The 115343-nt window shown below is 42.4% G+C and carries 99 protein-coding genes and 4 tRNA genes (2 of these 103 running past the window's edge); 55 read left to right on the top strand and 48 right to left on the bottom strand.

What is annotated here, in order from left to right:
- Positions 1-548: the 3' portion of a siderophore-interacting protein gene (locus Vgang_RS06555; protein WP_105901938.1), read on the top strand. 256 nt of this gene lie to the left of the window's left edge; the window shows 548 of its 804 coding nt (coding positions 257-804); its start codon lies off the left edge, out of view; its stop codon occupies positions 546-548.
- Positions 549-629: 81 nt separating this feature from the next.
- On the opposite strand, the gene Vgang_RS06550 is transcribed toward Vgang_RS06555, so the two are convergent.
- A complete protein-coding gene (locus Vgang_RS06550) occupies positions 630-1820 on the bottom strand; it encodes a cystathionine beta-lyase (RefSeq protein WP_105901939.1) in 1191 nt (396 codons plus the stop codon).
- Positions 1821-1850: 30 nt separating this feature from the next.
- The gene (gene cls / locus Vgang_RS06545) at positions 1851-3305 is read right to left on the bottom strand and encodes a cardiolipin synthase (RefSeq protein ID WP_105901940.1); all 1455 of its coding nucleotides are present in this window, start codon (positions 3303-3305) and stop codon (positions 1851-1853) included.
- A 385-nt stretch (positions 3306-3690) separates the two neighbouring features.
- Between cls and Vgang_RS06540 the strand changes: the two genes are divergently transcribed.
- The 4 genes from Vgang_RS06540 (at position 3691) to Vgang_RS06525 (ending at position 7437) form a co-directional block, all read left to right on the top strand.
- The gene (locus Vgang_RS06540) at positions 3691-5031 is read left to right on the top strand and encodes a sodium-dependent transporter (RefSeq protein ID WP_105901941.1); all 1341 of its coding nucleotides are present in this window, start codon (positions 3691-3693) and stop codon (positions 5029-5031) included.
- A 410-nt stretch (positions 5032-5441) separates the two neighbouring features.
- The gene (locus Vgang_RS06535) at positions 5442-6149 is read left to right on the top strand and encodes a TIGR01621 family pseudouridine synthase (RefSeq protein ID WP_105902131.1); all 708 of its coding nucleotides are present in this window, start codon (positions 5442-5444) and stop codon (positions 6147-6149) included.
- A gap of 16 nt (positions 6150-6165) precedes the next feature.
- Positions 6166-7101 carry a class I SAM-dependent methyltransferase gene (locus tag Vgang_RS06530; protein WP_105901942.1) on the top strand — a complete coding sequence of 312 codons (936 nt, stop codon included), beginning with the start codon at positions 6166-6168 and terminating at the stop codon, positions 7099-7101.
- Between the two features lie 126 nt (positions 7102-7227).
- The gene (locus Vgang_RS06525) at positions 7228-7437 is read left to right on the top strand and encodes a hypothetical protein (protein WP_105901943.1); all 210 of its coding nucleotides are present in this window, start codon (positions 7228-7230) and stop codon (positions 7435-7437) included.
- 103 nt (positions 7438-7540) lie between these two features.
- On the opposite strand, the gene gspS2 is transcribed toward Vgang_RS06525, so the two are convergent.
- The 11 genes from gspS2 to Vgang_RS06470 all read right to left on the bottom strand — a co-directional run bounded on the left by gspS2 (position 7541) and on the right by Vgang_RS06470 (position 17019).
- Positions 7541-7933, bottom strand: coding sequence for a type II secretion system pilot lipoprotein GspS-beta (gene gspS2 / locus Vgang_RS06520; protein ID WP_245879903.1), 393 nt, complete (start codon positions 7931-7933; stop codon positions 7541-7543).
- A gap of 8 nt (positions 7934-7941) precedes the next feature.
- Positions 7942-8241 carry a YciI family protein gene (locus Vgang_RS06515; protein ID WP_105901945.1) on the bottom strand — a complete coding sequence of 100 codons (300 nt, stop codon included), beginning with the start codon at positions 8239-8241 and terminating at the stop codon, positions 7942-7944.
- Between the two features lie 139 nt (positions 8242-8380).
- Complete coding sequence (gene yciA / locus Vgang_RS06510) at positions 8381-8782, bottom strand: acyl-CoA thioester hydrolase YciA (protein ID WP_245879904.1); 402 nt, start codon at positions 8780-8782, stop codon at positions 8381-8383.
- 372 nt (positions 8783-9154) lie between these two features.
- Positions 9155-9691, bottom strand: coding sequence for a septation protein A (locus tag Vgang_RS06505; protein WP_105901946.1), 537 nt, complete (start codon positions 9689-9691; stop codon positions 9155-9157).
- A 216-nt stretch (positions 9692-9907) separates the two neighbouring features.
- A complete protein-coding gene (gene trpA, locus Vgang_RS06500) occupies positions 9908-10729 on the bottom strand; it encodes a tryptophan synthase subunit alpha (protein WP_105901947.1) in 822 nt (273 codons plus the stop codon).
- Positions 10729-11919 (bottom strand): tryptophan synthase subunit beta, encoded by a 1191-nt coding sequence (gene trpB / locus Vgang_RS06495; RefSeq protein ID WP_105901948.1) that lies wholly within the window; start codon positions 11917-11919, stop codon positions 10729-10731. The genes trpA and trpB overlap by 1 nt, the downstream gene beginning before the upstream one ends.
- Before the next feature lie 49 nt (positions 11920-11968).
- Complete coding sequence (gene trpCF, locus Vgang_RS06490) at positions 11969-13354, bottom strand: bifunctional indole-3-glycerol-phosphate synthase TrpC/phosphoribosylanthranilate isomerase TrpF (protein WP_105901949.1); 1386 nt, start codon at positions 13352-13354, stop codon at positions 11969-11971.
- 10 nt (positions 13355-13364) lie between these two features.
- Entirely contained in the window at positions 13365-14363 is a 999-nt protein-coding gene (gene trpD, locus Vgang_RS06485) for an anthranilate phosphoribosyltransferase (protein WP_105901950.1), read from the bottom strand.
- Between the two features lie 73 nt (positions 14364-14436).
- On the bottom strand, positions 14437-15018 hold the full coding sequence (locus tag Vgang_RS06480; protein ID WP_105901951.1) for an aminodeoxychorismate/anthranilate synthase component II: 582 nt from the start codon (positions 15016-15018) through the stop codon (positions 14437-14439).
- Between the two features lie 10 nt (positions 15019-15028).
- A complete protein-coding gene (locus Vgang_RS06475) occupies positions 15029-16666 on the bottom strand; it encodes an anthranilate synthase component 1 (protein WP_105901952.1) in 1638 nt (545 codons plus the stop codon).
- A 218-nt stretch (positions 16667-16884) separates the two neighbouring features.
- Positions 16885-17019, bottom strand: coding sequence for a hypothetical protein (locus Vgang_RS06470; protein ID WP_264923393.1), 135 nt, complete (start codon positions 17017-17019; stop codon positions 16885-16887).
- A 125-nt stretch (positions 17020-17144) separates the two neighbouring features.
- Between Vgang_RS06470 and rnm the strand changes: the two genes are divergently transcribed.
- Together rnm and Vgang_RS06460 are read left to right on the top strand one after the other, a co-directional pair.
- A complete protein-coding gene (rnm, locus tag Vgang_RS06465) occupies positions 17145-18032 on the top strand; it encodes an RNase RNM (RefSeq protein WP_105901953.1) in 888 nt (295 codons plus the stop codon).
- Positions 18033-18172: 140 nt separating this feature from the next.
- Complete coding sequence (locus tag Vgang_RS06460; RefSeq protein WP_105901954.1) at positions 18173-18793, top strand: L-threonylcarbamoyladenylate synthase; 621 nt, start codon at positions 18173-18175, stop codon at positions 18791-18793.
- A 66-nt stretch (positions 18794-18859) separates the two neighbouring features.
- Here the strand turns inward: Vgang_RS06460 and Vgang_RS06455 are convergent, their stop codons facing one another.
- A complete protein-coding gene (locus Vgang_RS06455) occupies positions 18860-19273 on the bottom strand; it encodes a hypothetical protein (protein ID WP_105901955.1) in 414 nt (137 codons plus the stop codon).
- A gap of 374 nt (positions 19274-19647) precedes the next feature.
- Between Vgang_RS06455 and rluB the strand changes: the two genes are divergently transcribed.
- Entirely contained in the window at positions 19648-20658 is a 1011-nt protein-coding gene (gene rluB / locus Vgang_RS06450) for a 23S rRNA pseudouridine(2605) synthase RluB (protein ID WP_105901956.1), read from the top strand.
- A gap of 448 nt (positions 20659-21106) precedes the next feature.
- On the opposite strand, the gene Vgang_RS06445 is transcribed toward rluB, so the two are convergent.
- The 3 genes from Vgang_RS06445 to Vgang_RS06435 form a co-directional block, all read right to left on the bottom strand.
- Positions 21107-21427 (bottom strand): HI1450 family dsDNA-mimic protein, encoded by a 321-nt coding sequence (locus Vgang_RS06445; protein ID WP_105901957.1) that lies wholly within the window; start codon positions 21425-21427, stop codon positions 21107-21109.
- 98 nt (positions 21428-21525) lie between these two features.
- Complete coding sequence (gene efpL, locus Vgang_RS06440; protein WP_105901958.1) at positions 21526-22095, bottom strand: elongation factor P-like protein EfpL; 570 nt, start codon at positions 22093-22095, stop codon at positions 21526-21528.
- A 196-nt stretch (positions 22096-22291) separates the two neighbouring features.
- The gene (locus tag Vgang_RS06435; RefSeq protein WP_105901959.1) at positions 22292-24706 is read right to left on the bottom strand and encodes a DNA polymerase II; all 2415 of its coding nucleotides are present in this window, start codon (positions 24704-24706) and stop codon (positions 22292-22294) included.
- 384 nt (positions 24707-25090) lie between these two features.
- On the opposite strand from Vgang_RS06435, the gene uvrY reads away from it, so the two are divergent.
- From uvrY to Vgang_RS06370, 13 genes are all read left to right on the top strand, one after another.
- Positions 25091-25735, top strand: a complete 645-nt coding sequence (gene uvrY, locus Vgang_RS06430) for a UvrY/SirA/GacA family response regulator transcription factor (RefSeq protein ID WP_105901960.1) — start codon at positions 25091-25093, stop codon at positions 25733-25735.
- Positions 25735-27582, top strand: a complete 1848-nt coding sequence (gene uvrC, locus Vgang_RS06425; RefSeq protein ID WP_105901961.1) for an excinuclease ABC subunit UvrC — start codon at positions 25735-25737, stop codon at positions 27580-27582. Before uvrY ends, uvrC begins: the two co-directional genes overlap by 1 nt.
- Before the next feature lie 44 nt (positions 27583-27626).
- Complete coding sequence (gene pgsA, locus Vgang_RS06420; protein ID WP_105901962.1) at positions 27627-28184, top strand: CDP-diacylglycerol--glycerol-3-phosphate 3-phosphatidyltransferase; 558 nt, start codon at positions 27627-27629, stop codon at positions 28182-28184.
- 302 nt (positions 28185-28486) lie between these two features.
- Positions 28487-28560: transfer RNA gene (locus Vgang_RS06415), tRNA-Cys, on the top strand.
- A gap of 23 nt (positions 28561-28583) precedes the next feature.
- Positions 28584-28659, top strand: a tRNA-Gly gene (locus Vgang_RS06410).
- An 80-nt stretch (positions 28660-28739) separates the two neighbouring features.
- Positions 28740-28826 (top strand) — tRNA-Leu (locus Vgang_RS06405).
- Positions 28827-28854: 28 nt separating this feature from the next.
- A tRNA-Gly gene (locus Vgang_RS06400) sits at positions 28855-28930 on the top strand.
- Positions 28931-29260: 330 nt separating this feature from the next.
- Complete coding sequence (locus Vgang_RS06395; protein WP_105901963.1) at positions 29261-31786, top strand: MMPL family transporter; 2526 nt, start codon at positions 29261-29263, stop codon at positions 31784-31786.
- Between the two features lie 135 nt (positions 31787-31921).
- Positions 31922-33721: an AMP-dependent synthetase/ligase gene (locus Vgang_RS06390; protein WP_105901964.1), complete on the top strand. Its 1800-nt coding sequence runs from the start codon at positions 31922-31924 to the stop codon at positions 33719-33721.
- A gap of 608 nt (positions 33722-34329) precedes the next feature.
- Positions 34330-37251: a pyridoxal phosphate-dependent class III aminotransferase gene (locus Vgang_RS06385; RefSeq protein ID WP_105901965.1), complete on the top strand. Its 2922-nt coding sequence runs from the start codon at positions 34330-34332 to the stop codon at positions 37249-37251.
- Between the two features lie 184 nt (positions 37252-37435).
- Entirely contained in the window at positions 37436-38680 is a 1245-nt protein-coding gene (locus Vgang_RS06380; protein WP_105901966.1) for a carboxynorspermidine synthase, read from the top strand.
- A gap of 141 nt (positions 38681-38821) precedes the next feature.
- Positions 38822-39958, top strand: a complete 1137-nt coding sequence (gene nspC / locus Vgang_RS06375; protein ID WP_406708257.1) for a carboxynorspermidine decarboxylase — start codon at positions 38822-38824, stop codon at positions 39956-39958.
- Between the two features lie 106 nt (positions 39959-40064).
- On the top strand, positions 40065-40400 hold the full coding sequence (locus tag Vgang_RS06370) for a hypothetical protein (protein ID WP_105901968.1): 336 nt from the start codon (positions 40065-40067) through the stop codon (positions 40398-40400).
- Positions 40401-40519: 119 nt separating this feature from the next.
- Here the strand turns inward: Vgang_RS06370 and Vgang_RS06365 are convergent, their stop codons facing one another.
- Together Vgang_RS06365 and Vgang_RS06360 are read right to left on the bottom strand one after the other, a co-directional pair.
- Positions 40520-41467: a bile acid:sodium symporter family protein gene (locus tag Vgang_RS06365; RefSeq protein WP_105901969.1), complete on the bottom strand. Its 948-nt coding sequence runs from the start codon at positions 41465-41467 to the stop codon at positions 40520-40522.
- Positions 41468-41563: 96 nt separating this feature from the next.
- Positions 41564-42097: a glycine cleavage system protein R gene (locus Vgang_RS06360; RefSeq protein ID WP_105901970.1), complete on the bottom strand. Its 534-nt coding sequence runs from the start codon at positions 42095-42097 to the stop codon at positions 41564-41566.
- A gap of 153 nt (positions 42098-42250) precedes the next feature.
- Between Vgang_RS06360 and Vgang_RS06355 the strand changes: the two genes are divergently transcribed.
- Complete coding sequence (locus Vgang_RS06355; RefSeq protein WP_105901971.1) at positions 42251-43453, top strand: CinA family nicotinamide mononucleotide deamidase-related protein; 1203 nt, start codon at positions 42251-42253, stop codon at positions 43451-43453.
- Positions 43454-43576: 123 nt separating this feature from the next.
- On the top strand, positions 43577-44329 hold the full coding sequence (locus Vgang_RS06350) for a DUF481 domain-containing protein (RefSeq protein WP_105901972.1): 753 nt from the start codon (positions 43577-43579) through the stop codon (positions 44327-44329).
- Between the two features lie 140 nt (positions 44330-44469).
- Here the strand turns inward: Vgang_RS06350 and Vgang_RS06345 are convergent, their stop codons facing one another.
- From Vgang_RS06345 to nrdA, 3 genes are all read right to left on the bottom strand, one after another.
- Positions 44470-44748, bottom strand: coding sequence for a 2Fe-2S iron-sulfur cluster-binding protein (locus tag Vgang_RS06345; protein ID WP_105901973.1), 279 nt, complete (start codon positions 44746-44748; stop codon positions 44470-44472).
- Entirely contained in the window at positions 44748-45881 is a 1134-nt protein-coding gene (gene nrdB, locus Vgang_RS06340) for a class Ia ribonucleoside-diphosphate reductase subunit beta (protein WP_105901974.1), read from the bottom strand. The genes Vgang_RS06345 and nrdB overlap by 1 nt, the downstream gene beginning before the upstream one ends.
- A gap of 143 nt (positions 45882-46024) precedes the next feature.
- A complete protein-coding gene (gene nrdA / locus Vgang_RS06335; RefSeq protein WP_105901975.1) occupies positions 46025-48310 on the bottom strand; it encodes a class 1a ribonucleoside-diphosphate reductase subunit alpha in 2286 nt (761 codons plus the stop codon).
- Between the two features lie 253 nt (positions 48311-48563).
- Here nrdA and Vgang_RS06330 point away from each other — a divergent pair, with 253 nt between their 5' ends.
- A complete protein-coding gene (locus Vgang_RS06330) occupies positions 48564-48746 on the top strand; it encodes a hypothetical protein (protein ID WP_105901976.1) in 183 nt (60 codons plus the stop codon).
- A 720-nt stretch (positions 48747-49466) separates the two neighbouring features.
- Here the strand turns inward: Vgang_RS06330 and ubiG are convergent.
- Complete coding sequence (ubiG, locus tag Vgang_RS06325; protein ID WP_105901977.1) at positions 49467-50177, bottom strand: bifunctional 2-polyprenyl-6-hydroxyphenol methylase/3-demethylubiquinol 3-O-methyltransferase UbiG; 711 nt, start codon at positions 50175-50177, stop codon at positions 49467-49469.
- Between the two features lie 354 nt (positions 50178-50531).
- On the opposite strand from ubiG, the gene gyrA reads away from it, so the two are divergent.
- From gyrA to Vgang_RS06280, 9 genes are all read left to right on the top strand, one after another.
- Complete coding sequence (gene gyrA, locus Vgang_RS06320) at positions 50532-53171, top strand: DNA topoisomerase (ATP-hydrolyzing) subunit A (protein ID WP_105901978.1); 2640 nt, start codon at positions 50532-50534, stop codon at positions 53169-53171.
- 312 nt (positions 53172-53483) lie between these two features.
- Positions 53484-54092 (top strand): GTP cyclohydrolase II, encoded by a 609-nt coding sequence (locus Vgang_RS06315; protein ID WP_105902133.1) that lies wholly within the window; start codon positions 53484-53486, stop codon positions 54090-54092.
- 29 nt (positions 54093-54121) lie between these two features.
- Positions 54122-54556 carry a hypothetical protein gene (locus Vgang_RS06310; RefSeq protein ID WP_105901979.1) on the top strand — a complete coding sequence of 145 codons (435 nt, stop codon included), beginning with the start codon at positions 54122-54124 and terminating at the stop codon, positions 54554-54556.
- Positions 54557-54781: 225 nt separating this feature from the next.
- A complete protein-coding gene (locus Vgang_RS06305) occupies positions 54782-56035 on the top strand; it encodes an imelysin family protein (RefSeq protein WP_105901980.1) in 1254 nt (417 codons plus the stop codon).
- 63 nt (positions 56036-56098) lie between these two features.
- A complete protein-coding gene (locus tag Vgang_RS06300; protein ID WP_105901981.1) occupies positions 56099-57496 on the top strand; it encodes a di-heme oxidoreductase family protein in 1398 nt (465 codons plus the stop codon).
- Between the two features lie 29 nt (positions 57497-57525).
- On the top strand, positions 57526-58548 hold the full coding sequence (locus tag Vgang_RS06295) for an imelysin family protein (protein WP_105901982.1): 1023 nt from the start codon (positions 57526-57528) through the stop codon (positions 58546-58548).
- Entirely contained in the window at positions 58529-59668 is a 1140-nt protein-coding gene (locus Vgang_RS06290) for a DUF1513 domain-containing protein (RefSeq protein WP_406708303.1), read from the top strand. Before Vgang_RS06295 ends, Vgang_RS06290 begins: the two co-directional genes overlap by 20 nt.
- A gap of 88 nt (positions 59669-59756) precedes the next feature.
- Positions 59757-60095 carry a hypothetical protein gene (locus tag Vgang_RS06285; RefSeq protein WP_105901984.1) on the top strand — a complete coding sequence of 113 codons (339 nt, stop codon included), beginning with the start codon at positions 59757-59759 and terminating at the stop codon, positions 60093-60095.
- 87 nt (positions 60096-60182) lie between these two features.
- Positions 60183-60836, top strand: a complete 654-nt coding sequence (locus tag Vgang_RS06280) for an MBL fold metallo-hydrolase (RefSeq protein ID WP_105901985.1) — start codon at positions 60183-60185, stop codon at positions 60834-60836.
- A gap of 76 nt (positions 60837-60912) precedes the next feature.
- On the opposite strand, the gene Vgang_RS06275 is transcribed toward Vgang_RS06280, so the two are convergent.
- Positions 60913-61581: a DUF2982 domain-containing protein gene (locus Vgang_RS06275; RefSeq protein WP_105901986.1), complete on the bottom strand. Its 669-nt coding sequence runs from the start codon at positions 61579-61581 to the stop codon at positions 60913-60915.
- Between the two features lie 251 nt (positions 61582-61832).
- On the opposite strand from Vgang_RS06275, the gene Vgang_RS06270 reads away from it, so the two are divergent.
- On the top strand, positions 61833-62240 hold the full coding sequence (locus tag Vgang_RS06270) for a MarR family transcriptional regulator (RefSeq protein WP_105901987.1): 408 nt from the start codon (positions 61833-61835) through the stop codon (positions 62238-62240).
- Between the two features lie 391 nt (positions 62241-62631).
- Positions 62632-64209 (top strand): BCCT family transporter, encoded by a 1578-nt coding sequence (locus Vgang_RS06265; RefSeq protein ID WP_105901988.1) that lies wholly within the window; start codon positions 62632-62634, stop codon positions 64207-64209.
- A gap of 140 nt (positions 64210-64349) precedes the next feature.
- Here the strand turns inward: Vgang_RS06265 and Vgang_RS06260 are convergent, their stop codons facing one another.
- The 4 genes from Vgang_RS06260 to Vgang_RS06245 form a co-directional block, all read right to left on the bottom strand.
- Positions 64350-65081, bottom strand: coding sequence for a 3'-5' exonuclease (locus tag Vgang_RS06260; RefSeq protein ID WP_105901989.1), 732 nt, complete (start codon positions 65079-65081; stop codon positions 64350-64352).
- A gap of 11 nt (positions 65082-65092) precedes the next feature.
- Positions 65093-67027, bottom strand: a complete 1935-nt coding sequence (locus tag Vgang_RS06255) for a DUF294 nucleotidyltransferase-like domain-containing protein (RefSeq protein ID WP_105901990.1) — start codon at positions 67025-67027, stop codon at positions 65093-65095.
- A gap of 154 nt (positions 67028-67181) precedes the next feature.
- Entirely contained in the window at positions 67182-69335 is a 2154-nt protein-coding gene (locus Vgang_RS06250; protein WP_105901991.1) for an FAD-dependent oxidoreductase, read from the bottom strand.
- A gap of 175 nt (positions 69336-69510) precedes the next feature.
- The gene (locus Vgang_RS06245) at positions 69511-70701 is read right to left on the bottom strand and encodes an amino acid aminotransferase (RefSeq protein ID WP_105901992.1); all 1191 of its coding nucleotides are present in this window, start codon (positions 70699-70701) and stop codon (positions 69511-69513) included.
- 158 nt (positions 70702-70859) lie between these two features.
- Here Vgang_RS06245 and Vgang_RS06240 point away from each other — a divergent pair, with 158 nt between their 5' ends.
- The 3 genes from Vgang_RS06240 (at position 70860) to Vgang_RS06230 (ending at position 73484) form a co-directional block, all read left to right on the top strand.
- Entirely contained in the window at positions 70860-71519 is a 660-nt protein-coding gene (locus Vgang_RS06240) for a YoaK family protein (protein WP_105901993.1), read from the top strand.
- A 114-nt stretch (positions 71520-71633) separates the two neighbouring features.
- Positions 71634-72098, top strand: a complete 465-nt coding sequence (locus Vgang_RS06235; protein ID WP_105901994.1) for an ASCH domain-containing protein — start codon at positions 71634-71636, stop codon at positions 72096-72098.
- A 177-nt stretch (positions 72099-72275) separates the two neighbouring features.
- On the top strand, positions 72276-73484 hold the full coding sequence (locus Vgang_RS06230) for an MFS transporter (RefSeq protein WP_105901995.1): 1209 nt from the start codon (positions 72276-72278) through the stop codon (positions 73482-73484).
- A 119-nt stretch (positions 73485-73603) separates the two neighbouring features.
- Here Vgang_RS06230 and asnS read toward each other — a convergent pair whose 3' ends face one another.
- Positions 73604-75004 carry an asparagine--tRNA ligase gene (gene asnS / locus Vgang_RS06225; RefSeq protein ID WP_105901996.1) on the bottom strand — a complete coding sequence of 467 codons (1401 nt, stop codon included), beginning with the start codon at positions 75002-75004 and terminating at the stop codon, positions 73604-73606.
- 272 nt (positions 75005-75276) lie between these two features.
- On the opposite strand from asnS, the gene Vgang_RS06220 reads away from it, so the two are divergent.
- Entirely contained in the window at positions 75277-75882 is a 606-nt protein-coding gene (locus Vgang_RS06220; RefSeq protein ID WP_157946018.1) for a hypothetical protein, read from the top strand.
- Between the two features lie 15 nt (positions 75883-75897).
- Positions 75898-76248 (top strand): RidA family protein, encoded by a 351-nt coding sequence (locus Vgang_RS06215; protein WP_105901998.1) that lies wholly within the window; start codon positions 75898-75900, stop codon positions 76246-76248.
- A 120-nt stretch (positions 76249-76368) separates the two neighbouring features.
- Here Vgang_RS06215 and Vgang_RS06210 read toward each other — a convergent pair whose 3' ends face one another.
- From Vgang_RS06210 to pabB, 5 genes are all read right to left on the bottom strand, one after another.
- Positions 76369-77358: a 2-hydroxyacid dehydrogenase gene (locus Vgang_RS06210; RefSeq protein ID WP_105901999.1), complete on the bottom strand. Its 990-nt coding sequence runs from the start codon at positions 77356-77358 to the stop codon at positions 76369-76371.
- A gap of 252 nt (positions 77359-77610) precedes the next feature.
- On the bottom strand, positions 77611-78972 hold the full coding sequence (locus tag Vgang_RS06205) for an L-serine ammonia-lyase (protein WP_105902000.1): 1362 nt from the start codon (positions 78970-78972) through the stop codon (positions 77611-77613).
- A 149-nt stretch (positions 78973-79121) separates the two neighbouring features.
- Positions 79122-80381 (bottom strand): aromatic amino acid transport family protein, encoded by a 1260-nt coding sequence (locus Vgang_RS06200; protein WP_105902001.1) that lies wholly within the window; start codon positions 80379-80381, stop codon positions 79122-79124.
- A 254-nt stretch (positions 80382-80635) separates the two neighbouring features.
- A complete protein-coding gene (locus Vgang_RS06195) occupies positions 80636-81271 on the bottom strand; it encodes a CoA pyrophosphatase (RefSeq protein ID WP_105902002.1) in 636 nt (211 codons plus the stop codon).
- 18 nt (positions 81272-81289) lie between these two features.
- Complete coding sequence (pabB, locus tag Vgang_RS06190) at positions 81290-82714, bottom strand: aminodeoxychorismate synthase component 1 (RefSeq protein ID WP_105902003.1); 1425 nt, start codon at positions 82712-82714, stop codon at positions 81290-81292.
- 238 nt (positions 82715-82952) lie between these two features.
- Here pabB and Vgang_RS06185 point away from each other — a divergent pair, with 238 nt between their 5' ends.
- The 10 genes from Vgang_RS06185 to Vgang_RS06140 all read left to right on the top strand — a co-directional run bounded on the left by Vgang_RS06185 (position 82953) and on the right by Vgang_RS06140 (position 92174).
- Complete coding sequence (locus Vgang_RS06185) at positions 82953-84470, top strand: fumarate hydratase (RefSeq protein ID WP_105902004.1); 1518 nt, start codon at positions 82953-82955, stop codon at positions 84468-84470.
- 185 nt (positions 84471-84655) lie between these two features.
- Positions 84656-84850: a hypothetical protein gene (locus Vgang_RS06180; protein WP_105902005.1), complete on the top strand. Its 195-nt coding sequence runs from the start codon at positions 84656-84658 to the stop codon at positions 84848-84850.
- Positions 84851-85046: 196 nt separating this feature from the next.
- Positions 85047-86456 carry a YcjX family GTP-binding protein gene (locus Vgang_RS06175; protein WP_105902006.1) on the top strand — a complete coding sequence of 470 codons (1410 nt, stop codon included), beginning with the start codon at positions 85047-85049 and terminating at the stop codon, positions 86454-86456.
- The gene (locus Vgang_RS06170; protein WP_105902007.1) at positions 86453-87523 is read left to right on the top strand and encodes a YcjF family protein; all 1071 of its coding nucleotides are present in this window, start codon (positions 86453-86455) and stop codon (positions 87521-87523) included. The genes Vgang_RS06175 and Vgang_RS06170 overlap by 4 nt, the downstream gene beginning before the upstream one ends.
- 135 nt (positions 87524-87658) lie before the next feature.
- On the top strand, positions 87659-89299 hold the full coding sequence (tyrR, locus tag Vgang_RS06165) for a transcriptional regulator TyrR (protein ID WP_105902008.1): 1641 nt from the start codon (positions 87659-87661) through the stop codon (positions 89297-89299).
- Positions 89299-89895 (top strand): GNAT family N-acetyltransferase, encoded by a 597-nt coding sequence (locus Vgang_RS06160; RefSeq protein ID WP_105902009.1) that lies wholly within the window; start codon positions 89299-89301, stop codon positions 89893-89895. The genes tyrR and Vgang_RS06160 overlap by 1 nt, the downstream gene beginning before the upstream one ends.
- Positions 89896-89905: 10 nt before the next feature.
- Positions 89906-90496 carry an HD domain-containing protein gene (locus Vgang_RS06155; RefSeq protein ID WP_105902010.1) on the top strand — a complete coding sequence of 197 codons (591 nt, stop codon included), beginning with the start codon at positions 89906-89908 and terminating at the stop codon, positions 90494-90496.
- A gap of 16 nt (positions 90497-90512) precedes the next feature.
- Positions 90513-90986 (top strand): DUF2947 domain-containing protein, encoded by a 474-nt coding sequence (locus Vgang_RS06150; RefSeq protein ID WP_105902011.1) that lies wholly within the window; start codon positions 90513-90515, stop codon positions 90984-90986.
- Between the two features lie 89 nt (positions 90987-91075).
- Positions 91076-91453: a VOC family protein gene (locus tag Vgang_RS06145; protein WP_105902012.1), complete on the top strand. Its 378-nt coding sequence runs from the start codon at positions 91076-91078 to the stop codon at positions 91451-91453.
- Positions 91454-91547: 94 nt separating this feature from the next.
- A complete protein-coding gene (locus Vgang_RS06140; protein WP_105902013.1) occupies positions 91548-92174 on the top strand; it encodes an FMN-binding negative transcriptional regulator in 627 nt (208 codons plus the stop codon).
- A gap of 61 nt (positions 92175-92235) precedes the next feature.
- On the opposite strand, the gene Vgang_RS06135 is transcribed toward Vgang_RS06140, so the two are convergent.
- Both Vgang_RS06135 and Vgang_RS06130 read right to left on the bottom strand, forming a co-directional pair.
- Positions 92236-92805: a PhnA domain-containing protein gene (locus Vgang_RS06135; RefSeq protein WP_105902014.1), complete on the bottom strand. Its 570-nt coding sequence runs from the start codon at positions 92803-92805 to the stop codon at positions 92236-92238.
- A 146-nt stretch (positions 92806-92951) separates the two neighbouring features.
- Complete coding sequence (locus Vgang_RS06130) at positions 92952-93155, bottom strand: hypothetical protein (protein ID WP_105902015.1); 204 nt, start codon at positions 93153-93155, stop codon at positions 92952-92954.
- A gap of 131 nt (positions 93156-93286) precedes the next feature.
- Between Vgang_RS06130 and Vgang_RS06125 the strand changes: the two genes are divergently transcribed.
- Positions 93287-93487 carry a hypothetical protein gene (locus Vgang_RS06125; protein WP_105902016.1) on the top strand — a complete coding sequence of 67 codons (201 nt, stop codon included), beginning with the start codon at positions 93287-93289 and terminating at the stop codon, positions 93485-93487.
- Positions 93488-93552: 65 nt separating this feature from the next.
- Here the strand turns inward: Vgang_RS06125 and Vgang_RS06120 are convergent, their stop codons facing one another.
- The gene (locus Vgang_RS06120) at positions 93553-94374 is read right to left on the bottom strand and encodes a phosphate ABC transporter substrate-binding protein (protein ID WP_105902017.1); all 822 of its coding nucleotides are present in this window, start codon (positions 94372-94374) and stop codon (positions 93553-93555) included.
- A 155-nt stretch (positions 94375-94529) separates the two neighbouring features.
- Here Vgang_RS06120 and Vgang_RS06115 point away from each other — a divergent pair, with 155 nt between their 5' ends.
- A complete protein-coding gene (locus tag Vgang_RS06115) occupies positions 94530-94895 on the top strand; it encodes a DUF3024 domain-containing protein (protein WP_105902018.1) in 366 nt (121 codons plus the stop codon).
- 113 nt (positions 94896-95008) lie between these two features.
- Here Vgang_RS06115 and rnb read toward each other — a convergent pair whose 3' ends face one another.
- Positions 95009-97069: an exoribonuclease II gene (gene rnb, locus Vgang_RS06110; protein WP_105902019.1), complete on the bottom strand. Its 2061-nt coding sequence runs from the start codon at positions 97067-97069 to the stop codon at positions 95009-95011.
- Between the two features lie 402 nt (positions 97070-97471).
- Here rnb and Vgang_RS06105 point away from each other — a divergent pair, with 402 nt between their 5' ends.
- Together Vgang_RS06105 and Vgang_RS06100 are read left to right on the top strand one after the other, a co-directional pair.
- Positions 97472-99334, top strand: a complete 1863-nt coding sequence (locus Vgang_RS06105; RefSeq protein WP_105902020.1) for a DEAD/DEAH box helicase — start codon at positions 97472-97474, stop codon at positions 99332-99334.
- Between the two features lie 280 nt (positions 99335-99614).
- Positions 99615-100805, top strand: coding sequence for an acetate/propionate family kinase (locus Vgang_RS06100; protein WP_105902021.1), 1191 nt, complete (start codon positions 99615-99617; stop codon positions 100803-100805).
- 139 nt (positions 100806-100944) lie between these two features.
- Here Vgang_RS06100 and Vgang_RS06095 read toward each other — a convergent pair whose 3' ends face one another.
- The 5 genes from Vgang_RS06095 to Vgang_RS06075 all read right to left on the bottom strand — a co-directional run bounded on the left by Vgang_RS06095 (position 100945) and on the right by Vgang_RS06075 (position 108232).
- Positions 100945-101343: a hypothetical protein gene (locus Vgang_RS06095; RefSeq protein WP_170066831.1), complete on the bottom strand. Its 399-nt coding sequence runs from the start codon at positions 101341-101343 to the stop codon at positions 100945-100947.
- A 169-nt stretch (positions 101344-101512) separates the two neighbouring features.
- Positions 101513-103105, bottom strand: a complete 1593-nt coding sequence (locus Vgang_RS06090; protein WP_105902022.1) for an ABC-F family ATPase — start codon at positions 103103-103105, stop codon at positions 101513-101515.
- A gap of 236 nt (positions 103106-103341) precedes the next feature.
- The gene (locus tag Vgang_RS06085; protein ID WP_105902023.1) at positions 103342-104874 is read right to left on the bottom strand and encodes a hypothetical protein; all 1533 of its coding nucleotides are present in this window, start codon (positions 104872-104874) and stop codon (positions 103342-103344) included.
- Between the two features lie 188 nt (positions 104875-105062).
- Complete coding sequence (manA, locus tag Vgang_RS06080) at positions 105063-106250, bottom strand: mannose-6-phosphate isomerase, class I (RefSeq protein ID WP_105902024.1); 1188 nt, start codon at positions 106248-106250, stop codon at positions 105063-105065.
- A gap of 89 nt (positions 106251-106339) precedes the next feature.
- Entirely contained in the window at positions 106340-108232 is a 1893-nt protein-coding gene (locus tag Vgang_RS06075; RefSeq protein ID WP_105902025.1) for a PTS fructose transporter subunit IIABC, read from the bottom strand.
- A 254-nt stretch (positions 108233-108486) separates the two neighbouring features.
- On the opposite strand from Vgang_RS06075, the gene Vgang_RS06070 reads away from it, so the two are divergent.
- Entirely contained in the window at positions 108487-109341 is an 855-nt protein-coding gene (locus tag Vgang_RS06070) for a helix-turn-helix transcriptional regulator (protein ID WP_105902026.1), read from the top strand.
- Positions 109342-109559: 218 nt separating this feature from the next.
- Here Vgang_RS06070 and Vgang_RS06065 read toward each other — a convergent pair whose 3' ends face one another.
- The 5 genes from Vgang_RS06065 to Vgang_RS06045 all read right to left on the bottom strand — a co-directional run.
- Positions 109560-110276 carry a PTS sugar transporter subunit IIA gene (locus Vgang_RS06065; protein WP_157946019.1) on the bottom strand — a complete coding sequence of 239 codons (717 nt, stop codon included), beginning with the start codon at positions 110274-110276 and terminating at the stop codon, positions 109560-109562.
- Positions 110277-110364: 88 nt separating this feature from the next.
- Entirely contained in the window at positions 110365-110673 is a 309-nt protein-coding gene (locus Vgang_RS06060) for a PTS fructose transporter subunit IIB (protein WP_105902028.1), read from the bottom strand.
- A gap of 103 nt (positions 110674-110776) precedes the next feature.
- Positions 110777-113116 carry a zinc/cadmium/mercury/lead-transporting ATPase gene (locus Vgang_RS06055; protein ID WP_105902029.1) on the bottom strand — a complete coding sequence of 780 codons (2340 nt, stop codon included), beginning with the start codon at positions 113114-113116 and terminating at the stop codon, positions 110777-110779.
- Positions 113117-113262: 146 nt separating this feature from the next.
- Positions 113263-114069: a sugar-phosphatase gene (yidA, locus tag Vgang_RS06050; RefSeq protein ID WP_105902030.1), complete on the bottom strand. Its 807-nt coding sequence runs from the start codon at positions 114067-114069 to the stop codon at positions 113263-113265.
- A gap of 340 nt (positions 114070-114409) precedes the next feature.
- On the bottom strand, positions 114410-115343 hold the 3' portion of the coding sequence (locus Vgang_RS06045; RefSeq protein WP_105902031.1) for a DUF2813 domain-containing protein. Its footprint extends 731 nt past the window's final position; the window shows 934 of its 1665 coding nt (coding positions 732-1665); its start codon lies beyond the right edge, outside the window; its stop codon occupies positions 114410-114412.

Below are 115343 nucleotides of genomic sequence, written 5' to 3'. Positions count from 1 at the left end.
TCGTCATTCATGAACTTGAGCATGCTTCAACACGCAACCTTGAGCAGGGCGGCTATGCAATACATTGGGCAATGAATGCCAAAGTTGGTGATGAGATCTTTATCGGTGGGCCGGGTAATAGCCAAGATATTGACTTTGAATCCGAGCAAGTGATTCTGGTGGCAGATATGACAGCTATTCCTGCCATGAGTGCCAAAGTGGCGCTATTAGATGAAAATGCCACTGGTCACGTCGTGGTTCAGTTACATGATGAAGCCGATAAACCGGAATTAGCGCTGCCGAATGGAGTTCGTTTGCACACTGTCATAGGCCATGAACCACAACAACTTGCTGATGCTGTCGCTCAATTAGACTTGATAAGCCAAGATATTGCGATTTGGTGTGCCTGTGAGTTTTCCGCAATGAAAGCCATTCGTACTCACTTCAAAGAACAAAATCTCATTCAACGCGAGAAAAGTTATTTCAGTAGTTATTGGAAACAAGGCGTGACTGAAGATGGGCATAAAGTGCTCAAGCGAGAAGATGCAGAAAGCTTACAAAGTGCGTAAGGGATTCGGAGATACTAAAACGGCAAGTGAGTGATTTCATTTGCCGGTTTTTTTATTGGTCACTTTAATGGGCTAGAACGATTAAGCGTTTAGTGCCTCATTATAGGCGGCAAAACCTCGCTCCAGATCAGCAATTAAATCCTCAACATTTTCTAAGCCGATATGCAGGCGAACTAATGTGCCTTCAAAGTGTGGGTTAGAAATGGTGCGCATGTGATCAAAGCTGCTGGGTTCATTGGCGAGAATTAAGCTCTCATAACCGCCCCAAGAATAACCCATGCTGAAATGCTCCACGGTGTCGAGTAGGGCTGTTGTCGCTTTTTTGTTGCTGGTCTTGAGTACAAATGAGAACAATCCATTCGCGCCTTTAAAATCTCGTAGAAAGAGTTCGTGACCCGGGCAAGAAGGTAGCGCTGGGTGGCGAACGTGATCCACTTCAGGACGTGTTTCTAGCCATTTCGCAATAGCAAAGCTATTCTGTTCATGTTGTTTTAGACGTACACCTAAGGTGCGTAAGCCACGCAATGCCGTATAAGCATCATCTGGAGAGACACATTGACCCATTAGGTAGCTTTGTTCACGAAGCTGTGGCCAGTACTTTTCATTGGCGACAGCCGTTCCTAGCATCACATCGGAATGACCCACAATGTATTTGGTGGCGGCTTGAATAGATACATCCACACCATGTTCAAAAGGTGAGAAGTTCACGCCTGCGCCCCAAGTGTTATCCAACATCACAATAATGTCGTGCTCATGCGCAATGCGAGAAAGCAGCGGCACGTCTTGCACTTCCATGGTGTACGAGCCAGGTGATTCCGTGAACAGGATCTTAGTATTAGGCTGAATTAAATCACGGATGCCTTCACCGATACTTGGATCGTAATAGGTTGTTTCAATCCCCATTTTTTTCAGGATGATGTTGCAGAAATCTCGGGTTGGTTCGTAGCAGCTGTCGACCATTAAGACATGATCGCCATGTTCAACAAAAGATAAGATTGAGTTGGTAATTGCCGCCGCGCCACATGGGTATAAGGCACAGCCGGCACCACCTTCAATTTCAGTCATGGCTTCTTGGAAGGCAAAATGCGTTTCAGTACCGCGGCGACCATAAAACAGTGTGTGACCTTGGCGCTTCAATGTGGCTTCATTTTTTTCCGCCACTGAATTGAATACGACGGTTGAAGCGCGTTGCACGGGTGGGTTCACCACACCATGAGTCCATTTTTTATTGCGTCCGGCAGTAACCAACTTGGTCTCGTATTTTTCTGACATTGTATATCCTTATAATTGGTAACGATGGGGCTATAGCAACGGATTAAATAAATAGAAAATACGCTCTAGCATACGATGGCCAAAGGTTCGTTGCGCCCATTCTTCTTTGGAAATAAGTGTAGATTGTTGTAAGTAGTTTTCTTGTACCCAGTACAGTTCTTTTGTGAAACCATCATCGTCCACAACTAGGGTTAGCTCGAAATTGAGCCATAAGCTTCTCATATCTAGGTTTACGCTGCCAACTAAGCAACTTTGTTGGTCAATCACGACCGATTTAGTATGTAGCAAGCCGCCATCGAACTGATAGATTTTTACGCCAGCTTCCAGTAATTCACTAAAGAAGGACTTCGATGCCCAATTTACTAACATCGAATCGTTTTTCTTCGGTAATAGCAGCTCTACATTGACGCCGCGTTGAGCTGTCATTTTGAAGACTTGCATTAAATTATCGCTAGGCACAAAATAGGGCGTAGTGATCCGAACCGACTCTTTTGCTTGTAAAATGGCCAAGGTGAGAACTTGCTGAATGATATTTTCTGGCATGCCGGGACCAGAAGGGACAACTTGAATTGGATGTAGTGCGCCCGTGTTTTCAATAGAACATTCAGGAAAGCTAGGCAATTCTCGAATGCCTGTTTCTACTTCCCAGTCCCACGCGTGAATGGCAGCCAAAACGTTAACCGTCGGGCCAGTGACACGCACCATTACATCAATCCATTCACCGACACCGGCGTCTTTTTTAAAGAATTCGGGATCGACCATATTCATCGAGCCTGTGTAACCGACTTCATCATCAATGGTAATGATTTTTCGATGTAAACGCAGATCAAGTCGGCGGAAGAACATCCGGAAAGCGTTCACTTCAAGTGCCTGGCGAATGTCTATGCCGGCATCAAGCATTAACTTATACCAATGACTACGAAAGAATTTAGGACTGCCTGCTGAGTCGACCAAAATTTGGATCTTAACTCCGCGTTTTGCTGCTTGAACAAGCGCAGAGTTAACCGAATCAATTAGCCCACCACTTTGCCAGATATAAAACTCCATACGTATATTGGTTTTAGCGTGTTCGATGTCTTGTATGATCGACCGCAGAATTTTATCTGGCGTGTCTTGCAGCGATAGGGTATTGCCACACAATGCAGGGATGGCGGTACGGTTAGTACATAGGTCATGAATTTGCGCAAGTTCAAGGTTTAATAGATTTGGTTGATGGGCTTGGCATTCATGCAGCTGGGTAAACCATTCGCCGTATGGGGTAAACATACTTTTAGAACGTTCCGCGCGAGTCCGTCCTAGGTTTAATTCACCAAATAAGAAATACAACAATACACCGACAAATGGAATGATGTAGATGATCATTAACCATGCCAATGAGACGCTGACCGCTCGGCGTTTGAATACCACTCGGAATGTGACTGCAGCGACTAACAGCCAATAACTAATCACGCCAGCTAAAGCCAATAATTGATGTAACTTTTCCATCTATCCCTTTAAATCATGACCTTAATAGAGCTTGATACTATCACTGTTTCAGCTGTGATTAGAATCATAATCTAACTCATTTGGTTAAAAGTGGCTCATTCACAATATGCATATTGGCATGAAACTTTATGTATCAATCACAGTTGATGGTTTTATGCTCATTTGAAGAGATTTATTGACCTTTTATGCTGCTTTTTCTTTTCTTTAGATAGATAAACTGCTTTACTTGCAACCCCTTTGAATGAAATAAAATTTAGTGACTGTACGTTTTTGTTTACGGGTGGGTTGGTTTACGCCCCATGTAATGAACGGAAGTTAAACCTACTGCAATGAAAGCCTCGGCTTGAAGCGCACAGGGTTGTCACGCTTTAGAATGGAAATAAATATGGCATCATCGTCACGAGCGCAGTTTAGCTCGAAATTTGGTTTTATTATGGCTGCGGCAGGTTCTGCTGTCGGTTTAGGAAATGTGTGGGGATTCCCAACACAGGCAGCCAGTAATGGTGGAGCGGTATTTTTACTCGTTTACCTTGTCATGGTTGTGGTGCTGGCTTTGCCTATGCTGATTGCAGAGTTGACCATTGGCCGCTATGGACAAGCCAACCCGTTACGTTCTGTGAAGCGTATCTGGCCAACAAACAGTAAAATTCCTGCAGGGTTTGGTTTGCTAGGCTTGCTGACCGCATTAATGATATTGAGTTTTTACTCGATTATTGCCGGTTGGTTAGTCGGATACCTTGTGAGTCCTATTTTAGATTTCATCGGTTTCCACTCGGCTGCAACTTGGCTGGAAGCGTTCAGCACCGAACGTAATCTCGTTCTCGCACTCATTTTTATTGCGATTACGATGAAAGTGGTGATGGGCGGTGTGACGGATGGTATTGAGAGTTGGTCGTCGCGTCTTATGCCCGTGCTAGTGGGATTATTTGTGGTGATGATTGGCTATATTTTACTGCAAGATGGCGCGATGGATGGCTTGAAAATGTACTTAGTACCAGACGCGTCTCATTTCAGTGCTGATTTGGTGGTTGGCGCAATGGGGCAGGCGTTTTTCTCATTATCACTCGGGGTGACGGTGATGATGGTATACGGTTCGTACTTACCGAAAGATGTCAATATTCCAAAAACCGCAACGCAAGTGGCAATGATTGATACCGGCATTGCGTTTGGTGCAGGTTTATTGATTTTACCGGCCATGTTCGTCGCACAAAAAAATGGCGTAGTGATTTATGATGACGTTGGCAACTTGCTGAATTCGGATACTTTAGTATTTACGGTGTTGCCAGCCATGTTCGATACCATGGGCAGCGTGGGCGTTATCGTCAGTATTCTATTTTTTGCTTTAATGTTGATCGCCGCACTTACCTCTTCGATTTCTATGTTAGAAGTGCCGGTTTCTTGCGCGATGGAAGAATTAGGTCAAACCCGTAAAAAAGCGGTAATGTGGATTGGCGGTTTAGCCTTGCTACTAGCTGCGGCAATCGTGTTTAACTTTGGCACTTTGTTCGGGCTAGTGATTACGGTTTCTACGGTGTATTTACAGCCCATTTTAGGTTTAGTGTGGGCAATCTGCGCCGGTTGGGTGTGGCATCGCGCTAAATTGTTAGACGAAATTCGTCAAGGAAACCCTGAGGTTGAACACAGCTTATTCTGGAAGATTTGGCCAAATTACCTGCGCTACGTATGTCCCGTTTTAATGGGCCTCGTTTTCTGGGTGACGATTTAACCTGAACTCGGGATAATTTAAGCCTGTATATACCCAAGTAACCTCAAGATGCGAGTTTCAGCAAGAATAAAACAAGTTTTAGGCAAGGCGAATTGAATATGATCATAGTCATTCTATCTCTGTTCAATTTAACGCAGCATAAAGCTTGTTTTAACTTGCCCTTCGGGAGCTTCATCCAAGCTCTTAGCCTACGTCAGATTTAATTGAAAGGTGTTTACATTCCGCATAAATCTTCCTTGTCTAAGAACTTGGATGATAGCTCTGAATTCTGCATCTTGAGGTCACTTGGGTATACAATCATTACTATTAAGCCTCGTGATGACGGGGCTTTTTTTCGTCCGTCATTTGGGTTTATCCTGCCGGCGCGTTATACTGCGCAGCCTTATTTTAAGCTTATCTCTGAGAGCATCATGTTCGACATTGTGTACCAAAATTCAGACTTTTTAGTCATCAATAAGCATCCGAATGTCAGTGTTCATAAAGACGATGGTGAGACATCATTATTGATGGAAGTGGCAAGATGTCCGAAGGTCGAACTGACCAGTGATAACCAGCTGTACTTGGTGCATCGTTTAGACAAGATGACGTCTGGTATTTTACTTCTAGCCAAGCATCAACGAGCTGCGAGTGAATTATCACAGCTATTTGCTCAACGTTTAGTGAGTAAGTTTTACCTTGCTATCGGTGTTAAAAAGCCGAAAAAGAAGCAAGGCCTGATTAGTGGTGATATGGCGCGATCTCGACGTTCAAGTTGGAAGCTCTTACCATCTCAAGAGAACCCGGCTAAAACCCAATTTTTCTCGCTGGCGGGAGAGCATGGGCAACGACTTTTTTTATGTAAACCACATACCGGTAAAACGCACCAAATCCGTGTTGCCCTTAATTCGATTGGTTCGTCGATTCTTGGCGATGAAATCTACACCCCTTCAAGTAAAGCCGATCGCGGATATCTTCATGCTTATGCTTTAATGTTTGATTGGCAAGGGGAGTCGCATCAATTTGTTTGTGATCCTAGCCAATACTCTAATTTGGGGGAACATTGGCATTCATCAGCGGTAAAGCAAGCAATATCACAATGGCAGCAACCAGAACAATTACCTTGGCCATCAATTAAATAAAAATAAGTGGAACGAAATGGACATTAATCAATTAGCGACTTTTTTTACTCATATCAAACAACAACTTCCTGTGTGTAAAACGGAAATGCGACGCTTGTTTCATGGTCGAGGGCAAACTTGGCAAGGTCTCGAGCAAATTACCGCCGATTGGGTTGGTCAGCAACTTATTGTCACGCTTTTTAAACCGGTTGAAGAGGACTTTACGGCGTCTTTGACACAGGGGTTGATTGAACTATTTGCCAGTGATGAATGGCAGTCAGTGCAAGGCGTGGGTATTGGTTTGAAACATCGTTACCAGCATGGCGCACCTTTTGAAGTCATTGCCGGAGAAATTAAAGAAAACACAATAGGCATAGAAAATGGCCTCAAATATCAACTTGTTCTGGGTAAAAACCAAAATATGGGGATTTTCCTTGATATGCGTATAGGCCGCCAATGGGTGCAAGAACATGCCCAAGGCAAGCGTGTACTGAACTTGTTTTCTTATACTTGTGGTTTTTCCGTTGCAGCGATGGCTGGTGGTGCAAGAAAAGTGTTAAATGTCGATATGGCAAAAGGGGCTTTATCACGCGGACGTGAAAACCATCAGTTAAATGACCACGATTTGTTTGATGTGAACTTCTTAGGCCACGACATTTTCCGTTCTTGGGGCAAAATCACCAAATTTGGTCCATACGACTTAGTGATTATCGATCCGCCCTCGTTTCAAAAAGGCAGCTTTGCATTAACCAAAGACTACAAGAAAATTTTGCGCCGCTTACCGAGTCTATTAAATGAAAATGGGGAAGTGATCGCCTGTGTTAATTCACCAGCGGTGAGCGAAGACTTCTTAATTGAATCAATGGCCGAAGAAGCGCCAGAATTGAAGTTTGTAGAGAGGCTTGCCAACCCAGAAGAGTTTGCTGATGTGGATCCACAAGCGAGTTTGAAAGTGATGTTGTTCCAGTCTTAGTGCCACATACATATAGTTTCATTAATAACTGTATGAAATATCAATTAATTTAAAGATATTGTTTGGCATATTGTCTCATTATGATGCATGATTAAATCAATCTATTGACATCAAGGATGTGACGGTATGCCATTAGCTCAATGCCCAATTTGTGAAAAATCGATTTCTAAACGTGCTTATGCTTGTCCAAATTGTGGAGAGCCGGACCCGTTTAATAGCAAAGTAAAGTTCAAAGCCCTTAGTTATATTTTTTGGATCGCGGTGATTGTTGGGGGTGTGTATGCCTTCTGGACTTACGGCCTGCCGCTACTGATCGATTTTGTTCACGATATTTAAAACCATTAACGTGAATAAATAGCAGAAAAGAAAAACGTCCTAATGAAGTGATTCGTTAGGACGTTTTTGTTAGTGATTATTTATATTTGAAATGCCTGAAAGCCTAGCTGGCATCTTCTAAATCAGTACAAGTTTGTTCGCTGACATTTTGATCGACCAGCATTTTGCCACGCTCACTGCGTACTGTGAGGTGATAAACCACACCTTTTTTGAGTACAGAGCGAACTTCATTACTTTTACAGTAGGTTTTCACACTGGCATCAACCAAAGCACTAGGTGCGACGGTGCCGGTACTGTTATAAATCATTAAGATATTAACCATGTTTCCGCTGGATTTGGCACTCATGACGTTTAAGGGGCCAACTTTATATGGCAGACCGGCTTCGATAACACTGGCACGATGATCTGCCATCATTTCTACTTCACTAGGGCTTGATGCACAGCCAGCTAAAATAGCAGCAGTAAATAAGGTCAGTAGGGGAGTTTTAACAGACATGCTCATCCTTATGGCAATACTTTTTTGAAAGGTTTGACGATCACGTTATCGTAAACACCGGCTTCGATATAAGGATCAGCGTCTGCCCATGCTTGTGCCTCTGCCAGCGAAGGGAAGTCGGCAATAACTGTGGAGCCAGTAAAGCCAGCTTCACCAGGGTTTTCTGAATCAATGGCTGGCATTGGCCCAGCAACCAGAAGACGACCTTCATCTTTTAAGGCAACTAAACGAGCAAGATGACGCTCACGAACACTCATACGTTTTTCAAGAGAGTCTTCTACATCCTGAGAAAAAATCACATACCACATCGGAAATATCCTTTATATCGAATTAGGGAGGGATAGTCAGGTTAATATACTTGGCTAAAAAAAAGATGGCTACCTTTTCACGTCAAAAGCGTGTGAGGTAGCCAGATTCTGCGTGATTTATCGCATCGATATGACGATATTATTCTGGTTTTACAGGGCGGGGTTTACCTTCAGCATCAATAGCAACATAGTTAAAGGTCGCTTCGCAAACTTTGTTCTTTTCTCCCACGCCTTCATGGCTGACAGATTTTACCCAAACCTCAAGCTCGATAGACATTGAGGTACGACCAATCTTGACACATTCGCCATAGCAACAAACCACATCACCCACTTTGACCGGTTGTTTGAAGGTAATACTTGAGACAGAAATCGTCACTACACGGCTATTAGAAATCTCTTTTGCAAGAATGGCACCGGCCAAATCGAGTTGAGACATGATCCAACCACCAAAAATATCGCCATTGGCATTAGTGTCGGCTGGCATAGCGAGCGTACGAAGAATCATTGAACCACGCGGTGCATTCATTGTTGGGGTGCTCATAAGTATTAGCTATCCTAAATAAAAAATTCCATTGCTATAGGGCGTGTTTATCTTTCGTGATTGCTTTTGCAGCGAATTGTTGGGTATTTGAACAAGGCAGAGGCTCCGTGGTGTAGCTAGCCTACACGAGGAGCCGATAACGCAGTACAAATACCCAACAAACGCTGCCCGAAGGGTTCGGCTAAAAGCGTTTTATTCTTCGTTAAGTCTCATTTACTTAGAATAACTAGGCTACAATCGACTTGCCTCGCCTAAAACGCTTTTACCTCGAACAAAATTTAATCACGGAAGACAAACACGCCCTTGTAAATTATGACAGCAATGGAATCACAATCAACTATTAAGCAGCACAAGCGCTGATAGTTTGTTCAGTTATTCTTCATTTTCTTTTGGCATGTGCTTGTAAACATAAATGCCAGAAAGAATTGTGAAAGCAAAAGTCGCGATTAACAACCCAAACACTTTAAAGTTTACCCACACATCGAGTGGCAGTTCATAAGCCACGTAGATATTCAATAGGGCACAAACAGCGAAGAATCCGACCCAAGCCAGGTTGATTCGTTTCCAAATCACATCGGGAACCGTTATTTCTTTACTAAGCATACCTTTGATCACCGGTTTGCCTAAGAAATCTGAAATCAGTAAACCGACAGCAAATAGGGCGTAGATGATGGTGACTTTCCATTTGATAAAGTTATCGTTATGGAAGAAAAGCGTCATACCGCCAAATATTGCCACGATAGCAAATGTGACGAGTTGCATTTTTTCTACTTTCTTGTACAGCGCGTAAGTGACGGCAACTTGAATAGCGGTAGCGACAATTAACGCGCCTGTTGCAACATAAATATCGTAGCTTTTGTAAAGAAAGAAAAAGATAACCAGTGGAATAAAATCAATAAGTTGCTTCATGCGTGACCATTTAATTTATTAGGTAATTTCAATTTTAATCAGTCATTAATGATTGCTTGGAACTATGCGTGTTACAAGCAATCCACGAATGATAAATCATTAAGGTGGTCAGTCTAACCAATTAGAGCAAAATGAAAACCGTTTAGAGATGTTTTGCTACAAAAAAGCCAGTGATTACCGAGAATCACTGGCTGTATGACTGAGTGTCTTGTGAGATTACAGTTGCGTTGCTTGTTTCATTGAGCTGATGAAATTATGCAGTTCTTTTAGCATGCTTTCAGGTTGCTCTTTATTATTCTCGATGATTTTTACTACCGCTGAACCAGAGATTGCACCAGCTGCACCTGCTTGAATGGCTTCACGAACTTGGCTAGGTTCAGAAATACCAAAACCCAGTAAAGCGGGTGGTGCATCAAACTGGTTTAAACGTTCAAGCAAAGCGCCTACTGGCATGTTTGCTTTGGTTTCAGCGCCAGTTACACCCGCGCGAGAAAGCAGATAAGTATAACCACCACCTAATGAGGCCACATCTTGCAGCGTTTCTTCATTAGCCGTTGGTGGTGCAATGAAGATCGCATCAATACCGTGAGCTTTCGCTGCTTGATTAAATGGGGCACTTTCACCAGTTGGTACATCGGCAATCAGGACTGAGTCTACACCAGCTTGTTGGCAACGAGCGTAGAAATTATCAATACCGCGTGCGTAAACAAGGTTAGCGTAAACTAATAAACCTATAGGTAAATCAGGATTTTCCGCACGAATTTGCGCTATCAAGTCGAAACAAATATCTGGGGTAGTACCTGAATCTAACGCGCGAATGTTTGCACCTTGAATGGTTGGGCCATCGGCAAGGGGATCGGAAAACGGGAAACCCAGTTCAAGCGCATCGGCGCCTGCTGCAATCAAGGTTTTCATGATCGCAAGAGATTGTTCAGGGTTCGGATCGCCAATCGTCACGAAAGGAACAAATGCGCCTTGGTTTTTTTCTTTTAGCGTAGCAAAGAGCGCTGAATAACGAGTTGAGTTGGTCTGTGTCATTATATCGCTCCCTTCTCTTCTAAAATTTTGTGGACGGTGAAGATGTCTTTATCGCCACGGCCAGATAAGTTAACCACCAGTAGCTGTTCTTTTTCTGGATTGTCATAAGCCATTTTTAGCGCGTAAGCTAAGGCATGGGAAGATTCCAACGCGGGAATAATGCCTTCATGAGAGGCTAGGTTCTGGAACGCATCCAGCGCTTCATCATCGGTGATTGATACATATTCTGCGCGGCCCGTTGCATTTAAGAAGGCATGCTGAGGGCCGACTGATGGGAAGTCTAAGCCAGCAGAGACAGAGTAGGATTCTTCGATTTGGCCATGTTCATCTTGCATTAACGGCGATTTCATACCAAAGAAGATGCCGGTTTTGCCGTGTTTGAGTGGCGCGCCGTGTTGGTCGGTATCAATGCCAAGACCAGCAGGTTCAACGCCGATTAGGCCGACTTCTTTATCTGGGATGAAATCGGCAAACATACCAATCGCGTTTGAACCACCGCCGACGCAAGCAATGACCGCATCCGGCAGACACCCTTCACGAGCTAAAATTTGGTTTTTGGTTTCTTCGCCAATCATGCGTTGGAATTCACGCACAATGGTTGGGAATGGGTGAGGGCCAGCAGCCGTACCTAATAAATAGTGCGCTTCTTCATAGCTAGCAGACCAGTCACGTAGTGCTTCGTTACAGGCATCTTTTAAGGTGGCAGAGCCAGAATGAACAGGGATCACTTCAGCGCCCATGAGTTTCATGCGAAATACATTCGGGCTTTGACGCTCAACATCTTTGGCGCCCATATAAACGCGGCATTTTAAGTCCAGTAACGCACAAGCCAGTGCCGTGGCTACGCCGTGTTGACCCGCACCGGTTTCAGCAATGATTTCTTTTTTGCCCATGCGTTTGGCGAGTAAGGCTTGGCCAAGAACTTGGTTGGTTTTGTGCGCACCACCGTGCAGTAGGTCTTCGCGCTTTAAATACAATTTGGTTTTGGTGCCTTTTGTCATATTACGACATAAGGTTAATGCCGTCGGGCGGCCTGCGTACTCTTGCAACAGACCCATAAACTCAGCTTGAAATTCAGGGTCTTGCTGAGCATCAATAAATGCTTGTTCTAATTGATCCAGTGCTGGCACTAATATCTGTGGAACGTATTGCCCACCAAACTCACCAAAATAGGCATTTAACTTTGCCATATATCTAATCCTTTTTTGTTTCTATTGAAGGTGAAATCTCTTCAATAGATTAATAATTTCGTAATGCTTCAAACGCGGCTTTGAGTTTGCCTGCGTCTTTAATTCCTGGCTCACTTTCAACACCAGAATTTAGGTCAAGGCCAATACAACCGAGTTCACCGGCTTGCGCAATATTGTCAGGGGATAATCCACCTGCGAGCATAATGTTTTGGCGGTGGCTTGTTGAGGTATTGCCTTTATCTAACAGGTTCCAATCAAAACTCATCCCTGTTCCTCCTGATTGATTACCTACTTTTGAGTCCAGTAGGTGTTTGTCTATATGTTTATCGAACAGTGTTGGTAGTGCATCACTGACGCCGTAGGCTTTCCAAATTTTGACACTTTTATGTAATAACGTACGGAGCTGATTCACATCTGCCTGGTTTTCATTACCATGAAGTTGAACCGCTGCAAGCCCGAGTTGATTCGCGATTTGCGCCACTTCATCCATGGATTGATTTTGAAACACGCCGACATAATGCAATGGCGCACCACTCATAATTAAACGAGCGTCTTCTACACTGACCTTACGCTTAGACTTCGCTGCAAAGATAAGTCCACCATACACGCTGCCAGACTGGTAAGCTAGGTTTGCATGATCGGGGTGGGTAAGGCCACATACTTTGTTCTCACCTAAGATCACACGGCGTACCGCCAGCTCTAAATTGTCTTCCGACATCAAAGAACTGCCAATTAAGAAACCGTTGGCAAATTTGGACAGCTCTTTCACTTGTTGATGATTGTGAATACCTGATTCAGAAATCACCACTGTGCCTTCTGGTAGGCGAGGCGCTAATTCTTTGGTGCGTTCTAATGTGATAGAAAGATCGCGTAGATTGCGGTTGTTAATTCCTACGACAGGCGCTTTCAAAGCCATCGCACGTTCTAATTCTTCTTCATTGCTGACTTCGGTTAAATAGCCTAGCTTCAATGAGCGAGCAACCTCTGCTAGGTGCAGATATTCGTCGTCGTTCAATACAGACAGCATGAGAAGAATGGCATCCGCTTGATAATGACGAGCAAGGTAGACTTGGTATTCATCCACCATAAAATCTTTACATAATACAGGTTGGGTTACGTGCTTTCTGACTTGAGGAAGAAACTCGAACTCACCTTGGAAATATTTGCTGTCGGTTAAAACAGAAATTGCGCTGGCATGACGAGCATAGACCGAAGCAATGTAATCAAGGTTAAAGTCATCACGAATCAAACCTTTAGATGGGGACGCTTTTTTACATTCTAAGATGAACTCGGTTTTACCCGTGCTGAGTGCTTGATAAAAATCACGATCACTCGGCGTTAAGGCGTCTTTGAATGTTTCTAATGGTTGTTGCTTTTTGCGCTCTTCGACCCAAATGCGTTTATCGGCAACAATTTTTGCTAATACGGTTTCCAATTGATTCTCCTTATCCGTGCGCAGCAAGCTGAGTGACAAGTTGATAAGCTTTGCCTGAATTCATCACTTCAATCGCTTTTTGGGTATTGGCTTTAAGATCTTCTTGGCCAAATAAACGTAAAAGTAAAGCGACGTTGACAGCGACAGCAGAAACCTGCGCTTCGGTACCATCACCATTTAAGATTTTAGTGATAATGGCACGGTTCTCTTCTGGTTCGCCACCTTTAATTGCCTCTAACGGGTGAGTTTTTACCCCAAAATCTTCAGGCGTTAAGGTGTATTCTTTAATTTCACCATTTACAATTTCATTGACCAGAGTTGGACCATGGATGGCCACTTCATCTAAACCGCTACCAAATACCACCGCCGCACGTTTCATACCCATATTTTTCATGGTTTCAGCAATAGGTCGAACGAGGCTTTCATCATAGACACCCATCAACTCTATCTTAGGGCGTGCAGGGTTAATTAAGGGGCCAAGTACGTTAAAAATGGTACGCGTTTTCATTGCCTGTCGTACTGGCATTGCATGACGCACACCACCGTGATATTGCGGAGCGAACAAGAATGCGACACCAATTTCTTCAACCGCTGATTTGGTTTTTTCCGGACTCATGGCAAGGTTGATACCAAATGAGTCCAATAAATCGGATGAGCCTGATTTACTGGATACGCCACGGTTACCATGTTTGGCAATTTTTACCCCGCACGCGGCGGCAACAAATGCTGCGGTAGTAGAAATATTGATGGTATTTGAACCATCACCACCGGTTCCAACGATATCGGCAAATTCGCCTTCGATTACAGGAAAAGAGGCAGCGTTAGCGAGTAATGCCTGTGCGGCACCAGCAATTTCTTCTGGTGTTTCGCCTTTAATTTTCAGTGAAGTCAGTACTGCGCCAAGTAAAATCGGGTCCATTTCACCTTTAATGATGGTGTCGAACAGAGCGTGACTTTCTTGCTCGGTTAAATCTGTCTGGGCATACAGTTTGTTGATGATATCTTGCATAATTAAATCCTTGTAATAATCTCTCTCGGCTCTCGGCTCTCGGCTCTCGGCTCTCGGCTCTCGGCTCTCGGCGTTATTTCTCTAATGCCCAATTGATGGTGTTTTCTAACAAGGTTGCGCCATAGGTGGTCATAATGGATTCCGGATGAAATTGGAAACCACATACTTTGTGATTTTCTTCAACGACCGACATAACTAAACCATTTACTTCGGCGGTAACCGTAAGTGCATCACTGACCTCAGTTGCAACTAATGAATGATAGCGAGCAATAGCAAAGGGTGACGGTAGGTTTTGATAGGTTGGATGATTGTCGTGCACCATCATTGACACCTTACCATGAACAATTTCGCCCGCACCAGACACCTTACCACCATAGGCTTCAACAATGGCTTGATGCCCAAGACAAATACCAATCATAGGTATCTTTCCCTTTAATCGTTGAATCAGTTCTGGCATGCAGCCGGCGTCCGATGGTTTGCCAGGGCCAGGTGATAAAACAACAACCGGATTATCTAGCTTGAGTACGGCCTTTTCGATTGAGTCTGCTGCTAAGTTGTTACGGTAAATCGTCACCGTATGACCTAGAGAGCGAAATTGATCAACAAGGTTGTAGGTAAATGAATCAAAGTTATCAATAAAAATAATATTCGCCATGATGTTTTCCTTAACCTTGTTGAGCGCTTAATGTGACTTGATGAGTAGCTTGAATGGCTGAAATGACCGCCTGAGCTTTACCGCGTGTTTCATCGGCTTCTGATTGCGGGTCAGAATCAAATACCACACCAGCGCCGGCTTGAACTTGTGCCATTCCGTTTTCAACGTAAGCTGAGCGAATCACAATACAAGTATCTAAATCACCTTCACCCGTTAAGTAACCAACGGCACCACCATAAGTACCGCGTCGCTGCTTTTCAACATCACGAATTAATTGCATCGCACGAATTTTTGGCGCGCCAGTGAGTGTGCCCATATTCATACAAGCTTGATAAGCGTGCAGAGCATCCAAATCGCAACGTAGTTCACCAACCACGCGTGATACCAAGTGCATAACATGGCTATAGCGATCAACTTTCAGCAAGTCGGCCACATGGCGAGAGCCTGCAGTCGAAATACGCGCCACATCATTACGTGCTAAATCGACAAGCATCATGTGTTCAGCGTTTTCTTTTTTATCATTGCGCAGTTCCAGTTCAATTCGGCTGTCTAAATCGAAATTGATAGAACCATCAGCATTTTTACCACGACGGCGAGTACCTGCAATTGGGTAAATTTCGATTTGTTCGCTGTCGGCATCGTATTTCAACGCACTTTCTGGCGAAGCGCCAAATAAAGTAAAGAGCTCATCTTTCATGTAGAACATGTACGGGCTTGGGTTACTTTGTTTGAGCGCTTTGTAAGCGGACAGTGGTGAAGGGCAAGGCAAAGTAAAGCGGCGAGAAGGCACCACTTGGAAAATGTCGCCTTGTACCACGTACTGTTTTAAATCACGTACGATTTGGCAGAAATCTTCATCATTGATGTTGGTTGTCACACTCATATCGGCCACTTCAATAGCTTGAGGAAGTGGTGCGACATCGGTGCAATGTTCAGCAATAGATTCTAGACGCTGTTGCAATTGCGCTTTAATGCTGTTGGTGGTGTTAAATGCGGTGGCTTGTACACGACATTGCTGAGTCTGGTGATCAAAAATCATCAAGGTTTCCGCAACATAGAAAACGTAATCAGGGCAGTTATTGCTAGCTTCAGCCTCGCCTAGATGTTCAAAGTTTGCCACCATATCATAGGCAAAAGAACCGCCGATAAAGATTGCTAGTTTTTTGTTTACGCCTAGTGAATCAGGCAGTTGTTGTAAATCAAAGCTATGCTGAACGGCGCGTAACGCATCAAAACTCGATGCCTGCTTTAAGCGAGAGTCTTCATCGAGGTCATCATTGGCACGGGCAAATTCAAGCGTCAACTGTTTGCTATTTTCACTGGCAACGATATGTTGATCTAGGTTCGCTTGCACGGCTTTGAGCAGATGCTGGCCATTTTGGCTTTTTGCGCTCATGGTGACTTGTTGGCCGCGGCATTCAATTCGTACTGCAGCATCAATTAAAAGTAGGCTCTTCAAATTTTCTTTTGAGCTGATTTCTGCACTTTCAAGCAGTAAGCTGTTTTGTGTTTCTAATGCATTATCATTGACACAGAGAGCATGAAAAACTTGAGTTGGATCATCAAGATACGGTGTATTGACTTGAAGAACTTCAATCGGGTGTTTATGACTGAATGTCTCTTGATGAATTTTTGCTGCCTTATTCATAAGACTTCCCTTAAATTTGTTGTTTAATTCCGTTTAATCATTAAGTCTTTGCTCTGATTTGATAGTCGCATAAACTTGTTGTTTCCCAAGGCGTTTTAATAAAATGTGTGCGCTGGGCTAAACGAAAATTGCATCATTGTGTATTAAGTATTCAATGGGGCATAAAAAAGCCCGCAGTTGAGAGCGGGCTGGTCGATTTGAGTGCAGTATCACTTCTGCTATTCAACCTGACCCCGCTTCAAAACAGAAGTACGCCAAGCTCGCCAAGATACATTCACTGCGTATAAATTCGCACAACAAGGTACAGTGCGGTTTGGAATGATGTTATGATCTTGTAACATTGAGCTTGTCATTGGATTACCTTTCATTCGTTTCAAACGGGTTTGGAATCTTGTGGTTCTTGTGAACTAGTAAACTAGTACATGGATTTTGAGTCAAGCATTTTTTTATTTTTATCTTCATTATTTGGTCTATCACCATGAGAATTGATCTACACAGCCATACCACTTGCTCTGATGGACGGTTAACTCCATCGCAGTTAGTCGACCGTGCTGTTGAAATGAACCTAGATGTGTTGGCCATCACCGATCACGATAGTGTTGATGCGATTAACCACGCGCAGCAGTACATTGATCAACTTGAAGATAAACCGCTTCATTTGATCTCGGGTATTGAGTTTTCAACGGTATGGCAAAATAAAGATATTCATATTGTTGGACTGGGCATTGATATCAATAACGCGCAGTTAGTGACTCTTATTCATGAGCAAAAACAGCGTCGTATTGAGCGTTCAGAATTAATGGCCACTCGCTTGGAAAAACACACACGAGAAGGCGTGTTAGAAGAGGTGAAAGCCATTGCTGGCGAGGCTTCCATTACCCGTTCTCATTTTGCGAAATGGTTAGTTGAGAATGGCTATGCGAAAACGATGCAGCAAGTGTTTAAAAAATACCTCACTCGCAATAATCCAGGCTATGTGCCTCCAATGTGGTGCAGTATTGAAGAGGCGGTAAATGCGATACACGCCGCTGGTGGACAAGCGGTTTTAGCGCATCCCGGTCGTTATCAATTGACAGCGAAATGGTTGAAGCGTTTAATTGCTGCATTCGTCGAGGCGGGTGGGGATGCAATGGAAGTTGCACAACCACAACAATCTCAGCAAGAAAGAAGAACATTAGCCGACTATGCGATGACTTATGGATTACTCGCGTCACAAGGTTCGGATTTTCATTATCCATCTCCATGGACAGAGCTAGGTCGAAATTTATGGTTACCATCTGGTGTCGAGCCAGTATGGAAAGATTGGCAGCAGATTGCGCACTTGCAAATTCAATCAAGCAGTGTGGCTGAATCTGAAGCCAATTAGTCGAAGTACTTTTGCCTATCATGAACAGCAATCATAGCTGTGAAAGCAATATAGTTGTGAAAGCAATATATATGTTGAACACTGAAGATAATGCATTGAATCAAAAAGTATTTCGAGATTATCTCAACTAGGGAGTATCAATGAGCCAATTTTTTTATTTACACCCAGAAAACCCTCAAGCTCGATTGATTAATCAAGCGGTTGCCATTATTCGTAATGGTGGCGTGATTGTTTATCCAACCGATTCAGGCTATGCGCTCGGCTGTCAGCTTGAAAATAAAAGTGCGTTAGAGCGTATTTGTCGAATTCGTAAAATTGATGATAAACACAATTTCACTCTACTGTGCCGAGACCTTTCTGAATTATCACTTTACGCTCGTATTGATAACGCTTCGTTCCGTTTATTGAAAAATAACACGCCCGGTGCATATACCTTTATCTTTAAAGGTACGAAGGAAGTGCCGCGTCGTTTAATGAATGCAAAGCGTAAAACCATTGGTATCCGTGTGCCTGACAACAAGATCGCATTGGATCTGTTGGAAGCGTTGGGTGAACCTTTGATGTCAACAACCTTGATTCTACCGGGTAATGATTATGCAGAATCGGATCCAGAAGAAATCCGCGACAAACTTGAACATGCCGTTGATTTAATTATGAATGGTGGATTTTTAGGTGAACAACCTACCACCGTTGTCGATTTTAGTGATGATGACATGGTTGTGGTTCGTCGTGGTGCTGGGGATCCAACACCGTTCGAGTAAAACCTGATTGGAAGTCGATTAAAGTCCTTTGATGTTAACAATCAAAGGACTTTTTTATTTGGTGTTTTATAACGCGTTGTCTAACTCTGGGCGATTCCAGCGCTTTTTCGCATAACGGTAATTGATCCAATATTGCACTGGGTCCAGTGTCAATACGGTTAAGATGCTAAAGGCATATTGGTTGAGTTTGAGTGAATACATGCTGAGTACGAAAATGACGCCCATCAAAGCGGCGAGCCAATAAAGATCGTATTCCATCGCAATAAAGAAACTGACGGTTGAGCCGATCAAATGTAATGCTGACCATCCACCCCACCAACGAAAACTAATAAAATCTTCCTCTTTTTCTTTATCAATATCTTGCGAAACGTCGCGAGCATAAGCAAAGTCTTGCGATTCAAAATGATAGCCACAACGTGTACAAGAGTGTGCGTATGGTGCTGGTTCTTGTTTGCAGTTTGGACATGGCTGAGTTTTCATAATTTATTCTCTTGTTTGAAATACAATCTTAGGTCATTTGGATATAACCACGTACTAATAATGGGGATGTCTAATGTGAGGTTCAATGTAATGGCTTAAAAAAATCATGAAATTAATTAATCGAAACGGACGAATATTTTCATCTTCAGTTTCGCTCCAAAATGAATCGCTTTGAGGTAAACCCGCGTCAGAAAACGGGATACACAATTTCATCTTGTTTGACTCTAATCTCTTTCTGATTGACTAATATATAGTGTATAATCTGCGGCCATTTATTGATTTCATTTCAAATATAGAAATCAATCAAATTTCAGGTTTGTTCGATGGTTCGAACAATAAGACGGCTGTGAAGTCGACGTAAAATAGGTAATGAAATGAGCGAAAAATTACAGAAGATTTTAGCGCGTGCGGGAAATGGTTCTCGTCGTGAATTAGAAGCTTTGATCCAAGCGGGTCGTGTGAGTGTGAATGGGCAGGTAGCCAGATTGGGTGATCGCCTTGAAGACGAAAACGCGATTGTTCGTATTGATGGTCATAAAGTTTCGGTGAAAGATTCTGAAGAAGTGATTTGTCGTGTTCTTGCTTATAACAAGCCAGAAGGTGAGCTGTGTACACGTCACGATCCAGAAGGTCGCCGTACTGTATTTGACCGTTTACCAAAAATTAAAGGTTCACGCTGGGTATCTGTTGGGCGTCTTGATGCCAACACCGGCGGTTTGTTGCTGTTTACCACTGATGGTGAATTAGCGAACCGTTTAATGCACCCAAGTCGCCAAGTTGAACGTGAATACTTAGTTCGTGTTTTTGGTGAAGTGAACGAAGAAATGGTACGTAACGTTACTCAAGGCGTAGAGCTTGAAGACGGTAAAGCACGTTTTGAAGATGTGGTTTACGCAGGCGGTGAGGGGATGAACCACACTTTCTACGTGATGATCACGGAAGGTCGTAATCGTGAAGTGCGTCGTTTGTGGGAATCTCAAGGTGTAACCGTTAGCCGTTTGAAGCGTGTTCGTTACGGTGATATTTTCCTTGAGAAATCACTGCCTCGTGGTGGTTGGGTTGAGTTGGAATTAAAAGAAGTCAACTACTTGCGCGAAATGGTGGATTTAAAACCTGAGCGTGAAACCCTAATTGATCCTAATGCCGGTTCTCGTAAGCGTGACCGTTCTCGTGGTCAAAAGATCCGCCGTGCGGTAAAACGTCATGAAGAGCGTGTGAGTGCACCGAAAGGGCGTGGACGTACATCGACTCGCGGTAACGTTGCGACCAAAGGTACAACGACCAACAAAGCGAATAACGGTGAATCAGTAGGCGGACGTCAAGCGAAGCAGACCAATCGTCGCAAGCCAACTTCTGGTAACAATAAGCCAAGAACTCGCCAGTAATGAGCGAGCGCTGAGTAAGAATACAACAAGGCCCATCAATGTGTAGTTGATGGGCCTTGTTTTATCTTGTCGTAGTCATTAAGTTAGACTAAAAATCGTCATTCCGGAAACGAGTCACAAGATATCCGGAATCTTTCGCAACTTCGCAACTTCGCAATTTCGCAACAATGAAACTTATGGAAACTTATGGAAACTTATGTGAAAGCGAGATCCCGCATCTTCTTCGCTTAGGCTCATGTGCGGGATGACCAATCCTTTGAGATTTATACTTTATACCAATCACACTAATTAGATGGTCAGAAATTGCGCCGAAAAAAGTCTTGAGAACAAGGCGGAAATTTTCGATAAGTAGTTATTCTACAATCAACTTTTTTATAAACGAAAAGTCTAACGAAGTTATCAAGCCTTTTAACAAGCAAGGATGATCAGACAATTAGTACGATTGGTATTAATCACGTTTCCACAAGATATGGCAAAACTTATTGTCAGGATCACGGCTTATCAGCATGCGAGCAAATACATCGTCTAATGCATCATCGGCTTCATTGACTAAGCCAATTTTTACTTCTGCATAAGTGTCTTTATCTACCTCAAAGCCAACGTGTTGCCCCCAGTCGTCACCCGTTTCAACCACTTCGGCTGCACCGCGGTCTTCGAATTGCGCAGTGAAGATGATGACATCTGCGGCTTCAAGGTTATCGGGAGCCATTTCAAGAAAGATATCGTAGCCCACTTCGATTACATCATCGTAAGAAATTAAATCTGTCATTATTGCCTGTCTACTAATGTTTAAGCTAAAAATCGGTTCAAAGTAAAAAGCGGCACTGTTTGAGCGCCGCTTTTTGATTAACTGTATTCTAGCAAAGATTAATCTGCACGGCTCATGAATTTACGTTCAGCGGTGTTAATGCGAATTTTTTCGCCGCCAGCGATGTATTCAGGAACTTGAACCACTAAACCTGTCGTTAGCGTTGCTGGTTTAGTACGCGCACTTGCTGAAGCGCCTTTGATCGATGGTGAAGTTTCTACAATTTCAAGCTCAACGCTGGTTGGTAGTTCAATCGCAACCGGTTTGTCGTTAACGATAACAACGCTTAAACCTTGAGTTTCTTCATTGAAAAACAACGCTTCTTCTTCGATAGTCGCTTTGTTGAAGTGATATGGCGTGTAGTCTTCACTGTCCATGAATACGTACTCTTCACCATCGATGTAAGAGAACATAACGCTGCGACGGCTGAAATCTGCCAATGTTAGAATTTCATCGGCTTTGAAACTTTCATCCGCTTTTGCTCCAGTGGCCACATCGTACATACGCATGCGGTAAAGGCTTGCACCAGCACGGCCACTTGGCGTCAATTTGCTGATTTCACGAACTGAGAATACGCGGCCGTTAAGTTCAACGACGGCATTTTTTTTGATTTCACTTGCTTTAGGCATGATTTTTCCTGAATGATAATTAAAGAAAATAAAGGCAGTTCATTACTTGCCACAAGACATGCAACGAGTATAGCCAATACTCTCTGGAAGCACAGAGGCGCTTTCTATTTAGGTCAAAATAACGTGGCAAAAAATAGCATGATATTGGCATTACGCCAAAGGGATTTGATTGTAATTGGCTAGATTTTTTCTTGAGTTAAAACAACCCCATCTGAGGCGCTATGATTGACTCAAAATCCAGCCCGATAAATGGCAAAATTGCATCGGCTACCGGCTTGATCTGTTTATCGATGTAGTGCTGATAATCAATCGGACTTTCTAGATAATCTTTTGGCTCTGGCCCATTGAGGGTGAACAGATATTGTATTCGTCCTTTGTTTTGGTATTGCAGTGGCCGACCTAGATGAGCGTTTTTTTCATCCGCCATTCTTGCTGCCCGTACTTGTGGTGGAATGTTCTTTTGATATTCACTCAGCTTACGGCGTAGGCGCTTTTGATAGACGAGATCATCGTCATATTGACCATTTTGAGTATCTTCAACATATTGACGAATGAAGGCTTGTGGGTCTTCATCATGAAATATCATAGCGTAGAGTTTCTGCTGAAAGTGATGGGACAATGGGGTCCAATCCGTGCGCGCACTTTCAAGCCCCTTGAATACCAGCTTCTCTTCACCATCTTTATTGATCAGTCCGCAATAACGTTTTTTTGAACCTGTTTCAGACCCACGAATGGTTGGCATTAAAAAACGCTGATAGTGGGTTTCATATTCTAGCTCCAGTGCGGAGTTCAAGTTGTATTGGGTTTGGATATGCTGCTGCCACCACTGGTTAATTTCAGTAATGAGTTTATTGCCAATCATATCGGCTTGCTGCTGAGTGTGAGGCTCGATCAATGAAACGAATAACGAGTCAGTATCACCATAAATCACTTGATAGCCTTGCTGCTCAATTAACACTCGAGTCTGTTTCATGATCTCGTGCCCACGCATGGTGATAGAAGAGGCGAGGCGAGTATCAAAGAATCGGCAACCCGATGAGCCTAATACACCATAGAAAGAGTTCATGATGATTTTGATAGCTTGAGAAAAAGCCGCTTCTTTGTTTTTCTTTGCGACGTCTCGGGCTGCCCATAGCTCTTCAATCATTTTTGGTAAAAAGTGCTTGGTGCGATGAAATTGTCCACCACGAAAACCGTCAACTGCCTGATGAGAATCTTTACCAGTTTCCAGCTTTAACCCTTCAACCAAACCTAAAGGATCAATAAGAAATGTACGAATGATAGAAGGGTAAAGTGATTTAAAATCTAACACTAATACAGAATGGTAAAGTCCAGGGTTGGAATCCATCACATAACCACCCGGGCTGGCAAACCAATTTTCAGAGTGGAGATTGGGAGCAATGTAACCGGCGCGATGTAATTGAGGTAAATACAGGTTAGTAAAAGCTGCGACAGAGCCACCAACACGATCTAGCTCTACGCCGGTCAAACGTGAACGCTCAATCGCAAATTGCAATAAATGGGTTTGTTCAAAAATGCGTGTTACTAATCGACAGTCTTGTAAGTTATAGGTGGCGAGGGCGACTTTATCTTCACGAAATTGACGGTTGATTTCGCCCATACGATCAAATGGGTCATGAATGATTTTACCTTCACCTAATAACTGCTGAGCAACCGATTCTAATGCCCAAGAATTGAAGTGATATGTGGCCGTTTTTAAAGTATCGATGCCATCAAGTACCACTCGGCCAGGAATAGAAACAAAACTTTGCTGGGTATTGTTTGATTGTCTGAAATACAATTTTTGCTGTCCACGGCCAATTTTTAGTGGCAGCTTGTGCCATTCAGAACGTTTGGCAAGGAGGCGAAAGTCAAAATCAATGACATTCCAGCCTATGATGATGTCAGGATCATACCTATCAAACCATTCAATCAAGGCTTGCAGAAGCGAGTATTCATTAGCTACCCACTGAATGTGAGTATCCGACTGTGGCTCGTGTTGCGATTCATCACCGATCATGATGACGCGACTATCCATTTTGGAATCTAACCCAATGGAATACAGGATGCCTTTTTCAGAACATTCTAAATCGAGTGACACTACAGATAAATTAGGTTGATAGTCCGCCGATTTACAGCGTGCATGAGTGATTTGTTGGTATTGTTTACGCTGGGTTAGTTGACCGGTAAATTGAATGCCACCACGAATAAAACGCTCCATTAAAAATCGGTCGGTTAAACGAATGTCATCTTCATACGTTTCAATATCTGCTTGATTAAGGATCTGCCGTGCCTGATTTGCTTGCTGAATACTTGAGAAATAACACGCCGACACGGGGGTATGCTGGAAAGTATTCAATTCAAGTGGCCGAACATCATTGGTTAATTTATGTTGAAGAAACAGTTTAGAGGCGGCGTCTTGCTTACTTTGATCGATGAAGAAAATGGATTTTTCACCTGTAATGAGCAGTTGAACAGGGCCTGAGTCAGTTGCGACCCAAAGTTCAATTTGAGTTTGTTGGTTTGAAATGGCTTTTTGGTTTGAAGTAGATAGATCGCGGGCTTGACGTGTGAGTACAAAACCAGAATCAATGTGACCATTTAAACTCAAAAGACTACCTGTTGTATTGGATAAAGAAACGGCAAAGAATTATGTTAGAACGCATTTAACTCATGTCGATCTAGTGCGATAGCTCAGATTGTAAATTAATAAATAAAAATGTCATGTTATTCTAAAATGGAACTTGCAATATTAGTTAAACCATTAATAATGCTTTGTTAATGAATTGGTGCGGTTACAATGGCTTCGACACCATCATTGAGTTGCTTTATGTAAGGGTATTCTGCCAAAGTAAGTTTGCTCACATAAAATTGAGTTTAATAGGATTTTTGCTCATCTTGTGCAGTTAAATAAGGTAGAATAAGTACCAGTCAGCAAGCCATCTCAAACGTAGGTAAGTTGATTCAGCGATAATCCAAGTGTGGAGATACAAGAGTGATAAAAGTTTTCCTTGTAGATGATCACGAACTGGTTCGCACAGGGATTCGACGTATTATTGAAGACGTCCGTGGAATGAAAGTAGTAGGGGAAGCTGACAGTGGTGAAAATTCTGTAAAATGGTGTCGTGCTAATCATGCCGATGTCATCTTAATGGATATGAACATGCCGGGTATTGGTGGTTTAGAAGCTACTAAGAAAATCTTGCGATTCAATCCTGATGTAAAAATCATTGTTCTAACAATACATACTGAAAACCCATTTCCAACCAAAGTGATGCAAGCTGGGGCAGCAGGTTATTTAACCAAAGGCGCTGCACCGGATGAAATGGTGAATGCAATTCGAATGGTAAACAGTGGCCAACGCTACCTTTCTCCTGAAATTGCTCAACAAATGGCACTTAGCCAATTTTCAGCACCTTCAGAAAACCCGTTTAAAGAATTGTCTGAGCGCGAATTGCAGATCATGATGATGATCACCAAAGGTCAAAAAGTGACGGATATTTCTGAGCAATTAAATTTGAGCCCGAAAACCGTCAACAGTTACCGTTATCGTTTGTTTAGCAAACTTGATATTAGTGGTGATGTTGAATTGACTCACCTAGCAATTCGCTATGGCATGATCAACACTGAGACTCTATAGTGCCTTTGGTGTTTGACTCTGCTTCATTTTTGGCGACAGTCTCAGAGCAGCCCGGCGTGTATCGCATGTACAACGCCGAGGCTGAAGTGATTTATGTCGGCAAAGCAAAAAATCTGTTTAAACGCTTATCGAGCTACTTTCGTAAGAATCTCGATAACGAAAAAACCAAAGCGCTCGTCAGCCATATTGCCAAAATTGATGTTACGGTCACACATACCGAAACCGAAGCATTGATTCTTGAACATAATTACATCAAGCAGTATTTACCCAAATACAATGTATTGCTGCGTGATGATAAATCTTACCCCTATATTCTCATTACTAAGCATAAACATCCTCGTTTGGCGTATCACCGTGGTGCTAAAAAGCGGAAAGGGGAATATTTTGGCCCATACCCAGAAGCGGGCGCAGTGCGTGAAACCTTGCACTTGCTGCAAAAAATTATTCCTGTTCGTCAATGTGAAGACAGCATTTACGCTAACCGAACAAGGCCATGCTTGATGTATCAAATTGAACGCTGTTCTGGCCCTTGCGTAAAAGGCTTAGTTAGCGATGAAGACTATGCAGAAAGCGTCAACTATGTACGTATGTTCTTGCAGGGTAAAGATGATTTAGTCGTGAATGCTTTGATCCAAAAAATGGATGAAGCCAGCCAAGCGTTAGCGTTTGAAAAAGCGGCTAAATACCGAGATCAGATCCAGGCTATTCGTCGCGTTCAAGAGCAGCAATCTGTCTCTAACGATAGCGCAGAAGACATGGACGTGATCGGCTTTGCTAAAGAAAATGGCTTAGCGTGCATTCATATTTTGATGATTCGTCAAGGCAAGGTGCTTGGTAGTCGAAGTCACTTTCCGAAGATCCCAAATAACACCGATGATCATGAAGTCTTTTCGAGTTTTTTGAATCAGTACTACTTGAGCCACAACGAAGCATCCAGCATCCCGACTCGCATTACTTACAATGCCGATTTATTTGATGATGAAAGCCCACTACAAGATGCATTAACCGAAATTGCTGGACGTAAAGTGACATTCCACGTTAGCCCAAGAGGCATGCGTGGCCGTTACTTAAAACTGGCGAATACCAATGCTCGTAGTGCGTCAACTTCTAAAATTAGCCATAAGATGACGGTTAATCAGCGCACTAAAGAGCTCGAAACTGAGCTTGGTATTGAGCGTATTGAACGTATGGAATGCTTTGATATCAGTCATACCATGGGGGAAAGCACGATTGCATCTTGTGTGGTATTTAATAGAGAAGGCCCCGTAAAACAAGAGTATCGCCGCTATAATATTGCAGGCATTACCGGTGGTGATGACTATGCGGCAATGGCGCAGGTGTTAGATCGTCGCTATTCAAAACAGCAATATACCGATGAGCTGTATGCGGAAAAAATTCCTGATGTCATCTTTATTGATGGTGGTAAAGGACAGCTCAATCGTGCACATGAAATCCTTCAAAAATATTGGCAAGATTGGCCGAAAAAACCGGAATTGATTGGTATTGCGAAAGGTGTGACCCGTAAACCGGGCTTAGAAACCTTAATCAAAGTGACTGGTGAAGAGTTTAATATGCCCAGTGATGCGCCTGCCTTGCATCTTATTCAGCATATTAGAGATGAAAGCCATAACCATGCGATCAGTGGTCATCGAGCCAAACGCGCCAAAACTCGAAGAACCAGTACGCTTGAAGGCATTGAAGGTGTTGGTCCTAAACGACGACAAGTATTGCTGAAATATATGGGTGGTATACAAGAATTAAAACGAGCCACTGTAGAAGAAATCGCCAAAGTTCCTGGGATCAGTAAATCTTTGGCAGAAATCATACATGAAGCATTGAAACCATAGGCGTTTTAACGCAACATTAAGCCGCACATCCAAGAGACGTAATTATGCGATTTACAATACCAAATATTTTAACTTTACTTCGACTTGGGTTAATTCCCGTTTTTGTTGCGGTTTTTTATCTTCCTTATGCTTGGGCACCATTTGCAGCCGCTATGGTTTTTTGGGTAGCGGGATTTACCGACTGGCTTGATGGTGTTTTAGCTCGCAAACTGGGTCAAACCTCTCGTTTTGGTGCCTTTTTAGATCCAGTTGCAGACAAAGTCATGGTGGCAACTGCTCTGATTTTAATCACAGAGCACTACCACACCATTTGGATTACCATTCCTGCTGCGACTATGATCGCGCGAGAAATCATCATCTCGGCATTGCGTGAATGGATGGCAGAAATCGGCAAACGTGCAAGTGTTGCTGTGTCTTGGATTGGTAAGTGGAAAACCTTATCTCAAATGTTTGCCTTATGGGTATTGATCTGGCGTTATGATGATTGGATGGTGTGGCTAGGCTATTTAGCGCTTTATATTGCTACAGCGTTAACTTACTGGTCTATGTATCAATACTTGAAAGCGGCGAAAGGGGATTTACTGTCCTCTGATGATGAATGAGTATTGTTGAAACGAATTCACAGCCCTGCATCTTTATGCGGGGCTTTTTATTATTGAAAGTAAATTGTTTGAGTAGTTAACACCAGCTCAGATTAGGTAAGTGATAAAACTGATGCTTTTCAAGTCACTAAAGACGAGGTTTTTGCTAGAAAATTGACCAATTTAACGCTTTTTGAGTGTAAAATAGCCAAACGAATTAAAAATCAAAAAATAGTGTTGACGTGCTTGGCGTAATCCGTAAAATGCCATCCCGTACTCAAGAGGAACGCAACATGGTTTGCAAGGCATCCTCCTCAAGGTAAGGCGCCTTGGCAGAGTGGCTATGCAGCGGATTGCAAATCCGTGGACCTCGGTTCGACTCCGGGAGGCGCCTCCATTATCTTGAATGTTTGAGTCAATGCGACACTAGCTCAGCTGGTAGAGCGCAACCTTGCCAAGGTTGAGGTCACGAGTTCGAACCTCGTGTGTCGCTCCAAATTTTGCGATATTGATTTCATTCAGTATCAGATGGTGTTCTAACTTTTCAGTTAGGTGCATCGCAATAAAGAATTGCGTGCCCTGGTGGTGGAATTGGTAGACACAAGGGATTTAAAATCCCTCGGCGTTCGCGCTGTGCCGGTTCAAGTCCGGCCCGGGGCACCATCTATTAAAGTCTACTCAAGTAGCAAATGCGACACTAGCTCAGCTGGTAGAGCGCAACCTTGCCAAGGTTGAGGTCACGAGTTCGAACCTCGTGTGTCGCTCCAAACAAGAAAGCCCGTTCAGAAATGAACGGGCTTTTTTACGTTTAAGCATTTGTGATTTCAAGGTTCGGGCTCTGCACTTGATACTAGCTCAGTTGGTAGAGCGTAACCTTGCAAAGGTTGAGGTCACGCCTAGTTCATAAAAGCAGGGAACCTCGTGTGTCGCTCCAAATAAGAAAGCTCTGATCAGAGCGGGCTTTTTGATTTTTAAACCTTAACGAAGTTATGAACAAAGAATCCATTAACAGTAATTTATGATCTTACAATCACATCTTAAAAATTAAGGCCGAAGTAGTATACTCAACACTCCTTTGTTAAACGTGAAGTCATCTTGTGAAAAACGCTGATCAATCCAATCGACGCTATCCTGCTTTATTTTCTGCCCAATCTTGGCTTTATTATCTTTGCTTGTTGTTTATCGCGCTGTCGACTGCGGTCAGTGTTATCTACAGTAAGCAAAATTTTAGTGTGGATTCTGATTTTAATCACTTGGTGAAGCAAGAGGCACCATGGCGTGACAACCTAGATAAAACGACAAATGCGTTTGGTGATTCTGAAAGTTCGTTGGTGGTGGTTGTGTCTGGCCGTGATCAACAGCAAGTTCAGCACGTTACAGAACAATTGGCACAAGATTTTACCAATACGCCGTTATTTAATGATGTGTTTGCGCCCACCACATTAGATTGGTTTAAGCAGCAGGCGCTGTGGTTTTTGTCTGAGCAGGATTTTAACCAGTTTAATAGCAATCTAAAGGTATTGATGCCTAAGCTGCAAGCGGCAAGTGGGCATCAAGACAATCCGGCTGCGCAGTTATTCGCTCAACTGAATGAGGCAGTACAAGAGAAAGACGAACAGGCGGCCAGGCTGCTTATCAAATCGTTAAACCAAGTCGCAGATAGCCAAGCGTCATCGGTGGATTGGTTTTCCGTGTTATTACCTGAAAACAACAAAACACATTATCAAATCATTTCATTGAATGCTGAGCCGCAACGCGATCAAAAAGAACCCAATAAACTCATCATGGAAATGGCGCAGCAGATCATCAGCCAATACGCTGACACTGATGGCGTAAAGATTCGCATCACAGGGCAAACCGCTCTCGATTTTGATGAAATTAAAGACGCCAACGCCAGTGTGAAACTTGCTGGTACGATGTCGCTGATTGGCCTAATTGTGGTGCTTGGTTTTGGCATTCGGTCATTACGCATCATATTAGCCAGTTATGCGGCGGTACTGGTGGGCTTGATATGGACGCTAGCCACCGGTTTATGGCTGGTGGGATCTTATAATACGATTTCGATTGTGTTCTTGGTGATGTTCATTGGTCTTGGGGTGGATTTCTCTATTCACTTTTGTTTGAGAATACGTGAAGAGCAGGGTCTGCATGCTAATAATCAACGTAGTTTGTGGATTTCGATAAAAGAGACCATTACACCGCTGAGTTTATGCGCTTTGACCTCAGCGATTGGCTTCTTGGGCTTTTATCCAACCGCTTATACCGGACTTGCTGAGTTAGGCGTTATTTCTGCTGCGGGTATGTTTATGGGGTTATTAGCCACCTTCCTCGTGATCCCTGTATTTTTCTTTCTATTTGGTTATCCGAGAAACAAAGTACAGCCAGAAAACCATACTTTCGAAGAAGGGGAATTTTGGCTTATCCGTCATCATAAGCTAGTTATGGGTGTGGCGTTGGCTTTACTGGTGATAGCGGGTATAGGCGCAAGCCAAATGAAGTTCGATTTTTCGACCTTAGTATTGAAATCACCAAAGTCGGAATCGGTTCAAACGTTAGAAGAAATCCAGCAACAAGGCTTAACCTCAAGTTATCAAATGATGATGCTGGCAAAAACACCGGAGCAAGCGAAGCAATGGCAAGAGGCGCTTTCGACATTGCCGGAGGTGAGCAATGCTCTGTCGATTAATAGCTTCTTACCGCAAGACCGCGAACAGCGAGTCGTGACATTGTCACAAAGTGTAACTCAACAACCGGCTGATTCTGTTGACCTTATTAGTAAAGAGCAACTGGTCGAGCACTTGCAAGCATCGAGCTACGCAAACCAAGTACAACCAAAAACATGGGAGTGGTTGAATAAGGCCAGTAATGCAGAGGTATATCAGGCTGTAGCTAACAAAGCGCTTGCTCCATTAATGGAATTGCAGCAGGGCTTGGGGAAAATGATGCAAGCGCCATCCCCAATATTATCCGATATTCCAGAAGTACTTTCGAAGCGTTACTACAATCAACAGTATGCGTTAGTCGTGGCGTATCCATCGGGTGATATGCGCGATGTGCAACAATTGGATCAGTTTATTAAAGCGGTACAGAAAATTGCACCTAATGCGACAGGACGACCGGTTGCTGAGCAGCAAGTTGGAAAAATCATTACGCAATCCTTTATTGAATCGACGTGCTATTCATTGGCATTAATCGCGGTTGTTTTGTTTTTTGCTCTGAAGCATAAGCGTGATGTCGTTCTAAGCTTTATTCCCTTATTGCTGACCACGCTTTCCACCATGGCTGTGGCGCATTGGACAGGGTATTCGCTGAATATGGCGAACATTATTGTTATTCCGCTGATCTTTGGTTTGGGGGTGGATAATGGTATTCATATTGTTGAGCGTTTCCGCGCGGTGGATTCGGTTCGCGCGTTCTACCGTTCATCGACGCCCAAGGCTGCCATTCTGAGTTCGCTTACCACCATTGTGACATTTGGATCGCTTCTGTTTGCCGCTCATCGTGGCATGTTCAGTATCGGATTCTTGCTGACAATCGCAATTGGTTTCTTACTGTTTTATAGCTTAACGGTGCTGCCAGCATTGTTATTTAGTACCCGGAAAAACATGGATGAAGTTGCCTAATTTTCCGCGGTGATTTTGTTGAGCTACCTCAATAATTTTGTTATTTGGGCTTACAAGTGTTTCGCTTTTCCGCTTCACTAGGGTAATATGCGCCAAAACGTAACACTTGTACGCTCAATTGGATAAAACAAAATTATGTCTCTAGGTGATTTTCATCTTCTGCATTTATTGCAAACGCAAATTACAAAACGTGCCAATAAAGTCGCTCTTGAAGGATTCGAGACTCAAGCGCCGTGGAATTCGGTGACTTGGAATCAATTAGAACAATACACAGATGTATTAGCGAAATTCTTGATTGAGGCAGGGGTTGAAGCTCAAGGTAAGTGCGCAATTTTGTCGCATAACTGCCCACAGTGGACTTGTGCAGATATTGCTGCATTGAAAGCTCGTGCAGTTGTCGTGCCTATTTATCCAACCAGCACTCAAGAACAAGCAGAGTTTATTTTAAATGATGCGCAAGTGTCTGTGATTTTTGTCCATAGCCAAGACCAATATGAAATGGCTTGCAAGCTACAACAAAATGTTGAATCAATCCAAACTTTGGTGGTGTTTGATTCTAACGTCACTTTACAATCTGATAGTCATCATTTTCATTTTGATCAACTTATCAACGGCGCACAGAGCATCAGTCAACAGTCTCAATTTGAATTTGAGTCTCGTCTTGCTCAAGCAAACTTAGATGATTTGGTTACTCTTATTTACACCTCCGGTACTACTGGCGACCCTAAGGGGGTGATGTTGGATTATCGCAATTTTGCCTCTACCATTGCTCAGCATGATCAAGTGATTGAGTTTGGTGCTAATGACGTGTCTTTAGCATTTTTACCTTTAAGCCATGTGTTTGAGCGTAGTTGGAGTTTTTACGTATTGTGTCGTGGTGGCAAAAACGTCTACCTGCAAGATACAAACCGAGTTAAGCAAGCGATCAGTGCGGTCAAACCTCATACGCTTTGTGTCGTGCCTCGTTTCTTAGAAAAAGTGTATAGCGCGATTCAAGATAAAGTCACTCGTGGCAGTAAAATCAATCAAGCTATTTTCTCATGGGCTTTATCGCTTGGTACTAAACATTTCGAAGCGCAGCAGAAAGGTCAATCATTATCCGGTTGGCTACGCTGGCAGTATAACCTTGCCAATAAATTGGTTTTTACAAAGCTAAAATCGGCGCTTGGTGGAAACTTGAAATTTATGCCATGTGGTGGAGCAGCGCTTGATGCCAATGTTGCCGGTTTTTTCCACGCGATTGACGTGCCAGTTTTATGTGGCTACGGCATGACAGAAACCACAGCAACAGTGACGTGTAATACGATTGGTAATCGAGTGACAGGCTCTAATGGTCAAGCTCTGCCTGACACGGAAATTAAGCTAGGTAAAGATAATGAAATCTTGATCCGTGGTGCAACCGTGATGCGTGGTTACTATAACCGACCAGAAGAAACGGCTGCTAACTTTGAAGGTGGCTGGCTGAAAACCGGTGATGCGGGTGAGTTTGATCAACAAGGTAATCTCTACATTACTGATCGCATTAAAGAGCTGATGAAAACCTCTAATGGCAAATACATCGCCCCACAACGTGTCGAAGGTAAAGTGGGGTGTTGTCCGTTTATCGAGCAAGTTGCGATTGTGGCTGATGCGAGAAATTATGTCACGGCATTGATTGTTCCTGCATTCGAATCACTCGAAGTTTGGGCTAAGGAAAAGGGCATTCATTTTGAATCGCCATTAGAGTTATTACGTCATTCTCATGTGGTTGAACATTTTGAACTACGCTTAAAAGAACTGCAGGCTGAGCTTGCCGGTTTTGAGAAGATCAAGAAGTTTACTTTGTTGCCTGAAGCGTTTTCAATTGAACAAGGGTTAATTACTCCAACGTTGAAACTGCGCCGTAAAAATATTTATCAAACCTACGCCAAAGAAATCCAGGCGATGTATGGATAATTGCTCTAATTTAACAAAATCATGAGCTTATAAAGGGGAGAGTAAATTATTTTATTCTCCCTTTTAAAATTGATTGCGTTGAAAATAAATTGTGTGGTATTTTCCGCCACAATCTCAAGGTTAACCAAATCGGTTTAATTCAGTTGTAGCCTTAGGGGGATACGCGTAAGGACATTCAGGCTGATTGTGCCATTACGTATGAGTAGGTACTGCTAACATCCAGTTATCAGTAGACGGGGAACCGGTGCGCAGACACGCATTGCTATAGGAAGCCCAACATTGAATACATTAACTCAGATTTTAAAAATCAGCTTTACTCATCTTAACCGTTCGATCGTGACCTTTTTGCGCACGATGGAGCTGTCCAATATTACGAGTTTGACTAGTTATAGTCGATCTCCGTTAAGTCGTCGAACTTCAAATATTACGGAACCTTGAGTTCCAATTGCAAAGTTTTGCTTATATTTGCCCAGTGATTTTAGTGTTTATTCGCTAAAGCACTAAGGGTTGTATTTCGTGTCTTCGATTTGAAATATCCGTTGTTCTATTGAAGTCGGTTTGGCTATTTAAGCCAATGTTCGCTGTATTTTCGTTTGAAGGGTTTATAAATGACCACTGCTTTTGACTTTGAGCTAAACCAAGCTCAAACACCATTCACTACCAATATTCCTTATGTTGATGGTGTCTATGATCTTGCGCTTGACCAAGTGTTGCTTGACCAAGAACAACATGAATCAGCAGTTCGTTCTTATCCACGTCGTCTACCGATTGCAATTAAACGTGCTTATGGTGCGTTAGTTGAAGACACGCGTGGCCAATTATTTCTGGATTGTTTAGCTGGTGCAGGTACGCTTGTACTGGGTTATAACCATCCTGAAATCAACCAAGCCTTGAAAGAGCAGCTTGATACTGGTCTGCCTTATCAAACTCTGGATATTACGACGCCAGCAAAAGATCGCTTCATTAAGCAAGTGAAAGCGTTTTTACCAGCTGATTTTGCTGAGAATTCAGTGATCCAATTCTGTGGCCCTTCTGGTGCTGATGCGGTTGAAGCGGCAATTAAGCTTGCGAAACAAACCACAGGCCGTAATACCATGATTGCTTTCCGTGGTGCTTACCATGGCATGACTAACGGTACCATGGGCATGATGGGTAACTTGAACACCAAAGCGCGTCGTACTGGCTTAATGTCAGATGTACACTTTATGCCTTTCCCATACAGCCTACGCTGCCCATTTGGTCTTGGTGGCGAAGAGGGGGCTCGTCAAAATATTCGTTACATTGAGCGCATGCTAAATGATGACGAAAGTGGCATTCAAAAACCGGCGGCGATCATTGTTGAGCCTGTTCAAGGTGAAGGCGGTGTGATCCCAGCACCGGCATTCTGGCTACGTGAATTACGTCGTATCACTCAAGAGCACGGCATTTTACTGATCTTTGATGAGATCCAATGTGGTGTGGGTAAAACAGGCTATAACTTTGCGTTTGAAGAATCAGGTATTTCTCCAGACATTCTTTGCTTATCTAAAGCGATAGGTGGCGGTTTGCCAATGTCGATTTTGGTCTTCAACAAAGAAATCGATACTTGGAATCCAGGTGAACATACCGGTACGTTCCGCGGCAATCAGTTAGCCATGGTATCGGGCGCGAAAGCACTAGAAATTATTCAGCGCGATAACCTGGTTGCCCATGCAAAAGCGGCAGGACAATACCTGCGTGAAGGCCTTGAAAAATTACAGCAAGAAGTTGGCTGTATTGCCGAAGTGCGTGGTAAAGGCTTGATGCTTGGCTTGGAAATTGTTCAGCCAAACGGTGAATTGAATAAATTTGGTGAGCCGGCTTCTGCCTCTGCGTTGACGCTGAAAATTCAACGCGCAGCATTAGAGCGTGGTTTGATGATTGAAAAAGGTGGCCGTGACGGTTCAGTGTTGCGTTTCTTACCACCTGTCATTATCAGCTATGAGCAGCTTGATTTTGCATTGAAAACATTGAAAGCAGCCATCATTGCGGTTGGCGGTGGTATTGACCCAACAAAAGAAACGGTTGAGCATCCATCTTTAGAACAACAGAGTTGGCAGCAGCACTTTATTCAAACCGGTGCTAAAGGTGCAGACAGCTTTGAAAAAGCGATGAACCAAACTACCCAAGCGATGAAAGCGGTATTTGAAGCGGTAGATAAACCGTATTCAGGTATAGATCCACAGCTTCTAAAAGCACAAATTGAAGCGGTGAACTTAGATTCAAGCAACAGCGATTTACAACAAGTAATCAATAGCACGACTAACTTGGTGGCGAAGAACTCGATTTTTGTTCAGCATCCAAATTGTATCGCTCACTTGCATACGCCACCGCTTGTGCCAGCGATTGCTGCAGAAGCCATGATTGCATCTTTGAATCAGTCAATGGATTCATGGGATCAAGCATCAGCAGCGACCTACGTTGAGCAACGTGTGATTGATTGGTTGTGTGACCGTTACAACATGGGTGATAACGCCGATGGCGTGTTTACCAGTGGTGGTACTCAAAGTAACCAAATGGGCTTGTTACTGGCGCGTGATTGGATTGCAGACAAACTGAGCCAGCACTCGATTCAAAAACTAGGCTTGCCTGATTATGCTGACAAGCTGCGTATTGTTTGCTCGAAAAAGTCACACTTTACGGTGCAAAAAACTGCCTCGTTAATGGGCTTAGGTGAAGCGGCTGTGGTGTGTGTTGATACACATAACGACGGTACTATTAACACCGATGCAATGGCAGATACGCTGAACCAATTGAAGGCAGAAGGTTTGATTCCGTTTGCGATGGTTGGTACAGCAGGTACGACCGATCACGGCGCCATTGATGATTTGAACACATTGGCTGATTTAGCGCTAGCGCATGATATTTGGTTCCATGTTGATGGTGCTTATGGTGGTGCGTTGATTTTAAGTAGCCACAAAAATCGCCTAGCGGGTATTGAGCGTGCTTCATCGATCAGTGTGGATTTTCATAAGTTGTTCTATCAACCAATCAGCTGTGGCGCGGTATTGGTGCAAGACAAAGCAAACTTTAAGTACTTATTGCATCACGCCGATTACTTAAACCGTGAAACGGATGAGCTGCCAAATTTGGTGGATAAATCTATGGCAACCACTCGTCGTTTTGATGCGTTGAAAGTGTTTATGACGATGCAATCTGTCGGCACACAAGCTTTAGGCGAAATGTACGATCACTTGATTGATCAAACTCATGAAGTGGCTCAAATGGTTGCTAATAATGCGGCGTTCGAATTGTTAGCTCCGCCAGCACTATCAACGGTATTAATGCGTTACAGCAATCCGAATTTATCCGAGCAAGAGTTGGATGATCTGAACCGCAAAATCCGTATCGAAGCCTTAGTACGTGGTGTAGCAGTACTGGGTGAAACAACCGTTGATGGCAAAGCGGCATTGAAGTTCACGATTTTGAATCCGTGCTTAGCATTAAGTGATTTCGAAAAGTTACTGGATGATGTAACTGAGCTTGCGCAAGTGTTAACAACAGAAATTTAATTTATTTATATGAACTAATACCCAAAGTAATTGGAGCTGTAGTGAGGCGACAAGTGAATGAGACCCCATGAGTGTAGCTGGTCTACACATTCTTTAAAAAGAAATAGCGGGGCGAGTGAGGTAGTCAACAAAGCTACAGTTTCAAGTACGCAGGGGATAACAAAGAAAGGAAGGTGACGAAGAGATGTCTATTTTACAAATTGGCGCAGGTGGCGTTGGTTGGGTTGTTGCACATAAAGCGGCTCAAAACAATGTTGTACTGGGTGATATTACGTTAGCGTCTCGCACTATTGCGAAATGTGAAAAAATCATCGAGTCGATCAAAGGTAAAAATAACCTTAAAGATCCATCAAAGAAATTAGAAGCACGATTTGTAGATGCTGACGATGTTGCCTCTCTTGTGGCATTGATTAACGAAGTCAAACCAGACTTAGTCATTAATGCCGGTCCTCCATGGGTGAACGTGACCATTATGGAAGCGTGTTACCAAGCGAAAGTGTCTTATCTTGACACATCGGTTGCTGTCGATTTATGCAGTGAAGGCCAACAAGTACCGGAAGCGTACGATCCACAATGGGCATTCCGTGAAAAATTTGCTGAAGCGGGCATCACCGGCATCTTGGGTGCAGGTTTTGATCCGGGTGTGGTTAGCGTATTTGCTGCTTATGCCGTGAAGCACTTATTCGATGAAATCGATACCATTGATGTGATGGATGTGAATGCCGGTGACCACGGTAAGAAGTTTGCGACTAACTTCGACCCAGAAACCAACATGCTTGAAATCCAAGGCGATTCTTTCTACTGGGAAGACGGCAGCTGGAAACAAGTACCTTGTCATACGCGTATGCTTGAGTTTGATTTCCCGAATTGTGGCAGCCACAAAGTTTACTCAATGGCGCACGATGAAGTGCGTTCAATGCAAGAGTTCATCCCAGCTAAACGCATCGAATTCTGGATGGGCTTTGGCGACCGTTACCTAAACTACTTCAACTGCATGAAAGATATCGGCCTACTAAGCCCTGATCCAATCACGCTGCAAGACGGCACTGTGGTTGAGCCTTTGAAAGTATTGAAAGCATTGCTGCCGGATCCAACCTCTCTTGCTCCGGGCTACACAGGTAAAACGTGTATCGGTACTTGGGTGCAGGGTAAAAAAGGCGGCGAGCAACGTAGCGTATTTATCTACAACAACGCTGATCACGAAGTGGCTTACCACGATGTTGAACACCAAGCGATTGCTTACACCACAGGCGTTCCTGCAATCACCGCAGCGCTTCAGTACTTCAAAGGTAACTGGAACGAAGCAGGCGTGTTTAACATGGAGCAGCTTGACCCAGACGGCTTCCTAGAAACCATGCCAAGCATCGGTCTAGACTGGCACGTTCAAGAGCTAGAGCCAGGCCAACCGAAGATTAATATTTTAAAGTAAAGCCGTCGCTCGTTACTCGAAGCTCGTTTTTCGAGTAGCTAGCTGGACAGCAGCCATGACAGTTTGCATGTTGTGGCTGCTTTATCTTTTCCGAGAAGCGAAGCGTCCAAGTAACGAGAAACGCAGTGCTCGAGAACCGTTATGAATAATATGCCAAACCTACAAACTCCTTATTTCATGATTGATGAATCAAAATTGATCCGCAATCTTGAAATCGCAAAGCAGCTTAAAGAATTGAGCGGCGTAAAATTAGTCTTAGCGCTGAAGTGTTTTTCAACTTGGGGCGTGTTTGACATTATTAAGCCTTACTTAGATGGCACCACCAGCAGTGGCCCGTATGAAGTGAAGCTAGGCCATGAAACATTTGGTGGTGAGACGCACGCATACAGCGTTGGTTACAGCGAAGATGACGTAAAAGAAGTAGCGGATATCTGCGATAAGATGATCTTTAACTCGCTTAGTCAGCTAAAAGCCTACCGTCATTTGGTGGAAGGCAAAGCCTCGATTGGTGTTCGTTTGAATCCCGGTGTGAGCCGTGCAGGGCAAGACTTAGCCGATCCAGCGCGTCAATTTTCTCGTTTAGGTGTACAAGAAGGCCAGCTGTCTGCTGAAGTTTTTGATGATCTTGACGGCGTGATGTTCCACATGAACTGCGAAAACAAATCGGCGGATGATTTTATCTCTTTGCTTTATAGCATTTCTGAGCGATTTGGCGCGTACCTAGATAAACTCGACTGGGTAAGTCTAGGCGGCGGCGTATTCTTTACTTGGCCGGGTTATGAAGTTGAGAAGCTTGCTCAAGCATTAAAACACTTTAGTGAAAAACATGGCGTGCAGCTTTATCTAGAGCCGGGCGAAGCGATCATCACTAAAACTACAGACCTTGTTGTGACAGTCGTGGATATTGTTGAAAACGGCATGAAAACCGCGATTGTCGATTCTGCGACCGAAGCGCACCGTTTAGATACACTAATCTATAACGAGCCTGCTTCGATTGGTGAAGCAAGCGAGAATGGTGAACATGAATACGTGATCGGTTCTTGCTCGTGTCTAGCGGGTGATCAGTTCTGCGTGACTAAGTTTGATCAGCCGTTAGAAATTGGTCAACGCCTGCATATTTTAGATAGCGCAGGTTACACCATGGTGAAATTAAACTGGTTTAACGGCCTGAAAATGCCAACGGTTTATTGCCAACGTTCAAACGGTGATATTCAAAAGCTGAATGAATTTGATTACCAAGATTTCAAACGTTCGTTGTCTCAGTGGTCTGTAAAGTAAGCGATAACCGATAATCAAATACCGGATGCCGTTAGTGAAAAACTAGCGGCATTTTTTTATTCAAGTTATGGTTAGTTAATCCATTTCAAAGGCAAGGAAGATAAACATGAAACTCCATTATTCTGGTGAGGTAAATGAGCATGGCCCAGAGTTTGCTCAGAAGCTAAAACGTTATCTACTCACAAGCAAACAAGACTGGCAGCACCAATTGATTCCTAATTTAGATTATATCGACCCGCGCGCACTGAATGATAATGGCATCACCATTACCGACGTCGTTTATGTTGGCGAGGGGCGCTATAGCTTGGAGTATCAATACGATTGGTTTGTGTTTAGTGGTTGTACCGATACCGATTTAACCGGAACGGATAGTAATAAAGTGGTCTTTACCTGTTCAAACACAGGGGAGCTTGAGTTTGATCTCAGCGCTTTAGGGCTTTAATTTCATCGTTTTTAATCAAAGCTCAGAGCAAAAGTACATTACACGAGCGCATAACAAGAACTGCACAACGAAAAAGAGGCCGGAACTTCCAGCCTCTGCGGTTTAGAAATCGAATGGATTTACAACGATTCTGCTTTCGCTTTGAGTTGAGAATCATCTGAAACGGGTTTGCGTGACCAGTAACCTGCGAGAATCGAACCTGAAATATTGTGCCAGAGAGAGAATAGCGTACCCGGCATTGCGGCGGCAGGGGTGAAAAACTTCATTGCAAGCGCGGTGGCTAAACCGGAATTTTGCAAACCAACTTCAAAGGCAATGGTGCGAGAAATGGTTTCATTGAAGCCCAATAGACGGCATACCCAGTAACCGGATAGCAAACCAAAGCCATTATGAAGTACCACAGCTAACGCAATGATTGGACCAATGGCGGCAAACTGTGAAGCATTCAAAGCAATCACAATCCCGATGATCATTACGATCGCAACCATAGAAACAACAGGTAGAACCGGTTCTAATTTTTTAGTGAAACCATGCGCAAATTGATTGATAACAATACCAATCGCAACTGGCAATAATACGATTTTTACTAAGCTCATCAGCATGGCAGCGGCAGGGACATCAACCGCTTGTCCTGCTAACATTTCAGATAAAAGCGGTGTCAATACTACGCCAAGTAGGGTAGAGATGGCCGTCATGGAAATGGATAAAGCGACATCGCCTTTCGCTAAGTAGCACATTACATTGGAAGAGGTACCGCCAGCAACACTGCCAACTAATACCATGCCCACGGTTAATTCTGGTGAAAAGCCTAATACAAAGCTGATCATCAGCGCGACTAAAGGCATGATGGTGAATTGTAAAATGATGCCTACAGTGATGGCGAGTTTCTGTTTGACGACATTGGCAAAATCACCTGCGGTGAGGGTTAAGCCCATGGCCATCATAATAATGACGAGCAGTGGCACAATGTAGCCTTTCAGCGGTTGAAATAAAGCGGGTTGGAAGTAGGCCACGAATGATATCAATATGGCCCACAATGGAAATAATTGGGTAATCGTCCTTAACATGTTGCACTCCTTATTATTAGGGGAGCTTTGTTACTCCCCCTTACAATTCAGAATGCCATATTGAACATTTTTGTCACGTTTGAATTGTGATTGATTTTACTTGGTGAGAATTTCAGTGAGATCTATCACGCGAGTACCACGAGTAATGGCTTCAAGTTCTGCTATCACATCTTTAATATTGGTTTCCTCTGGAATGGTAATACTAAATTGTGAAGTGAATAAATTAGCATTAATGCCTTCTTTTCCAGCTAGGAATAGCCGCTGTGTATCTATGCTCAGGATATGGGCTCTTTCTCGTTCGAGAATGTGAGTAATTTCTTGAATTAGGCCAGAGCGCTCTTGGCTATCAAATCGTAACTCGTAGACATCATCTTCAGCATGTTTGTTTTCTTGCGATTGTGCAAATTGAACTTGTAAGCCTGGCGCTTCATCAAATGCAGTTTGAATAAATTCGAGATTGGCTTCAGGGGATTGAATTTTGATCAGGCCAGCGACTTGGTCATCGAGGTAATTAATTTTACTGATGATCCAACTTCCGCCATGTTCATGGGTAACATGCGCAAGGTGCTGTAGAGTTTGAGGCGTCGCATGGCCTGAAATATTGGCAATAAATAACACTGGATTGGTCATAATTCCCTCATCAGATAAACATAAACTGTGGGTGTGGTTTTATTATAGCGGGCGATTCAAAGAATATGTTGTGACCGAGATAAAAGAATCCATTGCTCAATAGCAGGGGCTTGTGTTTCAATCATTTAAAACTGATAAGAATAAGGATGTAGGATGGTCAAGGTTTCAATGTTGAGTACTGGCGAAGAAGTGTTGCATGGCGATATTGTCGATACCAATGCTTCATGGCTATCAGAACGCTTTTTTGAGCAAGGATTTGCGCTGCATTATCGCTCAACAGTGGGTGACCAACTGGAAGAGCTCAAACAAGAAATTGTGGCTTTGAGCCTGAAAAGCGATATCGTGATTGTTAATGGTGGACTCGGGCCAACCAGTGATGATCTAAGTGCGTTGGCGGCGGCTCAGGCGCAAGGTGTCGAACTGGAGCTCAATCAAAGCTGGCTTGAAATTATGACGCAGTATTTTACTCGCGTAGGACGTCCTATGGCGGCAAGTAATGAAAAACAAGCCATGCTGCCACAAGGGGCAGAGATGATAAATAATTCTGTTGGTACGGCGTGTGGTTTCAGCATTGAATTAAATGACGCAGTGGTTTTCTTTACTCCAGGTGTTCCGTTTGAATTTAAGCGTATGATCAATGATGAGATCCTGCCAAGAATGAAGCAGCGTTTCCCTCATGTTGAACGCTTAGAATGTAATAAGATTTATACGTTTGGTTTAGGTGAATCAGGCATTGCCGATTTGCTCAAAACGGTTGATTTACCTGATGGCTTCAGCCTAGGTTACCGTTCATATATGCCATTTATCGAGGTGAAGGTATTCAGTCGCTACCAAGACGCCCACATTGCCGCTGTGATTACAGAGATTTGTGAGCGTTTGAAAGACTTTACGCTTGGCGTCAATAAAACATTAAATCAGGTGATTGGTGAACTATTGCAGCAACAGCAATGGCAGTTATCCGTTGTAGAGCAGGTGACTGGTGGGGAATTAGCCCGGTCGTTATCATTAGAACCGACAGCACAATCTCAATTCGTACAAAGCCTAGTTGATAATCAAGCTCCTGAGATCTCAGAATTATCTGATGCTCTATTACTGGGAGAAGAATACCGTCAAGATACCGGATCAGACATTATTCTCGCGAACTATAAAATGGAAGGCAGCAGTTTTGCTTTAGTGATTTTAACTGGGGAGCGATATTTTGCTCAGCAAGTAAACTTTAAACGTGATTATCAGTTAAAAGCGCAGCAAACGTTGTTGGCGACAGTGATGCTAGATATGCTTCGCCGTTTTGCTAACACAGGCGATATGTTGTCGCAAGTAGGGCATTTTGAACGTTTAGCCTATTCCCAAGGTTGATAAGCCTAAGATGGGTAATCGTAGTTAATGCGCCTAATTAATAACCACTTGCATGATATTGACATGACAAATGTGATCTAGATCTTTACTATCGTTGTTAAATTCACAAAACGAGACGTTAACATGAAATTAACAGCGTTATTTTCCTCTTTTTCAATTCTACTTGCTTCAACTTCTGCTTTCGCTGCTGATGAAACGACCTCTAAAGATGAAGGTCAATTCTCTGGCGGTGCCAAGCTGGGTTTTCTTTATTCTAATGCCTCAACGACTTCTACTTCATTGAATACAGGCGGTTGGCTCAAATATGAAAAAGCCAAATGGACGAATGATTTCACGGGCAGTAGCTACTACACCAAGACTTCTGATTCAGAAGATGATGGAACCAATAAGTACAACTTAGGTTACAAACTGTCTTACCAAGTGGCCGAAAAATATAAAGTTTTTATTGATAATGAATATGAGCACGATCAGTATGAAACTTACCGTGAAGTATACTCGGTTACTGCAGGCTTAGAGAGAGCACTTGTAGATACGGAATACACCAAAGTGAATATTGGTGGTGGTCCGGGTTATCGCCGCAGTGAACGTCAACCGGATGATGTTGATCACCCAGGGCAAGTATCTGAAGATCTTACCGCTAATGGCTTCTTAAATGCGAAAACTAAAGTGACGGATACGTTATCTGTTGGTGGTGACGCTGAAGTTGATTATGGTGAATCGAACACCAAATACACCCTTGGCGCCAATTTGAAAAACATTTTAGTTGGGGATGTGGCATTAGTGTTGGATGCGCAATACATTTACAACACAGACGTGGCTTCTGATAAAAGTAATGATGAAATCTATACCACGGTAAGTATTAGCTACGATTTTTAATTGGAATTGAGTTTTTCAACGATCAAAAATGCCGGTGGTAACGGTTCTTTAAATTAAACAGTTACCACCGGCATTGTTTTAAGTGTCAGCGATACAAGATGTTGGATCACAGCCTTGGGGTAGGCGATCAAACGTTCTGACTAAGCTCTTTTCTTCGCCGCCTGATAGCGAACTTTACTCAATACAAGATTGGATTTCGCTTTACAGATGCAAGGCAAAATCTCAGTCGGCTGAGTAAAAGCTAATGCAAAACCAACGTATTCCACCTCACCAGACGCCAATTCGCATTTACATGCGCCACAATGGCCATCACGACACATGAACTCAGGTTCCAGCCTCGCATCTTCCATTGCTTCAAGAATCGTTTGTTCTGGTTTAGCACTGATTTGAGTCAGTCCGTTGATTTGCAATATCTTCATTACAGTTCGAAATCTCCAAAATCGTCAGAGCCGACTTCGTTATCAATTTGGCCTACAAGGTAAGAGCTGATTTCCGCTTCTTGTGGTGCAACTTGTACGTTATCCGATGACAGCCATGCATTGATCCATGGAATTGGGTTGCTGGTGGCACTTGGGTAAGCCATATCTAGACCAACGGCTTGCATGCGAATATTGGTAATGTATTCAACGTATTGGCACAGAATATCTTTGTTCAAGCCGATCATTGAGCCATCTTTGAATAGGTAAGCTGCCCATTCTTTTTCTTGCTCGGCCGCTTGCTTGAAGAGATCAAAACATTCTTGTTTACATTCTTCTGCAATTTGCATGAAGCTAAAGTCATCTTGACCATTGCGTAGAATGTTCAACATGTGTTGTGTGCCAGTTAAGTGTAAGGCTTCATCACGAGCAATCAGTTTGATGATCTTAGCGTTACCTTCCATCAATTCACGTTCAGCGAAAGCAAAAGAACAGGCAAAGCTGACATAGAATCGAATGGCTTCTAGCGCGTTAACTGACATTAAGCAGAGGTAAAGTTGCTTTTTCAAATCATAGAGTTTGACATCAATTTCTTGGCCATTGATGGTGTGTTTACCTTCACCTAAGCGGTGGTAATCACTGGTCATGCTGATGAGTTTGTCGTAGTAGTGTGCAATATCGCGAGCACGTTTTACGATAAATTCATTTTCAACGATGTCATCAAACACGGCACTCGGGTCGTTCACGATATTACGGATAATATGAGTGTAAGAGCGAGAGTGAATGGTTTCAGAGAAAGACCAAGTTTCAATCCAAGTTTCAAGTTCTGGTAGAGAAACTAATGGCAGCAGTGCGACGTTAGGGCTACGACCTTGAATGGAATCGAGTAGGGTTTGGTATTTTAGATTACTGATGAAAATGTGTTTTTCATGTTCAGGTAATTTGTTGTAATCAATACGATCGCTTGATACATCCACTTCTTCTGGACGCCAGAAAAAGGACAATTGCTTTTCAATAAGCTTTTCGAAAATCTCGAACTTTTGCTGGTCATAACGAGCCACGTTCACAGATTGTCCAAAGAACATGGGTTCTTTTAATTGATCATTTCTTTTTTGATTAAAAATTGTATAAGCCATGATTACCTCGTAAATGGACGATTATCCGCGTCATCCATTATGCCGCTTAAAGAAACTAGATAAGCAGCACTGTTATTTATAAATTCTTGTTGAACAAACAAATAGCCTGCGAGTAAAGCAGGCTATGAATGAGAAAAGCAGGGTTAGATCTTACAAGCACCGCCTGCGCAATCATCTTCCTGCTCAATGACTGCTGCATCATTTTGATCGTCGCTAGCACCATCACGTGTGTTGTGGTAGTAAAGCGTTTTAACACCAAATTTGTACGCGGTAAGGAGATCTTTCAGTAACAACTTCATTGGTACTTTACCGTTGGCGTGTACACTTGGGTCATAGTTAGTGTTTGCAGAAATCGATTGATCGATGAACTTCTGCATAATACCAACAAGGTGCAAGTAGCCATCGTTTGATGGAATGCGCCATAACAGTTCGTATTGATCTTTTAGCGCCTGATATTCTGGCACGACTTGCTTTAAGATCCCATCTTTAGATGCTTTTACAGAAACAAAACCGCGAGGTGGCTCAATACCGTTTGTCGCATTCGAAATCTGAGAAGACGTCTCCGAAGGCATTAACGCGGTTAGTGTTGAGTTACGTAGACCATGAGTAGTGATCTCGGAACGTAACCCTTCCCAGTCTAAATGTAGAGGCTCGTTACAAATCGCATCCAAATCTTTCTTGTAGGAATCGATTGGCAAAATGCCTTTTGCATAAGTGGTTTCATTAAATGCTGGGCAAGCACCTTTCTCTTTTGCCAACTCAACCGATGCTTTTAGTAAATAGTACTGCATCGCTTCGAATGTACGGTGAGTTAAACCATTGGCGCTGCCATCAGAATACTTCACACCGTTCTTAGCGAGATAGTAGGCGTAGTTAATCACACCCACACCAAGAGTACGACGGTTCATGGTTGCTTTACGTGCTGCTGGAAGAGGGTAGTCCTGATAATCCAACAAGGCATCAAGTGCACGAACGACAAGATCCGATAGCTCTTCGAAATCGTCCAGAGATTTAATTTCACCTAAGTTAAATGCAGATAGAGTACAAAGTGCAATTTCACCTTCTTCATCATCGACATTGCGAAGTGGTTTAGTCGGCAGTGCTATCTCAAGACATAAGTTAGATTGACGAACCGGCGCAACCGCTGGGTCAAACGGGCTGTGCGTATTACAGTGGTCAACGTTCTGAATGTAGATACGACCAGTTGAAGCACGCTCTTGCATTAACAGTGAGAATAAATCAACCGCTTTGATGGTTTCACGTTTGATTGATTCATCCGCTTCATACTTCACATACAGTTCTTCAAATTTCGCTTGGTCTTCGAAGAAGGCATCATACAGTCCAGGAACATCGGAAGGAGAGAATAAGCTAATGTTTGCACCTTTAATAAGACGAGCATACATAAGTTTATTTAACTGCACACCGTAATCCATGTGACGCACACGGTTTTCTTCAACACCACGGTTATTCTTCAATACTAATAATGATTGAACTTCACGGTGCCAAATAGGGTAGAACACGGTTGCCGCGCCGCCACGAACACCACCTTGAGAACAGCATTTAACCGCCGTTTGGAAGTATTTGTAGAATGGGATACAGCCAGTATGGAAAGCTTCACCATTGCGAATTTCAGAGCCTAAGGCACGAATACGGCCAGCATTAATACCAATGCCTGCACGTTGAGAAACATAACGTACAATTGAGCTTGCTGTCGCGTTAATAGAATCTAGGCTATCGCCACACTCAATGAGTACACAAGAACTGAACTGACGAGTAGGAGTACGTACACCAGACATGATAGGTGTAGGCAAAGAAATTTTAAAAGTAGAAACCGCATCATAAAAACGTTTAATGTAATCTAAACGAGTTTCTTTTGGATACTTAGCAAACAGGCAAGCGGCAACTAAAATATAGAGAAACTGAGCACTTTCATAGATTTGCTTGGTAACACGGTTTTGTACGAAGTATTTACCTTCGAGCTGTTTAACCGCCGCATAAGAAAAGTTCATATCACGGTTGTGATCAATAAAGCTATCTAGAAGCGCATACTCTTCAACGGTATAGTCTTCCAGTAAATGTTTATCGTATTTGCCCATATCAACCAGTTTAGACACATGGTCGTACAGTTTTGGTGGCTCAAACTCTCCGTACGCTTTTTTACGTAGATGGAAAACAGCTAAACGCGCAGCAAGGTATTGGTAGTCAGGGCTTTGCTCTGAAATTAAATCAGCCGCGGATTTAATGATGGTTTCATGAATATCAGAAGTGGTGATGCCATCATAAAATTGAATGTGAGCTTTTAACTCTACTTGAGATACAGAAACATTTTGAAGACCTTCTGCTGCCCAAGTGATCACTCGGTGGATCTTTTCAAGATCGATCGTCTCTTTCTTCCCACTACGTTTTGTGACTGTCAATTGTTCGTTCATTCGAAATGCGTTCCCTAAACTAGATAAATTCTAAGCTGCGCGATGATTTTTTTATTTTGGCATGCTTTTTGTGGTGATCTCGTTCTACCTTGCTTTGAAGTAAAACACTATATATTGGGTTGTCCGTGTGGACTAGTTACAAGATAGTGCGAAATGGTGTGATTTTCAAGAAAGGAGTTTTGTTAGCTTGTGGATAACGTTTGGATAGAAATTTTTCTGTAAGTAGCTACTAACCTACACACTAAAGGAATACTTGCAATGGATTACACTGAGGATCTTTTATGCCGAAAATCTGCCCAGCAAAAAAAATTTTATGCTTGATCTTTGGGTAAAAATGATCCCGAAATTGAGCGTTGAATTTATGAGCGAACAAGCACATTTTTTAAAGAAAACGATTGAAAAAGCGCTCATTTTTAGTGAGCGCTTTAAACTCTAATTAAGAATTATCTTTACCTGAAAGGTAACGAATTATAATAGCAAGTAAATTGTATCCGACATTCTTATCAAAGAGTACTTTGACTAAAATGAAGATAATATAATCTAGTATGATTAGTGCTTTTCTTTTTTTCAAAATAAATACCTCTTAAATTGAGGGTATCTATACATAACTATCGGTTTACTTTCGTATCGATATTTACTAATCTTGTTTTTGTGACGTCAAGACTTCTCAAGTACCCAGTATTTGTGTGATTGTTGACTATGAGTAAAGTTTAACTCCGACAAGTTAGACGAACTCTTTAAAACCCTGCCGAAGTGCAGGGTTTTTTTATGCTAAAGATTTAACCATGAGTCATGTATATACACCATGTGGCTAATTTTTCTTGCATGAACACAAGATATTGTAAGTTAGTGTTATTTTCAAGAAAGGAGTTTTTGTTAGCTTGTGGATAACGTTTGGATAGAAATTTTTCTGTAAGTAGCTACTAACCTACATATTAAAGAAATGTTTGCAATGGATTACATTGAGGATCTTTTATGTCGAAAATCTGCCCAGCAAAAAAAATTTTGTGCTTGATCTTTAGGAAAAAATGAACCCGAAATTGAGCGTTGAATTTATGAGCTGACACGCACATTTTGACAAGAAACAGAATGAAAAAAGCGCTCACATTTTGTGAACGCTTTCAACTATAAATCCAACCAATATATCGGCTTTAATTTATCCAGTGTGAGTGGTGTGAATAATGTAATTCACGTCGACATTTTTACCCAAAGAGTAGCTATCCATAAGCGGGTTATAGTGCAAACCTGTAATGCCTTTTTCTTGTAATGGCGTGCTGTCGACCATCTTTAGTAGCTCAGAAGGGCGGATGAACTTACTGTGCTCATGAGTGCCTTTCGGTACGATTTTCATGATGTGTTCAGCGCCGACAATGGCAAACAAATACGATTTGAAATTGCGGTTAAGCGTTGAGAAGAAAACGTGACCGCCGGGCTTAACTAAACGTGCACAAGCTTGGATAATAGACAATGGATCCGGTACGTGTTCTAACATTTCCATGCAAGTAACGACATCATAACGTTGGGGGTGTTGTTCTGCATGCTCTTCGATCGTACTTTGAATGTAATCAAGTTTTACGCCAGATTCCAAAGCGTGTAGACGGGCGACCTCTAGCGGTTCTTTACCCATATCAAGACCGGTAACATTGGCACCTTCTTTTGCCATGCTTTCGGCGAGAATGCCGCCGCCACAACCTACGTCTAGTACTTCTTTACCAAATAAACCATTGGCTTTATCTAAAACATAATTCAAACGGAGTGGGTTAATTTGGTGGAGAGGTTTGAACTCCCCATTTAAATCCCACCAGCGGGAAGCCATGTCTTCGAATTTTTTAATCTCAGCTGGATCTACGTTTTGTTGAGTCGTCATACCGTTATTCTGCTGTTAATAAATGAAGCTGCTTGAGCGAATAATTTTAAGGCTTAGGGTCAACAGACCTTAGGCGTTAGGTTTGTCACTATATCAGCATAAAGCGAGATTAGGAAAGGTGAGCTAAGAGAAATTCTGCCTGTAAAATTTTGAATAGAAAGTGATTGATAAAAAGCATAAATTTGAATCTAGCTCAATTTTTCTTCAGTTAAAGCGTGAACTTGCTATCAAGTGAGTAAAAGCACCATGAAATAGCTGCCGAAATCGTGATTTCTATGTTATATTTTTAAACCTTGTGCGTATCGCTATTGGTAATCAAATACGCGATCAAAAAAATAGAGGGATAATGGCTCTATGAGCGATTTAGCTAAACAAATTACGCCAGTAAATATTGAAGATGAGCTGCGTGGCTCGTATCTTGACTATGCGATGTCTGTCATCGTTGGCCGTGCGTTACCCGATGTACGTGATGGCCTAAAACCGGTTCACCGTCGTGTTTTATTCGCGATGAATGTTCTAGGTAATGACTGGAACAAACCATATAAAAAATCTGCCCGTGTCGTCGGTGACGTAATCGGTAAATATCACCCTCATGGTGACAGTGCGGTATATGACACTATCGTACGTATGGCTCAACCATTCTCACTTCGCTATATGCTTGTTGATGGCCAAGGTAACTTTGGTTCTATCGATGGCGACTCAGCGGCGGCGATGCGTTATACCGAAGTTCGCATGTCTAAAATGGCTCATGAGCTGTTAGCCGACCTTGATAAAGAAACCGTAGATTACGTCGACAACTACGACGGTACTGAAAAAATCCCAGCGGTTCTACCAACCAAAATTCCTAACTTACTGGTAAACGGTGCGTCTGGTATCGCAGTAGGTATGGCAACCAATATTCCACCACATAACTTAGGTGAAGTATTAGATGGTTGTTTGGCTTATATCGATAACGAAGATGTAACCATTGATGAGTTGATGGAACATATTCCAGGTCCTGATTTCCCAACCGCAGCATTGATCAGTGGTCGTAAAGGCATTATCGACGCATACAAAACCGGTCGCGGTAAAGTTTACATGCGTTCTAAAGCGCATATCGATACGGATAAAAACGGTCGTGAGACTATCGTAGTTACTGAAATCCCATATCAAGTCAACAAAGCTCGCGTGATTGAAAAAATCGCAGAGCTGGTAAAAGACAAAAAAGTAGAAGGCATTAGCGCACTTCGCGATGAGTCTGATAAAGATGGTATGCGTATTGTTATCGAATGTAAGCGTGACGCAGTAGGTGAAGTGGTTCTAAACAACCTTTATTCACAAACTCAGCTTCAAACGACTTTCGGCATTAACATGGTTGCGCTTGATAATGGCCAGCCTAAGCTATTCAACCTAAAAGAAATGTTGAAATGCTTTGTCGATCACCGCCGTGAAGTGGTGACTCGTCGTACGATTTTTGAATTACGTAAAGCGCGCGATCGTGCCCATATCCTTGAAGCTTTAGCACTTGCGTTAGCCAATATTGATGAAATCATCGAATTGATCCGTAACGCACCAACACCAGCGGAAGCAAAAGCTGGCTTAGTGGCTCGTGGCTGGGATCTTGGCAATGTGGCTTCAATGCTTGAGCGTGCGGGTACAGATGCTGCTCGTCCAGACTGGTTAGAAGATGAATTTGGTATTCGTGATGGCCAATACTTCTTAACTGAGCAACAAGCACAAGCGATCCTTGAATTGCGTCTACACCGTTTAACCGGTCTAGAGCATGAGAAGATCCTAGACGAATACAAAGCTTTACTTGATGAAATCGCTGAATTGATTCACATCCTTTCAAGCACTGAGCGTTTGATGGAAGTCATTCGTGAAGAATTAGAAGCAGTTCGTGAAGGTTTTGGTGATTCACGTCGTACAGAAATTACCGCGGCTAGCCATGATATCGACATGGAAGAGCTGATCGCTCAAGAAGATGTGGTTGTGACGCTTTCTCACGAAGGTTACGTGAAGTACCAAGTGCTAAGTGATTACGAAGCGCAACGTCGTGGTGGTAAAGGTAAGAGCGCCACTAAGATGAAAGATGAAGACTTCATCGAGCGTCTATTAGTCGCGAATACTCATGACAATATTCTTTGCTTCTCTACTCGTGGTAAAGCGTACCGCTTGAAGACTTACCAATTGCCGCATGCAACTCGTACTGCACGTGGTAAGCCAATTGTGAACATTCTCCCACTGGAAGAAAATGAGCGCATCACTGCAATTTTACGTGTTGATGAGTTCTCTGAGGACAAGTTTATCTTCATGGCAACCGGTGACGGTACGGTGAAGAAAACCTCACTAGCAAGTTTCTCAAATGTTCGTGCTAACGGTTTGATTGCTGTTAACTTACGCGACGAAGATACACTGATTGGTGTTGATATCACTTCTGGTGAAGATGAAATCATGCTGTTCTCGAAAGAGGGTAAAGTGGTTCGCTTCAGTGAAGAACATGTTCGTGCAATGGGCCGTACGGCTGCGGGTGTACGTGGTATTCGTCTTGCGGATAACGACCAAGTTGTGTCGTTGATTGTGCCACAAAACGATGGTGGTGATGTTCTTACTGTGACTGAAAATGGTTATGGTAAACGTACCGTTATTACTGAGTACCCAACTAAAGGTCGCGGCACGAAAGGTGTTGTATCGATCAAGGTTTCTGAGCGTAATGGTCAGGTTGTCGGTGCAATTCAAGCGCTTGAAGCGGATGAGTTCATGATGATCACTAACGCCGGTACACTGGTACGTACTCGTGTTGCAGAAGTAAGTCAAGTTGGCCGTAACACGCAAGGTGTAACGCTAATTCGTACCTCAGAAGATGAGAAAGTGGTTGGCTTGCAGCGTATCGAAGAAATGTCTGAAGAAGAGCTAATGGAAGAAGTGGCAGATGCAGCGACTGATTCTCAAGCGAATACAGAGTCTAGCTCTGATAATTCGGACAAAGAGTCTTCTGAAAACGATGCTGAATAATCAATAATGTGATTACTTTGTAATAAGGTCGGTAGTGAAAGCTGCCGACCTTTTTTATTTGAGGTAGAATCTTGCAGCCCCTAAGCTATTTACATGACCTAAGCTAAATAGGCGTATAGATTTATGTTCAAATTTCAGTATTAACATCATCGAGATTTTTGCTTGATTAGTTAATCGATTGTTATAGTATAACAGCAAATAAATAATGTGATTTACCCCTCATTTAGTCCGATAATGATCTCAAGCATGAAGAATATAAACAGCTTAGAGTAGGCAAAAAGCTGGGTAATCGAGAATAGAGCGAGAATGATAATGGCGGAAGTTAGAGCCAGAGTAGATTTAAAAGTCGGTAAAAAAAGCGATATTGATGCAGAGATATTATCGTTTAGTGGATTAAAAACGGATAAAGAACATATCGCCATTATTTTTAAATCAGCAGATAAGTCACCACAAGTGCCACTTGTCCGTATGCATTCAGAATGCTTAACCGGTGATGTTTTTCATTCATCGCGTTGTGATTGCGGTGAACAACTTGATGAAACGATTGAAAAAATGGGGCAGCAGGGGGGCATCTTGCTCTATTTACGTCAAGAAGGGCGCGGCATTGGTTTATACAATAAGATTGATGCTTATCGCTTGCAAAGCGCAGGTATGAATACCTATGAAGCCAACAATCATTTAGGTTTTGGTGATGATTTACGAGATTTTTCAGAAGCGGCGCAAATGCTGAAAGCGCTGGGCGTTTTGAAAATTAAGCTAATTACTAATAACCCGAAAAAAATGAAAGAGCTGCAAGAGTTTGGCATCGAATTAGAAGAAGTTATCCCTACACATGTACATATTAAGACAGGAAATGAAAGCTATTTGAAAGCAAAAGCTTCTCATGGAAAACATCGACTACACTTTGATGACGACTTGTGATAAGTCAATTGATGATAGGAAATCATACGATGAACAATAATATAAAAGCGGCCTTGTTGTGCTTATTTTCTTTATGTTCGACGCCAGTATTCGCTGATACTGAATCAGACGTTTTAGAAGTCGTAGTAGATAACTTTAAAGCACTAGAAAATGAAGATATTGCAAGTTATATGGATACGATACACAACCAATCAGCGTTATACCAAACCACAGAAAATGTGTTAAAGCTGACATTTAAAGCTTATGACTTAAAGTATGATTTGAAGGATGTTGTCTTAGTTGGTGAGGATGATAAGTATGCTTATGCTAAGGTCGTGTTTGAGACACATAAAGTTCGAGGGCCTGCATTTCAAGATAATCAAATTGAATCTTTGATCGTATTCAAACAAATTAATGGCGATTGGAAGATTTGGGCTCAAGCGAATTTAGAGCTAACTAAGCTAGATGCAAAGCCTATAAAATAACAGATACCTAATCGATACCTATTGTGTGACTTCAAAGGATCTTGTTCATTTTGAAGTAATTCGAATTTAAAGCCTCTTTTTTAGAGGTTTTTTTTGTTTTGCAGGTTATGTCTCTGCCTAAGTGATGTGAAGGTGTTGTAAAAATCTTGTAAGTAAGTATTATTTTCCAAACCTCAGCGTAAGTGATAATGGTTTTCACTTCGATTCTTTATACAGGGATGAGATATGCTTAATTTTAAAACGTCTTCACTATTTATTTCTGGCCTTTTAGCAACGAGTAATATGGCATTTGCAGCAGAACCTAAAGAAGTTGTGAGTAATTATGCTGATATTGCTTATGCTGTCTTTGATGATGCATACATAACGGCTCAAAATTTACAAAAAGCCATTGATAAGTTAATTGATAATCCTTCAACTGAAACGCTAGAACAAGCTCGTAACGCTTGGCTCGCCTCTCGAGTCCCTTATCAGCAATCAGAAACTTTCCGATTCAGTAACCCTGTTGTTGATGATTGGGAAGGGCAATTAAATGCTTGGCCATTGGATGAAGGCTTGATTGATTATGTCGCAAAAGGATATCACCATGAGCTTGGGAATGAAGGCGCGCAAGCGAATATTATCGCAAATACAACGCTGCAAGTTGGCGCTGACAAAATAGATGCCACATCGATTACGCCAGAATTATTAGCGAGCTTGAACGAGCTTGCAGGTTCAGAAGCCAATGTTGCAACCGGTTATCATGCCATTGAATTTTTGCTGTGGGGACAAGATTTGCACGGCACAGAGGCTGGTGCTGGTGAGCGAGCTTATACCGATTACCTTCAAGGTGAAAACTGCACCAATGGACACTGTGACCGTCGAGCTCAGTATTTAAAAGCGGCGACGCAATTGTTAGTACAAGATTTAGCATGGATGAAAGATCAGTGGGCAGCAGAAAGTAAAGATAACTACCGCACTGAACTGCTACAACAACCCGCAGAAGAAGGGCTGCGCAAAATGCTATTTGGCATGGGGTCATTGTCGCTAGGTGAACTGGCTGGCGAACGTATGAAAGTCGCATTAGAAGCCAACTCAACCGAAGATGAGCACGACTGTTTCTCAGATAACACACACAATTCGCATTTCTATAATGAGCAAGGCATTTACAACGTGTTTAATGGTTCCTATACGCGTGTCGATGGTTCAGTCGTAAAAGGTGCCAGCTTAAAAGATTTAGTTGCAGAAAAAGATAAAGCGGCGGCTGAGGCGATTGCAAAGCAGTTTGATGCGACACGTAATCAAGTCCATACCTTGGTTGATTCTGCAGAGCAAGATAATCAACATTTTGATCAACTGATTGCCTCTAGCAACAAGAAGGGTAACCAATTAGTACAAGCATCGATTGATGCACTTGTGAAACAAACAGAAGCGATTGAAAAAACCGCAGCATTAGTGGGAATTACTAATCTAAGTCCTGATAACGCTGATCACGATTTTTAATTCTTCCTTAGTGGTTACAGAGGTACGAAAGCCTGCAGTGAACGCTGCAGGCTTTAATAAATTATGAAGCATTCTTGTTTACTTTTTTCAGTCGCGTTGATACTGCCTTCCTTTGTTCATGCTTATGGTGTGAAATCGGGTGGCGAAACCAGTGTTAATAAGCAAGGCAGTAATGCCTATTCTATGCCTGCCAATAATCTGCCATTGTCAAAACGGTTAGATTTTAGTGTTGGTAATTCTTTCTTTCGCAACCCTTGGGTTCAAGCACCTTCCACTACTGATGCACGTGATGGGCTTGGCCCTTTATTTAATACCAATGGTTGCCAAAACTGTCATATCAAAGATGGGCGAGGTCATCCGCCAGAAGAAGGCGAAGATCAAGCCGTTTCCATGTTAGTTCGGCTTAGCGTGCCAGCCTTAACCAATGAGCAAAAACAACAATTGATTATAAATGGCGTCATTCCTGAGCCTACTTATGGGGATCAATTACAAGATTTTTCTCTCCCTAATACGACGCCTGAAGGGAAAATTCGCATTACTTATGAGCCGGTTACGGTTGAGTTTTCAGATGGTGAAAAAGTTGAATTACGTAAGCCAAGGCTTCAAATTCATGATCTTTCACAAGGCCCATTAGCGCCACAAACCATGCTTTCTGCTCGTGTTGCACCACCTATGATTGGGCTTGGATTATTGGAGTCGGTGCCTGATAACACCTTGTATGAGCTTGCTGAAACACAGCGCTTAGAAAACAAAGGCATAAGCGGGCGAGTCAATCAAGTGTGGGACGTTGAAATGCAATCGACCGTTGTTGGGCGTTTTGGTTGGAAAGCAGGACAACCCACTTTAATTCAACAAGATGCTGCCGCTTTTAATGGCGACCTGGGCTTAACCAGCGCTTTTTTTACACAGGAAAATTGCAGTAGCAAACAGCCTATTTGTGCAGACTTACCAAATGGTAATAGTGAGGATGAACAGGTCGAGGTGAGCAAAAAAATCCTCAAATTTGTTGAGTTTTATTCTCAGCATTTAGCAGTACCTGTTCGTAGAAATCTTGATGACCCTAGCGTACAAAAAGGACAAGCTGTTTTCGAACAAGTGGGCTGCAATTCATGTCATATTCCAACGCTCAAAACAGGAAGCAGAGAATCTCTACCGGCATTATCGAATCAAACCATTCACCCATACACCGATCTGCTTTTACATGACATGGGAGAAGGGCTAGCCGATAACCGACCTGAGTTTTTGGCAACAGGTAAAGAATGGCGCACCCCACCGCTATGGGGAATTGGCTACACCGAAGAAGTGAATGGGCATACCTACTATTTGCATGATGGCCGCGCACGTAATTTGATGGAAGCGATTCTCTGGCATGGTGGTGAAGCGCAAACTTCCAGAGATGCGGTTCTAAATCTCACACAGTCGGAGCGTACGGCGCTGATTGCATTTTTGAATTCGTTATAAAAATACAAGATATCAACCAAGGATAGGCAATGAAGCATTTGTCTCATTTTTTAATAGCAATTTCTTCCGTGACCTTATTGGCCACACAACAAACAATCGCTGCGGAAAACAGCAGTGCTCCTATTTATCAGATTGAACTAAAAGCGGCCACACAACTTAACCGTCAAGCCAGTGAATTAAACCAAGCTGTTATTGACTACTGTCAAGATGACCAAAAGACGGGTTTAGCGCCGTTAAAGCAGCAATGGCTCGATACTGCTCAGGCTTGGATGGCGCTGCAAGGACAAGCTAAAGGACCTGAACAAGCGATTTCCCTCGGATGGTCAATGCAATTTTGGCCAGATAAAAAAGACATCACTGGCCGAAAAATGGCTCAAATTATTCAGCAGCCTGAGTTATGGGAGCCGCAAACCATTGCTGAACAGAGTGTCACCGTTCAAAGTTTAGGTGGGCTGGAGTGGCTGTTATATGACGAGAAATCGTCTTTTGCCCAAGGCGATAAAAATGCATGTTCATTGGCAAAAGCCATTAGTCAGAACTTTAATCACAATACCCAAAAGATAGTTACAGCATGGCAGAAAAACCCTTGGCAAGGCTATTCAGCGGCGCAGTGGCAATCTGAATATTTTGGCTTACTCAATAATCAGATGGATTACACGCTGCATAAATTACAGCGCCCAATGGGAAAGATTGGTCATCCTAAACCCTATTTTGCCGAGTCATGGCGTTCACAAACATCGCTTGTACATATCAAGTCGAATCTGGTTGCTATGAAAGCTTTATACCAAGCTGATGGTGAGCATGGGCTGGATGCATTACTAAGAGCAAAAGGGGAAAGTGAGCTAGCGGATAGAATTGTTCTACATTTTGAGCAAGCTATCGCAACGTTGCCAACTAGCCCATCTTTGTTTACACAGCTGCAAACGAAAGAGGGTTATAAAAACATGATCGCTCAATACAACAAACTAGAGTATGTGCAGTATTTGCTGCAACAAGAAGCGGCTGTCGCACTCGGGATTGTGGTCGGTTTCAATTCTACCGATGGAGACTAACTTGGAGCATTGGCAACGTACCCGCAGAAACCTACTAAAAACTGCGTTATACGGTGGTACTTGTTGGCCTTTACTGAAGCTTGAGTCTGCTATTGCTCAAGCAGTTGATAACTCAACAAATATTCGCCAGCCAAGACTGATTGGAAACAGCCTTTCACCGAATGGGCAGTTTTACACCGTAGTGGCGGATTGGCAAGGTCATCCTATTCACTCTGTGTTACTGCCAGAGAGAGCACACGGTATTGCGATTAGTGACCCTAAAATGAACAGCAATACAGAAGCGGTGGCATTTGGTCGAAGACCGGGAACCTTCATGCAAGTGTTTGATTATCAAACGGGTGCAATTCGTCATCTCGTGAGTGCCAGTGAACATCGTCATTTTTATGGGCATGGTGTATTTAGTGCCGATGGACAATATTTATTGGCGACGGAAGGGATTAGGCAAACCAGCGAAGGCGTGATCGGGATCTACGATGTTAATCAAGATTATAAAAAAGTAGAGGAATGGCGTGGTTTTGGGATTGGTCCACATGAAATTATTCGTCTTAATGACGGCAGTTATGCAGTTGGTGTGGGAGGCGTGCATACCGATGGTAGAACCGCTAAAAATCTAGATTCGATGAAACCGAGTCTGGCACGACTGAGCCAAACGGGTGAAATACTAAGTCAAGCGAGACTGCCTGACCATAAGTTGAGTATTCGTCATTTGGGCTATAACCAAGACGATATCATTTTATGTGGCCAGCAATATCGTGGCGAACCTAGTGATTATCCCTCTTTAATTGCCATGCAAAAGGAACATGGCAAGCTAATAGAGTTACATGCAGAGCCAGAGCAGTGGGCCCGATTTAATCATTACATCGCCAGTATTGCGGTGATTGAAGATTATGTATTAGCGACTTCACCACCTGGAAATTGTTACGGTATTTGGTCTTTATCACAAAATAAATTGTTGGAATTGAAGCCGTTACCGAGCGCGTCCGGCGTTATCTCGAATAACGAACAGTTTTATGTTAGCTCGGGGGCTGGAGAAGTAATTGTACGTTCTCCTCAAGGCAACATTAAAAAATCGAACAGTCAGATTTATTGGGATAATCATTGGAATTTGATTCCAGCCTAGGAGAGTAAATGAAAATTAAAGTTTTTGGTAACTTACTACTGATTGGTCTATTTACTAGCAAAGTACAGGCGGCAGTACTGAACAATTGGTGCATCAAGTCCTTAAGCAAAACCTTCATGCCTCACAACAAGAAGATGTAGATGCCTATATGGCGACCATGCATACACAATCTTTAGTTTGGACTCCAACTAAACATCAAATTGAAATGGTATTTGATAACTTCGATCTAACTTACCAATTAGATCAGTTCGATTTTGTTGCGCAAGATGATGAATACGCTTACGCCAAAATTTGGATGACAAAGACAAAAATTTCAGGTGGGCAATTTAAGAATAATCGCGTACAAGCTCTTGTGGTGTTTAAACAAGAAAATGGAGCTTGGAAAGTTTGGTCTCAGGCAAATATGCAAATTAAATACCTCGACTAAATCACGGCTTGTCAAAGCAGGGGCAGGCTGTCATAGTTTGGGCAAATGCTAGAATGTCAAAGCTAGAAGAATATAGAGAGAAGTTGTATGAGCCTGAAATATCAATCTGTTCCTGTTACTCCCTTTCAACAAAATTGTTCTATTGTATGGTGCGACCAGACCATGAAAGGGGTGATTGTTGATCCTGGTGGTGAAGTGAACCATTTGAAGACGATTGTCGATACCCTTGGTGTGACATTAGAAAAAATCGTATTAACACACGGGCATTTAGACCACGTTGGTGGCACGCCGGAGCTGAAGCAAGATTTGAATCTTCCCGTGATTGGGCCTCATATCGATGATGCATTTTGGTTACAAGGCTTAATGAATCAAAGCCAGATGTTTGGTTTTCCACCTATCGACCCATTTGAGCCAACTCAATGGCTACAAGAGGGTGATAAGATTGAATTTGGTCAGGAAGTGCTAGATGTGATCCATACTCCAGGCCATACACCGGGTCACGTTGTTTTATACAGCCAATCGGCTAAAATCGCTTTTGTGGGCGATGTTTTGTTTAATGGCGCTATTGGCCGTACCGATTTCCCGAAAGGGGATTATCAAACCTTGATTAACAGTATTAAAAACAAATTATGGCCATTAGGTAACGACGTACGATTTATTCCTGGTCATGGACCTGAATCGACGTTTGGCCAAGAACGTAAAACTAATCCATTTGTGGCTGATGAAATGCCGCTTTATTAGTTAACTGAAGTTTAGTTTATTGTATTGCTAATAACCCGTATTGAGCCATTAGTTGGGTATAGTAAATATAAATAGATTACGAGTGACCGGTATGGCTTGCCGCTAAGTAACGACGAGCTATACCCACTAAATCATCCTTAGCAATGGTTAGGTCATTCTCAGAAATAAATATATCGTATCCCCACAATTGCTTTTGTAATGCCATGCGATTTGCCATCATCGCTTGTAAGCCTTTTGCGGTTGTACCATCCTGATAGACATAGTGTTTATCATTTAAAATATGGTCTTCCAATTCTGCTTGCCGACCATGTTGCTTCAGCCCTAAATACAACAGACCTCGTTGATGTAATAATATTTTGGTAATGATTTTGGGGCTCATTTTTTCTATAAAAGGTTGATAGTTTTTTATTTCAATACCAACCCAAGGAATAGAAGTCGTCCAATCTTGTATTTGATATTCCACTACGCCAATCCGGCGGACATTACTCCATTGTAATACCCAACCACCACGGTAAAAATGTTGTTGAAAATGGCTTTCAGTCAAGGTTAATCCTAACTGTTGACTATAGACATATTCTTTAATTGCGATGATAAAAAGTAAGCAAGAAATAAAAAATAAACCTGCCACTTTGGTATTGAGTTTGCTATCGATGTAAAAAGTTAAGCTGATCAAGAGAGCCCAAATCAAATAGAGAAGCCATTTTGAAATTTGGGGTTGAGGTTGAAATAAATGCTTAGTTTGCATACAGACTCTTTACTTGATGAATGAAAAAGTATGACTAGCTATAGAGTATAGCTCCGATGATTTACCTCATAAAACCATGAGAAATATGACATAGTAAAATAGTTTTTTTAACGAAAATGAGCGGAATTCAATTAAATTGGAATAAATTCGGCTAATATTTCAGCAATGACTGTAAATTTGTTTTAGATTTTGGTATAAAACCGCCCAACATTTTTTACCACACTATTTTTAGTGTTTTGTGGAGAACTTCAATGAGACTTGCACATAAGCGCAACGTACAACTTAAACTAAAAAAGAAAATCAAAGCAACTAAAGCCGCAACAGAAAAAGCGGTGAAAACAGTTAAACCAAAAGCTGAAAAAGCGGTTGCTAAAGTAAAATCTACAACAGCGAAAGTTGAAAAAGTAGCCAGTGCGGCAGTTGAAGCAGCAGTAGAAGCGTCAAATGATGTGAAGCTGACGCCCAAGCAACAACAAGTTTTAGATATTGTTGCAGCAAATGCTGATGGTATTAGTCCAAAAGAGATCGGGCTAGCGGCTGGTCAAGAAGATGCGAAAGCGGCTGCTTGGGCGACCGGTGGTTTGAAAAAACTTGCTGATGAAAACTTGGTAGTGAAAGAGCAAGTTGCTGGTAATAAAGTTATCTATAAACTAGCTTAATAACTGAATCTTTTTAAAAACCTTCCTATTGTTAGCAATAGGAAGGTTTTTTTATACCCGATGCTTTCTTTGGCAAAGATAAACTAGTATTAATAGCTTATAGATGGGTTAGAACAGCCTTCTTTCATAAGCATTTTCTTAGAAATATTGATTCGACCTCGAAGTAAATTTCTGTTGTTCAGTTCTGTGTTTGGTTTGTTTTTTACTCTAACAATGACAGTGTTGGTGATTAATTGAGCTATTGACAGGCGAGAGGCAGGTTTTTATGGATATTTTTTATCCTGACGTTAGAATTTATCACCCAAAACGAAATGTTCATCACAATTATTTGTTTAGATGACAAATGATTATTGCGTTTGGTGGGCAAAATTGTCACGAATGACGAGGTTTTATGACTAAAGGTATAGATAAATACAGTATAGACAGTACCGACTATACAGTTGGGCAAGATAATGTCCAAAAATGGGGATTCGACGTTCATAACGTTGTTTTCGTTACCAGTGCAGGATTAACGATTCTTTTCTTACTTGCTGTTCTCATCTTGGATCCCGCCACGGCTAAAAGTGCATTAGACGGTGTAAAGAACTCTATTATTAATAACTTTGATTCACTGTTTATTTTAGCCGGCAATTTCTTTGTACTATTTTGCTTATTCATGATCGTGTCACCATTCGGCAAAATTCGCCTTGGTGGTAACGATGCGGTTGCAGAGCACAGCTACTTATCATGGTTAGCGATGCTATTTGCGGCAGGTATGGGTATCGGTTTAATGTTCTGGAGTGTGGCTGAACCGGCTGCATATTTTACTGATTGGTATGGGACACCACTCGCTGTTACGCCTAACACGCCTGAAGCTCAAGACTTGGCATTAGGTGCAACCATGTATCACTGGGGTCTACACCCGTGGGCGATATACGCTGTTGTGGCATTATCTTTAGCTTTCTTCGCCTATAACAAAGGTCTGCCTCTTTCGATTCGTTCGGTTTTCTATCCAATCTTGGGTGACCGCACTTGGGGCTGGGCTGGCCATATCATTGATATCTTGGCGGTATTGGCAACGTTATTTGGTCTCGCGACTTCATTAGGTTTTGGCGCACAACAAGCGGCCAGTGGTATAGGGCACGTCTTTGGCATAGATTCTGGTGTCGAACTACAACTGATCATTATTGCTGTAGTGACAGTAATGGCTGGTATTTCTGTGTATCGAGGCATTGATGGTGGTGTGAAGCTTGTGAGTAACATCAATATGATCACCGCCTTCTTATTGTTGGTATTCATCATCGCGGTAAGTTTTTCTATCGTTATCAACACTATTCCTCAGGCCTTGATCAGCTACGTAGAAAATATCATTCCGCTGTCGAACCCGTTTAATCGTCCTGATGAAGACTGGATGCATGGCTGGACCGTATTCTACTGGGCATGGTGGATGTCTTGGTCACCGTTTGTTGGTATGTTCATTGCGCGTGTATCACGTGGCCGTACCGTACGTGAATTCTTAATTGCTGTACTGCTTATTCCTACCATCATTACTGTGGTTTGGATGGGAGCATTTGGTGGTGTCGGTATTGATCAATTGATTAATAAAGTCGGCATGCTAGGTCAGCAAGGCTTTAACGATGCCACAATGGCGATGTTTGAAATGTTCGATGCACTTCCATTGAGTAAGTTCATCTCCATCATTGCCGTTTGTTTGGTGCTGGTGTTCTTCATTAGTTCTTCTGATTCAGGCTCACTGGTTATCGATAGTATTACCGCGGGTGGTAAGGTCGATGCGCCAGTACCACAACGTATGTTCTGGGCCTTTATTGAAGGTGCGGCTGCGATGGCACTTCTATGGGTTGGAGGCTCTAATGCGATTGGTGCCTTACAAGCGGCAGCGATTTCGACCGCATTACCGTTCGTATTTGTGCTGATTATTATGTGTATCAGCCTAGTGCTTGGTATGAAAACTGAGCCTAAAGACAGCTAAGTTTTCATGACAAATAGCGATCAAACAAAAAGGTTGGCATTATCGCCAACCTTTTTTATAGCCACTTAGTTTTATATCCGCTTCGTTTTATAGCCATAGCCACTTAGTAATGAACCATTAAGATAAACACACCTTTAATACTACAACCATAAATCTTTAATCGGGGTTTCCGGCGAATAATGATGAAGGATCTGCGCTTGTAATAACTCCGCTGTGGCAATGGCATCAACTAATGCATGGTGTGGTTGATAAGAAGGAAGGTTATATCGAGTGCGACTGGTGCCTAAGCGAACAGAAGCGGGCTTTTTACCTCGAAGTTTATTCCACCAACCGCTAACGAGTTGCTGCTGTACAACCGATTCAATGGCTAATGTGTCTACCATTGGAAATAAAATGCCTTCACCGATACGCTCCATTAAGGCTCGTGAAAAAAACTGTCTTTCGATATATTGGTAGTGGACTACCACTATTTTTCCCGCTAATGCTTCTAAGACTTCATCCAAAATACGCTTTAAATCTGGCGCGTCAGACAAATCACTGTGAGTAATACCATGAATGATAACCGAATCTTCATTCAGCTTTTTACGTGGTTTCACTAACCAGTGCTTACTTTGTTTGCAGTATATGCGTTGTAAAGTAAATGGAATCAGCCCGATACTGATAATGCCATCTTTTTCGATATCAAGGCCGGTCGTTTCAAAATCGAGCGCGACGAATTCAACTTTAGAAAGCGGGGTATCTTCCGCAATCACACCAACCTGATAGAATTGCTGTAACCGAGGATCTTTAGCTGCTTGTGATTGGTGCTCAAAAAACTCATTCCAGGTTTGATTATCCGGTAACTTGGCTAACGGTACGCCTTTCTTTGTCATTATCATGATTCCTATTTTTTCTTACGACGTAATAGGCTTGATTGGTTTTCAGGCGGTGGCGTATTTTTGAATGAGTTACCGTGATAGCGATATTTCAAAAAGCTCTGAGCATTACTAAGAATTTGGAATGCATCTTTAAGGTTACGACGGTCGAAATCCGACATATTATCGGGTTCAATGTTGTTATCAGGTTCAATTTCATTTTCAACATCCAACGCTTGGTGGCGAATTCGCACCATAGAAATGTATTCCATGGCATCACGTAAATCATCGGCTCGCCCCTTGGGTAGAATCCCTGCGTCTTTAATATCATCTAAGCGTTCAAATGAATTTTGAGCGCGAGAACCAACGGCTAAGGCATGAACACGTATTAAATCGGCTAATGGAGCGGTGCCTCGGCGTTTCAGGTTGATGGAGTTATTATGGCGGCCATCTTTTTCCATCACGAAGCCCTTGAAGAAGCCCAATGGTGGTGTGCGGTTAATCGCATTACGTGCTAAACAAGCTAGGAATCGATTGTTACGACGAGCACGACGCACGATGAACCCATTGAGACTTTCTGCCCATTTTACGCGTCCATAAACGCCATCCAAATCAAAGAAAATAGAACTGTTCAATAACGCTTTTGGATTAGGGTTGTCTATCCAGTCAGCAAAACACTCTTCCCATTCTGTGCGTGTCATACGCCACATTGGATTGGTTGCCATAATATCACCAGTACACAGGTGATAACCGCAGCGAGCGAGTCCTTGGCAGACAAATTCAGATAACTTTTCGAAATATTCACCGTGAAGGTTAGCATCATAGCTGTCGTCTAAAATAATCGCATTATCTTGATCGGTGATAATCAGCTGCTCATCACGCGCCATCGAGCCTAAAGCAAGAAAACAGTAGGGAATAGGTGGCTCACCAAATTCTGTTTCAGCTAACTCAATGATTCGTTGTTTAAAACTACGGCCAATCACTGACATAGCACTGCCAATCATATGTGAATTGGCATCTTCTTGGACTAATCGAACGAAGCTATCTTTCACTTGTTCAGAGAGTGTTGATAGGTCATCGACACTTTGCTGCTGGAATATCTGATTGACTAACAACAGGCTATTTTGTGATTCGTAACGAATGATATCGCCGACTTCAACAATGCCGATAGGTTGTTTGTTTTTGAGAATAGGCAAGTGATGGACGTTACATCGTAACATCGATAGCATGGCTTCATAGATATAAGCGTTGTGATCTAACGTTATCAATTCTTGCGACATGACCTCAGAAACCGCCGTGGTTGGGTCTAAGCCTTCAGCCAATACACGCGTACAAAGGTCACGGTCGGTAATGATACCAATGACCTGAGTTTCATGGTCTTCGTCAATATGAATGGTTTCATCTGTGATCAGTAGAGCGGACACATTCTCATCGGTCATCAATTTAGCGGCTTCTTGAATGGATGCTTGCTTATCTAAACTGAAGGCTTCACGCGTAATAAGGGTTTTTACTTTTGAGGTCGTGAGATCGTTAGCGTTTTTATTATCAGAGATAGCCTGCTTAAGTCGTGCATTGTGTTCAATTTCAACGAAATCGGCAAAGGTGTCTTCGGTTTCGTACAGCTCGTGGAAAACGTCTGCTGGGATACAATATATTAGTGAATCAACAGTCGCAGTCGCAGGCAGGCGTACTTTACCATTCATCAATAAACCCATTTGTCCGAAAATATCGCCTTCGTCTAAGCGGTTATAGAGTTCACCACGGCGACGGTAGATTTCAACCACACCAGAGCGAACCATATAAAGATCTTGAATGTGGTCACCAAATTGAATGATAGGGGTATTTTCACGGTAATAAGATATTTCAGTATTACTCGCGACATAGGCTAATTTTTCTTCTGATAATGAATCGAAAGGCGGATATTGAGCGATAAAATTTTGTATTTCTAGTAATTCAGCTTCCATGATAACCACGACTGCTTGGGGTCTGCTGACCTTGGTGTAAGTGTAAGGTAACTATAGGAAATTGAGACAAGAATCTAAAGCATTAATCGCAGTATCTTTTTCTTAATGAGCGAAAATCTACTCATCTTAACTATTTGCCTTTACAAATTTATCCTTAATGGCGACGCCAAGCATGGTATTTTTCGAGCAAACTTAACAAGGTTTTAGGTGCATGCTTACGTTTCCATTCACCTGCAACGTATTTATTTCCCTCAGCCCATGTTGGATAGGCGTGAATGGTCCCAAGTATTTTATTGAGTCCTAAGCCATGCTTCATCGCTAAGACAAACTCAGCCATGAGGTCGCCAGCATGTTGTGCCACAATGGTGACGCCTAAAATGGTGTCTTTGCCTTTGGGGGTAATGACTTTAATGAACCCTTTGGTGCTGCTTTCGGTAATGGCTCGATCCAGCTCTTTAAATTCAAAGCGGGTGATTTCATAGTTGATACCTTGTTGTTGCGCTTCCATTTCATTTAAACCGACGCGTGCAATCTCTGGATCGATGAAAGTTGTCCATGGGATAACACGATAATCGACTGTAAACTTTTTCACCTGACCAAATAACGCGTTGACTGAGGCGTACCAAGCTTGATGTGCCGCAACGTGAGTAAATTGGTACGGTCCGACTATATCACCAGCAGCAAAAATATTGGGGTATAAGGTCTCTAAATACTCATTAGTTTGAATCGTACGGTGAGTTTCTATTCCAAGTGTCTCTAAACCATAACCCTCTAACCTGGCCGTGCGTCCTACAGCACAAATCAGCTGATCAAATTCAATATCGAATTCACGGCCTTGATTCTGAACAATCAGACGTTTATTGGCACCCGTCTGTTCACAGCGCAAGGCTTTATGCCCTGTGAGTACATTGACGTTATTCTCTTTGAGGCTTTTAACGGCCAGTTCTGAAACTTCTGGATCTTCACGTATTAGTAAGCGTTCCGCCATTTCAACTTGGGTAACGTGAGATCCTAAGCGGGCAAATGCCTGTGCTAGTTCACAACCAATCGGGCCTCCACCTAAAACAACAAGGCGCTTTGGTGGCGTATCCAACTGAGAAAAGCGTTGCCACAAAGTATCACTGGTGACATAACCCACATCATCCAACCCTGGTAGTTCTGGGACAAATGGATAAGCACCGGTAGCAATAATGATGCTGCGAGCGGTTAAACGTTCACAAGCGCCATCTTTACCTTGTATTTCTACTGTCCACGGGTCAATGAGTTTGGCGTAGCCTTGTTTTACTTCAACACCTAAATGGGTATATCGCTCAATACTGTCATGTGGCTCAATTTGCTTAATCACATCGTGCACACGTTGCATCACTTGTTTAAATGAAAAACTCGGTTCATGTTTATCTAAGCCATATTGTTCAGCCTGACGCATATTTTGCGCCATTTGAGCACTTTTTATTAATGCTTTACTAGGTACGCAGCCAAAGTTTAAGCAATCACCACCCATTTTATTTGCTTCAATCAAGGTGACTTTTGCTTTCACTGTCGCTGCGATATAACTGCTAACTAACCCTGCGGCCCCCGCACCAATAACGATTAAATTACGGTCGAACTGTTTCGGCTTTTGCCAATTTGCATACACGCATTTTTTCTTAATGTACTGAATCACTTTGTTGGCGATAAGTGGGAATAGACCCAATAAAATGAATGAAATGATAAGGTTAGGGGATAAGATACCGCCTAGGCTTTCAATTTGAGCCAACTGGGTACCGGCGTTAACATAAACAATCGTACCGGCTAGCATTCCTATCTGGCTGACTAGATAAAAAATTAGTGTTTTCATCTTAGTTAACCCCATTACGAGATTAATCAAAAAGAACGGGAATAATGGAACGAGCCGTAATGTAAATAAGTAAAATGCGCCTTCGTTTTTAATGCCATGATTGATTTGTTTTAAACGTTCAGAAAATCGATTCTCAACAGAATCACGCAAAATATATCGCGCGACTAAAAAAGCAAGTGTCGCACCAATGCTCGATGCGAAAGACACTAAGATCACTCCGTAAGTTAACCCGAATAAAGCACCCGCCGCTAAAGTTAAAATGGCAGCACCAGGTAAAGATAAGGCTGTAATCACGATATATAGGCAAAAGAAAATGGATGCCATCAAGATGGGTGAGTGTTGTTGCCAGAGGATGAATTCATCCATACGTAGCTTTAACCCCTGGAGCGTCAGAGCATCATTCAAATTGAAATGAAAAAATAGAGAAATCAAAATCAACGCAGCAATGAGTAAAGTGATTTTTTTTAGCATCAATAAGCCTAACAACAATTATTGGAAGTAATAAGAAGACACCATAAAGAGCAAAAAACTTTCACTAATAGATGAAACCGCTCATAGTAATTAATAAAAAAGGCCAGCATGATGCTGACCTTCAGGAAGTTAAGACATAAGTTTATAAAACGGTAATGTTATAAGAAGATAACGGTTATAAAACCGCCGCAATACCTTTACATAATGGGCCCATATTGCTCTTTGTCATGCCTGCAACACTGATGCGTCCAGATCCAACAATGTAAATGGCAAATTCTTCTTTTAAGCGTGCTACTTGTTCTTTACTTAAACCTGAGAATGAGAACATACCATTTTGTGCTTCAATGAAACTGAAATCTTGAGTTACGCCTTCGTCTTTAAGAGTCTGTACAAATAGGGTACGCATCTCTTGAATACGGTCACGCATTTCAGCCACTTCCGCTTCCCATTCCGCACGTAGCGACTCATCGTTCAGGATATGTGTCACGACTGCTGCGCCGTGCGCTGGTGGGTTAGAGTAGATAGAGCGAATGATTTTCTTCACTTGCGAAAATGCAGTGGTTGCGGTTTCAGATGTTGCTGCAACCAAAGTGAAAGCGCCAACACGCTCATTGTAAAGACCGAAGTTTTTAGAGAATGAGCTAGCAACAAGAATTTCATCACAGTATTGCGCGAATGTGCGTAGACCTGCGGCATCTTCTTCAACACCTTTCGCAAAACCTTGGTATGCAAAGTCAAACAAAGGTAACAGACCTTTATCGGCACACAGTTTAGCAAGCTGTTCCCATTCTTCTGCTGTTGGATCGATACCTGTTGGGTTATGGCAGCAACCATGTAGAAGAACGACATCACCTGCTTGTGCATCCGCTAGGCTAGCTAGCATCGCATCGAAGTCTTTATCGTGTGTTTCTGCGTTGTAGTAGTTGTATTGTGCCGTTTCAACACCCGCAGCGGTAAATACGCCTACGTGGTTTGCCCACGTTGGATTGCTGATCCAAATCTTCCCTGCGTTTAATTCACGTTTGATGAACTCACCTGCAACACGAAGAGCGCCGGTACCACCTGGTGCTTGTGCTGTTTTTGCTCGTTTTTCAGTAACGATTTTAGAGTCAGAGCCGAAAAGTAACTTTTGAACCGCAAGGCCATATTCAGCGGTACCTTCGATAGTAAGGTAAGATTTGGTCTTTTCCGATTCAAGCAATGCTGCTTCTGCTTTTTTTACCGTTGCAAGAACAGGGGTTTGACCCTCTTCATTTTTGTAGATGCCAACACCAAGGTTGATCTTCGTTGCACGAGAATCGCTTTTAAATTCTTCTGTTAAGCCAAGAATGGGGTCAGCGGGTGCAGCAGGTACTTTTTCAAACATAATTCCGTCCATGTAGATGAGTAAATAATTCGATTATTTATACCGTTATACGCCAACGGTTACAACCGTAAATCATACTTAACATGCAGTTTGATTTATATCAGTTAAGTCATTCAAAACAAGCGTAAACTTGTGGTGTAATTATTGAGGAGCTGAATGTGTTTACTAAATTGCCTAAATGGGTGGAATATGGGGCATTTACTTTGGCGCTGATCGCCGGAATAGTAAATGCTATTGGACTATTGGGATTCGAACATCAGGCCATTTCTCATCTATCCGGTTCGATAACTCTGATTGGAGTTAGTGTGGTACAAGAGCCTAAACATGCCTTGTTTCTTGTTGGGCTAGTGTTCAGCTTTGTCATAGGTTCTGCTCTGTCAGGGATACTGATTTCCGGTGAAAGTTTAAAATTAGGCCGTCATTATGACTCAGTACTGTTTATCGAAGCTTTTTTGCTGACATTAAGTGCGATCTTGCTTGATCTGCATATCAGCTTAGGACTTTGTCTTGCTTCAATGGCATGTGGTTTACAAAATGCATTGGTCACCACTTACAGCGGTGCGGTCATTCGTACGACACATTTAACCGGTATATTTACAGATCTTGGCTTAATGATCGGTGGACGATTAAAAGGGCAACCCGTTAATCACCGTAAATGCGTGATGTTTGTCGTTATAATCAGTGGCTTTGTTTGTGGTGGAATTATTGGCGCAATGAGTTTTTCACATTTTAATGTTATCTCGATGAGTTTACCGGCCAGCATGTGCTTTTTACTGGGATTAGGTTATCGGATTTATCGCCAAACGCATAAAAATTAGAACAATTCTTGGGTTTGTTAACAGTTTTTAACAATATTTTCCGTTACGTCATGACACAGTATTCGCTTAGGTTTACTATTTCGCTTTCACGGATGAAATACGGAAATAATAATTATGACGCCACGCGCAAAATCTTATTTGAATCATTACCTTTTCTCTTTAAACGAAAGCAAACGGCGAAGCTATACCTCATTCAGTGCTGATTTTTTATGTGCAACTGAAAAAGATGCTAATGACTGTGCCGAACTCATTGTTAAGGGTGAAAAAACCGCAACGTGCAGCTTGGAATATTGGTATGAACAAGCTGATGTTTCCATACCTGAAATCGGCCATCTGCAAGTGGTGTTAAATTGGGCCGGTGAGCCGCAATGCATTATTGAAACCTTAGAGGTCTTTGAAGTGCCATTTAATCAAGTTACCGCGGAGTTTGCCTTTGAAGAAGGTGAAGGGGATAAATCACTTGAATATTGGCAGTCAGTACATCGAGAGTTCTTTACTCAAGAGTGTTTGCTAGAGGATATGGAATTCGATGAAAACATGATTTTAGTCTGCGAGCGTTTCAAAGTCGTTTATCCCTAAGGTAAATTCTCTAAGGCTTACCATCTTTTAGTTACAATGTCACATTTATAGGCATTACCTCCTAGGTATATTTATCTCTTGGTAAGTTGATTTACCATATTTCCATTATTTCGAACTCATTTTTAAAGAGTAGGTTCAGCACTTACTCTTTGTTTTACTTTTATTAGGTGCAAAATCATGTCATCAATCCGTCACACTAAGCGAATGTCATCGAAGAAAATCCGTCATATGGGATTATTGATTGTTGGTGTTATGTTATTGGCGGCTAATTTGCGAGCGCCAGTGACCGGTGTCGCACCTATGATTGACATGATTTCTGAGTCATTTAGCTTATCGGCGACTCAAGCCGGCTTTTTAACAACACTGCCTTTGATTTTCTTTGCTTGTTTCGCACCGCCAGCGGCTTTGTTGACTAAAAAGTTTGGTGTTGAATTAACCATTTTTGCGGCACTGGTTTTGATCACATTCGGTATCGTTGTGCGCTCATTAGGTAGTGTGGAATGGTTATTCATCGGAACTGCAATGATTGGTTTAGGCGTTTGTATTGGAAACGTATTGTTGCCCATTATTGTGAAGCGCGATTTCCCGATGAAAGTGGCGTTAATGACTTCTAGCTACGTGCTGGCAATGGGGGTGGCGTCAGCATCGGCTTCTGCATTTTCCATTCCTTTAGCGCAATATCATGATCTTGGCTGGCAATGGTCATTAGCCGCGTTATCTGTGGTGGGCTTAGTAGCGATGGTAGTATGGTTGCCACAATTGGCACATAACCAAAAACCAAGCAGTGTGAATTCCAGCTCGCAGGTCAACGTGAATTTGTGGACACAGAAACTGGCGTGGCAAGTCGCATTTTACTTAGGCAGCGGATCATTTTTTACTTACACGCTGGTGGCTTGGCTACCGAGCATCTTAGCGCAAAGTGGTTACAGTGCATCTGAAGCGGGAGTGATACACGGGGTATTCCAAATTGGTACCGCGTTACCGGGGTTGTTTGTTATTCCTTTGGTAGCGAAACTATCTGATCAACGTTTACCTGCGGTGGGTATCTGTGTGATTGCAGGGCTTTCCACCGTCGGTTTACTGTATTTACCACAACTGGCTTATATGTGGTCTTTCTTATTGGGTTTGACCTCTGGTGCTTGGTTTATTCTTGGCTTGTCCTTTATCAGCTTTAGAACCTCCAGCCCAGTACAAGCTACGACGCTTTCTGGCATGGCTCAATTTCTTGGTTATTCTCTAGCGGCGATAGGACCAATGCTGGCAGGTTATTTACATAGCTTGAATGATGGTTGGATTGAAGTGATGGTGATGATTGTGTCGATTTGTTTAATTTCATCATGTTTAGGGCTTTTTGCCGGCAGAAATATCGTTATTAATGAAAAGTAACATCATTAATTTGCTTCAATAACGTTGGCTGAAGTTAAATCTATTGACCATTAAAAAAGCCTGCTCAATGTGAACAGGCTTTGAATCATTTAATATTCTAATCGTAAAGATGATGTAGATTAGAAGTTTGCGCTACGTGGTGTACGTGGGAATGGGATCACGTCACGCACGTTGCCCATACCTGTTACGTAAGACACAAGACGCTCGAAACCTAGACCGAAACCTGCGTGTGGCACAGTACCGTAACGGCGTAGATCGCGATACCAAGACATATGCTCAGGCTCAATGCCCATTTCACGCATGCGGTTATCGAGGATATCCAAACGCTCTTCACGTTGAGAACCACCAATGATCTCACCAATGCCTGGTGCTAGAACGTCCATAGCAGCTACCGTTTTACCGTCGTCATTCAAACGCATGTAGAACGCTTTGATGTCTTTTGGGTAGTTTTTAACGATAACAGGCGCTTTGAAGTGCTCTTCGGCAAGGAAACGCTCATGCTCAGAAGACATATCGATACCCCATTCAACAGGGAATTCGAACTCACGGCCAGAATCTAGTAAGATTTGAATCGCATCGGTGTAGTCAACTTGAGCAAAATCAGAAGAAACAAATTGCTCTAGACGAGTGATTGCTTCTTTATCAATACGTTGAGCAAAGAACTCAAGGTCATCGCGACGCTCTTCAAGTACTGCTTTGAACACGTATTTCAACATGTCTTCAGCCAGTTTTGCTACTTCGTCAAGTTCAGCAAATGCCACTTCAGGTTCAACCATCCAAAACTCAGCCAAGTGACGGCTTGTGTTTGAGTTCTCAGCACGGAATGTTGGGCCGAAAGTGTACACTTTACTTAATGCACAGGCGTAAGTTTCTGCGTTTAGCTGACCAGAAACCGTTAGAAATGTTTCTTTACCAAAGAAGTCTTCGTTGTAATCCACTTTACCTTCATCAGTACGTGGTAGGTTTTCCATGTCCAACGTTGATACACGGAACATTTCACCTGCGCCTTCAGCATCAGAAGCGGTGATCAGCGGCGCAGAAACCCAGAAATAACCTTGTTCGTGATAAAAGCGGTGAATGGCTTGAGACAAACAGTTACGAACACGCGCTACCGCACCAATAACGTTAGTGCGAGGGCGTAAATGCGCCACTTCACGCAAGTATTCGATTGAGTGACGAGTTTTCGCCATTGGATAAGTGTCAGCATCTTCAACCCAACCAACGACTTTAACTGCTGTCGCAGCAAGTTCGAAATCTTGACCTTTTGCTGGAGATTCAACGATTTTACCCGTCACTTCAACAGAACAGCCTGTTGTTAGTTTTAGGACTTCATCGTTGTAATTATTTAACTCATTAGGGACCACGGCCTGAATCGGGTCGAAACAAGAGCCGTCATAAATGGCAAGAAAAGAGATCCCAGCTTTGGAATCACGACGTGAACGGATCCAGCCGCGGACAGTCACTTCACTGTCTACCGCTAATTTCCCGCTTAGTACGTCTGTTACAGGCGCGTAAGTCATTTTGTTCTCCATAAACACACCGCAAGCAATGGAGCGGCGTAAACTATCAAATTAGGTGCGACATAAAATTATCACAAGTATTCGACATATTACCCATCACAAGCCTAGCTTCAACCTTTATTGCACATTAATTTCTATTTTTAATGCTTTAAATCGAAATTGAAGTGATAACAGCCAAAATATACATAAAAAAACAAGCAATCTGTCATTTAGTCGGTCTACAATGAAGACAATAAATTATTCGCTAACATTTGAATAAATAAGGGGGAAGGGTGTCCTTTCGATTATTATGTGCAAGCGCAATGGTTGTGACTGTATTGTCTGGTTGTTCGACCATAGGTGGCGATCAAGTTTCTGTTAAGTCAGCTCAAGATGTGAATGATCACATGACCTTTAAGCGCGATCCAATTACTCGCAGCTTAGACTTACAGACAGATTCATACTGGGCGAAATGCGAAGAAGAATGGGATGGCTTGGGCTACCGCTACCGCACTTCCGTTTATCCAAGTGGTAAGCAACAAACCCAGCTTTATATTCGATTGAAATCTTCTCAAGGACCGTATTCTATAAATAAAGCGTTTGATGAGTCGGGTGATAATTATTCAATCGAAACCTATCAGCCAGAAACAAAATCGGATTCAGTGGTGTATGAAAACTTTGCATTGAACTTTACACCACAGCAATTGAAAAATGCCAGTGAAGGGCCGTTGGTGATGTATTTGAAAGGGGATAACCACAACTGTACCATTACGGTTGAGCAACCCGTAAGTTATGCATTCTGGTTAAATCTTGAAGAACTGATGAAACAGGTTGATGCAGGGCTTGCTGCACAAAAAGAGAATCAAGATACAGAAGCAAATACAACCACCTCAAATTAAACAAGAATAGATATTATGACAATTACTCGTGTTAACCCATGTGCCCGTTGGTCTGATGTGACCGTTTTTAATGGTATTGCCCATTTTGTTGAAGTGCCTGAGAGCGATCTTAGCGCAGATATCAGAGGACAAGCTAAGCAAGTGTTTGCTCAAGCCGAAGAAATGTTAGTTAGCGTGAATAGTGACAAATCTCGCATTCTATCTTGCACCATTTATTTAACCGATTTTGCCAATATTGAAGCATTCAATGAAGAGTGGGAAGCTTGGTTGCCAGAAGGGAGTGCACCAAGTCGTGCTTGTGTGAAAGCGGAGTTAGCGAATCCGAAGTATTTGGTTGAGATCGCGTTTGTAGCAGCAAGTTGCTAAAAAGTAAAAAGTTTTTATTTAGCGTTGGCAATAATTCGATGCAAGGCAAATATAGTATGGCTTTGCATCGATATTACATTATTCCTAAGTAACGCTATGCCAATCTCTGGGTATATATGGCTATATTACTTCATTCCCTGAAAGGCGATTTTCTAGGAAAGCTTGGATGTTGCCAAAGGTTGTTTCAGCTATGTTAGATAGGGCTTCGTTAGTTAAGAAAGCCTGATGGCCTGTGAATAAAACATTATGACAAGCTGATAAACGACGGAAAATGTCATCGGTAATAATGTCGTTTGATTTATCCTGAAAAAATAGTTCTTTTTCATTATCATACACATCTAAGCCTAAGGCACCGATTTTGCCCACTTTTAGTGCTTCAATTGCATCTTGAGAATCTAATAACCCCCCTCGACTGGTATTGATAATCATGACATTGTCTTTCATTTTATTGAATGAGTCAGCATTGAGTAAACGTTTGTTTTCTGCTGTCAATGGGCAGTGTAATGTAATTACATCCGAGTTTTGATAAATGTTGTCCAAAGAAGTGTAAGTTGCACCAATTTCGGTAGCCAGATCATTCGGATATGGGTCGTAGCAAAGAACTTGCATCCCCAGTCCTCGTAAAATTCTAATTGCTGCAAGTCCAATTTTACCAGTACCGATTACACCAGCAGTTTTTCCGTAGAAGTTAAATCCGGTTAATCCTTCAAGCGAGAAATTGGCATCACGAGTTCTTTGGTAAGCTTTATGGAAGCGGCGGTTTAAACACATCATCATTCCCACAGCATGCTCCGCAATGGCTTCAGGTGAATAAGCTGGTACACGAACAATTTGCAATCCGAGTGTTTTGGCTGCTTCTAAATCTACTCGGTCATAGCCTGCACAGCGCATTGCAATTAATTTTGTGCCTTGCTTTGCTAGTTTCTCTAATACGGGCTGGCTAAGATCATCATTAACAAATGCACAGACTACTTGTGAACCCTCAGCTAATGAAGCCGTTTTTTTATCAAGTTGAATAGGATAAAAATGACATTCGTACTGATAAGAAGAGTTTGTTTTCTGGAAGGATGCTTCATCATAAGATTTTGAACTAAAAATAGAAATCTTCATGTGTGTCTCCACTGTAAATATTGTGATATTTACTATGCACAATATTAAACAATTCTACAAAGATTAATGAGAACTATTTTGCATTAAAGAGTTTGCTTTATTAACGCAATAAGCAGCATTGGCATAAAGTGCAATGAAATTTCATTCGATTAAATAAGGCGCGCCAGATAGTGACGCGCCTTGTTAATTAAGGACAGTAGGGAGGAACCCGATCTAAATCCAAACAATACGGAATTTAAGTACGTGCTAACGTTAGCAGATCACTTTGATTGCTAGTCCACCTTGTGACGTTTCGCGATATTTGGCATTCATGTCTTTACCAGTCTCAAGCATGGTCTCAATCACTTTATCAAGCGATACGCGTGGTTCTGATGAACGACGAAGCGCCATGCGACTTGAGTTAATTGCTTTTACTGCCGCAATGCCGTTACGTTCAATACACGGGACTTGAACTTGGCCTGCAACTGGGTCACAGGTTAAGCCTAAATTGTGTTCCATTCCGATTTCAGCCGCCATGCACACTTGTTCAGGGCTACCACCTAGCAATTCAGCTAAGCCAGCCGCTGCCATTGAACATGCCACACCCACTTCACCTTGACAGCCCACTTCCGCGCCTGAGATAGAGGCATTCTGTTTGTATAAGCCACCAATAGCGCCAGAGGCTGCAAAGTAACGAATATAGTCTTTTTCAGTGACGGGTTGAATGAACTTGTCATAGTAAGCAAGAACCGCAGGGATGATTCCACAAGCGCCATTAGTTGGAGCGGTGACAACACGACCGCCAGCGGCGTTTTCCTCGTTCACGGCAAAGGCGAACATGTTGACCCAATCGATTACCGCCATAGGATCGGTTGAGGTATTTGATGACGTCATGAGTTGCTGGCGCAGGGCTGCGGCACGGCGTGGTACGCGCAGTGGACCAGGTAAAATGCCTTCGGTACTCATTCCTTTTTCCATGCAATCACTCATGGTTTGCCAAATGTTGGCAAAATACGCTTTCACTTGTTCTTGTGAATATTGTGCACTTTCATTCTTCATCACTAGTGTGCTGATAGACAAACCATGCTCTTTACACAAGTTAACGAGTTCGGTTGCAGTATTGAACTCATAAGGCACCTGAACTTTGGATTCTATTTTTTTACCAAAGTTTTCTTCATCAACAATAAAACCACCACCGATAGAGTAATAGGTTTTAGAGTAGACAACATCGTCATTCACCCAAGCATGAATGCTCATACCGTTCTCATGCAGTGAAAGATTCGTTCTGTGGAAGTTCATTCCACCGTCTTTTGGGAATGAGACCGTGTGGCTATTCAGATTTACTGGCAATTGTTCAGTTTGTTCAACTTGAGTAATAAAGCCTGGAATAGCGTCAATATCTACGTGTTCTGGCGTATTTCCTGCCAGACCCATAATAATAGCGATATCAGTATGGTGACCTTTCCCTGTCAGCGATAATGAACCGTAAACATCGACAGTAATCTTTGTAATATCTTGCAATCGATCTTGAGCAGTTAGGTCGTCAATAAATTGCTTACCGGCTTTCATTGGTCCAACTGTATGAGAGCTAGAAGGACCGACACCAATTTTGTAGATATCAAAAACACTGATCATGTTATTACCTCGAATAAGCCTCGACAAACGAGGCTTTAGTGTTATTCATACTGCTTAGAACAGCTTATTGTTATTCAGCAATTAATATTCTGGCTTATGCATTGACTAGCTAAATTATAGTCTACAAACCATATTTCTAGCGTCATAGCTTAAAAGGAGCCGTAGATTACAGAAGTAATCGCTGCAACACCACAAATTGCTGTAAAGATTTGTGCAAAAGTTGAGGTTTTGAATTTTGCCATCGCAGGGGCTTTACGCATCGCATAAATCGGCATGATAAACAGGATCGCTGCAATCATCGGTGCGCCCATAGATTCAATCATTCCTAAGATACTAGGGTTAATGATAGATATGACCCAAGTTGTGACGACAATGAACAAGAGTGAAACTTTGTTAACTTTTGTTTCTGAAAGGTTGGTGCGTGATTTTACCAACCCAACTAAGCCTTCATGCGCCCCTAAAAAGTGACCGAAATAGCTTGAAGTGATTGCTGCAAATGCCACGATAGGACCTAGGTATGAAATTAATGGTGAAGAATGAATATTCGCAAGGTAAGACAGCACACTGATATTTTGCGCTTGCGCTTCACTAAGTTGAGCTGGAGTTAACGATAGCACGACAGAAAATACAAAGAACATCACGAATGCCATCAACATTGTCGCTGCACCGCCAGTGATCATGTCGGTTTTTTTCGCTGCGTTGTCACCATAAACACGACGCTGTTCTTTCGAGAACTGGCTGATGATTGGACTATGGTTAAACGAAAACACAATGATTGGAATCGCAAGCCAAATGACTTTTGGCATTTCAGCCCAGTTAGGCGTAACTTCTGCCATGGATGTATTCCATTCTGGAATTAAGAAAATAGATAGCGCAAGTAAAATAAATACCAATGGGTAAACCATCATGGATGTGACTTTAAGCATGAGATCTTTGCCGAAAATCACGCCGCAAGTCATTAAAGAAATTAATGCACCAGACAACAGCCAACGAGGAATCGATTCAAAGCCCAGTTGGTTAACTAAGAATGAATCAACCGTATTGGTTATGCCCACACCATAGATTAAAACAATAGGGTAAATCGCAAAAAAGTAGGCAAAAGTGATGATTGTCGCGCCCGTCTTACCAAAGTGTTCTTCCACCGTATCGGTAATATCAGCATCAGGGTTTTTAGCTGAAAGCACAAAGCGCGCAAGCCCTTTATGTGCAAGCCAAATCATCGGCATTGCAATAATGGCCAAAATAACAAGAGGCCAAAAGCCACCAGCACCCGCTTTAATTGGAAGGAAAAGAACGCCAGCACCGACCGCGGTACCGAATAATGATAAAACCCAAGAGAAATCTTGGTAGGTCCATTTGCTCGACGCTGGCACATCCACTTGTGCAGGATTAATGGTTTTTGTTTGCATAGTTAATTCTCTAAAATATTGGGAACAGGAAGAATTGGCGAGGATTATCCTTATTTATCCCAATAAAAATAGGATCAAAGTCAACTATTTCATCGAACGGGAGATAAGTGTTCTATAACTTGCTACGCATCACGAAATAGTAACAATTCACATGAGAAATATTTATGCGAATACTTGTCGAATATAATCCGAAAGCTGGAATTGGTTACCAACCAATCAAATCGAGGAAAGAAAGAGGAAAGAAAAAGCAGAAGTTAGCTCATCACTTCTGGAGAATGTGATGCTATTTGTGCAAGGTTTGTTACATCGAGCTGAATTTGCAAGGCTTGAATGATTTGTGCTGTCACACCCCAAATAAAGTGCTGTTTGTAGTTAATAGCAAAAATTTGATGTGAAATACCTTTTATTTTCATCTTGCGAATATAAAGATTACGTGGATCAAACAGATATTGCGCGGGTACTTCAAAGACAGAATCAACCTCGTTGCGATCGATTTTACTGTGGTAAGGCGCATCAACGATGGAGATAAAAGGAGTCACACTAAATTGGCTGATGGTAGTCAGTGGGGGCAATTGGCCTATCAACTGAACCTTATTGGGCTCTAAGCCAATTTCTTCATGGGCTTCGCGTAATGCCGTGTTCGATAATGTTTTATCAAAAGGCTCGAACTTACCGCCAGGAAAGCTGACTTGTCCGGGATGATGTTTAAGATGAGAGGCGCGCTTAGTCAAAATGACGGATAAACCTTGAGGTCTATCAACGCAAGGTATCAACACGGCGGCTTTACGAAGTTTGGCATGATTCAAATGCGCCACACGCTGCAGACTTTCTGTCTTGTATGCTTGAGGAATATGTAATGAAAACTGGCGCAATAAATCTTCTTTATTCATACACACTCCCCAAGTTCGTTATTCTTCTTTAGATAGAACCGGCAAGATACGACTGACTTTATCTAACGTTTCTTGATATTCCGACTCAGCGTGACTATCCGCTACAATACCGCCGCCAGCCCAAGCATACAAATGGTGTTGGTAAGCGACCAAGGTTCGAATGGTGATGTTACTGTCCATACGACCACAACGGCTGATGTAGCCAATGCTGCCACAATAAGCATTTCGGCGGTGTGGCTCTAACTCTTCTATGATTTCCATGGCACGAATTTTTGGCGCACCAGTAATCGAGCCGCCAGGGAAACAAGCCCTCAATAAATCGCTAGCGCTTTGATCTTTATCGAGTATAGCACGAATGGTACTGACCAAATGGTGCACGGCTGGGAAGCTTTCAATGGCAAAGAGATCTGGTACAGAAACAGAACCGGCTTTTGCTACACGTCCAATATCATTGCGCAATAGATCCACAATCATCAGATTTTCAGCCTGATCTTTTTCTGCATTTTTGAGTTCATTCGCCAGTTCGGCATCACGCACAGCATCGGATGAACGAGGACGAGTACCTTTAATTGGCTTGGTCTCAATAATGCCATTATTCACTTCAATAAACCGTTCTGGAGAAATGCTCAATAAAGCCAATTCATTGGTTCGAATAAAAGCGGAGAAAGGGGCGTGATTGGATTCTTCTAACTTTTGATACGCCTGCCATTCGCTGCCTTGATATTGAGCTTGAAAACGCTGAGCAAGGTTGATTTGGTAACAGTCGCCAGATCGTAAGTAATCCTGAATGGCATCGAATTTTTCGGTGTAGCTCTCTTGGGTCATATTCGATTGCCAATCCGAGAGCATTTGAAACGCCTCAGCTGAGCTAGCGTTCTGTGATTCTAGCCACGCTTGATGTTGCTCGATATTTTGCCCCACAAAATACGCTTGTTTCAATTGGTGATCGACAATCAAAGCCCACTCATAAATGCCAATTGCCATGTCTGCGGTTGGAATATCCTGTTGAGCCAGATTAGGCATAGACTCAACTCGGCGTCCAAGATCATAGCTAAAGTAACCCAATGCACCGCCACAAAAAGGAATATCTTCGATTGATGTAACATGCGGCAATAACGTATTGAGGTAATGATCAAGCAGATTGAAAGGGTCGTCTTTTGAAGAGTCAGCTTGCTGTAAGCCGATTTCAGTTGAAGTCGACATTACCGTTTTTTCACCATGAGTGACTAACGTTGCTATCGGCTTTGCAACTAAAATATCATAACGATTGTTTGGATGGCCTTGAGCAGCTGAGCGGAGCAACATCGACCAAGATAATGATTCAATGCTAGAAAAATAGAGTTTTGCAAGCTCGGCTTGATAGGTGACGTGCTTAATATTTATTCGTTGTGAAGATGTCGTCGTTGGGTTTAGAGTCATATTGGAAATATTTTGATTATTCATTCTGTAAAGTGTGACCAAGGTTCAATCGTTACGTAGCATCGAATGAGGAGCGAGAGTATCATATTTCAAGAATTAAATAGCAGTATAAATAAATGCACTAAAAGCAAATGACTCGGTAACGGATTGGTTTAGTAAAATCCCGTGCACACATGGATTTGTTGGTCATCACTGTGACGCTGTCACTTTTGGTGGCCATTCTCACCAGTCTTTACCTAATTATTATAATGTAGAGGCAAGTATGACCGTCATTCGTAAGCAAGATGTGATCAGCAGTGTCGCTGACGCCCTCCAGTATATCTCTTATTATCATCCAATGGATTTTATCCAAGCGCTTGAAAAGGCGTACCATAAAGAAGAAAGCCAAGCGGCAAAAGATGCCATTGCACAAATTCTAATTAACTCACGTATGGCCGCAGAAGGGCATCGTCCAATTTGCCAAGACACCGGTATTGTGACCTGTTTTGTAAACATTGGTATGGATGTACGTTGGGACGCCACTGATATGACGGTACAACAAATGGTCGACGAAGGTGTTCGTCAGGCGTATACCAATCCAGATAACCCATTGCGCGCATCTGTTCTTGCCGATCCAGCAGGTAAACGCATTAACACCAAAGACAACACGCCTGCCGTTGTGCACATTAATATGGTGCCAGGTGATAAAGTTGAGATTCAAATTGCAGCTAAGGGCGGTGGTTCTGAAAACAAAACCAAAATGGTGATGCTCAACCCATCGGATGATATTGCCGAGTGGGTAGAAAAAACATTGCCAGCCATGGGCGCAGGTTGGTGTCCACCGGGCATGCTAGGTATCGGTATTGGCGGTACAGCCGAAAAAGCAGCGGTACTGGCTAAAGAATCATTAATGGAACACATTGATATTCATGAATTGATCGAACGTGGCCCACAAAACGCGGAAGAAGAATTGCGTTTGGATATTTTTAACCGTGTTAACAAACTCGGCATAGGTGCGCAAGGTTTAGGTGGTTTAACGACTGTTGTTGATGTGAAGATCAAAACCGCGCCAACGCACGCGGCGTCTAAACCTGTATGTTTGATTCCAAACTGCGCGGCAACTCGCCACGTTCACTTTACGCTGGACGGCTCAGGCCCAGCTGAATTAACGCCACCACAATTAGAAGACTGGCCACAAATCACTTGGGAGGCTGGCGCGAATACTCGCCGTGTGAACCTTGATACCGTGACCAAAGAAGAAGTGCAACAATGGCGTACTGGTGAAACGGTTCTGCTTTCTGGCAAGATCTTAACCGGTCGTGATGCAGCACATAAGCGTATTCAAGGTATGCTACAAAGTGGTGAAGGGTTACCTGAAGGGGTCGATCTGAACGGCAAATTTATCTACTACGTTGGCCCTGTTGATGCGGTACGTGATGAAGTCGTAGGTCCAGCTGGCCCAACAACCTCAACACGTATGGATAAATTTACCGACATGATGCTAGAAGAAACCGGCATTATGGGTATGATTGGTAAAGCCGAGCGTGGCGCTGCGACGGTTGAGTCGATTAAAAAGAACAAATCCGTTTACCTAATGGCGGTCGGCGGTGCGGCTTACTTAGTGGCAAAAGCGATTAAGAAAGCGCGTGTTGTTGCTTTTGAAGACTTAGGTATGGAAGCGATTTATGAGTTTGAAGTGGAAGATATGCCCGTTACGGTGGCGGTCGATTCTACGGGCGCGAATGCTCATCAAATTGGCCCAGATACGTGGAAAGTGAAAATCGCTGAGATGGAAAAGTAATTCGCTAGAGTCGAATTGCGTGGTGTGAGCGCACATTACGCTTCGAGAATGCTTCGAAAACACTTCGAGCGTTTCTTTGACTTGGTTATTTTATACTTTAATCAAAATTTGCCTGACTAATCGGATTAAATTGATTATAGTTTCAGTAACAAAAATGATAACAGGCTGAATGTTTAGGAGATTTTATGCCACGTTTTGTACAGATTTTACAAATCCTGATCGCAATCGTTGTGGGTGGTTACGTTGGTGTGCAGATGATTCTGCACGGTATCGCCATTTTTAACACGGCTAATAACTGGTTTGCGGTAATGACAGTGGTATTAGGTGTTCTACTCGAAATCTCGCTGTTTGTAATCTATAAGTTGATAGAAGAAGACTAATTCTTGTCGCAGCGTATCAGGGAAGGTTGATTTTTCACAATCACTTCACACGAATAAAAGTAATTTAGGCTCGTATTTATTATAAATGCGAGCCTTTGTTTTTCTTGAACTTTTCTTTTCTGAAATTCAAGCTAGTTTTTTCTGACACAAGCACAATATGATATTCTCAAGTAAACAGTATGTTGGGGAGCATTAAATGAAGATCAAACAAGAAGTGAATGATTTGGTGAAACGAAGCCTCGATCGCCATCTGCGCCTCGCTGTCACTGGCTTATCTCGCGCGGGTAAAACGGCGTTTATCACCTCATTGGTCAATCAACTTTTAAATAGCTCCACACAAGATAACTTACCTCTATTTGAGCCAAGTCGAAATAAGCAACTGCTTGGAGCAAAGCGTATCCCACAAACTAACTTAATGGTGCCAAGATTCGACTACGATCTGGCTATTGAGCAGCTTAATACCACGCCACCACAATGGCCGGAACCCACGCGTGATGTGAGTGAAATTCGTCTTGCGATTCGTTTTGTTCCAAAAAAAGGTGCAAGACGATTACTGAAAAGCACATCAACTTTGTATTTAGATATTGTCGATTACCCTGGTGAATGGCTATTGGATCTGCCTTTACTCAATATGAGTTTTGAAGAATGGTCACTAAGCCAAATGCAGCTTCTTAAAGGCGAAAAAGCGGGCAGTGAATTGCGTTCTATACTGGCTAAAGAGTGGTTAGTCAAACTTAATCATTTTGATTTGTTCGCCTCAGCTAATGAAAATCGAGTGGCAGAATTGGCGAAGGCTTATACCGATTATCTTCATGCTTGCAAAAACGAAGGACTGCACTGGGTTCAGCCTGGGCGTTTTGTTCTGCCCGGTGAGCTTGTTGGTGCACCAGTATTACAATTTTTCCCGGTTGATATTGAAACGGATGATAATGGTAAACCCAAAGCGGAAATAAAACGTAGTTCTGCTTATGCCATGTTGCGCTCTCGCTTTAATGAATACAAAAAGAAGATTGTGAAAGATTTTTACCAAGAGCACTTTGCTACCTTTGACCGCCAGATCGTACTGGTTGATTGTCTACAGCCACTGAATACCGGCTATGACTCATTCATGGATATGAGTGGTGCGATTAATCAATTGATGCAGAGCTTCAAATATGGGCGCAATTCGATTCTCAAGCGTTTGTTCTCAGCCAAGATTGATAAAGTGTTATTTGCTGCAACGAAAGCGGATCATGTGACGCCGGATCAACACACCAATATGGTGTCTTTGTTACAACAACTGGTTCATGAGGCCTGGAAACATGTGTCTTATGAAGGGATAGAAATGGAGTGCATGAACTTGTCTTCTATACAAGCGACTATGCCTGGCTATGCACAAGCCGGGGATACCACATTACAAGCAATCAAAGGCACAACATTAGCAGAAGAAACCATCACGCTATTTCCTGGAGAAGTACCGCCTAAATTACCTCAACGTGAATACTGGCAAGGTAATGGCTTTGAGTTTTATCAATTTAGACCGTTAAAAATTCCACACGACCAAGCCTTGCCGCATATTCGTATGGATAAAGCGTTACAGTTTCTACTAGGGGATAAATTGCGATGAGTCAGGATAAAAAAGAATACAAAACCAAAGTGGTCTTCGATACGGATAAACCTACGAAATCTGTACAAGAAGAAGTCGGGATCATGCAAGATAACCTGTCCAATACGATTCGTTTTGATGAAGCCACCCAATTTGTCCCAATGACGCAAGAGCAAATAGAACTCACGGCTGATAACCAACTTGAAGATGAAATGGTGAAGATCATTCGACCACGCTCGAAAAAACGTTGGTTATTTACTGGTGCGGTTGTGGCTTTTACTGGCTTGGTTGGTTGGCAATGTGTGAATAATGTTGTTCAGGCTTATCAGCAATCGGATTGGCTAACACTAGGTTGGACAGGATTTATTGCCGCAATAGCTTCACTCGGTATTAGCGCTACGGCAAAAGAGCTATGGAAATTACGTCGTTTACGCAAGCAACTCGGTAGTCAAGAACTCGCGATGGATTTAATTCATTCGCATAAAACGGGTAATGCTAAGCCATTTTGTGAAGATCTTGCCAATCAAGCTGGCGTTACATTGGAACATGCGGGTTATGATCGTTGGGTTAAAACCGTTAATGACAATCATAACGACGCCGATGTGATCGAGTTGTACGATGATATGGTGATCGCTCAACAAGATAAACAAGCCAAGAAAATAGTCGCTACATATTCTACAGAATCGGCGATATTGGTGGCGGTTAGCCCATTGGCGATTGCCGACATGCTGCTTGTGGCTTGGCGCAATTTCAAAATGATTGACGAACTAGGAAAAATTTACGGCGTAGAGCTGGGCTATTGGTCTCGTATTCGCTTAATTAAACTGGTCTTTATTAACATGGCCGCCGCTGGTGCTAGTGAGCTTGCTGTTGATATCGGCACTAACGTCATGTCGTTGGGCGTAGCTGGAAAAGTGTCCACTCGTGCTGCACAAGGGATCGGCGTTGGCCTGCTCACTGGTCGACTAGGTATTAAAGCGATGGCGTTATTGCGTCCATTACCTTGGCGTAAAGAGAAAGCCGTACGTTTAAGTGAAATCCGCAAGTTAGTGGTAGGGCGAGTGATTGGTAAATCGGAAGATAAGTAAGCTTGGTTTAAAAGCGGTGAGTAGATCAATGATTAACTCGCTATTTATCAGTGCAATCCACTTATCATCTTGACGAAATTGAGCGCATACAACACACTACTGTCAACTTTTCGTGACACTTGTAGGGATTAGATCGTGCGATTAGAAGTTTTGTGCCAAGACCGTCTCGGGCTTACCCGTGAATTACTGGATATTCTCGCCTCTAAAAATATTGATTTACGTGGAATAGAATTAAGTACCCGCGGCAAAGAAGTCGGTGACCCGGGCACCATATATCTCAACTGTCCTGATGTTGAGTTTCACACTTTCAGTGCCTTAATGGCGCAAATCCGTCAAATCGATGGCGTGACGGATGTGCGTAAAATTCCCTTTATGCCAAGTGAGCGTGAAAATACCGAATTAAACGCGATTCTAGATACACTGCCAGATCCTGTCATTTCGATCAGCTTAAAAGGTGATATAGAAATGGCGAATTTCTGCGCGTTGGCACTATTCAAAGTGTCAGTGAAAGAAATCCAAACCTTCAGCATTTTCCATTACATTCCTAAACTGAAATCGGCACCTTGGTTTAAAGCGCTTGCTAGTGGCGAAGTAAAAGCGAAAGGCGAAGTGAAACCTAAGCAGAGTAAGTTTGACGAAGGCTTACTGCGTTATCGCGATAAAATCACCATTGAAGGGCTCAATTACCTGATGGATGTAATGCCGGTGATGATCCACAGTGATTCGGGAGAAGCCATTTTGGCCGGCGCGGTGATCATGTTGAAACCCATCGTGTTGTCGGAAACAAAATTGACCTCTGTTCCTGAGTATAATCCGCTTGGTTTTGAACATTTTGTCGGTGTCTCAAACCATCATCAACGTTTAGTTTCCCAAGCAAAGAAACTGGCCATGCTCGATCAACCACTTTTGATTGAAGGGGAAACCGGAACGGGTAAAGAAATGCTAGCGCGCGCTTGTCATAATCGTTCTCACCGTTCTAATGAACCTTTCTTAGTACTGAGTTGTGCCTCAATGCCAGATGATGCAGCGGAAACTGAGTTATTTGGTAATGCGCCAGGTGCGTTTAATCATGAAGTTGGTCATAAAGGGATCTTTGAACAAGCGGACAAAGGCACGGTTTTTCTTGATGAAATCGGCGAAATGAGCCCGCATTTGCAAATCAAACTGCTGCGTTTTTTACAAGATGGTTCGTTTCGCCGTGTCGGTGAAGAAAAAGAAATGCATGTCGATGTACGTGTTATTGCCTCAACCAAACAAACCTTGTCACAACTTACGCAATCGGGCTCTTTCCGTGAAGATTTATATTATCGATTGAATGTTTTGAATTTAAGTATTCCATCATTACGTGAACGCAGCAGTGATGTGTTGCCGCTGGTGGATATGTTTGTGGCGAAGTACGCACAACAACTTGGTTTAAAAGTACCGAGTTATGATGATGATTTGATCGAGCAACTGACGCTCTATCCGTGGCCGGGAAATATTCGCCAATTAGAAAACTCGGTGCTGCGTGCGATGACGCAACTTGACGATGATGTATTGAAGTTCGAGCATTTCCAACTGCCAACGTTGCAGGCAAGTCGTTCAGCGTTTGAAACACAATCAGAAATTTTTACTCTGGAAGGCTCATTAGATGAGATGATGCGTAAACACGAAGCGCAAATTCTTGAGCGTTTGTATCAATCTTTCCCATCCAGCCGAAAACTCGCTAAACGTTTAGAAGTTTCACATACTTCTATTGCGAATAAATTGCGTGATTATGGCATCAGGAAGTCGTAATGAATTTTTGTGATATGCCGTTAATCGATTTGAACTCTGGCGCGACATTTTCATTTATGGATTGCCATTTACGCCTTGTTCAACCGGGTGATGAATGGCCTATCAGTGAGTTTTACCTTCAAAATAGAGATTACTTACAACCGTGGGAACCTGTACGCAATGAAACTTTTTATACCATCGAATATTGGTGTAATCGCATCGCTTGTACTTTAGATTTACACGAGAAAAAAGAGGCATTCTCTTTTGTTATTTTGAATGAGTCGGAGCAAAGTGTGATAGGAATGATTAACTACACATCGGTGTCAAGTTACCCATTTCATGCTTGTCACTTAGGTTATGCTTTGGCCCAATCACAGCAAGGTAAAGGCATTATGCACATGGCCTTAACGCTCACCAATCAATGGATGTTTAAGCAAGTTAATCTACATCGAATAATGGCGGCTTATATACCAAGAAATCGTGCGAGTGAAAAAGTGCTCACTAAGCTTAACTTTGAACATGAGGGCACAGCACGAGATTACCTTTTAATAAACGGTCAATGGGAAACTCATTATTTGATGTCTTTGATTAACCCTGATTGGGTCAACAAGGGCTGAGGAGTACGAAATGGAACGATTAAACAAACAACTTGAGCTGTTGATGGAGCTCGACAAACTCAAAACCGTATTACGTCGTACACGAATAAAATCGGCACAAGGTCGATTAGAAAATACCGCAGAACACAGTTGGCATGTCGCTTTAATGGCATTGTTGATGGAAGAACATGCCAATGAGTCGGTGGATATTACCAAAGTCGTCAAAATGTTGTTATTGCACGATGTGGTTGAAATCGATGCCGGAGATACCTTCGTTTATGATACTGCAGCCTCAGCAGTACAAGCCGAAAATGAATTAAAAGCTGCCAAGCGATTATTTGGGATGTTGCCGCAAGATCAAGGTGAAGCATTGATGGCAATATGGCTTGAATTTGAAGCCGCCCAAACCGCAGAAGCCAAATTTGCTAAATCGTTAGACCGGCTGATCCCAATGTTGCTTAACTATTATAATAATGGTCAAAGTTGGATGGAGCATGGGGTAACCAAAACACAAGCATTAACCGTCAATGCGCGAATTGAGCATGGCTCAGCCGCATTGTGGGAAAAAACGCAGCAGATCGTTGCTGAAGCCGTGAAAAATGGCTGGTTAAAAGATCAATAAGAAAAAGCGAGATTCTATGTCTTATATACCTTTGGACGAATACCAAAGAAAGTGGATTTTTACGCATCAATCCATGCCCGTACCAGAAGAAGATTTAGTGCAGATTAAACCTATTCCACAACAACGTGCTGCTCAGTTGTGGATTGAGAATATCAGCAAACAAAGCCCAGATGCAGAGCGACTGAGTTCATCTGATTGGGCAAGCAAAGCCAGTAATTGGCAAGATGAGGTGGATTGGTCAGGGGCGTGGGAAGCCGATGAACCTGAATTGCCTCAAGCCATTTTAGATCATATCGATTGGCAAGATGATGTGACGGTCTACTTTTGCTATGAGAAATACAACATCATAGAAACCAAGTGGTCAGTCTTTAAAAAACATTGGAAGAACTTTCTGTTTTTCGATGATGGCCCAATTTTAATCGGTCGCCGCCGTTCTGAAGCCTTATGGTTTAACACCAATGGCACGGTAAAGCTTGGCCATAGAATGTAATCAATAAACTTTTCTATAAAGCTACCCAATTGGTGGCTTTTCATTTATGTGCTATTTTTTATTCATCGCAACTTTTTGAGGATAGTGCAATGAATCCTGTTTGTTGGTTTGAAATTTATGTTGATGACATGTCTAGAGCTAAGGCTTTTTACCAGACAGTTTTGAATATTGAACTGCAAGATTTACAGCCACCCGGTGGTGGCCCTGAAATGCAAATGATGGCATTTCCTTCAAGTATGGATCAATACGGAGCAACTGGGGCGCTAGTTAAGATGGCCGGTTGTGAGGTAGGTGGCTATAGCACGATTGTGTATTTTTCTTGCGAAGATTGCGCGGTAGAAGGCAGTCGAATTGTCGCGGCAGGCGGTTCGATTCACAGAGAAAAATTATCAATTGGTGAACATGGATTCATTGTCCTTGGTGTCGATACTGAAGGTAATATGTTTGGTTTGCATTCGATGAAATAAATATTTGGATTCAACGCTAATTAATCAATCTATGACTTTAACCGTTTTGCATGAGCGAGTAAGGTTGCTTAATCTTTATTACGGTGGAAACCTCATGCATAAATTAAAAATTTTCGAACAGACAGATACAGAGTTGTTGTATCAAATTATACGAAAGCATTCATTTGCAACACTGATTGTTTACTCTGAAAACGGTGTCGAAGTTGACCATCTTCCTATGTTTTTAGCTGCTAAGGATGATAAATTTTTTCTACAAGGCCACCTAGCAAAAGTAAATCCAACAGCCAAGCAGCTTCGAGAAGCTACTGAGGTAATGATAATTTTCCATGGCCCGAACGCTTATATTTCTCCAAATTTTTATCCAACTAAACAAGCAAATGGTAAAGCGGTTCCAACTTGGAATTACATTGTAGTACATGTGAAAGGAATGGTATCTGCGGTTGATTGTAACGCTTGGAAGTTAGACTTACTGGATAAGCTAACTGCTCATCACGAGATAGGTAATAAAGAGCCTTGGTCAATGTCGGATGCTCCAACTAAATATATTGAGCAAATGCTCCCTGCAATTATCGGAATTGAAATTGAAATACAAGAAATTGAAGGGAAATGGAAAGTAAGCCAAGATAAGCCTAAAGTGAATCAACAGGGTGTTGTTCAAGGGCTTCAAGAATCTGGTCATGGCGAAATGAGCGATTGGGTAAATACCTATATCACTAAATAGATTCCTATTAAAAACGCCGCTTCAATTAAAGCGGCGTTTTTATTGAACCCACAGTATAGAATTACTTCTTACGGCAGTATTCAGCGATGATGTACATAGATTGGCCGTTTGCTTTGCCTGAAACCAATTTAGGGTCATCAGCTAGGCTGATACCACGAACAACCGTGCCTTGTTTAATTACTTGAGATGAACCTTTGATTGGCAGATCTTTGATGATGGTCACGTCATCGCCTTTTTTAAGTTCAACGCCGTTTACATCACGAGGTTTTTCTTGGTCTTCGTCCATGCCGATTTCAGCCCAAGTTTTGGTTTCGTCTTCAAGATACATCATATCTAAAAGCTCATTTGCCCAAGTTTCACCTTTGCGAGAAAGATGAGTAAGCTGACGCCATGCTAATACTTGTACTTGAGGTACTTGGCTCCACATGCTGTCATTTAGACAACGCCAGTGGTTCACATCCATGCCTTCTGGTGATTCAACTTGTGCGCGGCAAGTATCACAAATCATAACTGCGTGATCGACCGTGATTTGAGTGTGAGGCGCTACAACGAAAGGAGCCAATGAAGAAGTTGCAGAGCAAAGCTCACATTTAGATTCGCAACGTGCAAGTAAGGTTGCTTCTGTAGACATAATGTTTACCTAATATCGTCAAGGATGAATTTGAAGCCCGCTATTATCCATTTTATCCATAATATTAAAAGGGGAATGTGATATTTAGCGTCCAAAACTCAGTATAGGTGAGCATTTTGTCTTTGTTCATCGAGTTTCTAAGTGATTTATAACTGAAACATTTTTTCCAGTGTCAGTTTTTCTTGTTCGGTCAATACTGGGGAAGAGAAATCTTGCTCGGCTACCATATCATCGATAAACACTTGGACTTTTTTCAGTTGTTTTGGTTCAAGGTCGACTAAATGGTCAATCAATTGTTCGAGTTGCTCTGAATGGTCGGTTTCCGTTTTGAGTGATGAATGTGCAGACATGGGGCTCTCCTTATGTCGTATGCGTTAGCGGCAATGAATACAATTAAGAGTTATATCAACAATAATGGACGAAATGTTTAATTTGTGTAAACTTAGCGACAATGTTCCATCAGAATAAGAATAGGATAACTATGAGCAAATTGATTTTTTGGATAATTCTGGTTGCCATTGGTGCTGGCATCGGTATTAACTATCAAGATGAAATTATGGATATGCTAAATTTGCGTGATATGGAAGAAGTTCAAGATTCACTAGAAGATGCCGCAGATAGTTTGCAGTCTGGCGTTGATTCGCTGTCTGATACGGTAAGCCAATTAGCCCAACAGAACTAATCGATTGATGTAAAAAATGGCCCATTTCTTAAGAAGTGGGCCATTTTTTGTTTGGCTGAGGCTACCTATTGATGATTGGTCGCCGTATAACCGTAGCTTTCGATTAACGCTTGGCCTTCTTTCGATAATACATAATCTAAGAAGCGTTGTGCTGGCTCTTGAAGGTTACCTTTTTTATAAACGAGTAGGAAAGGGCGTGCCAATTTATATTTACCGTTGGCAATGTTGTCCGAGGTTGGAGAAACGCCTTCTAAGTTAATGGCTTTAATCGATTTATCAACCGAACCCATTGAAACAAAGCCTATTGCTTGTGGGTTATGGTTGACCAAGGTTTTCATCATGCCATTGCTGTTGACGACTAAATTTTTGCTACTTACATTTGAAACGTTTTGCTTGTTAACCACTTTAGTTAGACCCAATAAAGTTTCGAAACTGTAGCGAGACCCCGATGCTGCTTCACGTGTTACCACAGCAATTGCTTGGTCATTACCGCCCACTTCTTTCCAGTTCTTTATTTCACCCAAGTAGATTTTGGCTAGTTGGTCTAGTGTTAAATTATTTACAGGGTTGAGTACGTTCGTCGCCACGGCTAAGCCATCGTGTGCAATTGGAACGATAGCGACTTGATCACTGGCTTCTGCTTCCGTTAAATAGCGAGAACTCATTCCTAGATCAGACACGCCTTTAATTGCTAACATTATTCCAGCTGTTGAGTCGACGGCTTGTACCGCGATGTAGTCATCTGGGTGAGATTGATTGTATTTTTCAGCTAAAACATCCATCACACGCGCGACAGAACTAGAGCCTGATACTACGATTTGTTTGGCTTGCACCGAAGAAATCAGCATCAGAGATGATAAAAGGGTGGCGAGTAAAACTCGAAACATGTAAATCTCCAAACGATAACTAAATGAATGCTCATTATTCTATGTCGTTTGTGTGACAGTTTTGTGACTTAAGGTTAATTGGAAGTGAGTGTGCAGAATACCACAACCAAGCGCGGTTTTTCATTTAGAGGTTATACTCAAGATGGAGGTATCATATGATCACGGAATTAGATTGGCGCCGCATAATGAAACGTGCTGAGCAATTGTGTCATTACCGAAATGGTAGTGTTCCTTTTGGACAAGGTAAGGCTTGCTTTGAAAGTGATGAATCACAAATGCGTTTGATTTTTTCCAATGAGATTTACTCCGTCGATTCTATGCATTCAGATCATGCAATTGAGGTGGCTAAATTGCAGTACGATGTGAACCACGCTATGTGGGAGCTTTATATTAATAGCGCCGAAGAACACTTTCAGCCAGAAGCCGAGTGGGTGCCACACCCCGTCCATTTTGCTCATAAAGAGGCGTTAATCTTATTGGCTGTAATTGAAAAGGATGCGGAAGAGTGTATATGGCGTTGAACTCTGACATCTATACATGATAGATACGTAATGCACAATTTGAATTGCTTTAAATAGGAATTGGATAATGAAAAGGCTACCGGAGTGGGTAGCCTTTATTGGTCATAATTCTCTTATTCTGATTTCAATTCCGCATTTTCCACTTCTGCGTTATTCGCGTCATTAGATTCTGCATTTGAACTTTCAGGTAATGGCGCAAAGGCTTGTGTTGGTTTTGCCACAATGCTGCGATTTTCAATGCTGACATTAGTGAGAGTAACCTCAATTACATCACCTAGTTTTAACTCAACATTGCCATCAATTTCAATGGTACCTAATTCACGTGAAGCTGAAATACGCTCTTTGTTGTCCATGATTTGCGAACATGGAATGAAAGCGGCAGCACCATTTTCTAGTAAGCGAACTCGAGCACCAGCACGGCTGATATCAAAGATTTCTGCTTGGAATACGGTACCGTTTTCTGGTTCTTTGATTAAGGTACGGGCATACAACCAATCGGATACATTACGTTCTGCCATGTTGTGGAAACGACGGCATAACGATAATTCTTCACCAATGGTTTCATCTGGTGTCTGCACGGGCTCTTTGTTTAAGATCAGAGCTTTGAGCATACGATGGTTGATCATATCGCCATATTTACGGATCGGAGAAGTCCAAGTGGCATAGATATCTAGTCCCATAGCAAAATGTTGCTCAGGCTTATGGTTGATTTCACTGTATGCTTGGTATTTGCGAATACGGTTATCTAAATAATTTTCTTCTTGGCTTGCTAACCAACGACGTAGTGCACTAAAGCCTTCTAAAGTAACAATGCTTTCCGCCGTGAAAGGCAATTCACCAGATGGATTTGTCAATTCAATCACATCTTTAACTTTGTCTTCTTTAAAGCCGGCATGAGTATTAAAAATACCAGAGTTGAATGCTGATTTTAGCGCTTTACCTGCACAGATATTGGCGGTAATCATAGATTCTTCAACCAACTTATTAGCTGTGCGACGCATATCGGCATGAATGGCCACGACGTCATTATCCTCGCTCAGTTCAAAACGGTAGTCTGGGCGATCTGGGAAAACGACCGCATTATTTTGACGCCATTGTGCTCGAGCTTGCGCGAATTTATGCAGAGTAGAGACGACGGTCGCAATTTGTTCGCTTGGATTCCAATTTGTGCAGTTTCCAGTTTCTAACCAGTCAGATACATGATCATAAACTAAACGAGCGTGTGATTTGATATTGGCGGCAAAGAATTCGATATCATCAGCTATGACGCCATCTTTTGAAACAGTCACAGTACAGCATAGTGCCGCACGAAGTTCATCTTGCTTTAATGAACAAAGATCATCGGCAAGATCACGCGGCAACATTGGAATATTGCGGCCAGGAAGATAGATTGTGAAGCCACGCTTACGTGCAACGGCATCCATGTCTGAATCGGGCGTGATGTAGGCAGTTGGATCGGCAATCGCAATCGTGACTTTAAAGTCGCCGTTGTCTAATTGCTCTGCGTAAAGCGCATCATCCATATCTTTGGTCGATTCACCATCGATGGTCACAAATGGGATATCAGTTAAATCACGACGTTCTAATGCTTCATCGTCTTTTAGTCGCCACGTTTCACCTTCAGGCAACCCTTGAGGTTCGCTATTAGGCAAATCATTTTGTGCCAGCGTTACCCACCAAGGCGCGATCTTGTCGTCGGCATCGGTGATTTTTTCTGAGATCTCAACAAAGAAAGCATCTTTATCGCAATCTTTAGCCAGCGGGTGGTCAACGAGATGAGCCACAACCCAATCACCATCTTTTAGTGTTTCTGGGTTTACCCCTTTACGCGCTTTAGCTTTTAAAGATAGTTTTTTCAGCTGTGGATGGTCTGGCACAACATTTAAACGGCCTTTAAAAAGTTTGATGCGTGCAATAAAGCGGGTAAGGGCGGGCTCGATAAGCTCATCGGGTTCTGCACTTTCTTTATCGTTTTCAGAACGAATAATCGCGACGACTTTATCGCCATGAATGCACTTCTTCATAAAGCTAGGCGCTATGAAGTAGCTGTTTTTGCTATCCACTTCTAAGAAACCAAATGATTTATCGGTCGCTTTTACCGTACCTTCTTTTTTCGGTAGGTTTTCTTTCATTTGCTGCTTTAGTTGCGCGAGTAACGGGTTGTCTGAAAACATAGATGTCTTTCTTTAACTATTTTTGAGTGAAAATTTATCGGCACACTATAATGATTGCAATAAGGGATTACCACTTTATTACAGTAAAAGTGATGAGATAAGGTGGATAAGAAATGAAGTTATTTTTCAAACTTTAGACTTGTAGATGTCTATTTATAACGGTTGTGCCATGTTATTTATAAAATATGGACAGATAAGCATAAAAATGTGATGAAATTCAATTTTTCCTAGCTTTTTTTATGTTTATCAGGCAGAATGCGCCTCCCTTATAGATGTCCCGCCACAGCTTAAGGCGTTTTCTACCTAATCCATGATGTGTATGGATACTAGATGTTAGGGTAGGTATTAGAGGTAGTTGAGCTGAATGGGACCGAGATTTTCCTTAAAATTAGTAGGAACCCCATGTCAGAAAATCAAATCAAATTCGTCGATCTAGATCTTAACTCAGATATTCTTTCTGCTCTAAACTCGATGGGATTTGAAACTCCAACTCCAATTCAAGCTGCATCTATCCCACACCTATTAGAAGGTAAAGATGCATTAGGTAAAGCACAGACTGGTACCGGTAAAACGGCTGCTTTCTCTTTGCCGATCTTGAATAAAATCGATCTTAAGCAATACAAACCACAAACTATCATCATGGCGCCAACTCGTGAGTTAGCGATTCAAGTAGCTGCAGAAATCAAAACATTAGGCCAAAATATTAAGGGCTTAAGTGTCACTGAAATCTACGGTGGTGCTTCAATCGTTGATCAAATGCGCGCTCTGAAGAAAGGTTCTCACATTGTTGTGGGTACACCGGGACGTGTTAAAGACCTGATTAATCGTCGTTCTCTACATTTAGATGAAGTAAAAACTTTCGTTCTAGATGAAGCGGATGAAATGTTGAAAATGGGCTTTGTTGATGATGTTACTTGGATCATGGAACAAGCACCTGAATCTGCACAACGTGTTCTATTCTCTGCCACTATGCCTCCGATGGTAAAAACCATTGTCGACCGCTTCTTGCGTAATCCAGCTCGTGTTGACGTTGCTGGTGAAAACCGTACGGTTGCCAAAGTTGAACAAAACTTCTGGGTAGTGAAGGGCGTAGAAAAAGATGAAGCAATGACTCGTCTACTTGAAACTGAAGACACTGATGCATCAATCGTATTCGTTCGTACTCGCCAAGATACTGAACGTCTATCAGATTGGTTAACTGCTCGTGGTTTCAAATCAGCAGCATTACATGGAGATATTCCTCAAGCTCAACGTGAGCGCACCGTTGATAACATCAAACGTGGCGTGATTGATATTCTAGTGGCAACAGATGTTGTAGCTCGTGGCCTTGATGTGCCTCGTATTACGCACGTGTTCAACTACGATATCCCGTTTGATACTGAATCATACATCCACCGTATTGGTCGTACTGGCCGTGCGGGACGTACTGGTAAAGCAATTCTACTTGTTCGCACTAACCAAATGCGTATGCTTCGCACTATTGAGCGTGTGACGAAATCAAGCATGGAAGAAATCCAACTTCCACAACGCGATAAAGTGGCAGAAGCGCGTCTAGTGAAATTAAGCGCAGAGCTTGAAGCCGATAAAGACAACGCATCACTAGAAAGCTTTGTTGAGTTGATTGAAAAGCTACAAGCGTCTTTAGATGTAGATGCAGCGACATTAGCGGCTATTTTACTTAAGCGCCAACAAGGTAAGCGTCCTTTATTCTATAAAGGTCCAGATCCGATGATTGAAGCGATCGAGCGTGATAATAAGCGTCGTCGTGAGCGTCGTGAAAACCCTCGTGACGGTGGCCGTGGCGAAGGTCGTTCATTTGGTGGCAACAAGCAAGATTGGGATACTTACCAATTGCAAGTTGGTCGTGACAGCGGCGTACAAGTGAAGGATATCGTTGGTGCATTAGCAAACGAGCTTGGCTTAACTAAGCATTCAATCGGTGCAATTAAACTGGCTCAAGGCCACACATTCGTACAGTTACCAAAAGCAATGACATCTGAAGTTGCTGGTAAACTGAAGAAGCTGCGTATCCGCCAAAAAGAAGTGGGTGCAGTCGTGTGTGATTTTGATGATTTCCGTGAATCACGTGGCCCTCGTTCTGGTGGTCCTCGTCGCGACGGCGGTCGTGATGGTGGTGGTTTCCGTGGTGGACGTGGTGAAGGTCACCGTGGTCGTCGCGATGGTGGTAATGGTGAGCGTCGTTTCGACCGTAACCGTGGCCCTAAAGGAAAAGCATCTGCACCACGCGGTAACCGCGAAGGTTAATAGCTTTAACTAACGTTACCAAACAAGATCTTAAGGCCGAGATAACGAAATGTTGTCTCGGCTTTTTTACGTTTGTAGTTAACCTCATCTGAGGTTAGTTAACGAATTTATTTATTCTCTAAAAGAAATGAACCCTTGTTTTAGATCAAGCAAATTATTACTCAAATCTGAAATGACCAAAATAAAGTTGAAAGATTAAAAAAATATTGAATAATGTAATGCAAATAACACTATTCACGACTATAGTGTTTATCTTCACAAAACGTAGAAAGAGAATCTCATGTCAAATCAATATGTATTAGTGATCAATTCCGGCAGCTCTTCACTGAAATTTGCCGTTATCAACTCAGTCACAGGGGATGCCGTATTAACAGGGCTTGGTGAGTGTTTTGGGCTAGAAGATTCAAGAATGAGTTGGAAGCACCAGGGACAGAAACAAGAAATCTCAATCGTTGGTGAAGAAAGCCACCACCAAATCGCGATTCAAAAATTAGTTGATATTGTGGCTGACTATGGTTTGACAGATGAAGTGATTGCGGTTGGCCATCGTATCGTACATGGCGGTGAGAAGTTTACGAAAACGGTTCAAATTGATGAGCAAGTGTTAAAAGATATTGAATCAGTTAAAGAACTCGCTCCGCTTCATGCTCCTGCTAATGTCATTGGTATTAAATCTGCATTAAAAGCTTTCCCATCTCTTCCTCAATTCGCTGTATTCGACACCGCTTTCCACCAAACAATGCCTGCTAAAGCATACACTGGTGCAATTGATAAAACCTTATATGATGAATTCAAAATCCGTCGTTATGGTTTCCACGGCACGAGCCATTACTACGTAAGCCGTGAAGCAGCGAAAATGATCAATAAACCGATTGAAGAGTCGAGTTTCATTTCTGTACACCTAGGTAACGGTGCCTCAGTATGTGCGATCAAAAATGGTAAGAGTGTAGATACCAGCATGGGCTTCACGCCACTGGCTGGCCTTATGATGGGGACGCGTTGTGGTGACCTTGATCCAGGTATCATTGAATTTTTGATGAACAAAGGTTGGACTCAAGAAAAAGTATTTGAAACATTAAACAAGAAATCTGGCTTCTTAGGTGTTTCTGGTTTAACCAGTGATGCTCGTGGTATTTTGGAAGCGATGGAAGAAGGGCATGAAGGCGCTAAATTAGCGTTTGAAGTCTTTACTTACCGTGTCGCGAAATATATCGGTTCATACATGGTGGCGCTAGATAACCTAGACGGAATCATTTTCACTGGTGGTATTGGTGAAAACGCACTACCAATTCGTCGTGAAATTCTTCGTTACTTGAAAATCTTCGGCTACAAAGAAAACGAACAAGCGGATGCGGACGCACGTTTTGGTGAAGAAGGCATCATTACAACCGAAGATTCTCCAGTGGCCATGGTTATTCCAACCAACGAAGAGTTTGTTATTGCTCAAGAGTCGGTTGCTTTGATGAAGTAAAATTAAAGTAAGACGCTACTTTTTAGTTATAGGTAAAGAAAAGGGAGCCACAGCAGTTGCGGCTCCCTTCTTTATTTTGTGACTGTACAACCTGTAACGTTGCAAAGTGTAATGCGGTTTATTCAACAGTGATAAGAGGTTAGTTAGAACCTTCGACGACTGTTTTTACCGGTGCATCTTTAAATTGTTCTGCTTTATCGGATGCTTGAGAGGCTTTCTCTGTAACATCGTTTTTAGTATCAGATACAGCGTCTTTTGTTCCTTGAACCTTATCTGCTGTGCTTGATTTCACATTGTCTACTTTATCATTAGCCGCATCTTTTGCATTGTCGACATGATCGTTAATGTTATCAGCGGCTTCATTTTTGGCTTGTTTCGCTGTTTTTTCTGCATCGCAGCGACCACTGACACCGACGGTACTTTCTAAAGCCGCATTTTTAGCTGCTTTTGATGCATCACAATCAGGCTTAATAATGCCAGCAAAGCTTGAAGACGAAACAGCAAGAGCCAAGCTAACAACAAATGTACTCAATCTCATAGTATTTCCTTACGTAGCCTTTGTGATTGAAGTTGCAATTGTGTTTAAAGACTCGGATTACAACTTCAATCTATGGTTGTATGATTTATTACTAACTATTGTTTATTACTAACTATTGTTTATTACTAACTATTGTTTATTACGAAATTAGTCTATCGTGCAATATGAGTTAAGCCGTTGCAGCACGTGCTTTTAAGAACTCATCATAAGTACCACGGAAGTCATGGATTTGACCATCACGGATCTCAAGAATACGAGTTGCAAGCGATGACACAAATTGGCGGTCATGAGATACAAAGAATAGGGTGCCTTTGTAGTTTTCTAGCGCCAAGTTCAATGATTCGATTGACTCCATATCCATGTGGTTGGTTGGTTCATCCATCAACAACATATTCGGTTTGTGCATCATCAGTTTGCCAAGCAACATGCGCCCTTGCTCACCACCGGAAAGTACTTGAACGCGTTTTTTAATGTCATCCTGACCAAATAGCATACGGCCTAGGAAGCTACGAACCACTTGCTCATCATCGCCTTCTTGACGCCATTGCGCCATCCAATCAAATACGGTTAGATCTTCCGCAAATTCATGGGCATGGTCTTGTGCGTAGTAACCAATATTAGAGTTTTCAGACCACTTATAGAAACCTGTTTTTGGTTCTAGTACGCCAGCCAAAGTGTTTAATAGGGTAGTTTTACCCACACCGTTTTCACCGATGATGGCAACACGTTCACCTACTTCAAAGATAGCATTAAATTTATCAAACAGCGTTGTTTCGAATCCCTGAGATAAATTTTCAATCTCAAGCGCGTTACGGAACAACTCTTTTGATTGCTCAAAGCGAATGAAAGGGTTTTGACGACTTGATGCTTTCACTTCTTCTAATTGAATTTTATCAATTTGCTTCGCACGAGAAGTCGCTTGTTTTGCTTTCGATGCGTTAGCCGAGAAGCGAGATACGAAGGTTTGTAACTCAGCAATTTGTGCTTTCTTCTTTGCGTTATCGGCCAATAGACGTTCACGAGCTTGCGTCGCTGCAAACATGTAGTCATCGTAGTTACCAGGGTAGACTCGTAATTCACCGTAATCGATATCTGCCATGTGCGTACAAACTTCATTTAGGAAGTGACGGTCGTGCGAGATGATGATCATGGTGCAGTTACGTTGATTTAGGGTTTCTTCTAACCAACGAATAGTGTCCATGTCCAAGTTGTTGGTTGGTTCATCAAGTAGCATGATATTTGGATCAGCAAAAAGTACTTGAGCCAACAGCACACGCAGTTTCCAACCAGGAGCAATTTCACTCATTGGGCCCCAATGTTGTTCAGTCGGAATACCAACAGACAGTAGTAAATCTCCAGCACGAGATTCTGCTGTGTAGCCATCCATTTCTGCAAATTGCGTTTCAAGATCAGCCACTTTCATGCCGTCTTCTTCGCTCATTTCAGCTAAAGAATAGATGCGGTCACGTTCTACTTTTACTTCCCATAATTCTTTGTGGCCCATGATGACAGTATCAATAACTGTGAATTCTTCGTAGGCGAACTGATCCTGGTTCAGCTTAGCGACACGTTCGTTCGGGTCATAACTTACGTTACCAGAACTTGGTTCAAGCTCACCGCTTAAGATCTTCATAAAGGTGGATTTACCACAACCATTGGCACCAATAAGGCCGTAACGGTTACCGTCGCCGAATTTTACCGAGATGTTTTCGAATAGGGGTTTAGCACCAAATTGCATGGTGATGTTTGCTGTGCTTAAGATAACGGCATTCCTCTGGTTTGAACTTTATGTTGATGTCGTTTCAGCCATACTGGGTCAGAGGTTATGGTATTAGCAAAACCCATTAACCCGTGCTGATGAATTAGCGCGCATTATAGACGATATGAAAGCTATGTGATACCCGTCAAATTTTGAAAGTGTGTGAAATTATTTTTTCTTACGGGCAAAAAAAGCGCCTAGCTGAGTGCAGTTAGGCGCTTGATCAAATAGGGCGATGATTACTTAGCCAAGGCTTTGAAAGCGTGAAGTTTTTCACCATTTGCAATGTCATCGCTCATCACATCTGATGTAATATCATAGATATAAGCAGCAGGTTGACCTGATGAGTCAGTGGCTGTAGCTGTGATGTACAATTTATTATCATTGGTGAGGTTAATAGTGTCGATTTCAGTATTAGCTAGAACTGGCGATAGTAGCTTGTTACCAGCTTTTCTATCTATAATCGAAATTTGAAGCGCTTCTTTAATCACAATGTAGTCGTCGTTGACCCAAAGATAGTTTTGCTGACCGCCTTCGATTTGACCAGCTTCACTGTCGGTTTCAAAGCCGGTGTTGGCGTCGAGTACAAAATTGCTTTCAATACTAGTTATTTTATTCCCAACCGATCCTGATGTGACTTCTTGTACGGAATAGATACACTGTTTATTTACATCACCACATATATTGTCGTTAAATGAGTGGCTTAAAGTAAATGTTAGAATGTCGTTTTGATTGTGTGGATTAAGAGCAATTTCACCATCCCAACCACCAGCTAAAGACTCATCGAGTTCAGCATCCTTGTTCAATAATCCAGTATTTAATAAGGTTAATTCTGAATTATGCATAGTAAGGATCTGTGTTACATCACTTAGGTTTTTAATCTTATTATCTATACCAATTAGGCCAGAAACCACGCCAGAATTGATAGCCGGGATCACTACCGTTTTACAAGTAACTTTTTGTGCATTCGTAAGTTTATCATTATTACAAATTTCATTACTGAATGAGGCTGGTGCACCTTTGTTTGTTTCTATTAATACACTGCCAAGGTTCTCGCTAGTTGATAATAACGTGTCACCACTTATTTGAATTATATGTTTCGCTTTTTCTAACGTCTTATTCTCAATGAGTTGTTGTAATACTTCAGCAATGGACTCATTTGAATCTTCATCGGTTAGTTTTGAGATGGCATCGATAATGGATTCCGTATTTAACTCAAGGCTGTTGTAAAAATGCCCGCGTGTATAAGATTTAGTATCAAAGGTTTCGCCATTTGAAAAAACCAATAAACCTTTGCTATTTTCACCTACAAAATCAGGAATTTCCTTATTATCTGAAATTAAAAAATACTCGCCAATTGAAATTGTGCCATCTTCTGATGTTGAAGTCTGAACGTAATACCATACAGGTTTACGGTAGTTATGATTAATCGGTGCATGATCTTCAACACTATCGCCAAAATTTTGATATTGGTATAGAGAATGATGGTCTTCAACCACCTCAACCACGAATCCACCATTAGAAACAGGCGTAAATTTGTTAACATTCACATTTGAAATATCACCAATAGGCGCACCATCTGCATCAAAACCGATGAGATGAGAGCCTTCATCTGAACTTTCAACCCGAGCAATACTTGCGGCATTAGATAGATTAGAAAACGTAAGTTCAGTGAGAGGTTCTTTCGACTCAGAAGAACTCGAACTTGAAGAATCGTTACAAGCAGAAAGGGCAAGACAAACGGTAGTCGCCAATAATAATTGTTTTAGCATGGGGAATCCTATTTTTTGGAAGCCGGATTTTACCATTATGATTTTATTTTCCAAGTGTGCAGTAAGTGGTCTGATTAGAATAAAAAACCGTGCCACAAAAAAGTGCGGCACGGTTTAATCTATGAACCAAATCAAGGCATGTTGAGAGATTCTGAAGATAGGGCTAAAGAATCGATGGCGCTACAAAATTAATTATACGCGCGAGCAAAACAGCCTGAGCTTAGGACTTTATATTCACCGGTCGAGCATGGGATGAATGCCGATTGACCTTTAGTAATAACTAAAACATGGCCACTGGGGTGAGTCAGAGTTACATCAGCATTAATGGCGAAAATAATCTCGGCGCTATCACATACTAAATTTGCTTCGCACTCATATACACTGAATTTAAAATCATCCACTGGGATTGGGTAGTGCTTCGCGTTCTTCTCTTCTTTTGGAGCTAATAAAATTTCATTACTTGGCTTTGGCACACAAGTTGTGTTGGCTATCAGTTCAGGCACATCCATGTATTTTGGCGTTAATCCCGCGCGAAGTACGTTGTCAGAGTTAGCCATGATCTCTAAACCTGTACCTTTGATATAGGCATGTGGAGTACACGCATCAAGGAACATGGCTTCACCCGGTTGCAAAGTAATAGTATGCAGCATTAATGGGGCAAACAGACCAACATCACCTGGGTATTGCTGCTCCAAATCAAGTAGTAGATTGGCTAATGCATCACCTTTATGCTCTACCGCATGCTGGTGAAGCGCTTGTAACGCCGATACTTTTTCTTTACCAGTCAGTGACAGCATTGCCTCGAAAAATTGGCTCAAACCTGCTTGTGTTTGATTTGCTTTAAGGGCTTCAACGTAAACAGTCAGAGTTGAGGCGTTCACTGCTTCAAACAAACGAATGATTTCCGAGTAATCGCGAAATCCATTCATGGCTTGATAGGGCGTTAAGGCATAAACCAATTCAGGCTTGTGGTTTGGATCTTTGTAATTCCGGTTTGCAGCTTTTAGAGCAATGCCTGCTTGGTTTTCTTTGTCGAAACCTACTTCAGCTGCTTGCTTACTTGGGTGAACTTGGATGGATAACGCTTTTTCTGCGGCCAGAACTTTGAATAGGTACGGAAGTTCGTTGAAACGCTTTTCAGTACGTTCACCTAGGATTTCAGTTTTGTTATGTTCAATAACAGAGTCCAAACCAAAAGTTTCGCCCTTATGGGTAATTTGCGAACAACCATTTGGATGCGCACCCATCCAGATTTCAGCTTGGTGCTTGTTATCTGGATTTGAAATATCGAACAGTTGATTTATCGATGTTTTGCTGCCCCATGCATAATCTTGAATGACATTCTGCATGAGTACAAAAGGAGGAAGCGTAATCATAATGATCCTTCAAATAAGTTATAAATTTATCAAAAAATGAATGCAGGCATTATAGCCTGCATTGGAATTTAATCGTTTAATTTGTTCAGTTAAGCGGTCGCTAATTTAGCTTGACGCATTTTCTTCAAGGTGACACAAACAACAGCGGTTACGATGGCACCCGTTGCCATACATAGGATGGCCAATAGTGGCTTGTTCATTGCGCCAAGTAGGGCAACTACAGGACCACCGTGAGCGACGCTGTTGGTAATACCAAATGAGAAAGCCATTACCGCACCCACCATTGAGCCGATAACGTTCGCAGGAATTACCGATAGTGGGTCTTGTGCGGCAAATGGGATGGCACCTTCAGAGATACCTACTAAGCCCATTGCACCTGCGGCTTTACCTGCTTCAATCTCACTTTCTTCGAAGATACCAAATTTGCGGCCAATCACTGTTGCTAGCGCCATACCCAGAGGAGCAATTGGAATAGCAACCGCCATAGCACCCATAAATTGAGTTTGGCCACTTGCGATCATGCCGACAGAGAATAGGAACGCCACTTTGTTGAATGGGCCACCCATATCAAAACCAGCCATGCCACCCAGTACAATGCCCAGTAGAACTACGTTACCTGTGCTCATTTCAGTCAATACTGCGTTCAACCATTGCATTAAGTCGGCAATTGGTGCGCCAATCACAAAGATGAAAAGCGAAGCGATGAACACGGTACCTAGAATCGGTGCAATCATGATTGGAACAAGAGGGGCGAGCATTTTATGGTAATCACGAGTGGCAATAAAGCGCACAAAATAACCCACTAAAAGACCTGCGATAATCGCACCAATAAAGCCAGTACCGGCTTCTGCACCATAGAATGAGCCATTGTTGGCAATCCAACCCCCAATGAAACCTGGTGCTAATGCTGCACGGTCACCAATCGCAAAGGCAATATAACCCGCAAGAATTGGGATCATCAATTGGAAAGCCACCACACCTACATTTAAAACATGGTTCCATAGGCTACCTTCAGGAATTTGCATGCCATTTGGTGTTGGTTCACCACCAAGCGCTAATGATAGGGCGATCATCAAACCACCGGTTACCACGAATGGGATCATATGAGATACACCATTCATCAAGTAGCGATATAGGTTTGAACGGCCCGAGTTAGCACCAGACTTATCCTCTTTACTGCTTTGTGACGCATCCGCTTTAAAAGGTGCAGCATCTAAGGCTTGTTGAATCACACCTTTACCATTGCTAATAGGTGCTTTTACGCTAGTTTGAATCAGTTTCTTGCCATTAAAGCGAGCCATGTCCACTTGTTTGTCACAGCTCACGACAATAGCAACCGCGCGGTCGATTTCTTCTTGTGTTGGCGCGTTTTTCACACCAATTGAGCCATTGGTTTCTACTTTAATTTCGTAACCCATTTCAGCGGCGGCTTTTTCCAATGATTCAGCGGCTAAATAGGTGTGTGCGATACCCGCTGGGCAACCCGTTACGCCTATAATTAAACCGTTATCTGCCGCAACGGTAACTTCCGTTTCTTTCTTTTCAAGCAGTAAAGCAAGTGCTTCTTCAGGTGTTTTTACTTTAAAAAATGCATCAATAAAACCTTCTTCAATCAATTTAGAAGAAAGTTCGGCAAGTACTCCAATGTGATGATCAGCGCCACCATCAGGAGAGGCGATCATGAAGAATAATTTTGAATCTTCACCGTCTTCGGCACCATATTCAATACCAGAACGACTGATACCAATGGCGACAGCAGGCTCAGCAACCGCTGCACTTTTGGCATGAGGGATGGCAACACCATCTTCAAAACCAGTGTTACCAATGTCTTCTCGGGCATAAATGTCTTTAAGAAACTGAGCTTTATCACTGAGTTTTCCTTGAGCATCCAGAACATCCACCATTTCTGAAAAAACTTCATCTTTGGTGGTGGCTTTAAGATCTAAGCGGATTAGCTTTTCATTAATCAGCTGAGTAATCATGGCAGTACCTATTTAGTTTATATTTATTTGTTTTCATTATTATCATTTGTTGGAATGAATTGTTGGCGATTTGCTTTACAAAAAATAGTGTACATAAGCACCATTTACTGGATTATTGTAACCATGGTAGCGGTTTGTGATCATGATCACCTGATAATTAAATGATGAGTTATAGTGTCGAGAGGCTTTGTTATAGAATGATGTCCGTCAACTTAACTTCTTGCCCGTAAAATGATCTAAGGTTGTGATTATCTATGAATCAGGTGTTTATCAATGTTCTGGAAGGTGTGCTTTCTGAACGCGAAAACTTTAACCGTGTTTGGTTTGCCCATGATCACACCACGCCACCGCCGTTTAGTTATCAAGTGAATTTTCCACGAATGGAGTTTGTGATAACAGGCGAGTACATCAATCAAATTGAAGATCCTGACTTTGGTGTGAGTACCGTAAAAGTATTGCCTGGCGATATTTTGTATATTCCGCCCAACAGTTGGAATAAACCAGAATGGGATAGCGATTGCTGTGTGTTAAGTTTGCTATTTGGTAAGCGTCAGCTTGGTTTTAGCCTGGTGGAAAAAAGAAAAGGGGAAGCCAGTTTCTTTGATGTACAAAAACACAGTATTCAAACTCGAACCGGCCATGCCATTGATCATATTTTGAATGCTCTCAACACCTTATCGAAGGAAAAGCATCTCCATCCAACCGGTGGGCATTTATTGATGGCCTTGATGAGCTATTGTCATGGCATGTTACTGTCGCCTGATGCCTCCTCACAAAGCCGTAGTGAAGATCTTTATCAGGGGATTTGTATCTACATACAAGAGAACTTTCACCGCAATATTACCCGTGACAGCATAGCTCATCGTTTTAATATCAGCCCTAACCATTTATCTCGCTTGTTTCGGCAACAGGGCCATATGCGCTTAGCCGATTACATTACTTGGGTGCGATTGGAGCGCGCCAAATTCATGCTAATGCGTTACTCGTTCCGCTTATCTGAGGTGGCCATGCGCTGTGGGTATAACGATGTGAATTACTTTTTCCGAGTATTTAAACACAAAACCGGTAGAACCCCGAGTGAGTTCCGTGCCATGTACGTGGATAGATAGCCTACACGAGGAGCCGATAACGCAGTACAAATGACCAACAAACGCTGCCCGAAGGGTTCGGCTAAAAGCGTTTTATGCCGTAGTTTGTAATAAGACAGGTTAAGTCTCATTTACTTAGAATAACTAGGCTACAATCGACTTGCCTTGCTTAAAACGCTTTTATCTCGAACAAAATTTAACCACGAAAGATCAACAGACCCTAGCTTATTGACGAAAAACTAGTGCTCAAGTTTCATCAAGCAAGACACAATCGCCTGCAACTCTAATGGCGTATAGTGCTGGCAGATGAACTCGTTGACTTCTGGTTTTATAAAGGGAGTGGCGAGATGACGCACAGCCATTAATGTTTCTTTATTGGCATTTATGGGGAGCAAAAGGGCAATGATGTGCGTAACAGGGCCGAAAGGGGAAAGCCAATCTATAGCAACTGGGCTGGTGAGTATCATAATTTGTGGAGTAGAGACGGTATCGCTCATCACATGAGGTAAAGCTAAGCCGGACTGCATTCCAGTCGACGATAACGCTTCACGCCGATACAACTCTTGTTCAAGTTGTTCTGGTGAATCACTTTGAGCAAATTTTGCAATCCAGCGCAGACAAAATTTCTTTTCTGCGAGTTGCGGATCGCCTGAACGACATATTAAAGAATAGAGTTTCAAAAAACTGGCTAACTCTCGTTCGATGTCAAAGACCTGCGCGTTAAAGAGGCCAAGATTACTGATTTTTCGGGTGGATTGAATCGTATCAGAGTCGAGAACTAAACATTCTTGTTGTAGGTGTGTTTTTAATCCTACGACTTGTTGTTCAAGCAGATTTTGGTCTTCGGAGCTTAATACTAATTGGCATAATTCAAATGGGTGGAAAGCCAAAGTCAGCACATTTAAGTAGTCTTTTACATTCACTTGTTGCAGTGTTTGTACCTTAATTAGACTCACGTCGCTGTGCGAGGGTTTGACTTGTTGATGAATAGATTTGAGCAGCCACGAAGGAAGCCCGGTTGAGCCTAAATAAAAAGTTATGCGCCTAGTGTGCATGTTTGATGCAGCGATCAATAACCGCGTCTGGGTTGGTGAGCACATCTTCAATTGACACTTGGATTGGACGGGCTTGTTCGAAACGTTCCGGCTGTTCAATATTAATGTCTGAGGCAATTAATACCACATCAGCTAGGCTGATATCTTTGTAGCTCAGCTTATTGTCGATACCCATTGCACCTTGTGTTTCTACTTGAATGGTTACTTGGGCTTGTGCTGCGGATTTTACCAAGGCTTCGGCAGCCATATAAGTGTGCGCAATGCCCGTTGGACAGGCTGTAACAGCGACGATTTTCATCGATTTTTTATTACCCGTATTGATCCGTTAAGCGCACATCATACTTCTGAGGCAACAAGATTCAACTTGTTTACCTCAGATTTATGATTACTAACGCTAAACATCAGTTTTTTGGTTTAAATCTCAGCAATCGGAGAGCATTGAGGGTCACAAGGGCAGTTGCTCCGCTGTCAGCCAGTACCGCAACCCATAACCCGGTAATCCCGAGTAAACTTGTCACCAGAAAGACGGCTTTTAATCCGAGTGCAATGGTGACGTTTTGACGAATATTCGACAGCGTTGCCCGAGATAGCTCAATCATTGCAGGTAATTCGGTTAATCGGTTATGGGTTAAGGCCGAATCAGCAGTTTCGAGTGCCACATCGGTACCTGCGCCCATTGCTACACTGACATTCGCTGCTTTCATCGCGGGCGCATCATTGATGCCATCACCAACCATAGCGACATGTGAATGTTTCGATAATTGCTCAATGTATTGCACTTTATCCTTGGGCAATAAACTGGCTTGGTAATTCATGGCTTGGAAATTATTAGCTTGAGAATTAACAGCTTGGCTACTGAATGATAATTGCTGGCTTATCGCTTCTGCGCTGCGAGGGTTGTCGCCAGTCAGCATCATCGCTTTTATGCCAAGTTTATCCAGAGCATGTAACGCTGCTTTAGCATCCTCACGAATTCTATCTTGCCAAGCGATAATACCGATGGCAGACATGGCATGGTTTCCATTGCCCATGACTGGAGTTTGACTGACAACAACAACGGTTTTGCCTTGATCTTCTAGTTTATTAATTTGCTCAGTAATTGAAGCATCTAATTCAATATCAAGTTTACTCGGTGACGAAATTTGCACCAAAGTGCCATCAATTTCTCCACGTACACCAATACCGGCCAATGCATTTTTGTTTTGAGTTTCAGGAATATCAAGATTATCTCGTTTGGCTTTATCAATCAGCGAAGTCGCCAGTGGGTGAGTTGACCCCACTTCAACTGCCGCAGCAAGGGTAAGCACTTGCGATGAGGTAAACTCGCTTAAACCAACAACATCTGTCACTTGCGGCTTGCCTTGTGTCAGCGTGCCCGTTTTATCAAATGCCATTACTTCAACTTTACCAAGCTGTTCTAATGCTGCACCGCCTTTAATTAATGCGCCGCGTTTAGCCGCTGTCGCCAGTCCAGAGGTAATGGCTGCAGGTGTTGAAATCACAAGCGCACAAGGGCAAGCGATAAGGAGTAAAGCTAATCCACGGTAGACCCATGTTTCCCAAGGTTGCGCAAATAGCATTGGAGGAACAATAACGACCAGTAGCGCTACCACCATCATAAGCGGGGTATACCAACGGCTGAACTTATCCAGAAATCGTTCTAATGGTGCTTTACGTGATTCAGCATCTTCAATCAAATGTAAAATTCGGTCGATAGCATTATCACCTTGTTTTGATGTGATTTTAAAACGTACGACGCGGTCAACCACAATTGAACCAGCCATTACGTTGTCACCTTTTTGGTGTTCAACGGGTATCGATTCGCCGGTTAAGGCGCTGGCATCAATACTGACTATTTCTGAAAATAATTGGCCATCAGCAGGTAGGCGGGAACCGGGTGAGACTTCAATGATATCACCAGGTACTAATTCTGCTACGGAGACTGTGGTGCGCTCTCCATTGACAATTTTGGTGGCATTTTCCGGTACTAATGCCATTAATGCTTGTACACCACTACGGGCACGAGAGGCGGCAATACCTTCTAAACGCTCACCAATGAGAAATAGCAATAGAACCATGGCCGCTTCAGCGGTTTCCCCTAAATACAATGCACCAATTGCCGCAACACTCATTAGCGTTTCAATAGCAAAAGGCGTACCTGATTTCGTTAAGCGGTAAGCACTTTTTAAAATCGGCACGAGTCCTAATAAGCAAGTTAGCGTAAATAACCATTGGCTAAGTTGTGGTGACCAAGTTTTGATGACCGCAGCGAGCAGCATACCAAACGCAATACCTATGATACTGATATTTTCACTGATAAATTTGGCTACAGGACGGGTCGTTGGTTGAGCGTTGCTGTCACTAAGTGATTTCGCCTGCATGGATTGCGTTTTAAAGCCTGCATCAGCACAAGCCGTTTCAATTTGTAGCTTCGATGCCGGCGATGAAAAATTCACCACCAGTTTTTCTGTGGCAAACAGAACTTTTACTGAATCGACTCCAACCACTTTAGCGACAGCGGTTTCGACTTTTCTAGCACACGACGGGCAATCCATGCCTAACACATGCCATTCAGCACGAGATTGATTGGGATTCGCATCATGCAGAGGTTGCTCATTCTGTGATGTTTTGGGTGCTTTGCAGCACGAGCTATTAGACGTGCGATTACCACAACTTGCCTCAGATTCAAGAGGGTGGATCGATGAGATATTCGTCATTGTGTTGGTGTTTTTATCTGACATAACCAAACTCCGTTTAGGATTTAGTTAAACCATACACCTTGGAGTACACTCTAAGGTCAAGCGTATTGTGTAAAAATTAAAAAAAGCACGCTAGATTCAGCGTGCTGTTGATATGGTTAGCGATAACCTATTAGGGGCTGTTGACCTTAATTTAAAACAAATTTTTCGATGGCTTGTGCTACGCCACTGTTTTCATTGGTGTCCGTCACATAGTCGGCTATTTTTTTAGTGGCTTCAGTCGCATTGCCCATTGCCACTCCAAGGCCTGCATATTCAAGCATGTGGTGATCATTGCCCGCATCACCTAAGGTCATAACTTGTGATGCTTCAATACCTAAGTGTTCGGCTAAAGAAGCAACACCCGAACCTTTATCACTGGTTGGGTTCATGAATTCCAAAAAGAAAGGGGCACTACGAACAATGGTGAATTTGTCATGCAACTCTGCTGGGATACGTTCGATAGCATGAGTCAACTTATCTTCTTGCTCAACCATCATGACTTTTAAAATAGCATCATCATCGGCTAAATTTTCAAAGGGTAATTCAGTTAACGCAATACCATTGATTTCTGATTCGTGCGTGGTGTAAAGATTGGCTTTCGGGCTGATCAAGCCTTGCTTTAACGAGAAGGCATGAATAAATACGTTCAATTTATTCGCCCATTGGTTGAGCAACTTAGCATCTTCACCAGTTAAAATTCCCTGACGAATCATGGTGTTATTCGCCACGGTTTGCACCAGTGAACCGTTGTAACTGATCACATAATCCATGTCGCTATTCATACCAAGTTCTTTTAAGGCAAATAACATGCCGTCAAGCGGACGACCAGAAGCCAATACCACATGAACGCCTTTTGCGCGAGCTTGAGCGATAGCGTCTTTGTTACGTTGACTAATTTCGCCTTTGCTATTGAGCAATGTGCCATCCATATCAATTGCGATCAGTTTGTACATAGGATCATTTCCTTACCACATATTAAATGAAGCAAAGATGATACTACCAATGGTTATTATACCCAAGTGACTTCAAGATGCAGAATTCAGAGCTATCATCCAAGCCTTTAGACAAGGAAGATTTATAACGGAATGTAGCACCTTTCAAGTAAATCTGACGTAGGCTAGGGCTTGGATGAAGCTCCCGAAGGGCAAGTTAAAACAAGCTTTATGCTGCGTTAAATTGAACAGAGAGAGAATCACTATGATCATATTCAATTTGCCTTGCCTAAAACTTGTTTTATTCTTGCTGAAACTCTCATCTTGAGGTTACTTGGGTATATGTACGACCTGAGTGTTGTCAATTATTACCATTAGCCATAGTGATAACGCGCTTTAAAATCCAGCGTAAAAGTAGCGGGATCTTTTCAGGGCCATGCTCTTCACAAAATTCAACAATACCGAGAGCCAAATCCGGTTTAGCATGTTTTTTTACTGCTCGTTGAACGATTTTTTTCGCGGGAATGGGGTGGTCATTAGTAATGTGCACCATGCTTCTGAAATAGTCTTCAAAACCATTATGGTAAAGAAAATGTTCAATATCTCTATCGGGCAACTCGGTTAAACGATGTTTTTCAAGATCTTGTGCCAGTTGTGTTCGAACCGTTGTTGCGTACTTTTTGCCAGCAGGGTCGCCATCGACCACCACATGCCAATCAATATGCAGCGCTTTGGCCATTTTGATTAACGACTTCAATCCGGATTGGGCAAATTCAATGATTTGGACACCTTCTGATGCTAAGTTGTAGCCATAAATTTTGGCTAACTCATTAAACAGCCAAACTTCGGTTTCGCCTTCAACCAAAAGCCAGCATCGTGCAAAAAGTGCATTGGGCCGGTGAAAGCGAATATGAAAGCTGATGCGTCGCAAATCATCACGGTTTAATTGATGTTCTTTGATTGAATAAGCTTGGGTCACATCGGATTGACGAACTAAGCGACGAATTGAAGATAAAGGGACTGCGCTGAGCAAAATACCACTATTGGTGGTGAGAATTTTTTGCATAGAAATGAGCTGAAGCAATTCCCATGATTTCAATAAATTCGTAGGGTGAAGTCGGCCTTCCGGATCTTCCAAAATGAGAATTGGGCGAGCTTGAGAACTGATGGTGGCATTGCCTTTGGCTTGTAAGAAGGCATTCAATAGGCCCATTAACAACAACTTACTTTGCTGATTTTTGCTTTTTTGCAATATTTTGATCAAGCTGGTGTGATCTTCTGGAGACGCATATTCA

The organism is Vibrio gangliei (assembly GCF_026001925.1).
Classification (GTDB): domain Bacteria; phylum Pseudomonadota; class Gammaproteobacteria; order Enterobacterales; family Vibrionaceae; genus Vibrio; species Vibrio gangliei.
Note: the sequence above shows the minus strand (reverse complement) of the source record. Positions and strands in the feature narration are given on the sequence as shown.

Excerpts from the sequence above, each read along its gene's own strand:
- Vgang_RS06550 (WP_105901939.1), bottom strand. The coding sequence starts at position 1,820 with ATGTCAGAAAAATACGAGACCAAGTTGGTTACTGCCGGACGCAATAAA.
- cls (WP_105901940.1), bottom strand. The coding sequence starts at position 3,305 with ATGGAAAAGTTACATCAATTATTGGCTTTAGCTGGCGTGATTAGTTAT.
- Vgang_RS06540 (WP_105901941.1), top strand. The coding sequence starts at position 3,691 with ATGGCATCATCGTCACGAGCGCAGTTTAGCTCGAAATTTGGTTTTATT.
- Vgang_RS06535 (WP_105902131.1), top strand. The coding sequence starts at position 5,442 with ATGTTCGACATTGTGTACCAAAATTCAGACTTTTTAGTCATCAATAAG.
- Vgang_RS06530 (WP_105901942.1), top strand. The coding sequence starts at position 6,166 with ATGGACATTAATCAATTAGCGACTTTTTTTACTCATATCAAACAACAA.
- Vgang_RS06525 (WP_105901943.1), top strand. The coding sequence starts at position 7,228 with ATGCCATTAGCTCAATGCCCAATTTGTGAAAAATCGATTTCTAAACGT.
- gspS2 (WP_245879903.1), bottom strand. The coding sequence starts at position 7,933 with ATGTCTGTTAAAACTCCCCTACTGACCTTATTTACTGCTGCTATTTTA.
- Vgang_RS06515 (WP_105901945.1), bottom strand. The coding sequence starts at position 8,241 with ATGTGGTATGTGATTTTTTCTCAGGATGTAGAAGACTCTCTTGAAAAA.
- yciA (WP_245879904.1), bottom strand. The coding sequence starts at position 8,782 with ATGAGCACCCCAACAATGAATGCACCGCGTGGTTCAATGATTCTTCGT.
- Vgang_RS06505 (WP_105901946.1), bottom strand. The coding sequence starts at position 9,691 with ATGAAGCAACTTATTGATTTTATTCCACTGGTTATCTTTTTCTTTCTT.
- trpA (WP_105901947.1), bottom strand. The coding sequence starts at position 10,729 with ATGACACAGACCAACTCAACTCGTTATTCAGCGCTCTTTGCTACGCTA.
- trpB (WP_105901948.1), bottom strand. The coding sequence starts at position 11,919 with ATGGCAAAGTTAAATGCCTATTTTGGTGAGTTTGGTGGGCAATACGTT.
- trpD (WP_105901950.1), bottom strand. The coding sequence starts at position 14,363 with ATGCAAGATATCATCAACAAACTGTATGCCCAGACAGATTTAACCGAG.
- Vgang_RS06480 (WP_105901951.1), bottom strand. The coding sequence starts at position 15,018 with ATGGCGAATATTATTTTTATTGATAACTTTGATTCATTTACCTACAAC.
- Vgang_RS06475 (WP_105901952.1), bottom strand. The coding sequence starts at position 16,666 with ATGAATAAGGCAGCAAAAATTCATCAAGAGACATTCAGTCATAAACAC.
- Vgang_RS06470 (WP_264923393.1), bottom strand. The coding sequence starts at position 17,019 with ATGACAAGCTCAATGTTACAAGATCATAACATCATTCCAAACCGCACT.
- rnm (WP_105901953.1), top strand. The coding sequence starts at position 17,145 with ATGAGAATTGATCTACACAGCCATACCACTTGCTCTGATGGACGGTTA.
- Vgang_RS06460 (WP_105901954.1), top strand. The coding sequence starts at position 18,173 with ATGAGCCAATTTTTTTATTTACACCCAGAAAACCCTCAAGCTCGATTG.
- Vgang_RS06455 (WP_105901955.1), bottom strand. The coding sequence starts at position 19,273 with ATGAAAACTCAGCCATGTCCAAACTGCAAACAAGAACCAGCACCATAC.
- rluB (WP_105901956.1), top strand. The coding sequence starts at position 19,648 with ATGAGCGAAAAATTACAGAAGATTTTAGCGCGTGCGGGAAATGGTTCT.
- Vgang_RS06445 (WP_105901957.1), bottom strand. The coding sequence starts at position 21,427 with ATGACAGATTTAATTTCTTACGATGATGTAATCGAAGTGGGCTACGAT.
- efpL (WP_105901958.1), bottom strand. The coding sequence starts at position 22,095 with ATGCCTAAAGCAAGTGAAATCAAAAAAAATGCCGTCGTTGAACTTAAC.
- pgsA (WP_105901962.1), top strand. The coding sequence starts at position 27,627 with ATGCGATTTACAATACCAAATATTTTAACTTTACTTCGACTTGGGTTA.
- Vgang_RS06390 (WP_105901964.1), top strand. The coding sequence starts at position 31,922 with ATGTCTCTAGGTGATTTTCATCTTCTGCATTTATTGCAAACGCAAATT.
- Vgang_RS06385 (WP_105901965.1), top strand. The coding sequence starts at position 34,330 with ATGACCACTGCTTTTGACTTTGAGCTAAACCAAGCTCAAACACCATTC.
- Vgang_RS06380 (WP_105901966.1), top strand. The coding sequence starts at position 37,436 with ATGTCTATTTTACAAATTGGCGCAGGTGGCGTTGGTTGGGTTGTTGCA.
- nspC (WP_406708257.1), top strand. The coding sequence starts at position 38,822 with ATGAATAATATGCCAAACCTACAAACTCCTTATTTCATGATTGATGAA.
- Vgang_RS06370 (WP_105901968.1), top strand. The coding sequence starts at position 40,065 with ATGAAACTCCATTATTCTGGTGAGGTAAATGAGCATGGCCCAGAGTTT.
- Vgang_RS06365 (WP_105901969.1), bottom strand. The coding sequence starts at position 41,467 with ATGTTAAGGACGATTACCCAATTATTTCCATTGTGGGCCATATTGATA.
- Vgang_RS06360 (WP_105901970.1), bottom strand. The coding sequence starts at position 42,097 with ATGACCAATCCAGTGTTATTTATTGCCAATATTTCAGGCCATGCGACG.
- Vgang_RS06355 (WP_105901971.1), top strand. The coding sequence starts at position 42,251 with ATGGTCAAGGTTTCAATGTTGAGTACTGGCGAAGAAGTGTTGCATGGC.
- Vgang_RS06350 (WP_105901972.1), top strand. The coding sequence starts at position 43,577 with ATGAAATTAACAGCGTTATTTTCCTCTTTTTCAATTCTACTTGCTTCA.
- Vgang_RS06345 (WP_105901973.1), bottom strand. The coding sequence starts at position 44,748 with ATGAAGATATTGCAAATCAACGGACTGACTCAAATCAGTGCTAAACCA.
- nrdB (WP_105901974.1), bottom strand. The coding sequence starts at position 45,881 with ATGGCTTATACAATTTTTAATCAAAAAAGAAATGATCAATTAAAAGAA.
- nrdA (WP_105901975.1), bottom strand. The coding sequence starts at position 48,310 with ATGAACGAACAATTGACAGTCACAAAACGTAGTGGGAAGAAAGAGACG.
- ubiG (WP_105901977.1), bottom strand. The coding sequence starts at position 50,177 with ATGACGACTCAACAAAACGTAGATCCAGCTGAGATTAAAAAATTCGAA.
- gyrA (WP_105901978.1), top strand. The coding sequence starts at position 50,532 with ATGAGCGATTTAGCTAAACAAATTACGCCAGTAAATATTGAAGATGAG.
- Vgang_RS06315 (WP_105902133.1), top strand. The coding sequence starts at position 53,484 with ATGGCGGAAGTTAGAGCCAGAGTAGATTTAAAAGTCGGTAAAAAAAGC.
- Vgang_RS06310 (WP_105901979.1), top strand. The coding sequence starts at position 54,122 with ATGAACAATAATATAAAAGCGGCCTTGTTGTGCTTATTTTCTTTATGT.
- Vgang_RS06305 (WP_105901980.1), top strand. The coding sequence starts at position 54,782 with ATGCTTAATTTTAAAACGTCTTCACTATTTATTTCTGGCCTTTTAGCA.
- Vgang_RS06300 (WP_105901981.1), top strand. The coding sequence starts at position 56,099 with ATGAAGCATTCTTGTTTACTTTTTTCAGTCGCGTTGATACTGCCTTCC.
- Vgang_RS06295 (WP_105901982.1), top strand. The coding sequence starts at position 57,526 with ATGAAGCATTTGTCTCATTTTTTAATAGCAATTTCTTCCGTGACCTTA.
- Vgang_RS06280 (WP_105901985.1), top strand. The coding sequence starts at position 60,183 with ATGAGCCTGAAATATCAATCTGTTCCTGTTACTCCCTTTCAACAAAAT.
- Vgang_RS06275 (WP_105901986.1), bottom strand. The coding sequence starts at position 61,581 with ATGCAAACTAAGCATTTATTTCAACCTCAACCCCAAATTTCAAAATGG.
- Vgang_RS06270 (WP_105901987.1), top strand. The coding sequence starts at position 61,833 with ATGAGACTTGCACATAAGCGCAACGTACAACTTAAACTAAAAAAGAAA.
- Vgang_RS06265 (WP_105901988.1), top strand. The coding sequence starts at position 62,632 with ATGACTAAAGGTATAGATAAATACAGTATAGACAGTACCGACTATACA.
- Vgang_RS06260 (WP_105901989.1), bottom strand. The coding sequence starts at position 65,081 with ATGACAAAGAAAGGCGTACCGTTAGCCAAGTTACCGGATAATCAAACC.
- Vgang_RS06255 (WP_105901990.1), bottom strand. The coding sequence starts at position 67,027 with ATGGAAGCTGAATTACTAGAAATACAAAATTTTATCGCTCAATATCCG.
- Vgang_RS06250 (WP_105901991.1), bottom strand. The coding sequence starts at position 69,335 with ATGCTAAAAAAAATCACTTTACTCATTGCTGCGTTGATTTTGATTTCT.
- Vgang_RS06245 (WP_105901992.1), bottom strand. The coding sequence starts at position 70,701 with ATGTTTGAAAAAGTACCTGCTGCACCCGCTGACCCCATTCTTGGCTTA.
- Vgang_RS06235 (WP_105901994.1), top strand. The coding sequence starts at position 71,634 with ATGACGCCACGCGCAAAATCTTATTTGAATCATTACCTTTTCTCTTTA.
- Vgang_RS06230 (WP_105901995.1), top strand. The coding sequence starts at position 72,276 with ATGTCATCAATCCGTCACACTAAGCGAATGTCATCGAAGAAAATCCGT.
- asnS (WP_105901996.1), bottom strand. The coding sequence starts at position 75,004 with ATGACTTACGCGCCTGTAACAGACGTACTAAGCGGGAAATTAGCGGTA.
- Vgang_RS06215 (WP_105901998.1), top strand. The coding sequence starts at position 75,898 with ATGACAATTACTCGTGTTAACCCATGTGCCCGTTGGTCTGATGTGACC.
- Vgang_RS06210 (WP_105901999.1), bottom strand. The coding sequence starts at position 77,358 with ATGAAGATTTCTATTTTTAGTTCAAAATCTTATGATGAAGCATCCTTC.
- Vgang_RS06205 (WP_105902000.1), bottom strand. The coding sequence starts at position 78,972 with ATGATCAGTGTTTTTGATATCTACAAAATTGGTGTCGGTCCTTCTAGC.
- Vgang_RS06200 (WP_105902001.1), bottom strand. The coding sequence starts at position 80,381 with ATGCAAACAAAAACCATTAATCCTGCACAAGTGGATGTGCCAGCGTCG.
- Vgang_RS06195 (WP_105902002.1), bottom strand. The coding sequence starts at position 81,271 with ATGAATAAAGAAGATTTATTGCGCCAGTTTTCATTACATATTCCTCAA.
- pabB (WP_105902003.1), bottom strand. The coding sequence starts at position 82,714 with ATGAATAATCAAAATATTTCCAATATGACTCTAAACCCAACGACGACA.
- Vgang_RS06185 (WP_105902004.1), top strand. The coding sequence starts at position 82,953 with ATGACCGTCATTCGTAAGCAAGATGTGATCAGCAGTGTCGCTGACGCC.
- Vgang_RS06180 (WP_105902005.1), top strand. The coding sequence starts at position 84,656 with ATGCCACGTTTTGTACAGATTTTACAAATCCTGATCGCAATCGTTGTG.
- Vgang_RS06175 (WP_105902006.1), top strand. The coding sequence starts at position 85,047 with ATGAAGATCAAACAAGAAGTGAATGATTTGGTGAAACGAAGCCTCGAT.
- Vgang_RS06170 (WP_105902007.1), top strand. The coding sequence starts at position 86,453 with ATGAGTCAGGATAAAAAAGAATACAAAACCAAAGTGGTCTTCGATACG.
- Vgang_RS06160 (WP_105902009.1), top strand. The coding sequence starts at position 89,299 with ATGAATTTTTGTGATATGCCGTTAATCGATTTGAACTCTGGCGCGACA.
- Vgang_RS06155 (WP_105902010.1), top strand. The coding sequence starts at position 89,906 with ATGGAACGATTAAACAAACAACTTGAGCTGTTGATGGAGCTCGACAAA.
- Vgang_RS06150 (WP_105902011.1), top strand. The coding sequence starts at position 90,513 with ATGTCTTATATACCTTTGGACGAATACCAAAGAAAGTGGATTTTTACG.
- Vgang_RS06145 (WP_105902012.1), top strand. The coding sequence starts at position 91,076 with ATGAATCCTGTTTGTTGGTTTGAAATTTATGTTGATGACATGTCTAGA.
- Vgang_RS06140 (WP_105902013.1), top strand. The coding sequence starts at position 91,548 with ATGCATAAATTAAAAATTTTCGAACAGACAGATACAGAGTTGTTGTAT.
- Vgang_RS06135 (WP_105902014.1), bottom strand. The coding sequence starts at position 92,805 with ATGTCTACAGAAGCAACCTTACTTGCACGTTGCGAATCTAAATGTGAG.
- Vgang_RS06130 (WP_105902015.1), bottom strand. The coding sequence starts at position 93,155 with ATGTCTGCACATTCATCACTCAAAACGGAAACCGACCATTCAGAGCAA.
- Vgang_RS06125 (WP_105902016.1), top strand. The coding sequence starts at position 93,287 with ATGAGCAAATTGATTTTTTGGATAATTCTGGTTGCCATTGGTGCTGGC.
- Vgang_RS06120 (WP_105902017.1), bottom strand. The coding sequence starts at position 94,374 with ATGTTTCGAGTTTTACTCGCCACCCTTTTATCATCTCTGATGCTGATT.
- Vgang_RS06115 (WP_105902018.1), top strand. The coding sequence starts at position 94,530 with ATGATCACGGAATTAGATTGGCGCCGCATAATGAAACGTGCTGAGCAA.
- rnb (WP_105902019.1), bottom strand. The coding sequence starts at position 97,069 with ATGTTTTCAGACAACCCGTTACTCGCGCAACTAAAGCAGCAAATGAAA.
- Vgang_RS06105 (WP_105902020.1), top strand. The coding sequence starts at position 97,472 with ATGTCAGAAAATCAAATCAAATTCGTCGATCTAGATCTTAACTCAGAT.
- Vgang_RS06100 (WP_105902021.1), top strand. The coding sequence starts at position 99,615 with ATGTCAAATCAATATGTATTAGTGATCAATTCCGGCAGCTCTTCACTG.
- Vgang_RS06095 (WP_170066831.1), bottom strand. The coding sequence starts at position 101,343 with ATGAGATTGAGTACATTTGTTGTTAGCTTGGCTCTTGCTGTTTCGTCT.
- Vgang_RS06085 (WP_105902023.1), bottom strand. The coding sequence starts at position 104,874 with ATGCTAAAACAATTATTATTGGCGACTACCGTTTGTCTTGCCCTTTCT.
- manA (WP_105902024.1), bottom strand. The coding sequence starts at position 106,250 with ATGATTACGCTTCCTCCTTTTGTACTCATGCAGAATGTCATTCAAGAT.
- Vgang_RS06075 (WP_105902025.1), bottom strand. The coding sequence starts at position 108,232 with ATGATTACTCAGCTGATTAATGAAAAGCTAATCCGCTTAGATCTTAAA.
- Vgang_RS06070 (WP_105902026.1), top strand. The coding sequence starts at position 108,487 with ATGAATCAGGTGTTTATCAATGTTCTGGAAGGTGTGCTTTCTGAACGC.
- Vgang_RS06060 (WP_105902028.1), bottom strand. The coding sequence starts at position 110,673 with ATGAAAATCGTCGCTGTTACAGCCTGTCCAACGGGCATTGCGCACACT.
- Vgang_RS06055 (WP_105902029.1), bottom strand. The coding sequence starts at position 113,116 with ATGTCAGATAAAAACACCAACACAATGACGAATATCTCATCGATCCAC.
- yidA (WP_105902030.1), bottom strand. The coding sequence starts at position 114,069 with ATGTACAAACTGATCGCAATTGATATGGATGGCACATTGCTCAATAGC.